Annotated in this window: 106 protein-coding genes, 3 tRNA genes, 1 pseudogene and 3 riboswitches (1 of these 113 running past the window's edge); of the genes and pseudogenes, 68 read left to right on the top strand and 42 right to left on the bottom strand. The window is 67.2% G+C overall.

Translation table 11 applies throughout. The features are described from left to right. Positions 1-205, bottom strand: partial view of an ATP-dependent DNA ligase gene (locus LDO22_RS15995; protein ID WP_224024519.1) — the 5' portion only. 2,300 nt of this gene lie to the left of the window's left edge; only the first 205 of its 2,505 coding nucleotides appear in the window; the start codon lies at positions 203-205; the stop codon falls past the left edge of the window. 40 nt (positions 206-245) lie between these two features. Between LDO22_RS15995 and LDO22_RS16000 the strand changes: the two genes are divergently transcribed. From LDO22_RS16000 to LDO22_RS16010, 3 genes are all read left to right on the top strand, one after another. Continuing rightward, positions 246-1,403 carry a Ku protein gene (locus LDO22_RS16000; RefSeq protein WP_224024521.1) on the top strand — a complete coding sequence of 386 codons (1,158 nt, stop codon included), beginning with the start codon at positions 246-248 and terminating at the stop codon, positions 1,401-1,403. Between the two features lie 174 nt (positions 1,404-1,577). Continuing rightward, the gene (locus LDO22_RS16005) at positions 1,578-2,426 is read left to right on the top strand and encodes a class I SAM-dependent methyltransferase (protein WP_224024523.1); all 849 of its coding nucleotides are present in this window, start codon (positions 1,578-1,580) and stop codon (positions 2,424-2,426) included. Continuing rightward, a complete protein-coding gene (locus LDO22_RS16010) occupies positions 2,423-2,854 on the top strand; it encodes an SRPBCC domain-containing protein (RefSeq protein ID WP_224024525.1) in 432 nt (143 codons plus the stop codon). The genes LDO22_RS16005 and LDO22_RS16010 overlap by 4 nt, the downstream gene beginning before the upstream one ends. Before the next feature lie 119 nt (positions 2,855-2,973). Here the strand turns inward: LDO22_RS16010 and LDO22_RS16015 are convergent, their stop codons facing one another. The 5 genes from LDO22_RS16015 to LDO22_RS16035 all read right to left on the bottom strand — a co-directional run bounded on the left by LDO22_RS16015 (position 2,974) and on the right by LDO22_RS16035 (position 7,727). Then, positions 2,974-3,252 (bottom strand): HPr family phosphocarrier protein, encoded by a 279-nt coding sequence (locus LDO22_RS16015; RefSeq protein WP_015935750.1) that lies wholly within the window; start codon positions 3,250-3,252, stop codon positions 2,974-2,976. 65 nt (positions 3,253-3,317) lie between these two features. Then, complete coding sequence (locus tag LDO22_RS16020; RefSeq protein WP_224024527.1) at positions 3,318-5,417, bottom strand: fructose-specific PTS transporter subunit EIIC; 2,100 nt, start codon at positions 5,415-5,417, stop codon at positions 3,318-3,320. Positions 5,418-5,419: 2 nt separating this feature from the next. Then, positions 5,420-6,400 carry a 1-phosphofructokinase family hexose kinase gene (locus LDO22_RS16025; protein WP_224024529.1) on the bottom strand — a complete coding sequence of 327 codons (981 nt, stop codon included), beginning with the start codon at positions 6,398-6,400 and terminating at the stop codon, positions 5,420-5,422. Beyond that, complete coding sequence (locus LDO22_RS16030; RefSeq protein ID WP_224024530.1) at positions 6,397-7,203, bottom strand: DeoR/GlpR family DNA-binding transcription regulator; 807 nt, start codon at positions 7,201-7,203, stop codon at positions 6,397-6,399. Before LDO22_RS16030 ends, LDO22_RS16025 begins: the two co-directional genes overlap by 4 nt. 266 nt (positions 7,204-7,469) lie before the next feature. Beyond that, positions 7,470-7,727: a DUF6458 family protein gene (locus LDO22_RS16035; protein WP_159633816.1), complete on the bottom strand. Its 258-nt coding sequence runs from the start codon at positions 7,725-7,727 to the stop codon at positions 7,470-7,472. Between the two features lie 173 nt (positions 7,728-7,900). On the opposite strand from LDO22_RS16035, the gene LDO22_RS16040 reads away from it, so the two are divergent. From LDO22_RS16040 to LDO22_RS16050, 3 genes are all read left to right on the top strand, one after another. Then, entirely contained in the window at positions 7,901-8,518 is a 618-nt protein-coding gene (locus LDO22_RS16040; protein WP_224024532.1) for a dienelactone hydrolase family protein, read from the top strand. A 202-nt stretch (positions 8,519-8,720) separates the two neighbouring features. Next, positions 8,721-9,458, top strand: coding sequence for an HAD-IA family hydrolase (locus tag LDO22_RS16045; protein WP_159633811.1), 738 nt, complete (start codon positions 8,721-8,723; stop codon positions 9,456-9,458). 137 nt (positions 9,459-9,595) lie between these two features. Beyond that, positions 9,596-11,941 carry a glycosyl hydrolase family 65 protein gene (locus LDO22_RS16050; protein WP_224024534.1) on the top strand — a complete coding sequence of 782 codons (2,346 nt, stop codon included), beginning with the start codon at positions 9,596-9,598 and terminating at the stop codon, positions 11,939-11,941. A 126-nt stretch (positions 11,942-12,067) separates the two neighbouring features. On the opposite strand, the gene lipA is transcribed toward LDO22_RS16050, so the two are convergent. The 6 genes from lipA to gcvP form a co-directional block, all read right to left on the bottom strand. Continuing rightward, on the bottom strand, positions 12,068-13,081 hold the full coding sequence (lipA, locus tag LDO22_RS16055; RefSeq protein ID WP_141158411.1) for a lipoyl synthase: 1,014 nt from the start codon (positions 13,079-13,081) through the stop codon (positions 12,068-12,070). Between the two features lie 56 nt (positions 13,082-13,137). Continuing rightward, positions 13,138-14,580 carry an L-serine ammonia-lyase gene (locus tag LDO22_RS16060; protein ID WP_224024536.1) on the bottom strand — a complete coding sequence of 481 codons (1,443 nt, stop codon included), beginning with the start codon at positions 14,578-14,580 and terminating at the stop codon, positions 13,138-13,140. A 308-nt stretch (positions 14,581-14,888) separates the two neighbouring features. Continuing rightward, complete coding sequence (glyA, locus tag LDO22_RS16065; protein WP_275182376.1) at positions 14,889-16,220, bottom strand: serine hydroxymethyltransferase; 1,332 nt, start codon at positions 16,218-16,220, stop codon at positions 14,889-14,891. Continuing rightward, entirely contained in the window at positions 16,217-16,600 is a 384-nt protein-coding gene (gene gcvH, locus LDO22_RS16070) for a glycine cleavage system protein GcvH (protein WP_224024538.1), read from the bottom strand. The genes glyA and gcvH overlap by 4 nt, the downstream gene beginning before the upstream one ends. Positions 16,601-16,646: 46 nt before the next feature. Beyond that, positions 16,647-17,759, bottom strand: coding sequence for a glycine cleavage system aminomethyltransferase GcvT (gcvT, locus tag LDO22_RS16075; protein ID WP_224024540.1), 1,113 nt, complete (start codon positions 17,757-17,759; stop codon positions 16,647-16,649). A gap of 9 nt (positions 17,760-17,768) precedes the next feature. Continuing rightward, entirely contained in the window at positions 17,769-20,621 is a 2,853-nt protein-coding gene (gene gcvP, locus LDO22_RS16080; protein WP_224024542.1) for an aminomethyl-transferring glycine dehydrogenase, read from the bottom strand. A 152-nt stretch (positions 20,622-20,773) separates the two neighbouring features. Next, a riboswitch (glycine riboswitch) is annotated at positions 20,774-20,873 on the bottom strand. Between the two features lie 313 nt (positions 20,874-21,186). Next, positions 21,187-21,284, top strand: a riboswitch (glycine riboswitch). Positions 21,285-21,438: 154 nt separating this feature from the next. On the opposite strand from gcvP, the gene cycA reads away from it, so the two are divergent. The 7 genes and pseudogenes from cycA to LDO22_RS16115 all read left to right on the top strand — a co-directional run bounded on the left by cycA (position 21,439) and on the right by LDO22_RS16115 (position 26,736). Beyond that, positions 21,439-22,950 (top strand): D-serine/D-alanine/glycine transporter, encoded by a 1,512-nt coding sequence (gene cycA, locus LDO22_RS16085; protein ID WP_224024544.1) that lies wholly within the window; start codon positions 21,439-21,441, stop codon positions 22,948-22,950. A gap of 65 nt (positions 22,951-23,015) precedes the next feature. After that, entirely contained in the window at positions 23,016-23,891 is an 876-nt protein-coding gene (gene purU, locus LDO22_RS16090) for a formyltetrahydrofolate deformylase (RefSeq protein ID WP_224027263.1), read from the top strand. 94 nt (positions 23,892-23,985) lie between these two features. Then, positions 23,986-24,085: riboswitch (glycine riboswitch) on the top strand. Positions 24,086-24,237: 152 nt separating this feature from the next. Continuing rightward, complete coding sequence (locus LDO22_RS16095) at positions 24,238-24,396, top strand: hypothetical protein (RefSeq protein WP_224024546.1); 159 nt, start codon at positions 24,238-24,240, stop codon at positions 24,394-24,396. Between the two features lie 26 nt (positions 24,397-24,422). Further along, positions 24,423-24,677 (top strand): annotated as a pseudogene (locus tag LDO22_RS16100) (methylenetetrahydrofolate reductase); the annotation flags it as partial. Positions 24,678-24,828: 151 nt separating this feature from the next. Next, on the top strand, positions 24,829-25,074 hold the full coding sequence (locus LDO22_RS16105) for a hypothetical protein (RefSeq protein WP_224027307.1): 246 nt from the start codon (positions 24,829-24,831) through the stop codon (positions 25,072-25,074). 125 nt (positions 25,075-25,199) lie between these two features. After that, entirely contained in the window at positions 25,200-26,003 is an 804-nt protein-coding gene (locus LDO22_RS16110; protein WP_224024548.1) for a hypothetical protein, read from the top strand. Further along, positions 25,987-26,736: a 5-oxoprolinase subunit PxpA gene (locus tag LDO22_RS16115; RefSeq protein ID WP_224024550.1), complete on the top strand. Its 750-nt coding sequence runs from the start codon at positions 25,987-25,989 to the stop codon at positions 26,734-26,736. Before LDO22_RS16110 ends, LDO22_RS16115 begins: the two co-directional genes overlap by 17 nt. Before the next feature lie 59 nt (positions 26,737-26,795). Here LDO22_RS16115 and LDO22_RS16120 read toward each other — a convergent pair whose 3' ends face one another. Further along, the gene (locus LDO22_RS16120; protein WP_224024552.1) at positions 26,796-28,421 is read right to left on the bottom strand and encodes an HNH endonuclease signature motif containing protein; all 1,626 of its coding nucleotides are present in this window, start codon (positions 28,419-28,421) and stop codon (positions 26,796-26,798) included. Between the two features lie 72 nt (positions 28,422-28,493). After that, the gene (locus LDO22_RS16125; RefSeq protein WP_224024554.1) at positions 28,494-29,855 is read right to left on the bottom strand and encodes a DUF445 family protein; all 1,362 of its coding nucleotides are present in this window, start codon (positions 29,853-29,855) and stop codon (positions 28,494-28,496) included. Between the two features lie 49 nt (positions 29,856-29,904). Here LDO22_RS16125 and LDO22_RS16130 point away from each other — a divergent pair, with 49 nt between their 5' ends. From LDO22_RS16130 to LDO22_RS16160, 7 genes are all read left to right on the top strand, one after another. Further along, the gene (locus LDO22_RS16130) at positions 29,905-30,804 is read left to right on the top strand and encodes a glycerophosphodiester phosphodiesterase family protein (protein ID WP_159630336.1); all 900 of its coding nucleotides are present in this window, start codon (positions 29,905-29,907) and stop codon (positions 30,802-30,804) included. A gap of 7 nt (positions 30,805-30,811) precedes the next feature. Continuing rightward, complete coding sequence (locus LDO22_RS16135; protein ID WP_224024557.1) at positions 30,812-32,227, top strand: CoA transferase; 1,416 nt, start codon at positions 30,812-30,814, stop codon at positions 32,225-32,227. A 93-nt stretch (positions 32,228-32,320) separates the two neighbouring features. Next, positions 32,321-32,956 (top strand): hypothetical protein, encoded by a 636-nt coding sequence (locus LDO22_RS16140; protein ID WP_224024559.1) that lies wholly within the window; start codon positions 32,321-32,323, stop codon positions 32,954-32,956. Beyond that, positions 32,953-33,798 carry an AzlC family ABC transporter permease gene (locus LDO22_RS16145; protein WP_224024561.1) on the top strand — a complete coding sequence of 282 codons (846 nt, stop codon included), beginning with the start codon at positions 32,953-32,955 and terminating at the stop codon, positions 33,796-33,798. The genes LDO22_RS16140 and LDO22_RS16145 overlap by 4 nt, the downstream gene beginning before the upstream one ends. After that, positions 33,795-34,106 (top strand): AzlD domain-containing protein, encoded by a 312-nt coding sequence (locus LDO22_RS16150; RefSeq protein WP_159630330.1) that lies wholly within the window; start codon positions 33,795-33,797, stop codon positions 34,104-34,106. Before LDO22_RS16145 ends, LDO22_RS16150 begins: the two co-directional genes overlap by 4 nt. Before the next feature lie 114 nt (positions 34,107-34,220). Beyond that, a complete protein-coding gene (locus tag LDO22_RS16155; protein WP_224024562.1) occupies positions 34,221-34,478 on the top strand; it encodes a hypothetical protein in 258 nt (85 codons plus the stop codon). A gap of 83 nt (positions 34,479-34,561) precedes the next feature. Further along, complete coding sequence (locus LDO22_RS16160) at positions 34,562-34,984, top strand: hypothetical protein (RefSeq protein ID WP_224024564.1); 423 nt, start codon at positions 34,562-34,564, stop codon at positions 34,982-34,984. 124 nt (positions 34,985-35,108) lie between these two features. On the opposite strand, the gene LDO22_RS16165 is transcribed toward LDO22_RS16160, so the two are convergent. Both LDO22_RS16165 and LDO22_RS16170 read right to left on the bottom strand, forming a co-directional pair. Next, positions 35,109-35,333: a hypothetical protein gene (locus LDO22_RS16165; protein ID WP_224024566.1), complete on the bottom strand. Its 225-nt coding sequence runs from the start codon at positions 35,331-35,333 to the stop codon at positions 35,109-35,111. A 210-nt stretch (positions 35,334-35,543) separates the two neighbouring features. Beyond that, positions 35,544-36,200: a TetR/AcrR family transcriptional regulator gene (locus LDO22_RS16170; RefSeq protein ID WP_224024568.1), complete on the bottom strand. Its 657-nt coding sequence runs from the start codon at positions 36,198-36,200 to the stop codon at positions 35,544-35,546. Between the two features lie 123 nt (positions 36,201-36,323). Here LDO22_RS16170 and LDO22_RS16175 point away from each other — a divergent pair, with 123 nt between their 5' ends. The 5 genes from LDO22_RS16175 (at position 36,324) to LDO22_RS16195 (ending at position 40,702) form a co-directional block, all read left to right on the top strand. Continuing rightward, on the top strand, positions 36,324-36,647 hold the full coding sequence (locus LDO22_RS16175) for a thiamine-binding protein (protein ID WP_224024570.1): 324 nt from the start codon (positions 36,324-36,326) through the stop codon (positions 36,645-36,647). A 61-nt stretch (positions 36,648-36,708) separates the two neighbouring features. Continuing rightward, the gene (locus LDO22_RS16180) at positions 36,709-37,401 is read left to right on the top strand and encodes an O-methyltransferase (protein ID WP_224024572.1); all 693 of its coding nucleotides are present in this window, start codon (positions 36,709-36,711) and stop codon (positions 37,399-37,401) included. Positions 37,402-37,410: 9 nt separating this feature from the next. Then, positions 37,411-38,541, top strand: coding sequence for an acyl-CoA dehydrogenase family protein (locus LDO22_RS16185; RefSeq protein WP_224024574.1), 1,131 nt, complete (start codon positions 37,411-37,413; stop codon positions 38,539-38,541). Then, a complete protein-coding gene (locus LDO22_RS16190) occupies positions 38,535-39,914 on the top strand; it encodes a bifunctional PIG-L family deacetylase/class I SAM-dependent methyltransferase (RefSeq protein WP_224024576.1) in 1,380 nt (459 codons plus the stop codon). The genes LDO22_RS16185 and LDO22_RS16190 overlap by 7 nt, the downstream gene beginning before the upstream one ends. Next, entirely contained in the window at positions 39,911-40,702 is a 792-nt protein-coding gene (locus tag LDO22_RS16195; RefSeq protein ID WP_224024578.1) for a glycosyltransferase, read from the top strand. The genes LDO22_RS16190 and LDO22_RS16195 overlap by 4 nt, the downstream gene beginning before the upstream one ends. A gap of 217 nt (positions 40,703-40,919) precedes the next feature. Here LDO22_RS16195 and LDO22_RS16200 read toward each other — a convergent pair whose 3' ends face one another. The 5 genes from LDO22_RS16200 to LDO22_RS16220 form a co-directional block, all read right to left on the bottom strand. Further along, positions 40,920-41,177 (bottom strand): hypothetical protein, encoded by a 258-nt coding sequence (locus LDO22_RS16200; protein WP_159630312.1) that lies wholly within the window; start codon positions 41,175-41,177, stop codon positions 40,920-40,922. Between the two features lie 384 nt (positions 41,178-41,561). Further along, positions 41,562-42,791 (bottom strand): YihY/virulence factor BrkB family protein, encoded by a 1,230-nt coding sequence (locus LDO22_RS16205; RefSeq protein WP_224024579.1) that lies wholly within the window; start codon positions 42,789-42,791, stop codon positions 41,562-41,564. Between the two features lie 103 nt (positions 42,792-42,894). Next, positions 42,895-43,557: a DUF3618 domain-containing protein gene (locus LDO22_RS16210; RefSeq protein WP_224023988.1), complete on the bottom strand. Its 663-nt coding sequence runs from the start codon at positions 43,555-43,557 to the stop codon at positions 42,895-42,897. After that, the gene (locus tag LDO22_RS16215; protein ID WP_224023990.1) at positions 43,554-43,985 is read right to left on the bottom strand and encodes a phage holin family protein; all 432 of its coding nucleotides are present in this window, start codon (positions 43,983-43,985) and stop codon (positions 43,554-43,556) included. Before LDO22_RS16215 ends, LDO22_RS16210 begins: the two co-directional genes overlap by 4 nt. Then, positions 43,985-44,953 (bottom strand): hypothetical protein, encoded by a 969-nt coding sequence (locus LDO22_RS16220; protein ID WP_224024581.1) that lies wholly within the window; start codon positions 44,951-44,953, stop codon positions 43,985-43,987. Before LDO22_RS16220 ends, LDO22_RS16215 begins: the two co-directional genes overlap by 1 nt. 185 nt (positions 44,954-45,138) lie before the next feature. On the opposite strand from LDO22_RS16220, the gene ccmD reads away from it, so the two are divergent. After that, entirely contained in the window at positions 45,139-46,008 is an 870-nt protein-coding gene (gene ccmD, locus LDO22_RS16225; RefSeq protein ID WP_224024582.1) for a heme exporter protein CcmD, read from the top strand. Positions 46,009-46,100: 92 nt separating this feature from the next. On the opposite strand, the gene LDO22_RS16230 is transcribed toward ccmD, so the two are convergent. After that, the gene (locus LDO22_RS16230; RefSeq protein WP_224024585.1) at positions 46,101-47,141 is read right to left on the bottom strand and encodes an NAD-dependent epimerase/dehydratase family protein; all 1,041 of its coding nucleotides are present in this window, start codon (positions 47,139-47,141) and stop codon (positions 46,101-46,103) included. A gap of 146 nt (positions 47,142-47,287) precedes the next feature. On the opposite strand from LDO22_RS16230, the gene LDO22_RS16235 reads away from it, so the two are divergent. The 11 genes from LDO22_RS16235 to LDO22_RS16285 all read left to right on the top strand — a co-directional run bounded on the left by LDO22_RS16235 (position 47,288) and on the right by LDO22_RS16285 (position 59,199). Continuing rightward, entirely contained in the window at positions 47,288-48,247 is a 960-nt protein-coding gene (locus tag LDO22_RS16235; RefSeq protein WP_224024586.1) for a sigma-70 family RNA polymerase sigma factor, read from the top strand. Positions 48,248-48,376: 129 nt separating this feature from the next. Further along, complete coding sequence (locus LDO22_RS16240) at positions 48,377-48,913, top strand: HAD family hydrolase (RefSeq protein WP_224024588.1); 537 nt, start codon at positions 48,377-48,379, stop codon at positions 48,911-48,913. Then, on the top strand, positions 48,913-50,001 hold the full coding sequence (locus LDO22_RS16245; protein WP_224024590.1) for a glycosyltransferase family 9 protein: 1,089 nt from the start codon (positions 48,913-48,915) through the stop codon (positions 49,999-50,001). Before LDO22_RS16240 ends, LDO22_RS16245 begins: the two co-directional genes overlap by 1 nt. Next, the gene (locus LDO22_RS16250; RefSeq protein ID WP_224024592.1) at positions 49,998-51,032 is read left to right on the top strand and encodes a glycosyltransferase; all 1,035 of its coding nucleotides are present in this window, start codon (positions 49,998-50,000) and stop codon (positions 51,030-51,032) included. The genes LDO22_RS16245 and LDO22_RS16250 overlap by 4 nt, the downstream gene beginning before the upstream one ends. Beyond that, a complete protein-coding gene (locus LDO22_RS16255) occupies positions 51,029-52,294 on the top strand; it encodes a glycosyltransferase (RefSeq protein ID WP_224024594.1) in 1,266 nt (421 codons plus the stop codon). The genes LDO22_RS16250 and LDO22_RS16255 overlap by 4 nt, the downstream gene beginning before the upstream one ends. Continuing rightward, positions 52,291-53,001 carry an SIS domain-containing protein gene (locus tag LDO22_RS16260; RefSeq protein WP_224024596.1) on the top strand — a complete coding sequence of 237 codons (711 nt, stop codon included), beginning with the start codon at positions 52,291-52,293 and terminating at the stop codon, positions 52,999-53,001. Before LDO22_RS16255 ends, LDO22_RS16260 begins: the two co-directional genes overlap by 4 nt. Then, entirely contained in the window at positions 52,998-54,392 is a 1,395-nt protein-coding gene (locus LDO22_RS16265) for a PfkB family carbohydrate kinase (protein ID WP_224024598.1), read from the top strand. The genes LDO22_RS16260 and LDO22_RS16265 overlap by 4 nt, the downstream gene beginning before the upstream one ends. Positions 54,393-54,436: 44 nt before the next feature. Further along, complete coding sequence (locus LDO22_RS16270; RefSeq protein ID WP_224024600.1) at positions 54,437-55,153, top strand: SDR family oxidoreductase; 717 nt, start codon at positions 54,437-54,439, stop codon at positions 55,151-55,153. A 93-nt stretch (positions 55,154-55,246) separates the two neighbouring features. Next, entirely contained in the window at positions 55,247-56,698 is a 1,452-nt protein-coding gene (locus tag LDO22_RS16275; protein WP_224024602.1) for an aldehyde dehydrogenase family protein, read from the top strand. After that, entirely contained in the window at positions 56,695-58,230 is a 1,536-nt protein-coding gene (gene rfaE2 / locus LDO22_RS16280) for a D-glycero-beta-D-manno-heptose 1-phosphate adenylyltransferase (RefSeq protein WP_224024604.1), read from the top strand. The genes LDO22_RS16275 and rfaE2 overlap by 4 nt, the downstream gene beginning before the upstream one ends. 60 nt (positions 58,231-58,290) lie before the next feature. Further along, positions 58,291-59,199: a fused MFS/spermidine synthase gene (locus LDO22_RS16285; protein ID WP_224024606.1), complete on the top strand. Its 909-nt coding sequence runs from the start codon at positions 58,291-58,293 to the stop codon at positions 59,197-59,199. A 48-nt stretch (positions 59,200-59,247) separates the two neighbouring features. On the opposite strand, the gene LDO22_RS16290 is transcribed toward LDO22_RS16285, so the two are convergent. Then, positions 59,248-60,144, bottom strand: a complete 897-nt coding sequence (locus LDO22_RS16290; RefSeq protein ID WP_224024609.1) for a LysR family transcriptional regulator — start codon at positions 60,142-60,144, stop codon at positions 59,248-59,250. 127 nt (positions 60,145-60,271) lie between these two features. On the opposite strand from LDO22_RS16290, the gene LDO22_RS16295 reads away from it, so the two are divergent. Further along, positions 60,272-61,651: an MFS transporter gene (locus LDO22_RS16295; RefSeq protein WP_224024610.1), complete on the top strand. Its 1,380-nt coding sequence runs from the start codon at positions 60,272-60,274 to the stop codon at positions 61,649-61,651. Between the two features lie 75 nt (positions 61,652-61,726). Beyond that, entirely contained in the window at positions 61,727-62,476 is a 750-nt protein-coding gene (locus LDO22_RS16300; protein WP_224024612.1) for a 3-hydroxybutyrate dehydrogenase, read from the top strand. A 4-nt stretch (positions 62,477-62,480) separates the two neighbouring features. On the opposite strand, the gene LDO22_RS16305 is transcribed toward LDO22_RS16300, so the two are convergent. Then, positions 62,481-62,744 (bottom strand): hypothetical protein, encoded by a 264-nt coding sequence (locus LDO22_RS16305; protein ID WP_159633755.1) that lies wholly within the window; start codon positions 62,742-62,744, stop codon positions 62,481-62,483. A gap of 167 nt (positions 62,745-62,911) precedes the next feature. Further along, positions 62,912-63,286, bottom strand: coding sequence for a helix-turn-helix domain-containing protein (locus LDO22_RS16310; protein WP_159633752.1), 375 nt, complete (start codon positions 63,284-63,286; stop codon positions 62,912-62,914). A 121-nt stretch (positions 63,287-63,407) separates the two neighbouring features. On the opposite strand from LDO22_RS16310, the gene LDO22_RS16315 reads away from it, so the two are divergent. Further along, positions 63,408-64,271 (top strand): SDR family oxidoreductase, encoded by an 864-nt coding sequence (locus LDO22_RS16315; RefSeq protein WP_224024614.1) that lies wholly within the window; start codon positions 63,408-63,410, stop codon positions 64,269-64,271. Between the two features lie 121 nt (positions 64,272-64,392). Here LDO22_RS16315 and LDO22_RS16320 read toward each other — a convergent pair whose 3' ends face one another. From LDO22_RS16320 to LDO22_RS16330, 3 genes are all read right to left on the bottom strand, one after another. Beyond that, positions 64,393-65,469 (bottom strand): ABC transporter substrate-binding protein, encoded by a 1,077-nt coding sequence (locus LDO22_RS16320; RefSeq protein ID WP_224024616.1) that lies wholly within the window; start codon positions 65,467-65,469, stop codon positions 64,393-64,395. A gap of 65 nt (positions 65,470-65,534) precedes the next feature. Next, on the bottom strand, positions 65,535-66,401 hold the full coding sequence (locus LDO22_RS16325) for an ABC transporter permease (RefSeq protein ID WP_224024618.1): 867 nt from the start codon (positions 66,399-66,401) through the stop codon (positions 65,535-65,537). Next, the gene (locus tag LDO22_RS16330) at positions 66,398-67,237 is read right to left on the bottom strand and encodes an ABC transporter ATP-binding protein (protein WP_224024620.1); all 840 of its coding nucleotides are present in this window, start codon (positions 67,235-67,237) and stop codon (positions 66,398-66,400) included. The genes LDO22_RS16325 and LDO22_RS16330 overlap by 4 nt, the downstream gene beginning before the upstream one ends. A gap of 231 nt (positions 67,238-67,468) precedes the next feature. Here LDO22_RS16330 and LDO22_RS16335 point away from each other — a divergent pair, with 231 nt between their 5' ends. The 3 genes from LDO22_RS16335 (at position 67,469) to LDO22_RS16345 (ending at position 70,636) form a co-directional block, all read left to right on the top strand. Beyond that, on the top strand, positions 67,469-68,242 hold the full coding sequence (locus LDO22_RS16335; protein WP_224024622.1) for an IclR family transcriptional regulator: 774 nt from the start codon (positions 67,469-67,471) through the stop codon (positions 68,240-68,242). 139 nt (positions 68,243-68,381) lie between these two features. Beyond that, positions 68,382-69,707, top strand: coding sequence for a CoA transferase (locus LDO22_RS16340; RefSeq protein WP_224024624.1), 1,326 nt, complete (start codon positions 68,382-68,384; stop codon positions 69,705-69,707). Next, entirely contained in the window at positions 69,707-70,636 is a 930-nt protein-coding gene (locus LDO22_RS16345; RefSeq protein WP_224024626.1) for a hydroxymethylglutaryl-CoA lyase, read from the top strand. The genes LDO22_RS16340 and LDO22_RS16345 overlap by 1 nt, the downstream gene beginning before the upstream one ends. 55 nt (positions 70,637-70,691) lie before the next feature. Here LDO22_RS16345 and LDO22_RS16350 read toward each other — a convergent pair whose 3' ends face one another. Then, complete coding sequence (locus LDO22_RS16350; RefSeq protein WP_224024628.1) at positions 70,692-72,200, bottom strand: amino acid permease; 1,509 nt, start codon at positions 72,198-72,200, stop codon at positions 70,692-70,694. 229 nt (positions 72,201-72,429) lie between these two features. Between LDO22_RS16350 and LDO22_RS16355 the strand changes: the two genes are divergently transcribed. From LDO22_RS16355 to LDO22_RS16375, 5 genes are all read left to right on the top strand, one after another. Next, positions 72,430-74,073 carry an HNH endonuclease signature motif containing protein gene (locus tag LDO22_RS16355; RefSeq protein WP_224024630.1) on the top strand — a complete coding sequence of 548 codons (1,644 nt, stop codon included), beginning with the start codon at positions 72,430-72,432 and terminating at the stop codon, positions 74,071-74,073. Positions 74,074-74,209: 136 nt separating this feature from the next. Further along, on the top strand, positions 74,210-75,067 hold the full coding sequence (locus LDO22_RS16360) for an IclR family transcriptional regulator (protein ID WP_224024631.1): 858 nt from the start codon (positions 74,210-74,212) through the stop codon (positions 75,065-75,067). Between the two features lie 156 nt (positions 75,068-75,223). Further along, a complete protein-coding gene (hutU, locus tag LDO22_RS16365) occupies positions 75,224-76,921 on the top strand; it encodes a urocanate hydratase (protein ID WP_224024633.1) in 1,698 nt (565 codons plus the stop codon). Positions 76,922-77,020: 99 nt separating this feature from the next. Continuing rightward, the gene (hutH, locus tag LDO22_RS16370) at positions 77,021-78,613 is read left to right on the top strand and encodes a histidine ammonia-lyase (RefSeq protein ID WP_224024635.1); all 1,593 of its coding nucleotides are present in this window, start codon (positions 77,021-77,023) and stop codon (positions 78,611-78,613) included. A 162-nt stretch (positions 78,614-78,775) separates the two neighbouring features. Further along, positions 78,776-79,021 carry a hypothetical protein gene (locus tag LDO22_RS16375; protein WP_159633722.1) on the top strand — a complete coding sequence of 82 codons (246 nt, stop codon included), beginning with the start codon at positions 78,776-78,778 and terminating at the stop codon, positions 79,019-79,021. A 77-nt stretch (positions 79,022-79,098) separates the two neighbouring features. On the opposite strand, the gene LDO22_RS16380 is transcribed toward LDO22_RS16375, so the two are convergent. Beyond that, complete coding sequence (locus LDO22_RS16380; protein ID WP_224024637.1) at positions 79,099-79,356, bottom strand: hypothetical protein; 258 nt, start codon at positions 79,354-79,356, stop codon at positions 79,099-79,101. 205 nt (positions 79,357-79,561) lie between these two features. On the opposite strand from LDO22_RS16380, the gene LDO22_RS16385 reads away from it, so the two are divergent. Beyond that, entirely contained in the window at positions 79,562-80,443 is an 882-nt protein-coding gene (locus tag LDO22_RS16385; RefSeq protein WP_224024639.1) for a fumarylacetoacetate hydrolase family protein, read from the top strand. Here the strand turns inward: LDO22_RS16385 and LDO22_RS16390 are convergent. The 4 genes from LDO22_RS16390 to LDO22_RS16405 all read right to left on the bottom strand — a co-directional run bounded on the left by LDO22_RS16390 (position 80,440) and on the right by LDO22_RS16405 (position 83,950). Further along, positions 80,440-80,832, bottom strand: coding sequence for a universal stress protein (locus tag LDO22_RS16390; RefSeq protein ID WP_159633713.1), 393 nt, complete (start codon positions 80,830-80,832; stop codon positions 80,440-80,442). The genes LDO22_RS16385 and LDO22_RS16390 overlap by 4 nt on opposite strands. A gap of 68 nt (positions 80,833-80,900) precedes the next feature. Further along, a complete protein-coding gene (locus LDO22_RS16395; protein WP_159633710.1) occupies positions 80,901-82,439 on the bottom strand; it encodes a tripartite tricarboxylate transporter permease in 1,539 nt (512 codons plus the stop codon). Next, positions 82,440-82,943 carry a tripartite tricarboxylate transporter TctB family protein gene (locus LDO22_RS16400; protein ID WP_224024641.1) on the bottom strand — a complete coding sequence of 168 codons (504 nt, stop codon included), beginning with the start codon at positions 82,941-82,943 and terminating at the stop codon, positions 82,440-82,442. It abuts the gene before it with no gap. Beyond that, a complete protein-coding gene (locus LDO22_RS16405) occupies positions 82,940-83,950 on the bottom strand; it encodes a tripartite tricarboxylate transporter substrate-binding protein (protein WP_159633704.1) in 1,011 nt (336 codons plus the stop codon). The genes LDO22_RS16400 and LDO22_RS16405 overlap by 4 nt, the downstream gene beginning before the upstream one ends. 311 nt (positions 83,951-84,261) lie before the next feature. Between LDO22_RS16405 and LDO22_RS16410 the strand changes: the two genes are divergently transcribed. After that, positions 84,262-85,842, top strand: a complete 1,581-nt coding sequence (locus LDO22_RS16410; protein ID WP_159635873.1) for a sensor histidine kinase — start codon at positions 84,262-84,264, stop codon at positions 85,840-85,842. After that, positions 85,839-86,504 carry a response regulator gene (locus tag LDO22_RS16415; RefSeq protein WP_224024643.1) on the top strand — a complete coding sequence of 222 codons (666 nt, stop codon included), beginning with the start codon at positions 85,839-85,841 and terminating at the stop codon, positions 86,502-86,504. Before LDO22_RS16410 ends, LDO22_RS16415 begins: the two co-directional genes overlap by 4 nt. Positions 86,505-86,556: 52 nt before the next feature. Here the strand turns inward: LDO22_RS16415 and hutG are convergent, their stop codons facing one another. After that, complete coding sequence (gene hutG, locus LDO22_RS16420; protein ID WP_224024645.1) at positions 86,557-87,510, bottom strand: formimidoylglutamase; 954 nt, start codon at positions 87,508-87,510, stop codon at positions 86,557-86,559. 196 nt (positions 87,511-87,706) lie between these two features. On the opposite strand from hutG, the gene LDO22_RS16425 reads away from it, so the two are divergent. Beyond that, positions 87,707-89,011 carry a cation:proton antiporter gene (locus LDO22_RS16425; protein ID WP_224024647.1) on the top strand — a complete coding sequence of 435 codons (1,305 nt, stop codon included), beginning with the start codon at positions 87,707-87,709 and terminating at the stop codon, positions 89,009-89,011. Between the two features lie 81 nt (positions 89,012-89,092). Here the strand turns inward: LDO22_RS16425 and LDO22_RS16430 are convergent, their stop codons facing one another. Next, positions 89,093-90,535, bottom strand: coding sequence for an NCS2 family permease (locus LDO22_RS16430; RefSeq protein WP_159633691.1), 1,443 nt, complete (start codon positions 90,533-90,535; stop codon positions 89,093-89,095). Positions 90,536-90,646: 111 nt separating this feature from the next. Here LDO22_RS16430 and LDO22_RS16435 point away from each other — a divergent pair, with 111 nt between their 5' ends. After that, positions 90,647-91,300, top strand: a complete 654-nt coding sequence (locus tag LDO22_RS16435) for a copper resistance CopC family protein (protein WP_224024649.1) — start codon at positions 90,647-90,649, stop codon at positions 91,298-91,300. A gap of 55 nt (positions 91,301-91,355) precedes the next feature. On the opposite strand, the gene LDO22_RS16440 is transcribed toward LDO22_RS16435, so the two are convergent. Then, on the bottom strand, positions 91,356-91,991 hold the full coding sequence (locus LDO22_RS16440) for an NAD(P)-binding protein (RefSeq protein WP_224027264.1): 636 nt from the start codon (positions 91,989-91,991) through the stop codon (positions 91,356-91,358). Positions 91,992-92,416: 425 nt separating this feature from the next. Here LDO22_RS16440 and LDO22_RS16445 point away from each other — a divergent pair, with 425 nt between their 5' ends. The 5 genes from LDO22_RS16445 to LDO22_RS16465 all read left to right on the top strand — a co-directional run bounded on the left by LDO22_RS16445 (position 92,417) and on the right by LDO22_RS16465 (position 99,505). Beyond that, positions 92,417-93,457 carry a universal stress protein gene (locus tag LDO22_RS16445; RefSeq protein WP_159633685.1) on the top strand — a complete coding sequence of 347 codons (1,041 nt, stop codon included), beginning with the start codon at positions 92,417-92,419 and terminating at the stop codon, positions 93,455-93,457. Positions 93,458-93,507: 50 nt separating this feature from the next. Further along, on the top strand, positions 93,508-96,360 hold the full coding sequence (locus LDO22_RS16450; RefSeq protein ID WP_224027265.1) for a PEP/pyruvate-binding domain-containing protein: 2,853 nt from the start codon (positions 93,508-93,510) through the stop codon (positions 96,358-96,360). An 84-nt stretch (positions 96,361-96,444) separates the two neighbouring features. Beyond that, positions 96,445-97,596, top strand: a complete 1,152-nt coding sequence (locus LDO22_RS16455) for a hypothetical protein (RefSeq protein ID WP_224027266.1) — start codon at positions 96,445-96,447, stop codon at positions 97,594-97,596. A gap of 45 nt (positions 97,597-97,641) precedes the next feature. Next, the gene (locus LDO22_RS16460) at positions 97,642-98,631 is read left to right on the top strand and encodes an ATP-binding cassette domain-containing protein (RefSeq protein WP_224024652.1); all 990 of its coding nucleotides are present in this window, start codon (positions 97,642-97,644) and stop codon (positions 98,629-98,631) included. After that, complete coding sequence (locus LDO22_RS16465) at positions 98,621-99,505, top strand: ABC transporter permease (protein WP_224024654.1); 885 nt, start codon at positions 98,621-98,623, stop codon at positions 99,503-99,505. The genes LDO22_RS16460 and LDO22_RS16465 overlap by 11 nt, the downstream gene beginning before the upstream one ends. Positions 99,506-99,553: 48 nt before the next feature. Here the strand turns inward: LDO22_RS16465 and LDO22_RS16470 are convergent, their stop codons facing one another. From LDO22_RS16470 to LDO22_RS16485, 4 genes are all read right to left on the bottom strand, one after another. Continuing rightward, positions 99,554-101,050, bottom strand: coding sequence for a C40 family peptidase (locus LDO22_RS16470; protein ID WP_224024656.1), 1,497 nt, complete (start codon positions 101,048-101,050; stop codon positions 99,554-99,556). 183 nt (positions 101,051-101,233) lie between these two features. Further along, entirely contained in the window at positions 101,234-102,154 is a 921-nt protein-coding gene (locus LDO22_RS16475; RefSeq protein ID WP_224024658.1) for a cation diffusion facilitator family transporter, read from the bottom strand. 10 nt (positions 102,155-102,164) lie between these two features. Then, complete coding sequence (locus LDO22_RS16480; RefSeq protein WP_224024660.1) at positions 102,165-102,593, bottom strand: metallopeptidase family protein; 429 nt, start codon at positions 102,591-102,593, stop codon at positions 102,165-102,167. Between the two features lie 9 nt (positions 102,594-102,602). Next, a complete protein-coding gene (locus LDO22_RS16485; RefSeq protein WP_224027267.1) occupies positions 102,603-103,490 on the bottom strand; it encodes a DMT family transporter in 888 nt (295 codons plus the stop codon). Between the two features lie 163 nt (positions 103,491-103,653). On the opposite strand from LDO22_RS16485, the gene LDO22_RS16490 reads away from it, so the two are divergent. Then, entirely contained in the window at positions 103,654-104,337 is a 684-nt protein-coding gene (locus tag LDO22_RS16490; RefSeq protein ID WP_224024662.1) for a thioredoxin domain-containing protein, read from the top strand. Between the two features lie 42 nt (positions 104,338-104,379). On the opposite strand, the gene LDO22_RS16495 is transcribed toward LDO22_RS16490, so the two are convergent. Then, on the bottom strand, positions 104,380-105,396 hold the full coding sequence (locus LDO22_RS16495) for a PHP domain-containing protein (protein ID WP_224024664.1): 1,017 nt from the start codon (positions 105,394-105,396) through the stop codon (positions 104,380-104,382). Between the two features lie 164 nt (positions 105,397-105,560). Between LDO22_RS16495 and LDO22_RS16500 the strand changes: the two genes are divergently transcribed. From LDO22_RS16500 to LDO22_RS16540, 9 genes are all read left to right on the top strand, one after another. After that, positions 105,561-105,633 (top strand) — tRNA-Glu (locus LDO22_RS16500). Between the two features lie 91 nt (positions 105,634-105,724). After that, positions 105,725-105,798 (top strand) — tRNA-Asp (locus tag LDO22_RS16505). 48 nt (positions 105,799-105,846) lie between these two features. Beyond that, positions 105,847-105,922 (top strand) — tRNA-Phe (locus LDO22_RS16510). Positions 105,923-106,417: 495 nt separating this feature from the next. Continuing rightward, entirely contained in the window at positions 106,418-108,010 is a 1,593-nt protein-coding gene (locus tag LDO22_RS16515) for a glycoside hydrolase family 68 protein (RefSeq protein WP_224024665.1), read from the top strand. Positions 108,011-108,209: 199 nt separating this feature from the next. Then, positions 108,210-108,659: an Asp23/Gls24 family envelope stress response protein gene (locus LDO22_RS16520; RefSeq protein ID WP_224024667.1), complete on the top strand. Its 450-nt coding sequence runs from the start codon at positions 108,210-108,212 to the stop codon at positions 108,657-108,659. After that, the gene (locus LDO22_RS16525; RefSeq protein ID WP_159633655.1) at positions 108,656-108,847 is read left to right on the top strand and encodes a hypothetical protein; all 192 of its coding nucleotides are present in this window, start codon (positions 108,656-108,658) and stop codon (positions 108,845-108,847) included. Before LDO22_RS16520 ends, LDO22_RS16525 begins: the two co-directional genes overlap by 4 nt. Continuing rightward, on the top strand, positions 108,844-109,224 hold the full coding sequence (locus LDO22_RS16530) for a hypothetical protein (RefSeq protein ID WP_224024669.1): 381 nt from the start codon (positions 108,844-108,846) through the stop codon (positions 109,222-109,224). The genes LDO22_RS16525 and LDO22_RS16530 overlap by 4 nt, the downstream gene beginning before the upstream one ends. Then, positions 109,221-109,859 (top strand): hypothetical protein, encoded by a 639-nt coding sequence (locus LDO22_RS16535; protein WP_159633649.1) that lies wholly within the window; start codon positions 109,221-109,223, stop codon positions 109,857-109,859. Before LDO22_RS16530 ends, LDO22_RS16535 begins: the two co-directional genes overlap by 4 nt. Continuing rightward, positions 109,856-110,467 carry a hypothetical protein gene (locus LDO22_RS16540; RefSeq protein ID WP_224024671.1) on the top strand — a complete coding sequence of 204 codons (612 nt, stop codon included), beginning with the start codon at positions 109,856-109,858 and terminating at the stop codon, positions 110,465-110,467. Before LDO22_RS16535 ends, LDO22_RS16540 begins: the two co-directional genes overlap by 4 nt. The last annotated feature ends 33 nt before the right edge of the window (positions 110,468-110,500 follow it).

Genomic DNA, 110,500 nt, shown 5'->3' on the forward strand with positions numbered 1-110,500 from the left:
TGTCCGCGGTGCCCACCCCGTTGACCCACCGCTTCCGCGTGGCCGGGCGGTTGGCGGCCGCCGGTATCAGGACGTGCGCCACTGCGGCGTAGTAAGCCAGCACATCCGCCTTGGTGGTGCCGGTCTCCGGGTAGATGATCTTGTCCAGGTTGGTCAGTGTCAGTTCGCGCCCCGCCACCCGGACACGTTCCCGGCTACCTGCCATGGGGCTTCACCTCCGGCCCGCTCTGATGTTGACTGTATGAATGAGAGCCATCTGGAAAGGTGCCATCGCGTTCGGCCTGGTCAACGTGCCCGTGAAGGTCTACAGCGCCACTGAGGATCATGACATCAGTCTGCACCAGGTTCACAATGCCGATGGCGGCAGGATCCGCTACCAGCGCCGGTGCGAGGTCTGCAGCGAGGTGGTGGACTACTCGGACATCGAGAAGGCCTTCGAGGAGGATGGCCGCACGGTGGTGCTGTCCAAGGATGAGCTCAAGTCCATTCCCGCCGAGAACAGCCACGAGATCGAAGTGGTGCAGTTCGTGCCGTCGGAGCAGCTCGAACCCATGATGTTCGAGAAGAGCTATTACCTTGAGCCGGATTCCAAGTCGCCCAAGGCCTACGTTCTGCTGCGCCGCGCGCTGGAGGACACGGACCGGGTGGCCATCGTCCAGTTCGCACTGCGCGAGAAGACCCGGCTGGGTGCCCTGCGGATCAAGGACGACGTCCTGGTGCTGCAGTCCCTGCTCTGGCCCGACGAGGTGCGCGAGGCGAGCTTCCCGTCCCTGGAGGCGGACATCAGGATCTCCGCCCAGGAACGTGACATGTCAGCGGCGCTGGTGGAATCCATGGCCGCCGACTTCGAACCAGACTCCTTCACCGACGAGTACCAGGTGCAGCTCCGCCAGCTGATCGACGCCAAGCTGGAACAGGGCGAATCGCTGGACACGGAGGAAACCTTTGGCGTGGAAGCCGGCGAGGGCGGCAAGGGCGAGGTCATCGACCTCATGGAGGCCCTCAAACGGAGCCTGGACCGGAAGCGCGGCGGCGGGGAAGCCGCCTCCGCTGGCGGGGAATCCGACGACGAAGCGGACGCAGGGGACGAGGACACCGAAACCGCCAAACCGGCACGCCGGACCTCCGGCACCAAGGCGGCCGCGTCCAGGACCGCGGCAGCGAAGACCGGCACGGACGATGCCAAACCGGCCGCCAGGTCATCAGCGAAGTCCACACCGGCTTCCGCCAAGTCCACGGCGTCCAAGTCGACGACAGCCAAATCCACTGCAGCCAAGTCCGCTGCAGCTAAAACAACCGCGTCCAAGTCCTCCGGCGCAGGCTCGGCGGACACCAAGGCGTCCGGCGCAAAGGCCGCGGCAAAGCCGGCTGCCAAGACCACCAGGGCGCGCAAGCCGGCCTGACCGGCATTTGGGACGGCACTCCGGAAGGGCCTGGCCGGCCGGTCCGGCGCGCTTTCGGGAAACCCTGTCTTTACAGCGGCCTCCAACGCGCCCACAATGAGTCGCATCGCAGCCTCCGCTGTGCCAACAGCGTGCTGTCACCCATGTGGACCTGACACGTAGAGGGGCACGGACATGAGCCAGCAGACCGATGCAGTGGAGGCGGACCGGGAGCTGAAGAGAAAGCACCGGGCCATGTGGGCGTCAGGGGATTACCCCGCCCTCGCGGACGAGATGCTCCTGGAACTGGGCGCCGTCCTGGTGGAGGCCTGCGGCATCAGGTCACGCCAACGGGTCCTGGACGTTGCGGCCGGAACCGGCAACGCGGCCATTCCCGCGGCCATGATGGGTGCCAAGGTGGTGGCCAGCGACCTTACTCCTGAACTTTTTGAGGCAGGGCGCAAAGAGGCAGCCAACCGTGGCGTCAGCCTGGAGTGGCAGGAGGGCGACGCGGAAGCCCTGCCGTTCGGCGATGCGGAGTTCGACGCAGTGATGTCCTGCATCGGGGTGATGTTCGCCCCGCACCACCAGGCGGCCGCGGACGAGCTGCTCCGGGTCTGCAAGCCGGGCGGCTCCGTCGGGCTGCTCAGCTGGACGCCGGAAGGATTCGTCGGGCAGATGCTGGCCGCCCTGAAGCCGTTTGCCCCGCCGCCCCCGCCCGGCGCGCAGCCGGCCCCGCTCTGGGGGAGCGAGGAGCATGTCCGCGAACTGCTGGGGGACCGGATCACCGACGTTCACACCCGCAAGCAGAACCTGGCCGTCAGGAGCTTCCACCAGCCCGCGGACTTCGTCAGGTATTTCAAGTCCCACTACGGCCCCATCATCGCCGTCTACAAATTCCTGGGCGAGGACCAGGAAAAGGTCAAGGCCTTGGACAAGGCCCTGACCGACCTTGCCGATTCCTTCGGTGATGCGCACGGCGATTCCCCGTTCCAGATGGAGTGGGAGTACCTGCTCTTCACGGCAAGAAAGGCTGCAGCATGACCGAAAACCATGTAGCAACGTCCGTCACCATGATCGACGCCGGGCCGGAACGCGTGTGGGAGGTGATTACCGACCCCGCCGCCGTGAAGGAGTTCATGTTCGGGGCAACCCTGCAGACCGACTGGAGGGTCGGCAGCCCCATTACGTGGCAGGGGGAGTGGGAGGGAAAGCCCTTCCAGGACAAGGGCCGGATCCTCGAGGTCGAACCAGGCCGGAAACTGGTGTACACCCACTTCAGCCCGTTGTCCGGCCAAGAGGACAAGCCGGAGAACTACCACACGCTCGAATGGACGCTGGAGGACCAGGACGGCGCCACGAAGCTTTCGCTGTCGCAGGACAACAACCCCAGCGAGGAAGCTGCAGCGCACTCCAAAGGCATGTGGGACAAGCTCGTGGCGGACGTCAAGGCGCTCGCCGAGCGCGGCTGACTGCTCCCCGCCCGGGTGGGCTGGGGGTTAAAACCAGGCGGCCGCCGTCGGACGTTTCCCTTTCGGAGGAAAGCCCGACGGCGGCCGCCGGCGTTGTGCTGCCTGGGGCAGCGCAGCTGCTACTCGGCGTCGTGATCCGTTTCGAGGATCTGCACCAGGCGCTCCAGCGCATCGTCTGCGCCGGCACCTTCGGCGCGGAGGACCACCACGTCGCCGTGTGAGGCGCCCAGGCTCATGAGGGACAGGATGCTGGCGGCATCCATGGCCTCGTCTGCCGGCTCGCCTTCACGGGCGATGGTGATGTCCAGGTCGAACTCTCCGGCTGCCTCGGCAAAGATAGCGGCGGGGCGGGCGTGCAGGCCCACGCGGCTGGCGACTGTTGCGGTGCGTTCTGGCATTTTTGCTCCTTTGTCTTTCGGCGTGCTGATGGTTCAGCGCCGGGAAGGTCTGTGGCTAAACCGGCTCAGACGGTTACGGGAACCGGTTCAACCGTATCAACGGTCTTCTTGACTGCCCAGCGCTTGAGGGCGATGACCGACAGGGCGGTAACCACCACGCCGACGATGATCGAAACAACGAACATCAGGAAGTTGTCGATGGCGAAGAAGACGAAGATTCCGCCGTGGGGTGCCTTGGATCCGACGCCCGCAGCCATCGAGATGGCACCGGTCACCGCACCGCCCAGCATGCTGGCGGGGATAACGCGCAGCGGATCGGCCGCGGCGAACGGGATGGCACCTTCGGAGATGAAGGACGCACCCAGCAGCCATGCTGCCTTGCCGTTTTCCTGCTCCGCCAGGCTGAAAAGCTTCTTGTTCAGGACGGTGGAGGCCAGGGCCATGGCCAGCGGCGGAACCATGCCGGACGCCATGACGGCGGCCATGATCTGCCACGGAGCCTGGTTGTCGATGGTGGCGGCACCAAGGCCGGCGACGGCGAAGGAGTAGGCAACCTTGTTGACCGGGCCGCCGAGGTCGAAGCACATCATCAGGCCCAGGATCACGCCCAAGGCGATGGCACCGGCACCGGTGAGGCCGGACAGCCAGGAGTTCAGGCCGTTGGTGATGGCGACGATGGGGCCGCCCAGGATCACGAACATCAGGCCCGAAGCCACCAGCGAGGCCAGCAGCGGGATGATCACCACGGGCATCAGGCCGCGCAGCCAGCGAGCCACCTGCAGGCGCCCCACCACGTGGGCGATGTAGCCGGCCAGCAGGCCGCCAACGATGCCGCCCAGGAAGCCGGCACCCATGAACCCGGCAACTGCACCGGCGACGAAGCCCGGCGCGATGCCCGGACGGTCGGCGATGGCGTAGGCGATGTAGCCCGCCAGTGCCGGAACCAGGAACCCGAGCGACAAAGCGCCGATCTTGAACAGGACCGCGCCGAGGTAGGCGCCCAGCGGACCCCAGGCGTTTTCGGGGAATTCGGTGGGCAGGTTGAACAGGCTGTTCTGGACCACGATCGTGTCCGCGTACTTGGTGATCAGGTAGCCGCCCATGAGGAAGCCGAGGGCGATCAGCAGGCCGCCGCCGGCCACGAACGGAATCATGTAGCTGACACCGGTGAGCAGGGCCTTCTTGAGCTTCTGGCCGATGTGCTCGCCCTTTTCCTCAGCCTCGTGCTCGGCCTGCTCCTCCGCGCCGAAGTGCGGGACGCGGCGGGCGTGGGGGTTGTCGGCGGCCGCGAGTGCTTCCTGGACCATCTTGTCCGGCTCGTCGATGCCGCGCTTGACCGGGGCGTTGATGACGGGCTTGCCGGCAAAGCGTTCCTTGCCGCGCACGTCAACGTCCACGGCGAAGATCACGGCGTCCGCGGCCGCGATGACCGCGGGGTCCAGTGCCTTGGCGCCGGAGGAACCCTGGGTTTCCACCTGCAGGTCTACGCCCACTTCCTTGGCAGCTGCCACGAGGGAGTCGGCCGCCATGTAGGTGTGGGCGATGCCGGTGGGGCACGCGGTGACGGCTACCAGGCGCTTGGGTCCGCGGGCGGCGGAACCGGTGGAAGCCCCTGCAGGGGCACCCACGGCACTGGCACCGGCTGCTCCGGCTGCGCCGACTCCGGCGCCGACCGGAACTGCGTCGGCCGGAGCTGCGGCGTGGGCTGCGGGCTTGTCCGCCAGGGCGCCGTCCACGAGTTCCACGATCTCCGCCTCGGAGGAGGCGTTGCGGAGTGCCGCGGTGAAGTCCTTTTTGATGAGCGACCGGGCCAGCTTGGAGAGCAGCTTCAGGTGCTCCTGGTCCGCTCCGTCCGGAGCGGCGATGAAGAACACCAGGTCAGCGGGGCCGTCCTTGGCGCCGAAGTCCACCTTGGGGTTCAGGCGGGCCATGGCCAGGGTGGGCACGGTGACGGCGGCGGAGCGGCAGTGCGGGATGGCGATGCCGCCGGGGATTCCCGTGGCGGTCTTCTGCTCGCGGGCGAAGGCGTCCGCGAAGAGTCCTTCAACTTCTGATGCGCGTCCGGTGGCAGCTACCTTGCTTGCCAGATGCCGGATCACCGTCTCGGGGGCGTTGCCCAGGTTCTGGTCGAGCTCGACCAGGTCCGTGGTGATGAGCTGGGTCACTGTCAATCCTTTCGAAGGGCCGTGATGGTTACGGCATCCGGGGTGGTTTGGTTTACTGCCGGAACGGTGGAACCCGGCAGCGAGGCAGCGGCGGCACCGTGGGCCACCGCCTGACGAAGGCAGTCGGCAGGGGCGGCGCCCCGGCCATGGGCAAGCAGGTAGCCGGCAAGTGCGGAGTCGCCCGCACCCACCGTGCTGACCGCGGCGACCGGCGGGTGCGTGGCCAGCCACGCGCCGTCGGCCGTAACGAGGACAGCTCCCTTGGAACCGAGAGTTGCCAGCACAGCACCCACGCCGGTGCGGACGACGGCGGCTGCGGCGGCAGCGGCAGCAGCCGGATCCGCTTCCAGTTCGTCACCGGATGCCGGGGGGAAACCGGCAGCTGCGGCCAGCTCCGCCAGTTCCTCGGCGTTGGGCTTCAGGAGGTCGGGCATGCCTTCCGGGCCGCCGGTGAGGGCAGCCGCGAGTGGCAGGCCGGACGAGTCGACGGCGATCCGCGGGGCGGTGCCGTCGGCGGAAGAACGCAGGCGGCGGGCTGCCGTTGCGTAGAAGTCAGAGGGGAATCCCGGCGGCAGAGAGCCGGCCAGGACCACCCAGGTGGCGCCGCGCGAGCTTTCGACCAGCAGCTTGATGAGGGCTTCCTGCTGGTTCTCATCCAGTGCGGGGCCCGGTTCGTTGATCTTGGTGGTCACGCCGCCGGGTTCGGTGAGCGCCACGTTGGTGCGCAGCGGCTCGTCGATGGGAAGCGAAACGAAGGGCACTGCGTGCTCGCGCAGCCCGGCCAGGACGGGATCGCTGTCCGCGCCGGGGAGGACGGCAAGGGACTCCAGTCCCGAGGCGACCAGGGCGCGGGAGACGTTGACGCCCTTGCCGCCGGATTCCTGGCGGACGGAGACGGCGCGCTGTACCTCGCCACGCTCCAACGGGCCGGGAAGGGCGACGGTCCGGTCAAGGCTGGGGTTGGCCGTGAAGGTGACGATCATGCGACCACCACATCAACGCCGGCCTCTTCCAGGGCGGCTGCGAGTTCAGGTCCGGGTTCACTGTCTGTGATCAAGGTGTCCAGATCTTTCAGGGAGGCGAACTGGACCAGGGTTTCCGTGTCCAGCTTGGAGGAGTCGGCCAGCACCACAATGCGGCGTGCCGACTGGACGAAGGCTGCCTTGACGGCGGCTTCTTCAGGATCGGGAGTACTGACGCCAAAGGTGGCGTGGATGCCGTTGGTTCCGATGAACGCGATGTCAGGGCGGATCCGGGCGGCAGCGTTCACCGTTGCCTGCCCCACGGCCACCTGGGTGAGGCCGCGAACCCGGCCGCCCAGGATCTGCAGGGCAACGCCGGGGACGTTGGAGAGTTTGCTGGCAATGGGTACTGCGTGGGTGATGACCACCAGTTCGTGCTGGGGGCCCGTTCCGTCGGAAGGTTCGACGGCGGCGCGGCGGGCCAGCATGTCGGCAAGCACCTCGGTGGTGGTGCCTCCGTCCATCAGGACGCTGGCGGGCGAGTTCCGGGGGATCAGGGCAAGGGCGGCTTCGGCGATCCGGATCTTTTGGTCCGGCCGCTGGATGGCCCGTTCAGTGACGCTTTCCTCGGTGGTGCTGAAGCGGTCTGCCGCAACGGCCCCACCGTGGACACGGCGGACCGTGCCGGCGTTTTCGAGGGCTGCAAGGTCCCTGCGCACCGTCTCGGTGGTGATGCGGAAGCGCTCAGCCAGCAGGGTCACGCTGACCCGGCCGCTGCCGGCTACAAGCTCGGCAATCTGCTGCTGGCGCTCTTCGGCGAACACATACCCTCCGTTGCGTAGGTCCTGCTGTGAGTCTGTACGCCTGGCCGTCTTCCCGGTCCTGCGTGACTGGCATCACATTGATGTTGAGTTACTTGACTTTATCTTTGGTTCTGTTGGTTTGTCAATGGAAACCAACATGAAACAAGATCGAGCTTTTTCAGGCCCGGGCGCAGGCGCGAAAAAGCCGGGCTGGACACGTGGTGGTCCAGCCCGGCTTTTCGGGTTCATCGGTGGTGGCCCGGATCCCGTCCCCGGTGGTGGCCCGGCTAGATGCCGCCGTCCCGGCTTTCGTGGCGGGTGATGCGCTCGCCGGTGGTGGGATCGATGACCGAGCGGGACTCGCTGACCCGGCGGCTGCGGCCCGGGGAAGCGAGGATGAGTGAGGCGATCAGCCCGATTACGCCTACCGCCATGAGGATGTAGCCCACCAGTTGCTGGTCCACGAACGGGATGAGTCCGGGCGCCACGGCCCAGGCAAGGATGGCGCCGAGGGCGATGAGGAAGATTGACGATCCGATTCGCATGACTTGCTCCTTATGGCCGCGGGCTGCGCGGCGCTGGTAGGGCGATACGGGAGGGTGGTGCGTACACTGCCAAAAGCCAAGCCTGCTGTCTATCAAGCGTCACGCTACCTCCCGGTGATTGCGGATTCAATGATCCGGGCGGGGCGTCGTGCTTCCGTAGTTAGGCTTGACCAGTGGAAACAGTTGTGTGGTCCAAGCCGGAGGACCAGCGCGCAGGCACCCCCCTGCTGGTGATGATGCACGGTTACGGTACGGACGAGTCCCGGATGGTGCGCCTCTTCGAGTACCTGCCTCCCGAGTTCACGTTTGCCGCCCTGCGGGCTCCGATGCCCATCGGGGACCACTGGGGCTGGTTCCTGCTCGACTACTTCCTGGCGAACGACTTCGCGGATGTCATCTCCGCCGCCAACTCGGTGCGGGCCTGGATCAGTTCCGTCAGGGACCAGCACAGCAGCGTCACCCTGATGGGTTACTCGCAGGGCATGGCCATGGCCAGTACGCTCCTGCGGCTGCACCCGGATGACTACAAGGCCGTTGTGGGACTGTCCGGCTTTGTGCTCAACAACGAGCTCCTCTCGGTGACGGACTCCTTTGACGTCAGGCCGCCCTTTTTTTGGGGCCGGGACAAGGCGGACCTGGTGATCAACGAGGACGCCGTTGCCTACACCGCGGAGTGGCTGGAAAAGAACACGCTGCTGACGGCCCGGACCTACCCGGGAATGGGGCATGCGATGTCCAAGACCGAGATGGTGGACGTCAGCGCCTTCCTGCGCCACTACGTGCTGCGCTGACTGTGTAGCTGCCCCATCGGTGGGTACGAAAAAACAGTTGCCAGCGAAATTTGCAAGCGCTTACACTCGTCTACGGCCATGATCGGTCCTGCAGTGGGCGGACAAGGAAGTGATGCTGCGTGCATGAGGCGCAGCAGTATCCTCCTTCAGGCTGTCCCGGCAGGGCCGGCTGTCCACGAACCGAAAGGACACCGCACTGCCGATGACACTCGAAACTGCAGCTGGGACCGCCGGCTGGACCGGCGCCGCAGCAATCCTCTTTGACCTGGACGGCGTTCTGACGCCCACCGCCACCGTGCACGAGCGCGCCTGGCAGGAACTGTTCGATGGCTACCTGGCCTCGCATCCGGAGGTCCCCGGGTACCGGGAAAGCGACTACTTCGACCACATCGACGGCAAGCCCCGCTTTGACGGTGTGCGCGACTTCCTGGCTTCGCGGGGGATCACGCTCCCGGAAGGCCCGCTGGATGACGACCCTGCCCACGAAACCGTCCAGGGCCTGGGCAACCGGAAGAACGCGATCTTCAATGACATCGTGAGCGCCGGCGTCGAACCGTTCCAAGGCTCGGTCCGCTTCCTCGAAGCCGCCCTGGAACGCGGACTCAAGGTCGCCGTCGTCTCTTCCTCCCGCAATGCCCCTGCCGTCCTCAAAGCCGCCGGACTCAGCCACTATTTCCCCGTGGTGGTGGACGGTGTGGTGGCCGCGGAACAGGGCCTGCCCGGAAAACCAAGCCCGGCCACCTACGAATACGCGGCCAAACTCCTGGACCTCTCCAGTCCGGAGTGCGTAGTGGTCGAGGACGCTGTGTCAGGGGTTCAGGCCGGACACGCGGGATCGTTCCACTCCGTGATCGGCGTGGACCGTGGCGCCGGGCGGCAGACGCTCCTGGACGCCGGAGCCACCCTGGTGGTCAACGACCTCCAGGAACTCGTCCCCTAAACCCAGGCCTCAAACCCCGTTGCCTGCCCCGGGCAACCCTGCTGCTCCCCGGCAGCACCCATCCGAGTATTGCCCTTCCCCCGAATATTCCGTGCCGGCCAGTCCGGCACCACAGCAAGGCCAAAAGGACCCCGACCATGGCATTGATCTCCGCGGACCGCGAACGGTTCCCCGATACCCCCTGGCAACTCGTCGAAACGCGCTACGGAACCGATGGCGCCGGAACCCTGGAGGCCCTGTTCGCCCTGGGCAACGGCCATCTGGGCATCAGGGGTGCCCATTGGGCGGCGGCCGACGCAGAGCTGCCAGGCAGCTTCATCAACGGCCTGCACGAAATCTGGGACATCAAGCACGCCGAAAACGCCTTTGGCTTCGCCCGGACGGGCCAGCGAATCCTCTACATCCCCGACGCCAACAACTTCACCGTGGTGGTGGACGGCGAAAACCTCAGCCTCGCCGAATCAGAGGTCCTGGACTACCGCCGGAGCGTCGACTTCTCCACCGGGATCTACGAGTGCCGCATCACCTGGCAGTGCCGTTCCGGCGCCACGGTGACCACCACGGAACGGCGGGCGGTGGGCTACGAATCCCGCGGCTGCCTGGGCATTTCCCTGGAGGTGGATGCGGACCGGCAAATCTCCCTGGACGTCACCTCCGCAGTGATCAACCGCCAGGACCAGCCGGTGGAAGACCACTCCGTCCACGATCCCCGCCGGGCGGGACGGCACGCCGGGCGGGTGCTGCTCCCCGTGCGGCTGGACGGCGGCGACGGCTCGCTGCGGTTGTCCTGGGAGGCAGCCGAGTCCAAGCAGCGGGTGGGGATCGCGGTGGACCACTGGACCTCCGCCGGCCACCAGCCGTTCGAAACGGTGGTGGACCAGGACGACAGCACCGTCCGGTACGTCCTTGCAGTGGACGCCGGTGACCCGTTCCGGCTGGAAAAGACCGTCAGCTACGCAGCCGGCCCCACCGTCCAGGACCCGGACGTGGATGCGGCCGCAGTGGCTGAGGAGGCCCTCCGCCCGGTGGACAGCATCTTTGCCGAAAGCATGGCCCACTACCGCGGCTACTGGGCCACCTCGGACATTGTGGTTGAGGGCGGCCGGCCCGGGCTGCAGCAGGCCATCCGCTGGAACCTGTTCCAGCTGGCCCAGGCCACGGCGCGTGCCGATGTTGCCGGCATTCCCGCCAAAGGCGTGACGGGCTCGGGCTACGAGGGGCACTACTTCTGGGACCAGGAGGTGTACCTGCTGCCGTACCTTACCTACACCAACCCCGACGGCGCCCGGCAGGTCCTCGAGTTCCGCCACGGCATGCTTCCCGAGGCCAGGATCCGGGCGAAGGAGCTGAGCGTGGACGGCGCCCTCTTCCCGTGGCGCACCATCAACGGGCTCGAGGCCAGCGCCTATTACGCGGCCGGTACCGCACAGTTCCATATCGCCGCCGCGATTGCCTTCGCCACCAACAGGTACCTCTGGGCAACCGGGGATGCCGGATTCCGGGATGGCATGGGCGCTGAACTGCTGATCGAGACGGCCCGGATGTGGATCTCCCTGGGCTTCTTTGGCAAGGACGGGCTCTTCCACATCCACGGCGTCACCGGCCCTGATGAGTACACGGCAGTGGTGAATGACAACCTGTACACGAACGTGATGGCCCGCTTCAACCTGCGTGCCGCCGCCGCGCTTGGGCACGCAGGCATCACCCACGAGGAGCGCCAGCTGTGGGAGGCGGCCGCCAACCGCATGCAGTTGCCCTTCGATGACCGGATGCAGGTCCACTCCCAGGACAACGACTTCATGACCCTGGAGGCCTGGGACTGGACCACGCCGCGGTCCAAGTATCCGCTGCTGCTGCACTTCCACCCGCTGGTCATCTACCGGCACCAGGTACTGAAGCAGGCCGATACGGTCCTGGCCATGTTCCTGCAGTGGCAGGACTTCACGGCTGAGGAGAAGCAGCGGGCCTTCGACTTCTACGATCCCATCACCACCGGCGATTCCACACTGTCCGCCTGCGTCCAGGGGATCATGGCGGCCGAGGTGGGCTATTCGAGGGAGGCCCTGGACCACTTCACCAATGCCGCCTTCATTGACCTTGACAACACGCACGGCAACACGATCGACGGCGTGCATATCGCCTCCACCGGCGGAGTTTGGAGTTCGCTGGTGTGCGGTTTCGCCGGCATGCGCGACCAAGGCCCGGTCCCGTACTTCGATCCCCGCCTTCCCGCGGAGTGGGAGGGGCTGACCTTCCACCTGAAGATCAGGGGCCGCCTGCTGCTGGTCCAGCTCGCCGCCGGCTTTATCACGCTGACGGTCCAGGACGGCGGTCCGCTGGAGATTGACGTCCGTGGCCAGCGGCTGATGGTGGGCAACGAGCCGGTGCGGGTTCCACTGGAACCGGTCGCGGAACCGGAACCCACGGTGTTCCCCAGCGGATTGCCGACGGCGAGCATCCCGGTGGTGCGCGGCAACAGCTGAGCGGGTTGCCGGGCTGGGCGGACGCGCCGGGGGGAGGCCGGCGGCTTCCCTTGCCGGCCTCCCCAGTCTCCTGTTGTCTTCCGGCCTGGTGCCCCCCAAAACAGCACCAGGCCGGAGCGCAGTGGCCTAACCGGCGAGGAGGGTGGCGGCTTCCTGGCGGGTGGTGCCGGAGTCCTGGATGCCTTCGGCGATGTGGGCGAGTTCGGCGGGGATGTCGCGGCCTTTTTTGCGCATGGCGGTGGCCCAGAGGCGGCCGGCGCGGTAGGAGGAGCGGACCAGGGGGCCGGACATGACGCCGAGGAAGCCGATTTCTTCGGCTTCGTGCTGGAGGTCCACGAATTCCTGGGGTTTGACCCAGCGGTCCACGGGCAGGTGCCGTTCGGAGGGGCGCAGGTACTGGGTGATGGTGATCAGGTCGCAGCCGGCCTGGTGGAGGTCGCGGAGGGCTTCGCTGATTTCTTCGCGGGTTTCGCCCATGCCCAGGATGAGGTTGGACTTGGTGACCATGCCCAGGTTCCGGCCCTGGGTGATGACGTCCAGGGAGCGTTCGTAGCGGAACGCGGGGCGGATCCTTTTGAAGATCCGGGGCACGGTTTCGACGTTGTGCGCGAAGACTTCGGGGGCGGAGTCGCAGATCGCCTTGATGTGGTCGGGGTTGCCGGAGAAGTCGGGGATGAGCAGTTCCACGCCGGTGCCGGGGTTCAGTTCGTGGATTTTGCGGACGGTTTCGGCGTAGAGCCAGACGCCTTCGTCTTCGAGGTCGTCGCGGGCCACGCCGGTGACGGTGGCGTAGCGCAGCTGCATGGACTGTACGGAGCGGGCCACCTTGGTGGGTTCGAACATGTCCACGGGGGAGGGTTTGCCGGTGTCGATCTGGCAGAAGTCGCAGCGGCGGGTGCATTCGGAGCCGCCGATCAGGAAGGTGGCTTCCTTGTCTTCCCAGCATTCGAAGATGTTGGGGCAGCCGGCCTCTTCGCAGACGGTGTGCAGGCCTTCTTTTTTGACCAGGTTCTTCAGCCCGACGAACTCCGGGCCCATCTGGACCTTGGCCTTGATCCACTCCGGCTTGCGCTCCACCGGGACCGCAGCGTTGCGCTGCTCGATCCGCAGCATCTTCCGGCCTTCAGGTGCCAGGGTCATGATCGTGTTTCCTTTGTCTTCTTGGGGAATCGGAGTGTGCCGGTGTCAGCGGGGTGTCAGCATTCGACGACGTTGACGGCGAGGCCGCCCATGGCGGTTTCCTTGTATTTGTCGCTCATGTCTTTGCCGGTTTCGCGCATGGTGATGATGACTTCGTCGAGGGAGACGCGGTGGGTGCCGTCGCCCCAGAGCGCCATTTTCGCGGCGTTGATGGCTTTCGCGGCGGCGATCGCGTTCCGTTCGATGCAGGGGACCTGGACCAGCCCGCCGATCGGGTCACAGGTCAGGCCGAGGTTGTGTTCCATCGCGATTTCCGCGGCGTTCTCCACCTGGGCCGGGGTGCCGCCCATGACCTCGGCCAGGCCCGCGGCGGCCATCGAGGACGCGGACCCGACCTCGCCCTGGCAGCCCACCTCGGCCCCGGAGATCGAGGCCTGTTCCTTGTAGAGCACCCCGACGGCACCGGCGGCGAGCAGGAACCGCACCACCACATCGTCGCGGTCGGCCTGGGTGGCCTGGTCCATGCCCGGGGCGAAGTGCAGGGCGTAGAACAGCACCGCGGGGATGATCCCGGCCGCCCCGTTCGTGGGGGCGGTGACCACCCTCCCGCCGGAGGCGTTCTCCTCGTTCACGGCCAGCGCCACCAAGTTAACCCACTCCTGCCAATACCTCGGGTCGTAGTGGTCCTGGCCGTCATTATCGGTGTCTTCGGGGCGGGCGGTTTCCTTCTTCAACCGCTCGTACCAGTCCGGGGCGCGGCGGCGGACCTTCAACCCGCCCGGCAGCACCCCTTCACGCTTGAGCGAGGTGGCCACGCAGTTCTCCATCACCGACCAGATATGCACCAGCCCGGCCCGGATCTCCTCCTCGGACCGGGAGTCCTTCTCGTTCACGAACATCACGTCCGCGATGCCCAGCCCGGTCACCGCGCAGTGCTCCAGCAGCTCCGCCGCGGTCCGGAACGGCAGCGGCAGCACCTCCTTGGACGCGTCCAGTTCCTGCTGCGCTGCGTCCTCTTCCCCCTCGCGGACGATGAACCCGCCACCGACCGAGAAGAACGTCGCCGCATGCACCACGGAACCCTCAGCGTCGGTGACGGTGAACGTCATCCCGTTCGTGTGCCGCGGCAGCACCGTCAACGGCCGCAACACCATGTCGCCCACCCCGTACGGCAACGCCATACCCTCACCACCAGCACCGGCCAGGTTCAGGATCCCGGTCTCCGCGATCGAAGCCAGCCGCTCCTCCACCTCTTCGGGCAGGATCAGTTCCGGATGGAACCCCTCCAACCCCAACAGGATCGCGGTCATCGTCCCATGCCCATGCCCCGTCGCGGCCAGCGACCCATACAAATCCACCCGCAACGACGCCACGTCCGCGAGCTTCCCCGAGGCCTTCAACTCCTCAGCAAACACGGCAGCAGCCCGCATCGGCCCCACCGTATGCGAAGACGACGGCCCAATACCGATCGAAAAGAGGTCAAAGACACCAACAGCCATGTGCGTGGTTCCTAACTAATACAAGTGGTCGGGATGGAGCGGGCAGGACATCCTCTGCGTGCTCGGTCGCGAAGACGCCCGCTGAGCGGACGTGACGCTCCCTTAGACGCACGCTGCCGGATGCCCCACCCACTCCGCGGGCACGTCACCAGGAGACATGCGCACGAGGGGCCGGCGGAGCCGGACTTTTCGAAAGCCTGCTCCCCACCGTCTCCCTAGCCTCGCAAGCTCGGCCAGGGAACCCTGACGGCGTGGGCCCAACGAGGCGTGAAAATGTCCGGTCCGCCGGTCCCGGTAGCAACCGGAGATCAGGACAGTGGTGCGACGCCCGGGTAGAGCGGGTGGGCGGCGGCGAGTGCCTCGACGCGGTGACGCAGCCCGGAAAGGTCCGCGCCGGCGTCGGCAATCAATGCCTCGGCAATGATGTCCGCAACCTCGCGGAAGGCGTCCTCGCCGAAGCCACGGGTGGCCAGGGCCGGGGTGCCGATGCGCAGGCCCGAGGTGACCATTGGCGGACGCGGGTCGAAGGGGACCGCGTTGCGGTTGACGGTGATGTCGATCGCAGCCAGTCGGTCTTCTGCCTGCTGGCCATCGAGTTCGCAGTTGCGCAGGTCCACCAGGACCAGGTGCACGTCGGTGCCGCCGGACACCACGCTGATGCCCCTGGCGGTGACGTCCGGCTGGACCAGGCGTTCGGCCAGGATGCGGGCGCCGGCCAGGACGCGCTCCTGCCGCTCCTTGAATTCCTCGGACGCCGCGATCTTGAACGCCACGGCCTTGCCGGCGATGACGTGCTCCAGCGGCCCGCCCTGCTGGCCCGGGAAGACGGCGGAGTTGATCTTCTTCGCGACGTCGGGGTCGTTGGAGAGGATGATGCCGCCGCGCGGACCGGCGAGGGTCTTGTGCGTGGTGGAGGTGACCACGTGGGCGTGCGGGACCGGCGAGGGGTGCAGGCCCGCGGCCACCAGTCCGGCGAAGTGTGCCATGTCCACCATGAGGTAGGCACCCACGGAATCGGCGATCCGGCGGAACTCGGCAAAGTCCAGCTGGCGCGCGTAGGCTGACCAGCCGGCCACGATGAGCTGCGGCTTGTGCTCCTGGGCCAGCCGCTCCACCTCTGCCATGTCGATGGTGTGGGTGTCTTCGCGGACCTGGTACGGGACCACGTTGTAGAGCTTGCCGGAGAAGTTGATCCGCATGCCGTGGGTCAGGTGGCCGCCGTGGGCCAGGTTCAGTCCCATGATGGTGTCGCCGGGCTTGATGAGCGCGTGCATCACCGAGGCGTTGGCCTGGGCGCCGGAGTGCGGCTGGACGTTGGCGAACCCGGCGCCGAACAGGGCCTTGACCCGGTCGATGGCCAGCTGCTCGATGACGTCCACGTGCTCGCAGCCACCGTAGTACCGCTTGCCCGGGTAGCCCTCGGCGTACTTATTGGTCAGCACCGAGCCCTGCGCCTGCATGACCGCTGCGGCTGTGTGGTTCTCGGAAGCGATCATTTCCAGGCCGTCGCGCTGGCGGCCCAGTTCGTCGTCGATCTTTGCCGCAATCTCGGGGTCCAGGGCAGCGAGGTCTGCGTTCAGGCTGGGGGAGACCACCTGTTCAAAGGCCACGGTGCCCGCAGCGGATGAAGCGCCGCTCACAGTTCGCCGCCGTTTGCTTCGGCGTATTCCTGTGCGGACAGCAGCGGGCCCTCTTCGGTGACGGTGACCTTGAAGAGCCAGCCGGCGCCGTAGGGGTCGTTGTTGATCACGGCGGGGTCGCTGACGACGTCGTCGTTGACTTCCGTGACCTCGCCCGTCACGGGGGAGTACAGGTCGGAGACGGACTTGGTGGACTCGATCTCGCCACAGGTCTCGCCTGCGGTCACCGTGGCGCCAACCTCGGGCAGGTCCACGTAGACGATGTCGCCCAGTGCCTCGGCGGCAACGGCGGACACGCCCACCACGGACGGGCCGGAGCCGTCGGCGGCGATCCATTCGTGTTCGGCGGAGTACTTCAGTTCAGCGGCAACTTTAGCCATGGTGTGTTTCCTTAAGTTTGGGGTTCAAAAATGCGGGAGCGCCGGGCTATTTCTGGCGCTTGTAAAAGGGCAGCGCGACGATTTCGAAGGGCTCGGCCTTGCCGCGCAGGTCCACGTCCAGTGCGGTGCCCAGCTCAGCGTGCTCGACGTCGACGTAGGCCAGTGCCACGGGGTAGCCAAGGGTGGGGCTCGGCTGGCCCGAGGTCACCTCGCCCACCACGTTTCCGTCTTTGAGGACGGGGTAGCCGCCACGGCCGGCACGGCGGCCGTGCCCTTTCAGGCCAACGAGTTTGCGCTTGGGGCCGGCTTCCTTGGCTGCCTCAAGTGCGGCCCGTCCCACGAAGTCGCCTTCCTTGGACTTGAGGGCAACTACGGGGCCAAGGCCGGCGTCGAACGGCGAACGCTCCAGCGAGAGCTCGTTGCCGTACAGCGGCATGCCCGCTTCAAGGCGAAGCGAATCGCGGGATGCGAGGCCGCAGGGGACAATGCCGAACTCTTCCCCGGCCTGGGCCACGGACTCCCACAGGGAAGCGGCGCCTTCGTTCGGGAGGAAGAGTTCAAAGCCGTCTTCACCGGTGTAGCCGGTGCGGGCCAGGATGACATCGTGGCCGGCCACGGTGACTTCGTTGAACGCGTAGTACTTCAGGTCGGTGACCAGGGCGTGCTGGGACTCGTCCGTGAGCTTGAGCAGGATGGCCTCGGCCTTGGGTCCCTGGACTGCGACCAGCGAGGTTGCCGCCGAAGCGTCCTCCACCGTCACGTCGAAGGCGGCAGCGCGTTCGGCGAGGGCGGCCGCCACGGTGGGGGCGTTGCCGGCGTTGGGAACCACCAGGTACTTCTCATCGCCGAAACGGTACGTGATGAGGTCGTCGATGATGCCGCCGTCTTCATTGCAGATCAGCGAGTACTTGGCCTTGCCGTCCGCGATGGCGGACAGTTTGCCCACCAGGACGTAGTCCAGGAAAGCCGCGGCCTGGGGCCCGGTGACCCACACTTCGCCCATGTGGGAGAGGTCGAACAGGCCGGCAGCGTTGCGGACGGCGTGGTGTTCAGCCAGTTCGGAGCTGTACTTGAGCGGCATCTGCCAGCCACCGAAGTCGGTGAAGGAGGCGCCAAGCTTCTTGTGCTCTTCGTAAAGAGCCGTGTAGTTCTCAGTCATGGGGGATCCTTAGTTTTCGAACTCGGACAGCGGCGGGCAGGAGCAGATCAGGTTCCGGTCTCCGGCGGCGCCGTCGATCCTGCCCACCGGCGGGAAGTACTTGTCCTGCTTGAGGTGGTGGACGGGGAAGACGGCCTGCTCGCGGCTGTACTGGCGGGTCCATTCGGAGTTCACAACGGCGGACGCTGTGTGGGGTGCATTGCGCAGCGGGGAGTCCTGGACAGAGAAGTCGCCGTTGGCCACCTGGTCGATTTCCTTGCGGATGGTGATCATGGCTTCGATGAAGCGGTCGATCTCGGCCAGGTCCTCGGACTCGGTGGGCTCCACCATCAGGGTGCCGGCCACCGGGAACGCAAGGGTGGGGGCGTGGAAGCCGAAGTCGATGAGGCGCTTGGCCACATCCTCCGCGGTAACGCCCGTCTTCGCGGTCAGGTCGCGGAGGTCCAGGATGCATTCGTGCGCCACGAGGCCGCCTTCGCCGGTGTACAGCACCGGGAAGTACTCGTTCAGGCGCACGGCAACATAGTTCGCTGCGAGCAGGGCTGCCTTGGTGGCCTCGGTCAGGCCCTCCCCGCCCATGAGCTTCACGTACGCCCAGGAGATCGGCAGGACACCGGCGGAACCGAAGTTCGAGGCACTGATGGCCACGCCGTGGCCTTCCTCATGCGCTGCCTTGTTGGCGTCGCCGGGCATGAACGGCGCCAGATGGGCCTTGGCCGCAACGGGCCCGACGCCGGGTCCGCCGCCGCCGTGCGGGATGCAGAAGGTCTTGTGCAGGTTCAGGTGGGAGACGTCGCCGCCGAACTTGCCGGGCTGGGCCAGTCCCACCAGGGCGTTCAGGTTGGCACCATCAACGTAGACCTGGCCACCGGCAGCGTGCACAGCCTCGCAGATCTCGGTCACGTCCGCGTCGTACACGCCGTGGGTGGACGGGTAGGTGATCATGATCGCCGAGAGGACGTCCTTGTTCGCCTCGATTTTCGCGTACAGGTCCTCGTGGTCGATCGTGCCGTCCGCGGCCGTGGCAACGACGACGACCTTCATGCCGGCCAGGACGGCAGAGGCGGCATTGGTGCCGTGGGCAGAAGCGGGGATCAGGCACACGTTGCGCTGGGTATCGCCGTTGGCGCGGTGGTAGCCGCGGATGGCCAGCAGGCCGGCGAGCTCGCCCTGGGAACCGGCGTTCGGCTGGAGGGACACCTGGTCGTAGCCGGTGATTTCCGCAAGGTCGGCTTCCAGGCCGCTGATCAGTTCACGCCAGCCCTTGGTCTGGGACTCGGGGGCGAACGGGTGGATGGAAGCGAATTCCGGCCAGGAGATGGCTTCCATTTCGGCGGTGGCGTTCAGCTTCATGGTGCACGAGCCCAGCGGGATCATGGTGCGGTCCAGCGCCAGGTCCCGGTCCGACAGCCTGCGGATGTAGCGCAGCAACTGGGTTTCGGACCGGTGGGTGTTGAACACCGGGTGCTGCATGTACTCGGAGGTGCGGAGCACCTCTGCGGGCAGGTCGAAGCCCTCAGCGTCCACTACCGGGCCGGCTCCAAAGGCGACGGCGATCGCGGAGAGGATTTCCGGCGTCGTGGTTTCATCCACGGACACGCCAATGGTGTCGGCGTCGATGTGGCGCAGGTTGATGCCGCGTGCTTCGGCAGCGGTGATGACCTTGGCGGCCTTGCCCGGGACGGAGACCGTGACCGTATCGAAGAACGCCTCGGCGGCCAGTTCCCGGCCTGCGATCTTGAGCGTGGTGGCGAGGGCGCGGGCGTTGTTGTGGACGCGCTCGGCGATGGCCTTCAGTCCGTCGGGGCCGTGGTAGACGGCGTAGAAGGAGGAGACGATGGCCAGCAGGGCCTGCGCGGTGCAGATGTTGGATGTCGCCTTTTCGCGGCGGATGTGCTGCTCGCGGGTTTGCAGCGCCAGGCGGTACGCCGGGAGGCCTGCGTCGTCCTTGGATACGCCCACCAGGCGGCCCGGCATGGAACGCTCCAGGCCCTTGGCCACGGCCATGTATGCGGCGTGCGGACCGCCGAAGAACAACGGCACCCCGAAGCGCTGGGTGGAGCCGACGGCGATGTCGGCGCCCTGCTCGCCCGGAGGAGTGATCAGGGTCAGTGCAAGCAGGTCAGCGGCCACGGTGACCAGTGCGCCGCGCTCCTTCGCCGCCGCAATAGTGGCGGACTGGTCCCAGACCCGCCCGGAGGCACCGGGCTGCTGGAGCACGATGCCGTTGATGTCGCCGTCGGGCAGGCCGTTGGACAGGTCGGTGACCTCAACTTCGAAGCCCAGCGCCTCGGCGCGGCCCTTGACGATGGCGATGGTCTGCGGCAGCACGTCGGCGTCCAGGACGGTCTTGCCGTCGCGGGCGTCCTTGTTCTTGTTGGCGCGGCGCATCATCAGCACGGCCTCGGCCACGGCGGTGGCTTCATCCAGCAGCGAGGCGTTGGCGATCGGCAGGCCCACCAGGTCCTGGACCATGGTCTGGAAGTTCAGCAGTGCCTCGAGCCGGCCCTGGGAAATCTCGGGCTGGTACGGGGTGTAGGCGGTGTACCAGGCCGGGGCCTCCAGGACATTCCGGCGGATGACGGCGGGCGTGATGGTGTCGTAGTAGCCCTGGCCGATCATCTGCACGGCCGTCTTGTTCTTGGCTGCGAGCCTGCGCAGCTCCGCAAGGACCTCAACCTCGCTCAGCGCGTCTTTGAGCGCAAGGGGCTTGGACTGGCGGATTGAGTTGGGAACGGCGATGTCCACCAGTCCATCAACGCTGTCGTAGCCAACGGCCTTGAGCATGGTGTCCACGTCAGCCCGGCGGCGTGCACCGATATGCCGGTCTGCAAAGGCAGACGGAAGGGATTGAATCGTCATGAGGAACTCCAGGTTTGGCCGGCCACGGGTGGCACGGCATGGATCGGGTCCCTCCCCGCTCTGTATTGGACCTGAGAGATTCCGCAAACCCATCAGGGCCTGCTTGCACCGTCGGTGAGTGCTGCCGGAGCAGCACTGCTTTCCAGAGTCGCCTCGCCGTGACGGTACATGGGCCTGAGAGATTCCTGGGGAGGATTTGCTCCTACGGCGCCTGCCCGGTGATGGCCGGGAGAACTCTCCCGCCACAGCTCGAAAGGCTTATTGAAATGTGGGTGATTCGGCTCACAGGTTACAGGCAAAGCGAAGCGGGGAGCAAATCGGTCCGTCATGACTTGGGGCTCAAGAGCGTTAGGTGGATGGCGTAACGCCGGGCTTGACTTTTGTTCGTGACGGACGCCACACTGAACCCCGTGATCCGGCCGGACAGCGGAACTGGCCCAAAGACGCTGGGCGCTCTGTTCGCCGGCCGGGATCACCGGAGGCCCCACTGCCCATTCTGCGCATTACCGCGCCTGGGATGGATGCCCTCTGACAACTGAACACTGATTTACCAAGCAAACGCTTTTGACCTGCGGCGGGAGAGCCCTGCCGGTACGTTCAGCAGGCGCCGTAGGAGCAAACCCTCCCCAGGAAACTCTCAGGCCCACGTACCGCCGCGGTGAGGCAACTCTGGAAAGCAGCCGGGCCCTGTCCTGGCTCACCGACGGTGCAAGCACGCCCATTTCGGCATGTGGAAACTCTCAGGTCCCAGACAGAGCGGGGAGGAAATCCAATCTTTGCGACACCCCGGGTGCCGCTCGAACGATGGAGTTCCTCAATGACGACCCATTCCCCGACGTCCCCCGGCGGCGGAGCCCCGCACCTGGAGCGGCAGCTCAGCAACCGCCACATCCAACTGATCGCCATCGGCGGTGCAATCGGCACCGGCCTGTTCATGGGCTCCGGCAAGACCATCTCGGCGGCCGGCCCATCAGTGATCTTCGTGTACATGATCATCGGCTTCATGCTGTTCTTCGTCATGCGTGCCATGGGTGAACTGCTGCTCAGCAACCTCAACTACAAGTCCTTCAGCGACTTTGCCGCCGACCTGCTGGGTCCGTGGGCCGGCTTCTTTACGGGCTGGACCTACTGGTTCTGCTGGGTCATCACCGGCATCGCGGATGTCATCGCCATCGCCGGCTACTCCCGTGAACTGTGGCCCGGGGTGCCCCTGTGGATTCCCGGCCTGGCCACCGTGGCCATCCTGCTCCTGCTGAACCTCACCACGGTGAAGGCGTTCGGCGAGACGGAGTTCTGGTTCGCACTCATCAAGATCGTTGCCATTGCCGCACTGATCATCGTTGGCCTGTTCATGATCTTCACCGGTTTCCAGTCCGACGCCGGCCCTGCCACCTTCACCAACCTGTGGAGCCATGGCGGATTCTTCCCGAACGAGTTCATGGGCTTCGTGGCCGGCTTCCAGATCGCCGTCTTCGCCTTCGTGGGCATCGAGCTGGTGGGCACCACGGCGGCCGAGGCCAAGAACCCGGAGCGCAACCTGCCCAAGGCCATCAACTCCATCCCCATCCGCGTGCTCCTCTTCTACGTAGGCGCCCTCATCATCCTGATGGCCGTCACCCCCTGGACCGAGTTCAGGGCCGGCCACAGCCCCTTCATCGCCATGTTCTCCCTGGCAGGCCTGGGCGCCGCGGCCACCGTGGTCAACCTCGTGGTGCTGAGCTCCGCGATGTCCTCCGCGAACTCCGGCATCTACTCGACCTCCCGCATGGTCTTCGGCCTTGCCCAGGAAGGCGACGCTCCCGACGTCTTTGGCAAACTGTCCCGGCGCAAGGTGCCCCAAAACGCACTGTTCCTCTCCTGCGTGCTGCTGCTGTCCGGCGTCGTCCTCATGTACGCGGGCCAGGACGTGGGCAAAGCCTTTGACATGGTGACCACCGTCTCCGCCGTCTGCTTCGTCTTTGTCTGGTCCATCATCCTGGCCAGCTACATCGCCTTCCGCCGCCGCCGGCCGCACCTGCATGAAGCATCGAAGTTCAAGATGCCCGGCGGTGTTGCCATGGTCTGGGTGGTCTTCGCCTTCTTCGCCTTCGTAATCTGGACCCTCACCACCCAGCCGGACACCCTGGTGGCCCTCCTGGTCACCCCGGTGTGGTTCATCCTGCTGGGCGCCGCATGGTTCGTCCTCCGCCGCCGCCCCGCACACCAGGCCCGTTTCGCTACGTTCCAGGCTGAACTGCAGGCGGACCAGGACTTCACCGACGCCGCAGCCGGCAAGGCTGTCCGTACGGGTGCCGCCGCAGAAGCGGGGGAAGAGCGGGTCAACCGGTGATCGCTGAGGAGCTCCGCGCTTCCGGGCTGCGCGCATCCGAACCTGGGACTTCTGAAGCCGGGCAGCTGCAGGCAGTGGCAGATCCGGAAACGGGCCGGGAATTCGTGCTGACGTTCCACTGCCCGGATGCCCTTGGCATTGTCCAGGCGGTGGCGGCATACCTGCTGGAACAGGAATGCTACATCGTGGACATCAAGCAGTTCGGCGACAGGGCGAGCGGGCGGTTCTTCATGCGCATCCACGTCACCTCGCAGGTTGAGCTGAACCTTGGCCGCCTCCGGGCCGGTTTCGGCCAGGTGGCCCAGGAGTGGCAGATGGACTGGCGGCTGGAACGCCACGGACGCAAGCAGCCCATCCTGGTGATGGTCTCCAAGTATGAGCATTGCCTCAACGACATCCTGTTCCGCGCCCGCAGTGGTGAGTTGCCCGTGGAGATCGCCGCCGTGGTGTCCAACCACCCGGACCTGGAACCCCTGGCCGCCTGGCACGGTGTTCCGTTCCACCACATCCCGGTCACGCCGGAAACCAAGGCCGATGCCGAGGAGCGGCTGCTGGCCCTGGTGGACGACTACGCCGTGGAGCTGGTGGTGCTGGCCCGCTACATGCAGGTGCTCAGCGACGAGGCCACCACCCGCCTGAGCGGGAAGGCCATCAACATCCACCACTCGTTCCTGCCCAGCTTCAAGGGTGCAAAGCCCTACCACCAGGCCTACGAGCGCGGCGTCAAAACGGTGGGTGCCACCGCCCACTACGTCAACTCGGAGCTGGACGAAGGGCCCATCATCTCGCAGCAGGTCATCGAGGTGGACCACACGTACTCCGCCTCGGACCTGGTCACGGTTGGCCGCGACGCCGAATGCAAGGCGCTCACGAATGCCGTTCGCTGGCACGCTGAAGGGCGGATTGTCCTCTCCGGCAACCGGACGGTCATCCTCCGCTAGTTTGCGGGCCCATCCACGCGGCCGGCGCCCGCACTCCCTCCAAACGGAGGGGCAGGCGCCGGCCGCCGTGGCACCACTACTGAATACAGCCTTTCGAGCCGTGGCGGGAGAGTTCTCCCGGCCATCACCGGGCAGGCGCCGTAGGAGCAAATCCTCCCCAGGAATCTCTCAGGCCCATGTACCGTCACGGCGAGGCGACTCTGGAAAGCAGTGCTGCTCCGGCGGCACTCACCGACGGTGCAAGCAGGCCCTGATGGGTTTGCGGAATCTCTCAGGTCCAATACAGAGCGGGGAGGGACCCGATCCATGCCGTGCCACCCGTGGCCGGCCGAACCTGGAGTTCCTCATGACGATTCGATCCCTCCTGGCACCAGCCGCAGCACCGACTCCCGCGGAAGGACAGGCCGGCAGGTCCGGTACGGTACTGCCTGTCCGGATGCAGATCATCCCCTCGGAGGGTATTGCCGCCCGCATCCAGGCGCCGGGCCCCCTGGGGCGCAGCTGACGGTGACGTGCCTGCCCCGCCAGGGCGTGGGACCCACCATCCGGACGGCCATTGAGCTTGCCTACCTTGGCTTCGAGGTTGTTCCGCACCTGGCCGCACGAAGCATCGAAAGCCGTGAGCAACTGGCCGGCGTGGTCCGGAACTGCCACGACGCCGGCATCACCGAAGTGTTCGCCGTCGGCGGTGACGCGGGGGAGCCGGCCGGTCCCTATGACAGCAGCCTTCCGTTGCTGGAGGACCTCGCGGAGGTCTCCGGCGGCACCATCCGGGCCGGCGTGGCGGGCTACCCCGAAGGGCACCCGGGCCACAGCGAACTGCACATGCTTGATGCCCTGCTGGAAAAGCAGCACCTGGCATCGTCATTGGTGACGCAACTGTGCCTTTCGGCCCCCCCGGATCCAGTGGTACGCCCAAACCCTGCGCCGGGAAGGGGTGCGCCTGCCTGTTTGGGCCGGAGTGCCCGGCGCCGTTCCGCGGGCGCAGCTCATCCGCGCCGCGCTGAAAATCGGTGTGGGCCCATCCCTCAAACTGCTGAACCGCAGGGGCCCCCTTGGCCGGCGCCTGCTCCAAGATGGCCGCTACTCGTCCGAGGCCATCGTCGCGGAACTGCAGGGCGGCGAAGCAGTGGAAGGTATCCACCTTTACACGTTCAACAACCTGGCCGGTTCCGCCAGCTAAAGAGGCCGGCCGCTGGGGTGGGCCGTGACGCAGAGCGAAAAGTTCAGCATGCTTAGTGTTTGTCCACATAGGATGGATAAGCACGGCAGCCTACCCGCTGCAGGTCGATTTGAATGAAGGTGACCATGGCCAGGCGCAGCAATCCCGCAGTACGAATCGCACAGGAAACCGCCCACAACGCAATGTTCGATGCCGACGGCAAACCCAAGCCCGGTGTCCACAACATGCTCCTGAAGGCAGTGCAGATCCAGCGGCCCCTGGTGCTGGCCTACATCCGCCGGCTCCAGAAGAAGCATCCACGGGCCACCGCCGCCCAGTTGGCGGCCATCGCAGAGCGTGACTACCTGCGCGCAGTGACCGGTGGGGGTGCCCTGGTGGGTGCCACCGCCGTCGTCCCTGGTGTTGGAACCGTGGCGTCGCTGGGACTTTCCGCAGCCGCAACCGTCGGCTTCCTGGAGGCGACGGCCCTCTACGCGACGTCGCTGGCAGAGCTCCACGGCATCCGCCTCACCAATCCCGAGAAGGCCGGCACCATGGTTATGGCCATCATGCTTGGTGAGGAAGGGACCGCCCTGCTGGGAACGCTCAGCGGCCAGGCGGCCGGCGGCGCCAAGCCCGCCGACGTCTGGGGGAACATGCTGTCCAAGTCCTCGATCCCTGGATTCGGGAGTGTCCGGAAGAAGATCCAGCACGCCTTCCTGAAGAACCTGCTCAAACGGCAGGGCACTGCGCTGTTCGGCCGGGCCCTCCCCTTCGGCATAGGGGCAGTTGTGGGTGGAGCCGGTAACCTCGTGATGGGCCGTGCCGTGGCGCAGAACGCCAGGGAGGCGTTCGGACCCATGCCGGACACCATTCCCGGGGAGCTGACCGCAGCTGCCGGGCCGGACAACCTGACCCTGGAAGGCAACACCCTTGGATCTAAACGCTGATGTAGGCCAATCATTCGGCTCCTGGACCGCGGGTGGCGATCCGGCGATGTTCCAGCTGGCCACCAGTGTCAACGTAGCGTGCGGCCTCCACGCAGGCGATCCCGTCACGATGCTGGACAGCTGCCGGGCGGCTTACGAACTTGACGTCACCGTGGGTGCGCACCTTGGGTACCGCGATATGGCCGGTTTTGGCCGGCGCTCGCTGGACATGAGCTTTGATGAGCTATTTGGCGACGTGCTGTACCAGCTGGGCGCGCTCGACGGCGTCGCCCATGCCGTGGGTGCCTCGGTGGACTTCGTGAAGCCACACGGTGCGCTGTATGACACCCTGATCCATGATGCTGAGCAAGCCTCCGCTCTCGTGGCGGCCGTGAACGCCTACGATCCTGGACTTCCCATCCTGGGCTTCCCGGGGTCGGAGCTGCTGAAGCAGGCAAAGGAGGCCGGCCACCCCGTATTCACCGAGGCCTTCGCCGACCGCGCCTACTACGCCGACGGCACCCTGGTGCCGCTGTCCAGGGAAGACGCCATGCTGAACGACGTCGACACCATCGTTGAGCGGGCCGTTCGCCTGGCCACAAAAGGCGAAGTGGTGGCCATCGACGGGTCCATCGTCACCGTCCAGCCGGACTCCCTGCGACTGCAGGGCGGCAGCCCCGGCGCCGTGGAGACGGCGGCAAAAGTTCGGGCAGGTCTTGAGGCCGCGGGCGTGGAGCTGGAGGCCTTCGCGTAGAAAGCGGCGGCGTGCTCCGGACTTAAGGACTACTGAACCTTGGACTGTCCAAGGCACCGTCATCCCGACGGTACTAATGGCGTGGCGAGGAGTTCGGCCCAGAGGGGATCGTCAGCCGGCAGGTCGTCGAGGTCCACATATCTGTCGTCGTCTGGTTCCCACTGCGGAAGGTTTTCGAGGCTGGCCTCCAGGCATTGGCAGACGGCGGGCGCGGCCCGCTGGAGCCACTGCGGCCATTGCGGCCAGCTTTCTGGTGGCCAGTGGGTTGGTTCGGGGTCGGGGTGTTCTGGGTTGTAGTGCCTGCCTGTTGGTGAGGTCCAGCCGGGTGGTTCATTCGTGTTGGCGGGGTCGGGTGTCCATTGGCTGTGGTGTTTGAGCCGGTGGTGTTTGGGGCAGAGTTGGGCCAAGTTACTGGTTCCAGTGGTGCCGCCGTGTTGCCACGCTTGTAGGTGGTCGGTTTCGTTGTCGGGGGTGCGGTTGGTGCAGCCGGGGAAGGTGCATTTGGTATCGCGCATCCTGATCCAGCGTTTGATGGTTTCGGTGAGCCGGTAGTTTTTGCGGCCGATTTCCAGTGGTGCGCCGTCGCGGGGGTCGATGAGGACCCGGTAGAACGATTCCGCCCCGTCGGCGACAAGTTTGCGGGCCATGGACGCCGGGATCGGGCCGAAGCCATCCAGTGCGGCGGGTTCATCGGTGGCTCCGAGGAGGGCGAGCACCGGCACGGTGACCAGGACGTCGGCCCGCGGCGCAGGGACCTTCCCGATCCCGGTGACACCCTGCGTGCCCTGAACGCCGGGGCCGGGACCGTCTTCCTCGGCGTGGACGGCGGTGTTCCGGGCTCCGTGGTTCACACCAGCCCCCAGCAGCAGCGATGCGGCGATGTCGGGGCGCAGCTGGGTGAGGGTGCGCTCTTCGGTGGGGCCTTGGAGTCCGCGGGCGGTGGCGGTGGTCCGGTTCCAGATGGCACAGGCGGTGTCGCCGGGCAGGTAGAGGGAGACCCAGGCCATACCGTCCCGGTCGGGGGTGTATTCCATCCGCCGGTCAGCGGCACTTTTGGCGTGGCGCTTCTCGATCGATTCCGGGTGGTGGCGTTCCCGCCACCCACGCACCTTCGCCCGGAACCGGGACGGGACGAGCTCGCCGGGGGCGGCGCCGCGGGCGCGCTGGGGTGCAGCCGGGTCGAAGAAATGCGCCACCAGAGAGGCCGCGCCGTCGGGGGAGAGGCCCTCGGTCTCATCGGCGACAATGCGGGCGTGCTGCCAGGACATGTCGCCGGCGGCCAGCGCCTGGAAAACCATCGGCAGGGAACAGATCCGCCGTGACTGCTCCACCAACGCCCCGGCAGCCGCGGAGCTGATGGTCAGCACCCCGGCGATTTCCTCCACCACCGACATGTCAGCGTAAGTGCGGTCCTGGACGGTGGCGTCCGGCGGGGTCATCGCCTGCTGCAGTTCAACGGCCCGGGCGGCCTGCCGGGACTTTAGCGCCGTAAGTTGTGCTTCCAGCCGGGCCGTCAGCTCCAACCCTTCCAGGCACAACTCATACCGGCGCTGGAACACATCCATACCGGCGCCAGCATGAGCTCCGGAAGCCAGGAAAGCGTCCTCTTTCTCCAGCGCATTCAGGGCAGCAATGGAGGCGTGGATACCCTCCAAAGCCACCCCGACACCACCGCCGATTCCCATACCGACATCATCCATCGAGGCACTGACATTTGAAGCCGCCCCGTGCCCAACCGCCAGGCCGCCGCGAGCGAATCACCCAAAAATCAGCTGCGCCACCGTGAAGATCGCCAGCCCGGCGAGGGACCCCACCACGGTGCCGTTGATGCGGATGAACTGCAGGTCCTTGCCTACCTGAAGCTCAATCTTCTGCGAAGTTTCCTCGGCATCCCAGCGCGCAACCGTGTCCGTGATGACTCCGGCGATGTCCGAACGGTAGGTCCGGACCAGATACCCGGCGGCGTCGCCGATCCAGGCGTTGACCTTGCCGGCCAGTTCCGGATCCTGCACCAGGCGCGAGCCAAAATCGCGCACCGCGGCCTTGAACTTGATGGTGAGCTCGCTGTCCGGATCGTCAACGGCACCCAGCAGCGCGTTCTTGACCGTGCCCCAGGTCCGGGATGCGAGCTCGCGCACCTCGGGATCGCCCAGCACCTGCGCCTTGATGTCCTCCGCGCGGGCAATCATCGCCGGATCATGCTGCAGGTCCTGCGCGAGGTCGTTGAGGTACTTGTCGATCGACTGGCGCACCTGGTGGCGGGGGTCGGCCTGGACCGCGCGCACGAACTTGAGGATTTCGAGGTAGACCTTGTCGCCCACCAGACCATCCACGAACTGCGGAACCCAGGTGGGGGAGCGGTCGGATACCAAGCGGGTGACGGTCTCGTGGTTGTCATCCACCCAGTCCGCAGCACGGTCCACCAGCAGGTCCACCAGCGTGTGGTGGTGCCCGTCGTGGAAAACCCGCTCTGCCAGCCTGCCCACCGGGGGTCCCCACGGCGGAGCGAGGAGGTGCTTGCGGACCATGCCCTCGATGACGGCCTGGACGTCGTCGTCATTCAAGACCTTGAAAGCGCCGCGGATCACCGCAGCACCTTCCTTTGCCACCCGGTCGGCGCCGCCCGGCGCGGAAAGCCATTCACCGGCCCGGCGGGCGATGTTGACGCTGGCCAGCTTGTCCTGCACCACCTGTTCGGAGAGGAAATTGGTCTCCACGAACTCACCCAGGGAGGCACCGATCTGGTCCTTGCGGCGCGGAATGATGGCTGTGTGCGGAATCTTGATGCCCATGGGGTACTTGAACAGCGCCGTCACGGCGAACCAGTCGGCCAGCGCGCCCACCATGCCACCCTCAGCGGCCGCGCGTACGTACTGCAGCCATGGATAGTCCTTCTGCAGCGCGAACGCGAAGACAAAGACCACGGCCATGGCGATCAGCAGGCTCAGCGCCAGCAGCTTCATTTTCCGCAGCGCTGCCGCCTTTTCGGCGTCGCCGGCACCAAGCTGGCGGCTTACGACGGCGGCAGCCGCCTTGGTGCCTGGCGGCACCTCCCGCGCGGCCTCCGCGGGCGCTTCCTGCGTGGTTGGCCCAGTAGTTGCCTCAGAGTTCACCTGCATGTGCCAAGCCTAGCCCCGAAGGCGGGGGCAGGTCGGCTACCGTGTGTCCATGACAATTGACGAGTCAGTGCCGCAGCGGCCGCTGGTCTTTGCCCACCGCGGGTCCAGTGGCGCGTATGCCGAACACACCCGCGCCGCCTACCTGCAGGCCCTGGCTGACGGGGCCGACGGAGTGGAGTGCGATGTCCACCTGACCCGGGACCAGCACGTGGTCCTGCTCCACGACGCCAACCTGGACCGCACGTCCGACGGAACGGGCCCGGTGGCTGAGCGGACGCTGGAGGAGTTGCGCCAGCTGGACTTCTCGTCCTGGAAAGGCGTCCGCATTCCCGAAACCTACGGGGCGCGCTCCGAGCAGCTCCTGACCCTTCCGGAGCTGCTGGACGTCCTGCGCGGGGCGGGCCGTCCCGTGAAACTCGCCATTGAGCTCAAGCATCCCAGCCCCTACCAGCTCAAGCTGGAGGACCGGGTCCTGGAAGTACTCCGCAGCGAGGGCTGGGACCCGCAAAGCTCCACAGTGGACAACATCGCCGTGACATTCATGAGTTTCAGCCCCGATTCCGTCCGGCACCTGCTCCTGTCCATCCCGCCGCAGTACATCTGCCAACTCGTGGACGACGTCACCATTCATGAGATCCGTGGCGGCCTCGGGGTGGGGCCGATTACGGGCGGCGCCATCGCAAACCTGATGAAGGCCACCCAGCTGGAGGGCGAACGGATCCTGGATGACCGGGAGGTGGGGATGGCCGGGCCGGGTATTGATTACGTCCGTGAGCGCCCCGGCACCGTCCGGCGCTGGCTGGACTCCGGCCGCCGCTTCAGGGTGTGGACTGTGGACTCACCGGAGGACGTGGCCCTCTGCCAGGAGTTGGGCATCCAGGAGATCACCACCAACGTGCCGGCCCGCGTCCTGGAACAGCTGCACATGGCCGCGCCGCAGGGAAAGTAGCGCTGATATGGCCGCCCCCGGCACACCGTCCGTGCCCCGCTGGTGGGCCGGGCCGCTCGACGTCGAAGGCCTGGCGCTGCAGTCCGTGGAAGCAGCCGCGGAAGCCCTGAACCTGTACACGGCGAGCCCTGGCCGGTACAGCACGACTCCTGTGCTCACGGCAGCTGCCTTCGATTCCTTCGGGCACCTGCGGATTGCGGGGCGCAAGCCGCAGGGTTTCGCGCCCCTGTCCGGCTTCCGGAAGACCGCCGACGGCTGGATCCGGCTGCATGCAAACTACCCGCACCACGAGCAACGGCTTTTGCAGGCGCTGGGTGCAACCTCCGCGGAAGGGGTGGAGAGGGAACTCCAGTCCATGGCCGCGCTGGAGGCTGAGGCCGCCATCCAGCGGCACGGCGGAATTGGCGCGGCTGTCCGGACTCGCGGTGAATGGCTTGCGACCGACATGGGCCGAGCGGCCGGTTCAGGACCCTGGATTGCTGTGGAGCATGCCGACGGCACAACCAGTGGCTTCGGACTGCAGGATATCGGGGCGGCCACAGAGGCCGGCACCAGCCCCGGCACCCTGTCCGGTACCAGCGCCCTGCACGGTGCGGACGGCCTGCCCCTGGCCGGGGTACGGGTCCTGGACCTGACGCGGGTCATCGCAGGGCCGGTCGCCACCCGGCTGCTGGCCGCGCTCGGAGCAGAGGTCCTGCGAATCGACCCGCCCGCCTTTCCCGAGATCGAAGACCAGTTCGTGGACACGGCCTTTGGCAAGCGCAGCGCAGTACTCGACCTGGGACCCGTGGCAAACCGGCAGGACTTCCAGCAGCTCCTGGTCGGCGCAGATGCCGTGGTCACCGGTTACCGGCACGGCGCGTTGGACCGGTTTGGGCTCAATCCGCGGGAACTGCTGGCAGCACACCCGGGACTGGTGGTGGTCACGTTGGACAGCTGGGGCGGCAGTGGGCCGTGGAGCGGACTGCGCGGCTTTGACAGCATTGTCCAGGCCGCCAGCGGAATCGCACACCTCTACGGCAGAGAGGACGACGACGGCAGGTGGCGCCCGGGTGCCCTTCCGGTGCAGGCACTGGACCATGCCACCGGCTACGGGGTGGCTGCGGCTGCGGTCCGTCTTCTGGCCGCGCGCCGCCGGACGGGTTTGGGCGGCGCTGCCCACCTGTCTCTGGCCCGCACCGCTGAGGAACTGTTTTCCCTGGCCGGCATGGAAAGCCAGGCTGGCATGGAAAACCGGGCTGGCACCGAAAACCAAGCCACCACAGCAAGCCCCGCGGAACTCCCATCGCCCGAATACCGGTCCGTGGACAGCAGCTTTGGCGAGTTGCGGTACGTCGGGCCGCCACTGCTCGACGCAGGCCGGCCGCTGGACTATCGGTCCCCGCCACCACCATATGGAAGCTCGCAGGCCGCCTGGCTGTGACGCTTGCAGCCCCGGACTGTGTAGCTGCGCAGCCCTGCTGTCCTGCCGGATGCCGGGTTTCTGGGGGTGCTTAGGCTGTGATTGAGTGGTTCCATGTCTTCTCCCAGGTCCGGCCCCGCTGCTAAGGGCCTGTCCGCGCTGTCCCCATCCATTCCCGGCGCGGCCGTGCAGCACCTGTCCGCGGCTGCCATGGGGGCGCTTCTGCTGGCCAGTGCCGGCAAGCATTTCAGGGATCCCGGCTTCTACCGTGACGTCGTTCCGGGATACCTCTGCCGGCAGGATCCCTCGCCTGACGCAACCCCAAGCGGTACCACCCCTGACAGTCCAACCCAAGGCAGTCAACCCCAAGGCATTTCAACCGAGGGCAGTCCAACCCAAAGCAGCCCGCCCCCGAGAAGCACGGGCACAGCCGCCGCAGCCCAGCATCCATGGGCCGTCCTGTCCCGGGACGAGTGGATCGCCGTGAGCGGCCTGCTGGAGCTCGCAGCCGCCGTCGGAATTGTCCTGCCACCCACCCGGAAGCTGACGGCCACTGCCATTACGGCGATGTTCACCGCATTCCTTGCCGGGCACGTCGATGCCCTCGTGAGGGCGTACGGGCCGGAGGGCACGCCCCGCCGCCGGAAGATCCACGCCGTGCGGCTTCCGCTCCAGGCGCCCCTGATCCTGTGGGCCTGGAGCCTGCGGACACGTGTACTGCCCGGCCGTAAACCCGGAGGCCGCGGGTGAAGCTGCTGGCATCGCCGGCTGTCAGGGTGGGTATCTCCATCAGTATTGCCACGGGGCTGTACGGCGTGTCCTTCGGGGCGCTCGCGGTGACGTCCGGGCTCAACTTCTGGCAGACCATGGTGTTGAGCCTGCTCCTCTTCAGCGGCGGCTCGCAGTTTGCGTTCATCGGGGTGGTGGCAGGCGGCGGCTCAGGCCTCGCGGCCATGAGCGCAGCCACCCTCCTGGGCATGCGCAACGGCATCTACGGCATGCAGCTGAACGCGCTGCTCCGCCCCACGGGCTGGCGCAAGTACGTCGGGGCGCAGCTCACCATCGACGAATCCACTGCCACGAGCACGGGCCAGACAGACCCGGCCGAACAGCAGCGCGGATTCTGGACCGCGGGAATCGGCGTCTACGTGCTCTGGAACCTCTTCACCGCTGTGGGGGCACTGGCCGGAAGCGGGCTGGGCGATCCCAAGCAATGGGGGCTGGACGGGGCTGCCGTCGCCGCCTTCCTGGCGCTGCTCTGGCCCCGGCTCAAGGGCCGGGAGCCAATCGCCATCGCGGTGGTGTGTGCCGTGGCGACCGTAGTTGCTGTTCCCTTCGTTCCGCCAGGCGTCCCCATCCTGGTGGCCGCGGTAGTTGCCGCGCTGGTGGGTTGGTTCAGCCATGGCCGCCGCGACGAAGGCCTCGAACCCGACGTCGAGCCCTACGGCACGCACGGCCACGGCCATCACCAGGACCGCCACGGCGATCACCAGGACCGCCACGGCGATCACCAGGACGGCCACGGCGATCACCAGGACCGTCTTGGCGGACCGGAGCGCAGAAGCGGCACCGACCCGGAGGCACGCGCATGACTTTGTGGATCTGGCTGCTTATTGCCTGCGTCCTTGCCTACGCATGGAAGCTGGTGGGCTACTTTGTTCCCGCCAAGTTCCTCGAGGACCCCCGCACCTCACGCGTCGCGGGAACCATGACCATCGGCCTGCTGGCCTCGCTCACAGTGGTGAATGCGGTGGTGTCGGGCCAGGCGCTCGCCGCAGACGCCAGGCTGGGAGCGCTGGCCGCCGCCGCGGTCGCCCTTGTACTCCGGGCGCCGTTCCTTGTGGTGGTAATCGCCGGAGCCGGCACGGCGGCACTGTTGCGGATCCTGGGCTGGAACTGATCCCCTGATTCGTGCCCAAAGTGGTGACCCGGGTCACTTTGCTGGGCCTGTGCCGGTTGTACTATGAGATCGGCTTATGCAGTTGGCCATGGAATTTCCTATTGAACGGCACCCATGGAAAATCAGCTGCACCCTGCGGGCGGCTTAGCGGGCAGGCTTCGCCATAAGAACGCCCGACGCCGGGCGGGCCTTCCTGCCAAACGCTTCTTCAAGCGCTTTTCCGGACTTTCGGACGTCCCGGAAGAGGACCTGGAACTTCTCTCCCAAAGACTTCGGGAGGCACTCGACCTGGATCCGTCGTCGTCCGTGCCCGCCCTTCAGGCCCTGGTGCGCCGGGAGATCCGCAAGCGCGCGGACACAGGCAGCGCGTAGCAGCCCACCATTCCGGGTGCCATCTGTGATGGACTGGGAGAGAGGCAGCCCACACCCAGGCGGCCACCAAAGGAGGAATCGAGATGGACGACGAGTCACGGCCTGTTGAGCCGCAGGACGGCCACGGCACCGATGAGACCGGCAAGGACGCCAGGGGAGAACACGGCACCGGGGTGCCCGCCGCGGAACAGTCCGCAAAGCCGCGGGCCGCCTATCTTGACCCGCGAGGTTCGGAGTCAACCCGCGAGCTGCGCGACACCGCCAGAAGGCGCCGGGACGCGGAAGAAAAACTCCAACAGCACCTGATGGAAGCGAAGGACCACGTTCCCAACGAATTCCATGAACATCCCGGACATGGCTACGTGGGACACGCCGGACATGAGCACCTGGCCCATGAGCCGTCCGGTCATGAGACGCCAGACCAGGAACAGTCCGGCCAGGACCAGGAACAGCCCGGCCGGGAGCAGGACGGTGGCACCGGCGAAAAGGGCGCAGACAAGGCCTGATCAGCATTGGAGTCCTTAGCGGCTGGGCCCCCCGCCTGCCGCGGCCAGCGCTGACTTTCGGCCGGCCGGACCCCTGGCTGCCGGTCGGCATTGACCGGCAGCCAGGAGCTGAACAAGCGGTGTTTTAGGCTACGCCGTGGGCCGCGCCGTCAGGTGAGACGGACCTGCGGTACGTTTCCTCCACGCCCATCTCGTACCACGCCTGCGCGCCAAACTCCGGTTCGGGGGTATCCAGGTTCTGGTACAGGGCGTCAAGCAGTTCCACGAGCTCGCCGGCGGTCAGTGCAGGCAGGACTTCCTCCGGCCCGCGGGGATCGGTCAGGTAGTGGAGAAGCTTTGAGTGGTTCATTGCAGTGCGGCCGTTGTGTGGGGGACAGGCGCGAAGTGCATGGGGTTGCTCCAACGTGGAAGTGCCGAGGCTGACTGCCTAACCCCAATTCAGAGTGTATTGCACGTACTTACTGGTAACAATGGAGTTGGCCCACAACGCATCTGCCACCAGGAAATTGCCGCCATAGAACTACCGTCAACGAATTCCGGCAGCAGGCCGCCTCACGGCTTACTCCGGCAGCGTTCCGGGCTGGACGTTTACCGTGGTGTTGCCGGGCGCGGGCGGCACGGGAACGAACACGGGGAGCGGGCGCGACGGGCGGACCGTGCGGATGGCATCCTCCACCAGCGCCAGCGGGCGGCGCCACGCATCAGAACCGGGTTCCATGGTGTCCACCACGCCGATCAGCATGGCCAGCAGCCGGAACATGTCCGTCATGGAAATGTCAGTGCGCAGGCTTCCCTGGCCTTGGCCGCGCGCCAGCAGGATGCTCATGGATTCCATCAGGGAACCGGTGATTCCGGTGAGGAGTTCGCGCCGGCCCGCCACCGCACACAGCAGGTTGGCGTCGTCGCTCGCGGCCCCCATCAGGGCTTCGAGAACGCGCAGCAGGCCTGCGGCGGCGTCGATATCGGCAAGGGCGCCGTCCATGACGGGGTCAACCGTGAGCCGGAGCTGCCGGTTGAGCGCGGCAAGCACCAGTTCTTCCTTGTCCGCGAAGTTGCGGAAGAGGGTTGCCGGGCCCACGCCGGCGGTGGTTGCGATGGTCTGGAGCGGTACTTCCGGGCCGAACTCCCGGAAGCATTGGCGTGCAGCCGTGATGATCTTGTCCACGTTCCGCGCTGCGTCGGCACGGAGGGGCTTTCGGGCGACTGCGAGGCTCATGCCCAAAAGGGTAGCAACGGAGCTTCCGGCCAACACGGTTACTGCGGGGTAGGCGCTTATGTGACGGCGGCCCGCTGCCGTCACCTGCGCTGCTGTCCGGAGCTGCGTGGGAGACTGGGGAGCATGTTGCTTGCATTTTCTGTTGCTCCGTCAGGCGTTCCCAGCGAAGGTTCACGGCCCAACGATGCGTCGGTGCACGACGCCGTTGCAGCCGCAGTCAAGATCGTCAGGGAGTCCGGGCTGCCCAACCAGACGGATTCCATGTTCACCACCATTGAAGGCGAGTGGGACGAGGTGTTCGACGTCGTCAAGCGCGCCACCGAGGCCGTGGGGCACTACGGCAGCCGTGTTTCGCTGGTGATCAAAGCAGACATCAGGCCCGGCTACAGCGGCGAGCTGACCGCGAAGGTCGACCGCCTGGAGAATGCCCTGGTGCAGGAGCCCTAAGCGTCTTACAAGGGGGCCGCATTGTCTGGACCCCCGGCACGCCGCGTGCCAAAATGTGGCAATGTTCGAGCACAGGCCGCGGCCGGAATGGATTGCCACCGAGGAGTTCCTGTCCGCTGCCGTAGTGCATCCGGACAGCGCCGTCCAGCAGGCCATCCACGCCGCGGCGGAGGCCGGCATGCCCGCCATCGAGGTGGCGCCTAACGCAGGGAAACTCCTGAAGCTCCTGGTCCAGCTGTCCGGTGCCCGGCGCATCCTGGAGATCGGGACGCTCGCGGGATACAGCACCATTTGGATGGGCCGGGGGCTGCCCCCTAACGGCACCCTGGTCACCTGCGAGTACCTGCCCCAGCACGCAGAAGTGGCGTGGGCCAATATTGATGCGGCCGGCCTGGGGGAAAGGGTGGAGATCCGGCTGGGCCCGGCGCTGGAGACCCTGGCGGCCCTCGAGGAAGAGGAACGGGAGCCGTTCGACTTCATCTTCATCGACGCCGACAAGCAGAACAACAGCCGCTACCTGGACTGGGCCGTCAGGCTTGGCCGGCCCGGCGCCGCGGTGGTCCTGGACAACACCATCTGGGAAGGCGCGGTGCTGGACCCGGACATCGACCCCGTCAACGCGCCGGGGATCATCGATGCACTCAAGCTGCTGGGCAACCACCCCCGGCTGGACGCCACCGTGATCCAGACCGTCGGCTCGAAAGGCTGGGACGGGTTCGCCCTGGCGCGCATTCTCCCGCAAAACAGTAAGTAAGCTGTGGAGATGCGTCCGGTGCCCGCCGGACATCTCTCCTGGAGGACGTATTTGCAAGCGCCACTTACTCCTGTGCTCCTCAGTTCCGCCCCCGCTGGGCTCTCCCCGTGGGGTTCCCTCTTGGAGTCGTTCGCCGGTGCCGTAGGTGATGTGCCGGCCCTGCTGGCCCTGGCCGTCGAGGCCGGACGGACGTGGCCGCGGCCCGGTGAAGGACGCACCGCCGTGTTGTGGGAGCTCCTGGCCTCCGTGGCTGCCACTGACGTTGCCGCGGCCCGAGTGCTTGAGCCGCACCTCGACGCCGTCGCCATCCTTGCCCAGGCCGGCCAGGCCTTTCCGGCCGTTCATCCCAGGCCGGATGGTGCCGCGGAAGCAGCGTGGGGCGTGTTCGCTGCAGAGGCACCCAACGCCAGGCTTGAGGCGCGCTCCGGAAGCACCGGCATTGTGCTCAACGGAACCAAGCCTTGGTGTTCACTTGCCGGCCGGCTGGACTGCGCCGTCATCACCGCGCACACGGACGACGGCGGCCGGGCGGCTTTTGCCGTCAGCCTTCGCCACCCGGGCGTGGCATGTGAGGAGCCGGAGTGGATTGCGCGCGGCCTGCGGGAGATCCCCAGCGGTAGCGTGCGCTTCGACCAGGTCCCGGCGACGCCGGTTGGCGACACCGGCTGGTACCACAGCCGGCCCGGTTTCGCCTGGGGCGGGATGGGCGTCGCCGCCTGCTGGCTGGGCGGAGCAGTGGGGGTGGCACGGGATTTCCGTGCCGGCCTGCTGGCAGGTGCGGATAATGGGCGGGAGCCGGACCAGCTGGCGCTCGCGGCATTGGGCGAGGTGGACCGGACCATCGCCGCCGCCCTGCAGTACCTGGCCGGGACGGCAGCCCGCATCGACGACGGCACCCTCGGCGCCGACGGGAGCCAAAGCACCTGGAGCGAGGCCCAGCGCGTGCGCGGAACCGCTGCGGCCGCCGTCGAACGTGTCCTTCACCTGGTGGGCTCCCACCGGGGGCCGGGGCCACTCGCCTTTGATGAACCGTATGCCAAAAGGATGGCGGACCTGGCGCTGTATGTCCGGCAGCATCATGGCGCACGTGATGATGCCCAACTGGGCCGGCTGGCACTCAAGGGGGACTGCCGGTGGTGACCTTTTCCCACGCAGACCAGGGGACCGCCGAGGAAGCCTGGGCCCGGAGCGGACTGGCTGCTGTACCCGAGCTGCCACTCGACGCGGCTGAGCTGGCGGGCATGCGCTTCGTGGTCGTGGCAGCCCATCCTGATGATGAAACGCTCGGCGCCGGGGGGCTCATGGCCTCGCTCGTAGCCCTGGGAGCCGAGGTGGAAGTCCTGCTGTGCACCGCGGGGGAGGGGTCGCACCCGGATTCGCCCACCACCACTCCCGGGCAGCTGGCCGCCGTCCGGCTTGCCGAGTTTTCCGCGGCCCTGGCCGCCCTGGGCCTGGCGGACCGCTGGACGTTCCTCGGCTTGCCGGACCGTGGACTGGGCGGCCATGCCGAAGCGATCGCCACTGCTGTCCGGGACGCTGCACAGCGGCTGGCCGGCGCCCCGGACCGACTGGTCCTGGTGGCACCGTACCGGGCCGACGGCCACGGCGACCACGATGCCCTTGGCGCGGCCGCGGCAGAAGTGGCCCGGCGCGACGGCCACGCGCTCCTGGAGTATCCCATCTGGTTTTGGCACTGGGCCACGCCCCGGGACCGGGACTGGCGGCAATGGGTCCGCTTCCATCTGGACGATCCCGCCCGCACGGCCAAGAAGCGTGCCATGGACGAGCACGCAACCCAGGTGCAGCCACTCTCACCTCTTCCCGGGGATGAAACGTTGCTCAGCGGGACCTTCCTGGAGCACTTCTCGCGTGGCTACGAGGTCTTCGCCTGGACGCCCGCGCCCACTTCGTCCGGACGGGCGCATTCCAGCAGCGACGCCGAACTGGTCTTCGACGGCGTCCATGACGGTACGGAGGATCCCTGGAACTACGGCACAAGCTGGTACGAGCGGCGCAAACGCGCGCTCACCCTTGCAGCCCTGCCGGCGGAATCCTATGAACGCGGCCTGGAAGTGGGCTGTTCCATCGGGACCTTGACGGCTGAACTGGCCACCCGGTGCCGGACCCTGCTGGCGGTGGACGCCAGCGGGACCGCAGTGCGCCGGGCCAGCCAACGGTTGGAAGGCACACCCGGGGTGCAGGTGGAACAGCGGGTCCTTCCCGGCTCCTGGCCCGGAGGAACATTTGACCTGGTGGTGGTTTCCGAAGTGGGTTACTACCTGGCCCCTGAAGAGCTGGCCCAGCTGTGGGACCGGGTGGAGGCCACCCTGGAACCCGGCGGAACGCTTCTCCTGTGCCACTGGCGGCATCCCATCACCGGTTGGGAGCTGGATGGGGACACCGTCCACACGCTGGCCCGGGAAAGGCTGGGATGGCGGACGGCCGGGCTTTACCAGGAACGCGACTTCGTGCTGGAAGTCCTGGTCGCTCCGGGCGGCGGGGCGGCGGGATGATGCCGGCCGGTCCGGGGGACGATGCATCAAGCCCGCCTGTCCAAGCCGCCAACGGCATCCAGCACGTTGCGGTGGTCATTCCGGCCCACAACGAGGAGCAGCACCTGGAACGGGCGCTCACTGCGGTCAGCTGCGCGGCAGACCGGGTCGAAGCGGAACTGCCGGATGTTGCCGTGCAAGTGGTGGTTGTCCTTGACGGCTGTACCGACCGGTCGCCAGCGGTTGCCGCGCGGGTGGCGGCCGGGGATCCGCGGTACCTGCTGCTTCCCGTCAGCTTCGGGAGCGTGGGAAGAAGCCGGCAGGCCGGCGTCAGGGCCGCACTGGAGAACTCAAGCAGGTGCACCCAGGATGGCCGGGCGGCGGGGCATTCCCCGCAGGAGACCTGGCTGGCCAACACGGATGCCGATTCCTGCGTGCCGCCACACTGGCTGGTGCGGCAACTGGAACTCGCTGAACTCGGTTTCGATGTTGTCCTTGGCACCGTGCAGCCGGACCCCCATGGAATGCACCACGATCTGTTGGCCCGCTGGCACGCGCGGCACGCCGGCACCGAGGACCACACCCATGTGTACGGTGCCAACCTTGGAGTCCGTGCCTCTTCCTACCTCGCTGCAGGGGGCTTCCCCGGCGTCGATTTCGATGAAGACCAGGCGCTGGTCCGAAGGCTTCGAAGCAGCGGCGCGGGCATCGTTGCCACCGACACCACACGGGTCCTCACGTCAGGACGGACGGCGGGACGGGCGCCGCACGGGTTCGCCGCGTACCTCCTGGCCCTGGCGCAGCCATAGGGCACTGCGCAGCCGTAGGGTGGGGCGGAGCCATGGGGCACTGCGCAGCCATAGGGTGGGGCGGAGTCTTAGCAGCGGCATCTGACCCAAGAGCTGCCCCGGCATGGAAAAGGGCTGCTGCCGTACGGCAACAGCCCTTCGTTCCGGGACTTAATCTCGCGTGACTGCGTCAGTGACCTTCCCGGGCGCAGGCTTCAGCCGGCGCTTCCGGTTCGTGTCAGACCAGGTCCGGAGCGCTGGCAACGATGTAGTCCGCCGCAGCTGGTCCGGTCATGGAGAGGTTATTGCTGTCCGGGTTGATTCCGGCGTCGTGCAGGGCCTCCCAAAGGGCTTCCGGCGGCTGGAGTTCTGCCTTGTGCAGGAGGCACCAACTTGTGTAAAGGCCGTAGAGCTCGTCGCGCCTGAGGCCCAGCCCGGGCTCCCTGTCCGCGACAACTGCTTCGGCAAGAAACTGTTCAAAATGGGTAGCAGGCATGTCCGCTCATTTAGGGTCGACACTGATTCCGCCGTCTGCTTCAGCGGCCTTGCCCGGTTTCCAGGGGATCCCGGCGAGGTAATCAAGAAATTATTGCAGTTCTGTGTGCTTGTCCAGTTGGACCGGCCGGGTTGCGCCCTGGCTGGTCACACCCTGTACAGTTGCGCGGCGAACAGCGGTGGAAGGGTGCAGGGCGGCTTTGAGGGGGGCCGACGGCGACTGGGGGGACTGGCCTCGGTCTCAGAAGAGGCCATCTCACCGCCGACCCCGTATTACCCCGGGTTTACATCATCCCGGGAAAACCAAACAGGACCTTCAAGATGAATTTTCCTCCATCTCGAAGGTCCTGCCTAGTCCCCCTGGGCAGTGGCTGGGCCTGCCTGCCTAAGCGCTGCCGCCTGGCCGGCCGCCGCCGTCGGCCTCCCCGTTGCCGGCCCGGTGCTGCACCTTCTCGCGGACCCTGTCGCGGTGCCGCTCGCCTGGCCTCACTTCGTTCTGTTCATTCCCGGCACCTTGCCCGTCGGGGTTTTCGCCGGAATCATCCTGCCCGTTCTCCGAGGCATACTGCTCCCGAAGTTCACGGCCGTGCTTGATGTCCTCTTCGATCTGCTTCTGCAGCTTCTCGCTTTTCTTGGTGTCCCGCGGCGGCAGCTGGATGGTTTCCTCTGCCTTGATACCGGCCTGGAGTTCACGGCCGCGCTCCACCTCAGCGTCGAACTCAGCGCCGAAAAGAAGGGACATGTTCAGGATCCACAGCCACAGCAGCATGATGATCACGCTGCCCAGTGCACCATAGGTCTTGTTGTAGTTGCCGAAGTTGCCGACGTAGAAGCCAAAGCCCAGCGAGGCGATCAGGAAGACAAACAGGGCAATCCCGGAACCCATGCTCATCCAGCGGAATTTGGGCTGCTTGACGTTGGGGGTGGCGTAGTACAGCACGGCAATGATGGCGATGATCAACGCGATCATGACCGGCCACTTGGCAATGTTCCAGACCATGAGGAAGGGCCCGCTGAGGCCGATAAGCCCGCCCACTGCCTCGGAAACCGGGCCGCTGAGGACCAGCATGCCGGCCAGCAGAGCCACGATAACCACGGCCAGGAGCGTAACGCCAAGCATGGTGCCGCGGAGCTTCACGAACGCGCGCCCCTCGTCCACCTCATAAACCCGGTTCATGGCCCGGCCGAAGGCTCCGACGTATCCGGACGCCGACCACAGGGCGGTTACAAGCCCGATCACCAGGGTGAACCCGGCCGCCGGGGCGCTGGTCAGTTCAGCTACCGGTCCGCTGATGGTGTTGACGGTCTCCGCCGGGGCGAAGCCGCGCACGATTTCCAGCAAGGCGTTGGTGGTCTTCTGCGGATCCCCAAAAAGGCCAAGGAGCGAAACCAGTGCCAGCAACGCTGGGAACAGCGAGAGGACGGCGTAATAGGTCAGGGCCGCCGCCAGGTCAGGGCATTGGTCCTTGGTGAACTCCCGGAGCGTCTTCTTGGTGATGTACTTCCAGGAAGGCTTATCCAGGTCCCTCGGGCTGGCAGGTTTCCTTGAATCGTTTGGATCCGGAGCCTGGCCCGCCTTGGCGGTGCTGGTCTCGGAATCGTCGTGAGTGGCCATGGGGAAGTCCTCTCAATCAGGGGCCAAGCGGACAGGCCGGCCCGCGGATGGCGGTGCCGGCCTGCCGATCAAACTGATGCCTTACGGTGCCGCTGTGGGCTGATCAGGTGTTTTGGATGGTGTCTTTGGCGTCGGTTGCGCGGTCTTTGACGTCGGTGGCTGCGTATTGGCCTTCGGTTTTGACGTTTTGGGCGGCGTCGGTGGCGGTGGCCTTGACGTTTTCCATGGCTTCCTGGGCGGGTTCCTTGAGGTCCTGGGCCATGGTTTTGGCGGCGTCGGTGACCTGGGTTGCCAGGGGCTGGGCTGCGGTTTTGAGTTGGTCCGCGGCTTCGCGTTCTTTGTCGCTGGCCGGGATCAGGGAGGAGATCAGCATGCCGGCGCCGAAGGCGATGAGCCCTGCGGCCAGGGGGTTGCCGGCGGTTTTGGCTTTGACCTGGTCCGGGGCGTGGGAGACGGCCTGGCCGGCGTCGGAAAGTTTCGCGGAGACGGTGTCTGTTGCCTGGTGCAGGTTGTCTCCTGCGGTGTGCATGGCGTTGGTGGTGTGCCCGGCTCCGGTGGCGGTGGTGTCGTGGACTTTGGTGCCGGCGGTGTCTGCTGCTCCCATGATTTTCTCCTTCACCCCGGTCACGGCGTCGCGGACCTTGTCGGTTTGGCGGTGGACGATGTTGGACGGGGTGACTTTGTCGGCCACGGCGTCCACGTTGGTGCCCAGGCGTGCCCGGGTGGCTTCTATGTCTGCGCGGATGACGTCAGGGTTGTCGCTCATCGGTTTACCTCACCTGGTTTTAGGGTTGGGGGAATTTCTGAGAGGGTTTCGCCGGTTTGGGGCAGGCCCTTGATCTGTTTGAGTTCCTTGCGGCCGGTGGAGGCCAGGACGGCGGCGATGATGGCCCAGATGACGGCGACGATCAGCGCGGCCCAGCCCAGGGCCATGATGGCGCCCAGGGCCCACATCAGGGCCAGGGAGAGGAAGAGCAGGACAAAGTGTCCGCCGATCCCGGCGCCGGCGAGCATGCCGGCGCCTTTGCCTGCGCGGGAGGTGGATTGTTTGAGTTCGGCCTTGGCCAGTTCCACTTCCTGGCGCATCAGGGTGGACAGGTCACGGGTCACGTCCCCGAGCAGGTCACCGAGTGAGGCGTTGTCCGCTTTCACATGCGCCGCGCTGGGCGGCGGCTCCGGAATCTGGCTACTCATCACAGACCACCCGTCTGGCCGCCCCGGGTGCGGTCCTGGGTGAGGGGATCGTTTGCCATGGGATCGTCGGCGAGGGCGCGGTCGCGCAGCGGGTCGTCGGAGAGCTGGTTTCCTGACCAGGGCTCCTCCACGAGCTGCGGGCTGTCCAGGCCGCTGGCCGGACCTGCTGCTTCCGGATAGCTGCTGCCCGGTGCGCCGCCGTCGTATCCGGCCGTTGTGGTGGCCGGTGCGGGCAGCTGGACCGGCGGGGGCGGAACCGTCCCGCCCGCAACGGGGTATGACTGGTTGTACTGGTCGCCGTAGGTGGCGCCGGAGTACTGGCCGGACAGGCCCGCTGCACCGGTGCCGGCAGTGGATGTTTCGGGAGGGCCTGCGGTGAGTCCGCGGGTGAGGCGTCCGGCGAGGACGCCGGCGCCGGCGGCGAGGAGCAGGAAGGTTCCGGGGCGGTTGCGGGCGAACCGCTGGACCTCGTTCAGGAGGTCACCCGGCTCCCGGTTTTCCAGCCAGGTGGCCATGGAGGAGGTGCGTTCTGCGGCCTGGCGGACCAGGTCGCCGGCCATGCCCTGCTGGTCCGGGGCGTTGGCCATGCTGTGCAGCTGGGTGGAGATGTTGCGGATGCCTTCCGCGGCCTTCTGCTGCTGGGTGCCCGCCTGGCTGGTGAGGCCGGACTTTGCCTGGTGCAGGAGGTCCTGTGCATTGGCCTTGGCCTCATGCGCCACGTTCGCGGCTTCGTCCTTTGCCGTCTGGGCTACATTCTGTGCCGATCCCGCTGCGGTCCGGGCAACATCGGCTGCTTCTTCCTTGGCTGCGTCCTTGCGGGACGTGCCGTAGGCGTCACCAGCCTGGCTGCCGCCGGCGAGGGGAGCAGCGGTTGAGGGGAAGGTGGCGGGCTCCCGCTCGCCAGGGATTCCTGTATTGGCCGGGGGAGCCGTGTATGCGGGATCCTCGGGCCATTGGTTCTCTGTCATCTTCGCTCTCTTTCCAAGAAGGCCGGTTGTTGATCAAGAACCAGCAATACTGGCCGTAAAATGATAAGCATGATTACTAATGAAAGGTAAGTACCCTTGCTAAGCGAGTTATAACCGTTCCAAAAATGTCAGCCGGAATGGCGAGGGCCTGCCCGGTCACAACGAAGTGGAAAGTGGTGGGAAACGTGGATACAGCTCCATGGGTATGGGTGGTAGTTGCCGTTGTTGTGGTGGTACTGATCGTGCTGCTGCTCCTGGCCGGTGGAAGGCGCCGGAAAGCCATGCAGGAGAAGCGGGACCAGGAGCACCGGGAAAAGGCCGCCGAGATCCGGCGCGAAGCCGAGAACATGGAAATTGATGCCCGCGAACGGGAGGCCAAAGCCATCCGGGCGCGCGCGGACGCCGAGCAGGCGCAGGTTGACGCTGCACGGCTGCGCCAGGAAGCAGAAAAGCGCAGCCAGGAAGCCCAGTCCCTGCGGGGTGACGTTGCCAGCCGTACACGGAAGGCGGACGAACTTGATCCCGACGTAGGGGCGGATGGCAGGCGGCAGGAGCGCCCCGTAGTGCACGACGCCCGGGACGAGCGCCGCGAAGGATACGACGCCGGGCAGGGGCGCCCTGTAGTGAATGCTGCCCGGGAGGATCGCCCTGTACTGAATGACGCCCGGGACGAGCGCCACGAGGGGTACGACGCCCGGGGCGAGCGCCACGAAGGGTACGACGCCCAGCATCTTCAGGACGGCGAGGTCAGCCGCGATGGGCGCGGTCCGGCCCACGCGGGTCCTGCCCGGGACGTGGGCTCAGACATGGGCAGGGATGCAGGGTATCCCGGTGCTGAAAGCGCGGACACCGGCCATGGCGGGCGGTACGGCACTCCTGACGCCGGTGGTGGCCTTGGCGGGCACCATGACGCTCAGGCGGCGGGTGCCGAAGCCGGGATCCCTGAGGCAGAGGCTGAGGCTGGGCGGAGGCGCCAAGCGGACGCCAGGGACGCTGCCGCCGGGCATGGAGTGCGGGACGAGCGCGGCGAGGGCGACCCTCGAACCGGCATCTGAATGCACCGGCATGTGAACGCGCTGCCATCTGACGCGCAGCCATGAAAGATGGAGGCCGCCGCCTTTTTGGTGGCGGCCTCCATCGGGTGCCTTTAGGGGCGGTGCGGCTTCAGGACGGGGGAAGGGCTGACTCCTTCCCCCTTTCCCATGCCCGCAAGCAGTTCCTTGACGGCATCGATCGACGAAACTTTCGGCTCCCAGGCCAAAATGCGTTCCGCGCGGCTGGTGTCCATGATGGGGGCGCCTGCTGCCATCTCCACCCACCCCGAATCGGTGGGTTGCACCCGGGCGCGCCACGTCAGATCAACGACTGCATGGAGCAGCGCCATGGGGATGGGGAGGATCCTCTTGGCGCCAAGGATGCGCCCCAGTTCCTGCGGCGTCAGGACCGGCTCTGCGGCGATATTGAAGGCTCCGCTGGCACGCTGGTCCACCACCCGCCAATAGGCCTCGGCGACATCGTCGGCATGGACTGCCTGGAATACCAGGTTGTCCGGGACAGGCAGTATCGGCAGCCATGGCTTGGGCGGCACCAGCCGGGACAGGACGCGGCCAAGGAAGTACCTGCCGATTTCAGCCCCCGCGTGTTCCTGGAAGATGAGAGCCGGCCGCAGCCGCGCGACGGCGATGCCCGGGTTCGCGGCCATGAAGCCGTCCAGGAGCTTCTCCTGTTCGGCCTTGTGCCGGCTGTAGTGCGAACCGGCCATTCCTCCCGCCGGCCACGACTCGTCCCTGCGCTGGTCCTTACCCGACTTGCTGTAGGCGCCCACCGAAGAGGCGCAGACAACCTGCTTGACTCCCGCCCGGCCTGCGGCATCCAGGACGTTTCTGGTTCCCATGACGTTGGTCCGGTGCAGCATGTCCAGGTCCCGGTTCGGCTGGATCTGCCACGCCAAGTGGACTACCGCATCAACCCCGTCCAGCGCCTGCTCCAGCCGGGGAATGTCCCGCTCCAGGCCCACATCCAAGGTGTGCCAGTGCACGCCGGCGTAGGGCTCCCGGGACGTGTCGGGAACCCTGCGGCTGATTCCCACCAGCTCCAGGCTTCCGGGCTTTCTCTTCAGCTGGCGCTGCAGGTTTCGCAGCAGTGCTGTTCCCGCATTTCCGCTGGCTCCGGTGATGGCAATGCGCATGACGAGACTCCTAGGCGGGTTGGTCCGGTTGCCGTTTACATTCCGAGCTTATAGCGGAGAAGGATTGTTTTATAAGCAAGCTTATGATTTCCTACTTCTAAGTCTTGCCGCAGGCTTTCGGAACCAGACCGAGGGAAACCACACTCATGCCCGAATCCTTTGCCGCACTAGCCGTGGACGCTGCGCCCGTCCACCATCCACAGCCGTTATCCGTATCCCAGCAAACCCCTCCCGCCACCTCAGGGCGGCTCCGGGAGACGTTCGAAAACGACCTGGTCCTAAGGTACCTGGACCTCGCAGAAGCTCTCGCAGCGCGCTTTGAAGCCCGTGGCAGGGAGCGGGCTGACCTGAACCAGGTGGCCTATCTGGGCCTGGTGAAGGCGGCGCGTGGTTTCGACCAGGCCAAAGGGGAGAGCTTCCCCGCCTACGCCGCGCCCACCATCACCGGCGAACTCAAGAGGTACCTCCGGGACCGGACCTGGGTTGTCCGTCCGCCACGCCATATCCAGGACCTAAGGACGCGCCTGTTCCGGGCAGAGCCGGAGCTGACCCAATCCCTGGGCCGCAACCCCAGCGTTGCGGAGCTGGCCGGGGAGCTGGACAGTGACCCGGCAGAGGTGCAGGAGGCCATTTCGGCGTCCAGCAGCATGCACCCGGACTCCCTCGACGCCGTGAACCCGAACTCGGATGCACCCTCCATCGGCGAGGTGCTGGCGTGCCCGGAAACTCCGCTGGAACGGCTTGAAGAGCTTGCCTGCCTCCGTGAGGCGATGCAGGACCTGGATGATTCCGACCGCGAACTTCTGTACCGGCGCTACTTCTGCGAGGAAACCCAGGTGCAGTTGGGAAAGCGGCTGGGAATGTCGCAGATGCAGGTCTCCCGCCGCCTGGCCAAGGTGCTGGTGGGACTGCAGCGCAGGCTGGAGGAAAGCACGCAATCCGGGAGCCCGGAGGCCACAGCCGGCAACGGAACGCCAGGCCGCGCCGTACGGCCAGGCCACCCGGCCGGCCCCGTTGCACCGTTCCACAGGACCGGGAGGGCCGGGCATGCCGGCGCTCCCGTCAAGCGCGTGGACCGGCGCCACGGCGGTACCGGGACCCGGTAGCAGCCCTGCTGCGCGGCACTGCACAAACCCTACATCTTGCCTGCTCAACTGCGTCTTCGTACGCCGCTGCCGCAGCCGGAAAGCCCGCGGCCTTGTTTAGGAGCAACAGCAGGAGGGAACTGGTTGGTTATGGGAAGCTCTGAAATGTCCAAGCTCCGGGCTGTCCTGTTTGACCGGGACGGGACCCTGGTGATCGATGTGCCTTACAACGGTGACCCCGGCAAGGTAAGGCCCGTAGCAGGCGCCAAATCAGTGCTTGACGGCCTGCGGGCGGACGGAATTGCCACCGGGGTGATCAGCAACCAGTCGGGTATTGCCCGCGGCCTGATTACGGCCGACGACGTGGCAAAGGTCAATGCCCGGGTGGAAGAACTCCTGGGACCGTTCGATGTGTGGGAGGTCTGCCCCCACGCGGAGCATGACGGCTGCTCCTGCCGCAAACCCGCTCCGGGCATGGTCCACAGCGCCTGCCGCAAGCTGGGAATCCACGAATCGGAGGCAGCCCTCATCGGGGACATCGGTGCCGACGTCGGGGCAGCAGAGGCTGCCGGCGCCATCGGGGTCCTGGTCCCCACGCCCGTAACCCGTGCCGAGGAGGTGGCCGCGGCGCGGCTGGTCGCTTCCGATCTGGCGTCCGCCGTAAGCCTGCTGCAGGAGACGCCCTGATGGGGCGCGTCCTGGTGGCCCGGCTGGACAGCATGGGCGATGTCCTTCTGGCCGGCCCCGCGGTCCGCGCGGTGGCCAACGGCCGCGCCCAGCATGGCGGCAGCACCAACCATGTGGTGATGCTGTGCGGCCGGCAGGGTGAAGCGGCCGCTGCCATGCTTCCCGGCGTCGCCGAGGTCTACAGCTGGGACAGCCCCTGGATCATGAATCCGGCACCCCGGATGACCGGCCCGCACGCGGACCGGCTGATCGAATACGTCCGTAATTCCCGCATCACCGAAGCCGTTATCCTCACCTCTTTCCACCAATCACCCCTGCCGTTGGCCCTGTTGCTGCGCCTGGCGGGCGTGGAGCGCATCACCGGTGCCTCCACCGATTACGCTGGCTCGCTGCTTGACGTGCGCCTGAAACCGGGGGAGGACTTTCCCGAAGACCAGCCCGAAGCGGAACGGGCGCTGGGCATCGCCGAGGCCGCAGGCTTCCGGCTCCCTCCGGGCGATGACGGAAAGCTGCGCGTCAACTCCGTGGCCGAAGTGGCAGCGCTCGTGGGTACGGAGCCCTATGTCGTGGTCCACCCCGGAGCGGCAGTTCCTGCCAGGGCGTGGCCTCCTCTGCACCATGCGGCCGCCGTCGAGCTCCTCCAGGGTGCCGGCTACCGCGTCGTGGTGACCGGCGGTCCCGGCGAGACGTCGCTGACGGCCACGGTGGCGGGCCCCTCCGCCCTGGACCTCGGCGGACGGACCGACCTTGCCACCATGGCAGGCGTCATGGCCGGCGCCGATGCCGTCATCAGTGGCAACACCGGCCCGGCCCACCTGGCAGCCGCGGTGGGCACACCCGTGGCGTGCCTGTTTTCACCCGTGGTCCCGGCCATCCGCTGGGCGCCCTACGGCGTGCCCCTGGAACTCCTTGGGGACCAGAACGCACCCTGCCGCATGTCCCGCGCCCGGGTATGCCCGGTTCCCGGCCATCCGTGCCTCGACTCTGTCTCGCCCGAGGAAGTCGTGGCGGCCGTGGAACGCCTGATCAGCGGAGTGAGCTCCTTCAGCACCCACGTCAGCACCCGTAGAAAGGCCCGCAACAGATGAGAATCCTGCTCTGGCATGTCCACGGTTCCTGGACGGACGCTTTTGTCCGCGGCCGTCACGAATACCTGCTTCCCGTCCTGCCCGAAGGCGGGGCCTGGGGACTGGGCCGCGCCGGCAGGGACTGGCCGGAATCAGTGCGGGAGGTGGACCTGGCGGCCCTCGACGGCGACGCCGTGGACGCCGTCGTCCTCCAACGGCCCGAAGAAATCGACGAAGTGGCCCGGGCCCTGGGCCGGATCCCCGGCGTCGACCTGCCGGCCGTGTTCGTGGAACACAACACGCCCAAAGGCAATTTCCCAAACATCAGCCATCCGCTCGCCGACCAGACCGTGATCCCGGTGGTCCACGTGACCCATTTCAACCGGTTGGCGTGGGACAACGGCGCCGCCCCCACCACGGTAATCGAGCACGGGATCCCGGACCCTGGACAGCTGTATACGGGCGAGCTGCCCGAGCTGGGCGTCGTGGTCAATGAGCCCGTCCGGCGTGGCCGGGTCACAGGGACGGACCTCCTGCCCGCCTTCGCCTCCGTGGCGCCCCTGCAGGTGTTCGGCATGAAGACCGACGGGCTCGCGGCAGCCACCGGAATCGGGGACGCGCGGCTGACGTCCCGTGGCGACCTCAAAACGCGGGACCTGCACCGGGAGCTTGCGCGCTGCCGGGTCTACGTCCACCCGATGCGCTGGACCTCGCTGGGGCTGTCCCTGTTGGAGGCCATGCACCTGGGAATGCCCGTGGTGGTGCTTGCCGCCACGGAAGCTCCCAGGGCAGTGCCGCAGGAAGCCGGCGTGGTCTCGGCAGACATGGATGAGCTGCTTCAGTGCGCCGGGCGCCTGGTCGCTAATCCGGATGAAGCCCGACGGCGGGGACTCGCCGCCCGGGAGGCGGCGCTGGAGCGTTATGGCCTGGGCAAGTTCCAGGACCGCTGGGATGAGCTCCTGGCGGACCTGCGCAGCCGGCCCCGGCACTCCGTCAACGAACGGCCGGACGAGCGGATCCTCGTCCCGGCGCGGGAGAGGAAGACCCCATGAAAATCGCGATGATTTCCGAACACGCCAGTCCCTTGGCGGCACTGGGCGGGGTGGACGCCGGCGGCCAGAACGTTCACGTGGCCGCGCTGTCCGAGGCCCTTGCCAAGCGGGGCCACCACGTCACCGTGTATACCCGCAGGGACGCAACGGAGCTCCCCGAACGGGTCCGGGTAGGACGCGGCCTCGAGGTGGTCCACGTGGACGCCGGGCCCGCCCGCCACGTGCCCAAGGACGACCTGCTGCCCTACATGGGGGAGCTCGCGGACGGGGTGTCCCGGGACTGGGGGCAGCGGCCGCCGGATGTGGTTCACGGCCACTTCTGGATGTCCGGCCTGGCCGCACTGGACGCGGCCAGGCGGCCCGAAACCGGGTACCGCGTCCCCATGCTCCAGACCTTCCACGCCCTGGGCACCGTCAAACGCAGGCACCAGGGCGCCGAAGACACCAGCCCCGAGGAACGCCGCTGGCTGGAACCGGGAGTGGGACGTTCCGCGGACCGGATCATCGCCACCTGTTCCGATGAAGTCTTCGAGCTAAAGGCCATGGGCATCGCAACCGGAAAAATCTCGATCGCGCCCTGCGGCGTGGACCTGAACTTCTTTTCGCCGGAGGGGCCGGTGGCCGCAAGGAAGCGCCGCTACCGCATCCTGTCGGTAGGGCGGCTGGTGCGGCGCAAGGGCGTCGACCTGGTGATCCGCTCGCTCCCGTACCTCAAAGCGGCGGGATTCGAGGACGTCGAACTCCTGATCGTGGGCGGCGGCGGGGACTCCACCGTGATGCACAAGGACCCGGAAATCCGCCGCCTGCTGGACCTTGCCGCCGAGCTCGGTGTGTCCGGACACGTGACGCTGCAGGGACAGGTGCCGCGGGCCGAAATGCCGGGCATCTTCCGCAGCGCCGACGCCGTGGTGTGCGCGCCCTGGTACGAGCCCTTCGGCATCGTGCCGCTGGAGGCCATGGCGTGCGGCGTTCCGGTGGTGGCTGCTGCAGTGGGCGGCCTGCGGGACACCGTGGTGGACCACGCCACCGGCCTGCACGTGCCACCCCGGGATCCCGAAGCCATTGCATCGGCCCTGTCGCTGCTCCTGGAAAACCCCACCCTCAGGGCAAAGCTGGGCCAGGCCGGAGAGCGGCGTGCCCGCACCCGCTACTCCTGGGACCGGGTGGCCGCGGAAACGGAAAAGGCCTACCAGCTTGCCGTGGCCGGGGCGCCGGCCAGCGCTTCAGCCGGAATCGTACCGATGGAAGGAGCCGCACTGTGACCGCTGAATCAACCCTGCGCGAAGCAGACCTGCGCACCCTGACCGCAGCCCCGGCACTGCCTGCGGTGCTCCCCGGTGCCACGTTCGTTGATCCCGCCAGCGCCGACGCGGTCCGCCTGCACCTGGACAACGTGCTTCCGGCCCTGGACTCGCTGCGCAGCCAGTCAGGCCGGCTCGCCGCCTGGGGCGTGGAGCTGGCACAGCGGCTGCTGCGCGGCCAAAGGCTCCTGGCCGCCGGCAACGGTGGATCTGCCGCCGAGGCGCAGCACCTGACCGCGGAACTGGTGGGCCGGTTCGACAGCGAACGCGTCCCCTTCTCCGCCATCTCCCTGCACGCCGAGTCGTCAGCCATGACCGCCATCGCCAATGACTACGGCTACGACGACGTCTTTGCCCGGCAGGTGCGCGCGCACGGCCGCTCCGGCGACGTGCTGATACTGCTGTCCACCAGTGGGAAGAGCCCCAACCTGCTGCGGGCCGTGGACGTTGCCGCCCGGCTCAACATGACCACCTGGGCGCTGACCGGCGCCGGTCCCAACCCCTTGGCGGACGCCTGCGATGAGGCAGTCATGATCGACGCCCTGAACGCCAACGCCCAGGAAGGGCACCTGATCGCCCTGCACGCCGTCTGCCGCGCCTTCGACCTCGAGGTTGCCCGGCACACGCCGGCCTCCTTCCCCGGGATGGCAAACGGGGGCCGGCCATGAGGATCGTCGTCGTGGGCGACGTCATGCTCGACGTCGACCTCTCCGGTGAAGCCACCAGGCTCAGCCCGGACGCCCCCGTCCCCGTCGTGGACATTTCCGGCGTCCGCCGCCGTGCCGGCGGCGCGGGCCTGGTGGCGCGCATGCTGGCCCAGGACGGCTGGCCCGTCACCCTGGTGACAGTGCTGGGGGATGACGACGCCGGCAGCCAGTTGCGCACGCAACTCGCCGGAGTGCAGCTCGTGGCAGGAACCAGCGGCCACCCGTCGCCGGTCAAGACCCGGGTGCGGGCAGGCTCCCACCCGGTGGTCCGCTTTGACCAGGGCTGCGAACGGACTCCCATCCCCGACGTCAGCCCGGCCATGCTGCGCGCAGTGGAAAAAGCCGGTGTGGTCATCGTGGCCGACTATGGCAGGGGACTGGCGGCCAACCCCCAGCTGCGCGGGCTGCTGGGCCGCCTGGCCGGTTCGGTGCCCATCGTGTGGGACCCGCACCCCTCAGGCCCGGAACCGGTACCGGGGGTTGCCGTAGTGACACCGAACATTTCCGAAGCGACCAAGGCGGTCCAGGCCGCAGGGAACGTCCCCACCTCGGTGGAGGGTGTTGCGCAGGTCCTGCTGGAGCGGTGGCGCAGCCAGGCCGTCCTGGTGACCAAAGGCGAGGAAGGGGCGGTCCTGCTGCAGCAGGGGGATGCCTCTTCCCGCGCCGTTCCCGCCCCAAGGGTGGAAGCCGGGGACCCCTGCGGGGCCGGCGACCGCCTGGCGGCCGGCCTGGCGGTGCACCTCCTGGCCGGCCGAGGGCTGCCCGAAGCGGCGGCCCTCGCCGTCCAGGACGCCGCCGATTTCCTGGCGGCCGGAGGCGTGTCGGCGCTGCCCGATGCCCAGGGGCAGGTTGCGGCCCCGGACCACCATGGTGGTGCACCGAACCGGGGCCGGCGCACCACCGAACCGCTGCTGCTGGCCCGCTCCGTGCGCGAAAACGGCGGGAAGGTAGTTGCCACGGGCGGCTGCTTCGACCTGATCCACGCCGGCCACATCAGGTCCCTCGCCGCGGCCAGGGAACTGGGGGACTGCCTCGTCGTGTGCCTCAACTCGGATGATTCGGTGCGGCGGCTCAAGGGCCCGCAGCGGCCCATCATCGGCCAGCACGACAGGGCCGAACTGCTCCTCGCGATGGAATGCGTGGACGCGGTGATGGTCTTCGACGAGGACACCCCCGAAGCCGCCCTGGACCGGCTCCGACCCGACATCTGGGTCAAGGGCGGCGACTACAAGGGAGCCCGCCTGCCCGAGGCTGACCTGGTGGAACGGTGGGGCGGCCGCTGCCTCACCGTTCCCTTCCACCCCGCCCGTTCCACCACAGGCCTGGCGGACGCACTCGCCAAGGTCAGCTGAACTTCTCTTCGCATTGTCTTGTTTTCCCCATTGAAAGGAACACCATGACCGCAGAATCAACCGCAACTGCCGCCACCACGCCCGGACGCATCCTTGTCACGGGAGGTGCCTCCGGACTGGGGGCCGCCGTCGTCGAGGCCGTCCTTCGCTCCGGCGGGACGCCGGTGGTCCTGGACCGCGACATCAGCGCCGTCTCCGGGGTGAAGGCGTTCGAAGTGGACGTCGCGGACCGCGCGGCCGTGGAGCACGCGGTCCGGGAAGCCGCCGAAACCCTGGGCGGCCTGGACGCGGTGGTCACTGCTGCCGGGATCGACCGCTGCGGCAAGCTCGCCGACGTCGAAGCCACCGAGTGGGAAAAGGTCATCGGGGTCAACCTGATGGGCACCGTTTCCGTGGTGCGTGCGGCCCTGCCCTACCTCAAGGAAACCCACGGCCGCGTGGTCACCGTGGCATCCACCCTGGGCAAGCGCGCCGTGGCCGATGCCACCGCGTACTGCGCCTCCAAGTTCGGCGTGGTGGGGTTCAGCCACGCATTGGCCGCGGAAACCGGCGGCGAAATCGGCGTCACCACTATGATCCCGGGCGGCATGAAGACCCGGTTCTTCGATGACCGGACCGAGCAGTACAAGCCGCAGGACGATTCCCGGCTCAACGACCCCGCCAACACGGCGCAGGCCATCCTCTTCGCCTTGAACCAGCCCACCGGCTGCGAGGTCAGGGAAATGCTGATCTGCCACGAGGAAGAAGGCTCCTGGCCCTAAGCCGGGTACCGGCCGCCGCCCGCGGCACAGCAGGACCACCAGCACCCACATGCCAGCAGCGACATACCCACACCGAAAGGCGGGAGGAACACCATGCCCACCACAGCCACTGAAACAACCGCAGGCAAGGAAACAGTCGGGGACGCCGGCATCACCATCCAGGACCCGCGGACCGGTGAAGTGCTCTGGACGGTGCCCCAGGCGGGCCCGGACGCAGTGAATGATGCCGTGGACGTGGCCCGCAGGACTGCGCCCGGATGGGCAGCGACAGCGCCGGCCGAGCGTGGTGCCGCACTCCGCGCCGCCGCCAGGGCGCTTGATGCTGCCGCCCAGGAGCTTGCGGGGCTGAATGCCAGCGAAACCGGGCGGCCGGAAGCGGAGGCACTGGCGGGCATCGCCGCCGCCGTGTCCACCCTGGAACAATATGCAGAACTGGGCCCGGTGCACCGCGGCCACAGCCTCCGCGGCAGCCGGCTCGCCTCCGACTACACCGTTGCGGAGCCGCGCGGCGTGGCCGTCCTGCTGACCCCCTGGAATGATCCGGTGGCAGTGGCCTGCGGCCTGATCGGGGCCGCCTTGGTGACGGGCAACGCGGTCATCCACAAGCCCAGCGAGCGCTGCCCCCGGCTGGGTGAGGCGCTGGGCGAGGTCCTGGCACCGGCCTTCCCTGCTGGCGTCTTCCTGACCCTCTCGGGCGGCGCGGACGTGGGGGCAGCCCTGTCACAGGCGGAGGTGGACGTGATCGCCCACGTGGGTTCCAGCGCCTCCGGCGCCCGGATCGCAGAAGCGGGGGCCCGCACCGGCGCACACGTCATCCGGGAAAACGGCGGCAATGATCCCCTGCTGGTGGACCGCGACGTGGACCCGGCGTGGGCTGCGGAGCAGGCTGCGATCGGTGCGTTCGCCAACAGTGGCCAGATCTGCACGTCCGTGGAACGCATCTACGTCCATAAAGACATCGCTGCCGCGTTCTGCAGCGCCCTGGAGGCCGAGGCCGCACTGCGGAACAGCAACGGATCCGTGGCGCCGCTGGTGGACCTCCGGATGCGGGACGCCGTCCACGGTCACGTCGCCGAGGCCCTGGGCCAGGGCGCCCGCGCCGTTGAAGGCGGTTCGCTGCCGGACGGGCCCGGCTCGTTCTACCCGGCCACCGTGCTCCTCGGCTGCACCGAAGGAATGCAGGTCATGACCGAGGAGACGTTCGGACCGGTGGCCCCGGTCCAGGTGGTGGACACGTTCGACGACGGCCTGCGCCTGGCCTGTAGCGGCAAGTACGGCCTGGCCGCCACCGTCCTGAGCAGCAACATCGCGCACATCCAGCAGGCAGTGGCCGCGCTGCCGGTGGGAACAGTCAAGGTCAACGCGGTCTTCGGCGGCGCTCCCGGCGGCGCGGCCCAGCCCCGCGGCGAGAGCGGCGCCGGGTTCGGCTACGGACCCGAGCTGCTGGACGAATTCAGCCAAGTCAAGGTGGTCCACATCGCAGCGCCACCGGCGCCGGCGGAGGCCGGCGCCGGATCCGTCATCGATGAACAGGACCTGCCATGAGCATGTCCCCGGACTCCACTGACCTCTCCACCCAGCGGGCATTGACCGACTGGCTGCCCGGCAGGCTGGCAGCGGAACAGCCATCGATCCTGGTGATCGGCGACGTCATGCTCGATGGCTGGTGGAGCGGCAGCATCGAACGGCTGTGCCGCGAAGCCCCCGCACCCGTGGTGGACATCCAAACCCGCGAATCGGTCCCCGGCGGGGCGGCCAATACCGCCATGAACCTGGCGGCCCTGGGGGCTAAGGTGGCGGTGGCCGGCATTATCGGCACGGACGACGCCGGTGAGGACCTGCGCGGGCAGCTTGCCGCGGCGGGCATCGACGTCCAGCACCTGCAGTCCCATCCGGACATGGTCACCACCACCAAGATACGCATCAGCAGCGGCGGCCAGGTGATGCTGCGCCTCGACGACTCGGCCAGGGCTGTCCCGGCCGACGCCCTGGACGCGCTCGCCGCCTCGGTGCGTGCCGCCGTCGGACACCGGGACGCTGTCCTGGTGTGCGACTACGGGACCGGGGTGGTGGCGGACCCCGTCCGCACGGTCCTGGCCGATGTCCTGGGGACCGGCACGGCCGGAAAAGACCGGCCGCTGGTGGTGGTCGATGCCCACGACCCGCGGGCCTGGGCCGCGCTGCAACCTGACCTGGTGACCCCGAATGCGCAGGAAACCGCGCGGCTGCTGGACCGGAAGCTGCCAGAAGGCCAGGAGCGGGTGGAGGCCGTGGCCGCGGAGGCCGGGGCGCTGCTCCGTGGCACCGGCTCGCGCGCCGTGGTGGTCACTTTGGACCGGGACGGAACCGTCCTGCTGACTCCCGACGGCGTCCGGCACCGGACGTGGGCGCGGCCGGCTGCGGAGAAACAGGCATCCGGAGCGGGCGACACGTTTGTCGCTGCCCTGACGCTGGCCCGCGCGGCCGGCCTGCCGCTGACCGCCAGCCTGGACCTGGCCCAGTCGGCGGCCGACGTGGTGGTCCACCAGCCGGGCACCTCAGTGTGCAGCACCGCCCAGCTCAGCCGGTACCTGGAAGCCTTCGCCGATACTGCCCTGAGCGCGGACGAACTGGAGCGGCAGATGGAGCTTCACCGCGCCCAGGGCCAGCGGATCGTGCTGACCAACGGATGCTTCGACGTCCTGCACAGCGGCCATACCCGGTACCTCAACCAGGCCAAACAGCTGGGCGACATCCTGGTGGTGGCGCTGAACAGCGACGATTCCGTCCGCCGGCTCAAAGGGGCCGGCCGGCCCATCAACAACATGGCAGACCGGGCAGCGGTGGTGGCCGCGCTGAGCTGCGTGGACTACGTGACGGTGTTCGATACCCCCACGGCCGCGCCGCTGATCCGCAGGCTCCGGCCCGAGGTGTACGCCAAGGGCGGGGACTACACCCCCGAGATGTTGGCGGAAACCCCCGCAGTGGAGGAGTACGGCGGCCGCGTGGCCATCCTGGACTATGTGGCGGAACGGTCCACCACCGCCGTGGTGAACCGGATCCGGGACGGCCAGGGGGCTGCCAGCCCTGCCACCTAGGCCCCGCCAGCCAGGGCCTGTCACATAGGGTTGAAGCATGACTGAAGCGGATCACGGGTAATGGGCAAACGCGGAAAGTCAGGAGGCAGGGCCGGCCGCCCGGCAGCCGGTGTGGTCGAGGTGCCCAAAGGATCAGTGGTGAACGGTCCGGTGGAGGGCGTCTACTACATCGACACCGGCGATTGCGAGCTGATCGCCGACCAGGACAACTCCACCGGCTGGCTCCTGAAGATCAACGGCGTCATGAGCTCGCACATCGACCTCGCCGACCCCCTGTTCCTGGACTTCGAGTACATGCGGTGGATGGCGGCGCTCATCGAGTCCCGCTGGCCGCCGTCGGCCGCGCACAAACTGCGCGGGCTGCACCTGGGCGGCGGCGCCTGCTCCATGGCCCGCTACTTTTCCGCCGCCTACCCGGACGCACGCCAGGTGGTGGTGGAGCTGGACGGGAAGCTCGCCGAGTACGTGCGCGGCTGGTTCGACCTCCCCAAGGCGCCCCTGCTGCGGATCCGCGTGGGGGAGGCCCGCGCCGTCACGGAAACCCTCACTGCCCAGACCAGGGACTTCATCATCCGCGACGTCTTTGCCGGCGCATTCACCCCCCGTCCGCTGACCACCGCCGAATTCACCGCGCATGCCAAGCGGGTCCTGGCCCCCGGTGGGCTCTATGTCGCCAATTCCGGCGACGCACCGGACCTGAAAAACGCCCGGGAGGACGCCGCCACCATCGCGGCGGCGTTCAAACACACCGTGATCATCGCCGATCCCGCCATGCTGAAGGGCCGGCGGTACGGAAACATGGTGATGGCCGGCAGCGACGTGCCCTTCGGCGACGATCCGCAACTGCGCCGCCGGCTCCTCGGCGGGGCAGTCCCGGCACACCTGTGGGATGACGCCCAGGTGCGGGCATTCGCGGCCGGAGCGCCGGTCCGCCACGACCCACCCCCACCGCCATCGATTGCTGAGTAACTGCCGTTTTCAGCGGTCAAAACGGCAGTTACTCAGCAGTCGACGGGCTTAACCCTTGCCCAACAGCGCGCCGCGGTGCTCGGCCATCCGTTCACGGAGTGCCTGCACGACGGCGGCCACCGCGGGGCGGCGCAGCGAATCAGGGCGCAGGACCATCCAGTAGGGGAGCAGTTCCCCGATCTTGTCAGGCAGCAGGCGGACCAGGTCATCGTGGAGGTCGGCCATGAAGCACGGCAGGAACCCGACGCCCGCGCCGGCCCGGGTCGCCTCCACATGGACGAACACGTTGGTGGAGGTCAGCCCGTCCTTCATGGCGGGAACCAGCCGCCTTGGCGCGTCCAGGTCGTCCACCTGCAGCATCGAGTCCACGAAGTAGACCAGCGGGTGCCCGTTCAGTTCTGCCACGGTGGCCGGCGTCCCATGCTCCGCAAGGTAGGCGCGGGAGGCGTACATGCCCAGGCGGTATTCGCCCAGCCGGATGGCCTCCGCGCGGTGCACCTGCGGCTCGCCCACCACCACCTCGATGTCCAGCCCGGACCGCTGCTGCAGTGCCCGGCGGGTCATGGTGACTACCTCCACGCTCAGGCCCGGGTGGTCCCGGCGCAGCCGCGCCACGGCCGGGGCGGCAATGTAGGCGCTGAAGCCATCGGTCGCGGTCATGCGCACGACGCCGGCAACCGGGTCGGGTGCCTGGCCGGCCGGTCCCAGCGTGCCCAGCACCGCCTCCACCTGTTCGGCCGCCCGCACGGCCCGTTCGCCGAGTTCCGTCAGCTCCCAGCCACCCGCGGCGCGGGACAGCACCCGGCCGCCCAGCGACTTCTCCAGCGCGGCGATCCTGCGCGAGACCGTGGTGTGGTTCAAGCCCAGGGCCTGGGCCGCCGTCGTGAATCTGGCGGAGCGGGACACCGCCAGAAGGACCAGCAGGTCATCAGGGTTCGCATTCATATCTGCAATTGTGCACACGTTGACTGCCTCTTTGGCCATTGAAGTGCATCCTTTGTGCAGCAATACTCATCTGAGTCACTTGTGCTGGAGATCACAGCGCGTGTCAATGTGGACACTAGGAGAAACAATGAGCGTAGAGCAGCGCCCGGCCAACAACGCCGGGCATGCACCCGAAGGATCAGGACTGAAGAGGATTGTTGCCGCCTCCATGGTGGGCACCGTTGTGGAATGGTACGAGTTCTTCCTCTACGCCACCGCTGCCACCCTGGTCTTCGGCAAGTACTTCTTTCCGTCAACGGGCAACGACCTGGACGGAATCATCCAGGCCTTCCTCACCTACGCCGTCGGCTTCATCGCCCGTCCCCTGGGCGGCATCGTGTTCGGCCAGATCGGTGACAAGCTGGGCCGCAAACCCACCCTGCAGCTCACCATCGTGATCATCGGCATCTCCACGTTCCTGATGGGCTGCCTGCCCGGCTTCGCCGACATCGGTTACCTGGCCCCCGCGCTGCTGGTGGCCCTGCGCTTCATCCAGGGCTTCGCCCTGGGCGGCGAGTGGGGCGGCGCCGTGCTCCTGGTGGCCGAACACAGCCCCAACAAGACGCGCGCCTTCTGGTCCAGCTGGCCCCAGGCCGCCGTCCCGGTGGGCAACCTCCTGGCCACCCTGGTGCTGTACATCATGTCCACCGCCCTCAGCAGCGAGGCGTTCCTCGGCTGGGGCTGGCGCGTGGCGTTCTGGCTCTCCGCCGTTATCGTCTTCGTGGGCTACTACATCCGCACCAACGTCAGCGAGTCGCCCATCTTCCTCGAAGCCAAGGAACTGGTGGAGAAGGAACAGGCCGTCAGCTACGGCGTCTTCGAGGTCCTGCGCAAGTACCCCAAGGGCATCTTCCAGGCCATGGGCCTGCGGTTCGCGGAAAACATCATGTACTACCTGGTGGTCAGCTTCGCGATTGTCTACCTCAAGAGCGTGCACAAGTACGACACTTCATCGCTCCTGCTGGCGCTGCTGATCGCCCACGTCATCCACTTCGCCATCATTCCGCAGTACGGCCGGCTGGCAGACCGGATCGGCCGCAAGCCCGTCTACCTGGCGGGTGCCATCCTGGGTGCCACCTGGCCGTTCTTCGCCTTCCCGATGTTCGATACCCGGAACGCAGTGGTCATCGTCCTGGCCGTCACCATCGGCCTGTGCCTGCACGGCCTGATGTACGCGGGACAGCCGGCCATCATGGCCGAGATGTTCCCCACCCGCATGCGGTACTCGGGCGCATCCCTCGGCTCGCAGGTCACGTCCATCTTCGCCGGATCCCTGGCGCCGCTGCTGGCCACCCAGTGGCTGAAGGACACCGGTTCGTGGGTGCCCACCGCCATTTACCTGGTGGTGGCCTGTGCCATCACCACCGTGGCCGTGCTAAGCCTGAAGGAAACCAAGGGCATTGCCCTGGAGGATGTGGACAAGGAAGACGCGGCCCGCGAAGGTCTGCTGACCGCTGCACGGCGTTGACCTGGCTGGTGGGCTGACCGGGGCGTTTGACCGGTTGGGCGCACAAGTCGTTGGCTGTACACAAGGAGAACTGCAATGGACAACACATTGAATGGACGCAAGGCGCTGGTCACCGGCGGAGCCAGCGGAATCGGGGCCGCGTGCGTGCGCGCACTTGCGGCGCGGGGAGCCAAAGTGGTGGTGGCCGACGTCGACGCCGCCGCTGCTGCGGCCCTCGCCGATGAGGTGGGCGGGAGTGCCTGGGAAGTGGACCTGCTGGATGTCGACGCCCTGGCCGCACTGAGCCTGGACTGCGACATCCTGGTCAACAACGCCGGCATCCAGCGCATCAACCCCATCGAGGAGTTCGATCCCGCGGACTTCCGCCGGATCATCAGCCTGATGCTGGAGGCCCCGTTCCTGCTCATCCGGGCCGCCCTGCCGCACATGTACGCCAACAACTTCGGCCGCGTCATCAACCTGTCCTCGGTGCACGGCCTCCGCGCATCTCCGTTCAAAAGCGCGTATGTCTCCGCCAAGCACGGTCTCGAAGGACTCAGCAAGGTGACCGCACTTGAAGGGGGCCCGCACGGTGTTACATCGAACTGCGTCAACCCCGGATACGTGCGCACGCCCTTGGTGGAGAAGCAGCTCGCGGACCAGGCCAAGATGCACGGCATCCCGGAGTCCGAGGTCCTCGCGAAGGTGATGCTCACCGAAGCCGCCATCAAGCGCCTGGTGGAACCGGACGAGGTAGCCTCCCTGGTGGCCTGGCTGGCGTCCCCGGATGCCGGCATGGTCACCGGTGCCAGCTACACCATGGACGGCGGCTGGTCAGCCCGTTAGTACATCAGTCCAGGGGCTTGACCAGCCGGTGGTCAAAGAAGAAGACGCCGTACGGGGTCTTCACTCCCACTGACCGGCGGTCCTGCCACACGACGACCCCTTCGCGCCTGCCGCTGAAGGGGTCGTCGCCTATGACCGTGTCCCCAACCCGGTAAGGGCAGCGGGGGCTGAAAACCGTCAACGTCCGGCCCCATGCCCCCGAAAGGGCAGCCCCGAGGCTGACGGGCCGGCCCATGCCGGCAAGATCCTGTACGTAGTCCTTGGCCATGCGACCAACTCCTCCGAGCGGCAGCCCGCCGCCTGCTAACGGTGCTGGTTGGCGGAACGCTCCCAGCAGAGGATGGTCCTCCCATTCCGGCCGCCACCGTACGCCCACGCTATGCGCTATTCACACCAGCCACACCAGTAACAGGTACTCGAGTTTGGGTGCCGGTACTACTTGGCCTTCCCGGTCCCGTTAATGATCTCGTCGGCGTTGTCGAACGCCCAGGCCACCAGCGGCACCAGCAGCGCGCTCAACTCGTAGCCCCGCTCGGTGAGGCTGTAGTCAACCCGTGGAGGGATGACCGGCTGCGCGTCCCTGCTGACCAGGCCGTCGCGTTCCAGCGTCTTCAGCGTCTGTGCCAGCATTTTCTCGCTGATGCCCTCGGCCCGCCGTCGTAAGTCACTCCACCGCTGCTCACCCTCGGACAGGGCCACCAGGATCAGGACACCCCATTTGCTGGTGACGTGGTCCAGCACGGTCCGGCTGGGGCACCCGGCCGCGAACACGCCGTCGGCAAATGCGGGAGGCAGGGGAGCTGCTTTCATGGGCCCAGCTTACCTGGAGGTCAGTACCTTACTTCAAAGTGCGTACTCTCTTTCGGGAAGTTATCTGCCGCCGGCCCGGTTGTGCCCACTGACAGAGCAAAAAATCCCGAAAGGAATCATTGTGAGCATCGTTGTTACAGGCGCCACCGGCCAGCTTGGCCGCCACGTTCTTGAAGCCCTCCTGGAACGCGGCGTGCCGGCCGGAGAAATCGTCGCAGCAGGCCGGTCCGTTGAAAAGCTCGCTGACTTCGCTGCACGCGGGGTTCAAGTGAAGGCGATGGATTATGCCGACGCCGGTTCAGTCGCTGCTGCCCTGAAGGGTGCCAAGCGCGTGCTGCTGATCTCCGGCAGCGAAGTGGGACAGCGGGTTGACCAGCACCGCACCGTCATCGAAGCCGCCAGGGCCGAGGGCGTGGAGCTTCTTGCCTATACCAGCATCGCCAACGCTGACGCCACCGCCATGTTGCTGGCCGACGAGCACAAGGCCACTGAAGCCCTGCTGCGTGAATCGGGTGTTCCTTTCGTGCTGCTGCGCAACGGCTGGTACCTGGAAAACTACACCGAACAGCTTCCCGGGACCCTCGCGCAGGGCGCCGTTGCAGGAAGCGCCGGTGACGGCAAGGTCAGTGGTGCCTCTCGGGCCGACTACGCCTACGCAGCCGCCGCAGTCCTGGTGGCCGACGACCAGGCCGGCAAAGTCTACGAACTGGGCGGCGACGACGCGTTCAGCATGGCCGACCTCGCATCGGAGATCAGCGCTGCCACCGGAAAGTCCATCAGCTACAACAACCTGCCCGCGGGGGAGTACGCAGGCCTGCTCGCATCCGTGGGCGTGCCGGAGGCTTTCGCTGAAATCCTTGCGGACTCCGACCTTGGCATTGCGCGCGGCGATCTCCTGGTCAGCACCGGCGACCTCCGCCGGCTGATCGGGCGCCCGACGACGTCCCTTGGCCAGGCGGTCAGGGCCGCCGCTGCTGCCGCTTAGGACGGCGGAACGCAAAAGGTGCCCGGCCCCATGAGGGGCCGGGCACCTTTTTTGTTGTGCTTGCCGGAGCGCGGCGTTATTCGCTGGTTGGGCGCCGCCCGCGGTCAGGCATAGCGTGGCATCACTTCACGAGGTCGTTGGTGTACGTATCGGCCAGCTTGATCTCCTTGTTTCCCACGTCCGGGTTGGCTACCTGCTGGGTCTTCAGGACTGCCTTGACGCCGTCGTCGGTGAATGTGCCGTCCTTGCTCAGGGTCTTCTTGAGGTCCTCGATCACCTTGGCATAGAGGTCCTTGTCTCCGCCGGCGAAGCTTTCCGGCATCTTGGCCGCGATTTCGGCGCCCGAATGCCCGTTGATGTACTCCAGGGTCCGCTTGATGGCCTTGGCCAGCTTGGCGGCGGTGTCCTTGTTCTGGTTCAGCCACTCGGTCTTGGCGTAAAGGCAGGCGGAAGGCCAGGAATCGGTGGCGAACACTTCCTTCAGGCCCTCCGACGTGCGGACATCCTCCAGTACTACGGGATTGTGGCCGATGCGCTTGGTGAGGACTGACACGTCCGGTTCGAGCATGACGGCTGCATCCACCTGGCCCTGCTCGACAGCGGCAACGGCGGAAGACCCGGCGCCGATGGCGGACACGGCTGCATCAGTCTGTTGCATGTTGTTCTTCGCCAGCAGGAACTTCACGAACATGTCCGTGGAGGAGCCCGGAGCCGTGACGCCGACGTTCTTGCCCTTCAGGTCGGCAATGGATTTGATCTGGCCTTCGTTCTTCGGGGCCACCAGCAGCGCAAGGCCCGAGGACTGGCCCATGTCCACGAACGCCTTGATCTGCTGGTTCTTGGCCTGCATCTGGATCGTGTGCTCGTAGTAGCCGCTGGTCACGTTGGTGCTGCCGCCGATCATGGCGGTCAGGGCCTTGGAGCCGCCTTGGAGGTCCTGAAGCTCAACGTCCACGCCCTCATCCTTGTAGTACCCAAGTTGCTGGGCCAGGGTGGTCGGCAGGTAGGTCAGGAGGGTCTGTCCGCCGACGCCGATGACCACCTTGCCGCCCCCGCCGCCGGCAGCGGCGGATCCGCTTTGGCCGGGAGGGGCGGCCGCGGGGGCGCCACAGGCGGAGAGCGCCAGGGCAACCGACGCAATCAGGGTCAGTGGCCGGAGGAGGACCCGGCCACGGCGCCGGGTTGCTTTCTGTGTCATGAGTGTCCCTTTCAGGCGGGTTGTTGAGTTTCTGCGCCGGTAATGCAGCTGTTGGCCGGTCGGGCTCAGGAAGACCGGACCGGGCGCCACCTGAGCAGGTGCCGTTCCAGGCGGTTGACGAGGAGGTCGATGATCAGCACGACGATCATGAGGATGAACATCCCCGCGAACACGCCCTTGGTATCGAATACGCCCTGCGCCTGCGCGATGGCGTATCCCACGCCGCCCGAAGCGCCCAGGTACTCACCCACCACTGCGCCGGTAATGGCGAAGCCGACGCTGATATGCAGGCTGGAGAAGATCCAGGTCAGTGCACTCGGAATGAAGACGTGGCGCAGGAGCTGCTTTTCGCTGGCCCCCAGCATCCTGGCGTTGTCCACCAGGACCCGGTCCACGCTCTTGACGCCTTCCAGGGTGTTGAAGAAGACGATGAAAAACACCAGGGTGAAGCCGAATGCGACCTTGGACCAGATGCCAAGGCCGAACCACAGCAGGAAGATCGGAGCCAGGACCACGCGGGGGAGCGCGTTGAACATCTGGAGGAAGGGGTCCAGCAACCGTTCAAGGAAGCGGACGCGGGCGAGGATGAAGCCCAGGAGGAGTCCGACGGCGGCCCCGACCAGGAAGGCGAGGATGGCTTCCTGCATGGTCACCCAGAGATGGGGGAACACGAACCCTGAGGACACCCAGAGCCATACGGTCTGGAAGATGTCCGAGGGCAGGGGGAAGAAGAATTCGTCAATCACCCCGGCCCGGCCAAGGACCTCCCACGCTCCCAGGACGAGGACCGTGAGGAGGAGCTGGATGCTCCGCATGGCCAGGGGTGACATTTCTCCCCGGCGGGCTGACCTGCTGACGGGGCTGCGGTCCTGGGTGCTGCCGGGAGAGCCGTTCCCGCGGGAACCCGGCCTCCGTGAACCGAGGATGGTCATGCTGCCTCGCCTTCCTCTGCCATGGCGCTTTCGTAGGTCTTTGAGACTTCGATTTTCAGGCGGCCCCAGATCTCCCGGTGCAGGGCAACGAAGCGCGGGTCATCCCGGATGTCCAGCAGGTCGCGGGGGCGGGGAATGTCGATCTGGTAGCTTCCCACCACGGTGCTCCCGGGGCCTGCGCCCAGGATGAGCACTTCGTCGGACAAGGCAATCGCTTCGTCGAGGTCGTGGGTAATGAAGACCACCGCCTTGCCGGATTCCTGCCAAAGCTGCAGGAGCTCGTTTTCCATGATCTGGCGGGTCTGGACGTCGAGGGCGGAAAACGGCTCGTCCATGAGGAGGATGTCCGGGTTTACGATCCAGGCCTGGGCGATGGCGGTGCGCTTGCGCATCCCGCCGCTGAGCTGGTGCGGATAGAGGTCCGCAAAGTTCTTGAGGCCCACTTTTTCGAGCCAGCGCCGCGATTCCGAGTGGGCCTCGGCCTTGGAAACGCCGGCCATGGTCAGGCCCAGGCTGACGTTGTCGATGACGGTCTTCCACGGCAGCAGGGCGTCCTGCTGGAACATGTAGGACGCCCGGCGGTTCACTCCCGACACCGGTTCGCCGAAGCTCTTGACCTCGCCGAAGCTGGGTGTCAGGAGGCCTGCTGCCATGTTCAGGATGGTGGACTTTCCTGATCCGGTCGGGCCAACGATCGAGACGAAGCGGCCGGGTTCAACCTTTAGGTCGATGTCGCGGACTGCGAAGTAGGTCTCGCCTCCGGAGGTTGGAAATTGTTTGGTGCACCCGGTGAGCTCCACGGCATATCCGGACGTGGCTGGCTGTGCAGCTGGCATCTTTGCCTCTTCCCGGCCAACTCCGGCCGCTTGTTTCCCCCTGCTGGTTCACGCTCTCGGAACGATGGTGGTGCATCGGTCCGCGTCCGGAGTCCCGTGTACGGACTCCGTTTGTACTACTCATCAGCAGGACTGGCCCGCCACATCGTGGGTTCTCCATCATGATGTGGACCTGATGCTAACAGTTACTTCGGTCACACTCAACGCCCCCACGGCTCATACACTTTCCCCATGAGCTCCAGCGAAACGTCGGCCACGCCCCTGTTGGTCCTGCGAAAGATCACTGCCATCCTCGATGCCTTTTCCCTCGTCCGGCCCGAGTTGTCGCTGGCTGAGATCCGTTCCAGTACGGGGGTGCCGCACTCCACGGTGCAGCGCCTGGTGGCGAACATGGTGCAGGAAGGGATCCTGGACCGGCACGGGGACCGCTACCGGGTAGGGGTGCGGATGGCCCACTGGGCTGCGCCGGCAACCCAGGGCCTGGATTTCCTGGAACTGCTGACCCCCGTGCTGCGGAGGCTTCGTGACGAACTGGGTGAGACGGCCTGCATCTTCCGCGAATCCCAGGGAAAGCGCGTCTGCATTGCCTTGGCTGAGACCCGCCGCATGCTCCGGCGGGCGGTGAGCGTGGGTGAAATCATGCCGCTGCACGTGGGTGCGGCGGGCCGGGTCCTGCTGGCCTGGAACCCGGAAGTTGCGGATGAGGTGTACCGGTCGGGCCTGGCGTCCCTGACCGACCAGACCATTACCGATGCCGCGAGCCTGGAGGAATCGGTTGCGAAAGTCCGGGCAGATGGTTTCGCCATCACTACCGGTGAGCGCGTGTCCGGCGCCAGCGGAATCTCAGCTCCGATCTTCGGGCCGCAGGGTGAACTCTTCGGGGCCCTGACGGTGATGGGTCCCGCGCTGAGGATGCCCTTTGACGTCTGTGCGTCCTGGGTGGAACAGGTACTGGCGGCCGCTGAGGAGGGCACCCGGATGATCGGCGGCACCATCCCCCAGTAGGACAGGTTCTCAGATCCCTCTATCCACATTGTGAATTTGGGTCCACAATATGAGTTGTCGCCAACAATGCGTCGCGATCCACGGCAGGCCGGGCAACGCGGCCCGGGCACCGGCTGCCGGCAGAACAGGAGTCCCAATGATGGTGGAAACTTCACAGAGCGCGCCCACTGGCGGCGTGCGCCGTGGTCAGCACACAGGCTTCGGACCTGGCGCCCGGGAGTGGGCCGGCCCCGGCGCTGCACCTGCCCTCGGTGCCGTGGGAACGGCCGGCGGGCCGCTCGCCGGCGTGCGGGTCCTGGAGCTCGGCTCACTGATCGCGGGCCCGTTTGCAGGACGCCAGCTCGCAGACTTCGGTGCGGAGGTCATCAAGATCGAATCTCCCGACCGTCCCGATCCCATGCGTGAATGGGGCCGGGCCCGGATCGACGGCCACACCCTGTGGTGGTCGGTCCAGTCCAGGGGGAAGAAATGCGTGACGCTGGACCTCAAGTCGCCCCGCGGACGTGAACTGTTCCTGGAACTCTGCCGGGAAGCCGACGTCATCCTGGAGAACTTCCGCCCTGGAACACTCGAGAAACTCGGGCTCGCCCCCGAGGTGCTGTGGCAAAGCAACCCGGGCCTGGTCATCGCCAGGGTTTCCGGCTACGGGCAGACCGGACCGGACGCGAACAAGCCGGGCTACGCTTCCGTGGCCGAGGCCCGCGGCGGCCTGCGCCACCTCAATGGATATCCCGACCAGGCACCGCCACGGACAGGCATTTCGCTGGGTGACAGCCTGGCGTCGCTCTACGCGCTGCAGGGAATCCTGCTGGCCTTGTACTGGCGGGATGCCAAGGGAGGGACGGGGCAGGTCGTTGACGTGTCCCTCGTGGAAGCATGCTTCTCCCTTTTGGAAAGTGCCGTGCCCGATTACGCGGCTGCGGGCGTTGTGCCGGGCCCCAGCGGTTCCGGGCTAAAGGGGATAGCGCCGTCGAATATCTTCCGCTCCAGCGACGGAAAATGGGTGGTGATCGCTGCCAACCAGGACTCGGTGTTCGTGCGGCTGGCTGCCGCAATGGGCAGCCCGGAGCTGGCCTCCGACCCCCTCTACAGCAACCACGCATCCCGGGGAGTCAACCAGGAGGCGTTGGAACAGCTGATCGCCGAATGGGCCGCCGGCTTCGACCACTCGGAACTGGTGGCGTGCCTTGATCGGCACGCTGTTCCCAACAGCACTGTGAGTACCATCGAGGACATCTTCGAAGACCCCCAGCTTCGGGCGCGCGGGATGCTGGTGGAAGTTGCCGACGAACAGTTGGGAACGGTGGTCCAGCCGGGCGTCATCCCCAAGCTGTCCCGGACCAGCGGCGGTATTGCATGGAACGGGCCGCTGGCACCCGGCTCCCACAACAGCGACGTCTACGGGGGTCTGCTCAACATGAATGTCGAAGAACTGCAGCATGCCAAGGACGAGGGTGCCATCTGATGAACGGAATGACGGGAACCGGTACTCCCGGGGGAACAGTCTCAATCGTGGACGTCAGTCCCCGGGACGGGCTGCAGAATGAAAAAGTTCCGGTCAGCACCCGCGACAAGCTGCGCCTTATCAACGATCTGATTGCCCTGGGCGCCAGGCGGATTGAGGCGGTGAGCTTCGTAAACCCCAAAAAGGTTCCGCAAATGGCCGATGCCGATGCCGTCATGGCGGGGGTGCCGCGGGACGCCGGTGCCAGCTACATCGGCCTGGTGCTGAACACCCGGGGCGCGCACAGGGCCGTGGACGCGGGCGTGGACGAGATCAACTATGTCCTGCCGGTGACCGATGCCTTTGCAGCGGCCAACCAGAACACGACGGTCGCCGCCGCCCTTGATGCCCTGGAGGAAGTATCCGGAATCGCTGCCTCTGCCGGCATCCCTGTCACGGTCACGGCCGCCGTCGCCTTTGGCTGCCCGTACCAGGGCGACGTGCCCGGGGAACAAGCTCTTTCGGTCGTCCGCAGCGCACTGCAACGAGGCCAGCTGGCCGAGGTTGCCTTGGCGGACACCATCGGCTGCGCCGTCCCCTGGCAGGTCAACGGGGTCTTTGCCGCCCTGGCGTCTGAAACGGATGTGGCGCTGCGGGCCCACCTGCACGAGACGCGCCACACTGCGTTGGCGAATACCTATGCCGCCATGGCGGCCGGGGTCAAAGTCTTCGACAGTGCCGTGGGAGGCCTGGGCGGTTGCCCCTTTGCCCCCGGCGCGGCCGGCAATGTTTCCACGGAGGACCTGGCATGGATGCTGGAGCGGGCAGGGTTTTCCACCTCGATTGATCCGCTGGCTGCCACCGAGCTGGGCCGCTGGATCTGCGCCAAAGTGGAGACCGCGCCGCGCTCGGGGCTCGCCGGCGCAGGAGTGTTCCCCAAGGCTGCGTAGGCCCAGGGGAACACTCCGCACCGAACTCCCGAACGGCGGCTATCGGCGTCTTTTCCTAGCCCCGGCTGCTCCAGGCGGCAGCCTCCATCCCGCCGTCCCTGCCGACCACCGGCAGTGGCGAGGTCTCGTCCTCAAGGTGGGCCCGCCGTCGTCCGTCACCCTTGATCCACAGGCGGTACGCCAGGACCAGCAGGCCCAGCCACACGGCGCCCACGTACAGTGCGATCCGGGTGTCCTCGAACGCGCCCAGCACGGCGATCACCAGCGCCATGAAAGCGATGGTGAGGACAGAGGCGGCAGGCCACCACGGGGAGGGGAATTCCGAAGCCGGCGGGCCCTTTTGCGCGATTTCCCGCTTCATGGCCACGTGGGACGCCAGGATCATCACCCACACCCAGACGGTGGCGAAGGTGGCGATGGAGGCAATAACGAGGAACACGTCTTCCGGGATGACGGCGTTGAGGACCACGCCCACCAGCAGGATCCCGGCCATCATGACCACGGTCATCCAGGGGACGCCGTGCCGCGAGACCTTCCCGAAGGCTGCGGGCGCGTGGCCCTGGTTGGAGAGTCCGAAGAGGATGCGGCCGGCCCCGAAGATGTCGCTGTTGATGGCCGACAGCGCCGCCGTGATGACCACCGCGTTGAGGATGTGCGGTGCGGCCGGGATGCCCAGGCTGCTGAAGATCTGGACGAACGGGCTGCCGCTGGTGCCCACCTGGTCCCACGGGAAGAGACTCATCAGGACTCCCAGGGTCAGGACGTAGAACAGCAGCACCCGCACCGGCACCGTGTTGACGGCCTTGGGGATGACCTTCTTGGGATCTGCTGCCTCGCCGGCTGTGATGCCCAGCGTCTCGATCCCGCCGAAGGCGAACATCACCACGGCGAAGGATGCCAGCAGGCCCTCGAAGCCGTTCGGGAACAGGCCGCCATGCTCAACGAGGTTGCCCAGGCCGGGCGCCACGGTGGAGTCCGCGGCCTGGAAGCCGAACACGATGATGGCGGCGCCGCCGGCGATCATGGCAATAATGGCCGCCACCTTGATCAGCGAGAACCAGAACTCCAGTTCGCCGAAGACCTTGACGCTGAGCAGGTTCAAGGCCGCCAGGAAGCAGATGACGGCCAGGATCCAGATCCAGCGGTCCACCTGCGGGAACCAGAACCCTATATAGATGCTGAACGCTGTGACGTCGGCGATGGCGACGATCGCCATCTCGAACACGTACGTCCAGCCGGCCACGAAGCCGGCCAGGGGGCCAAGATAACGGCTCGCATACTGGCTGAAGGAGCCCGACACCGGGTGCCGCACCGCCATCTCGCCCAGGGCCCGCATCACCATGAACACCGCGGCGCCGCCGATGATGTAGGCCAGCAGGACGGCCGGCCCTGCCTTTTGAATCGCCGAGGCGGAGCCGTAGAAGAGGCCCGTGCCGATGGCCGAGCCCAGGGCCATGAAGCGGATGTGCCGGACATTGAGGCCCCTGTTGAGGACTTGTCCGACGACGGCTGCCGGCTTTTGCGTTTCCACCGGACTTTGGGTCCGGGTTGGGGTGGGTTGCATAGAGTTACCTTCTCGTCTTTGGGAGGGGAGCCGCTAACCAGCAGACCATTTCCGGCCCGTTCGTGATGAGGCTCACGGAGGCTTGGTGTCTTCGGTTCCAGACTGTGGGCAGTGAGATGCGTTCGACGGCGGCACGCGGATTGACGCGCTGAGGCACCATCCGCTGCAGAGGGCCTGGCGGCCGGCAGCCCCCGGCGTGAATGTCAGTGGGTCGATGGATGATGTGGTTATGGGAATCAGCGGTGGTCTTGGGGCGGTGTTGGAGGGTGTCCGCGCCTCTGTTGCTGCCCTTGATGCGCTGGAGAAAGAGGACGCTTTCCTGGCTTCCGGGGCTCATGGTGGTGCCGGTGTGGATATTGGTGCGGGTACGGATGTTTTGCAGCGGCGGTATGGGATCCGGCTGGAACGGCTGGAGCTTATGGCTCGGCTGGAGGCGCAACTGGCTGCGGTGAAAGCGGAGACCGCTGCTGAGGCAGTGGAGTTCCAGCAGACGATGACGCCGCCGGACGCCTCGATCCAGGACCGCACTTATGCTGACATGTCGGTGGTGGAGGAGATCGCCGGGGTGCTGACCATCAGCTCCGCGGCCGCGGGCGCTTTGGTGGAGCAGTCACGGCGGATCTGTTCCCTGCCGCCCGTCATGAACGCCTTGGCCGCGGGCGCGATGTCGTGGCAGCACGCCCGCATCGTTGCGGACGAGACCGAAGGCCTCACCCCGGAGGGCGCGCTAAAGCTGGTGGCGCATTTCTTCGACCCTGACGCGCCCAACCCCGCCCGCGGCGCCGCCCCCGGTGAGCTCCTCCCGTCCCGGTTCCGGGCCAAGGTCCGCGGCTGGCGGGAACGCCATCATCCGGACTCCATCGAGAAGCGGCACGCCAAGGGTGCGGCGGACCGGCGGATGGAATATGTCCCCGACCGGGACGGCATGGCCTGGATCTCGCTGTACCTGCCCGGGGACACCGCGTGCGCCATCTGGAACCGGACCACCGCCACCGCCCGCGGCCTCCAAGGCCCCGACGAAGAGCGCACCCTCACCCAACTCCGCCCCGACATCGCAGCCTCGCTGCTCCTCGGCACCGGGCAGGTTGCGGGTGAACGTTCCTCTGGCACCACCGCGGCCACCGCAAGCACGACCGCGATGGGAAAGGTGCCCACCCCGCGGGCCGACGTCCTGGTCACTGTGCCGGTGTTCTCCCTCCTCGGAGCGACCGACGAACCAGCAGTGCTGGACGGTTTCGGCCCGATCCCGGCCTCCATGGCGCGCAAACTTGTCGCCGACGGGGCGGAATCGTTCTACCGGGTCCTGGTCGACCCCCGCGACGGGGCACCGCTGGAGATCGGCCGGAAAAACTACCGGCTCACCGAAACCATCAAACGCTGGATCAGGATGCGCGATACCAAGTGCACCTTCCCCGGCTGCACCAACCGCACCCCCGACAACGAAACCGACCACCTACAAGCGTGGCAACACGGCGGCACCACCAACGTCAGCAACCTGGCCCAGCTCTGCCCCAAACACCACCGGCTCAAACACCACACCAGATGGACACCGGACCCGGCCAACAAGAATGAACCACCCGGCTGGACCTCACCCACCGGACGCCACTACAACCCAGAACACCAGGATGCCGAACCAACCCACTGGCCACAACAGCTCCTGGCGTTGTTCGGCGACGCCTCGGAACGGGAGACTTCAGCCGGGGCACTGGAGTGGCCGGACGGGTACGTGCCCGAACAGCTCGGCTTGCTTGAGGAGCTAAGCGTCCCCGACGATCCCGGTCCCTCCGAAACTGAACTGCCGGCTGACCCTTTCCCTGAATGGTCTCTGTTCCTGGACTTTGAGGACCTGGAAGCGCAGGTTCTCTCGGGCTGAGCGTGCCGAGTCCCGGGAGCGTTTGTCTGGTATTTCAGACGTTAAGGTTCAAAATGAGTCGCCCAGGGCTCCCGGAAGGACGCAAGCTTAAGTACGGGATACCGGACAGAGCTAGCCAGAAAGACACTTCCACTTCATGAGCACTGCACTAAGCGCCACAACACTGGGCTCCGCAGCACCAAACGCCGAAGCCCGGGCCCCCCGTCCCGCGGCGAAGGCGTCGTCCAAGGTTCCCGCCGCAGAAAACACCCTGCGCATCCTCAAGTTGCTGGCTTCCAGGCGGGGGCCGATGGCGGCCTCGCAGATTGCCTCCAGCCTGGACCTGCCCCGGTCCAGCGTCTACCACCTGCTGGGGGTGATGGAGGCGAATGGCTTCGTCCTTCATCTCCACGAGGAGCAGCGGTACGGCCTTGGCATCAGCGCCTTCGAACTCAGCTCCGCCTACTCCCGGCAGGAACCGCTGTCCAGGCTGGGCCGTCCCCTGCTCGCCAGCCTGGTGGATGCGATCGGCGAGAGCGCCCACCTTGCCGTGCTCCATGGCCGGGACGTGCTGTACATCGTCGAGGAACGGGCCAAGAACCGCCCGTCCCTGGTGACCGACGTCGGCGTCCGCCTTCCCAGCCACCTCACGGCCAGCGGCCGCGCCATCCTTGCCGCCCTGCCCAAGTCCCAGGTCCGGGCGCTCTACCCCAACGCCGCTGCCTTCAGCGCGCGGCACGAGGTGGCGGGCGCCATCATGAAGTACTCGTCGCTTTCCTCGCACCTGGACCAGGTCAGGCAACGCGGGTATGCCACCGAGCACGGCGAGGTGACTCCGGGCTTCGGTTCCATCGCCGCCGCCGTCACCGACCACCTGGGCTGGCCCACTGCCGCTGTCGCGGTCACATTCCTGGAAGAGAAGCTGGCCCCGGAGGAATGGCCAGCGCTGGCCGCCCGGGTCCAGAAGGTGGCTGATGAGCTCTCGGTCCGGATCCACGGACGCCCCACCAAGTAAAAGCTGTCAACCATGACCCCTGGCAGCAGGCCTCGGGCGCGTCTGGCATCCCGGACAGCACCCATGCAAAAGCCCTGTGAAGCCCTTCCTGGAGGGGCTTTAGTGGATGCAGAACTTCTTTCCTCCGTCAGACACACCACCCAGAAGGAGCCCATCATGGCACCCGCCGATTTCACCACCGGTGCCCGCCCGGTCAAAGCAGCCCGGGGCACCGAGCTCACCGCCAAGTCCTGGCAGACCGAAGCGCCCCTGCGCATGCTGATGAACAACCTGGACCCCGAAGTGGCAGAACGCCCCGACGACCTGGTGGTCTACGGCGGCACCGGCCGCGCCGTCCGCTCCTGGGCCGCCTTCGATGCCATCACCCGCACCCTGCAGACCATGGAAAAGGACGAAACCCTCCTGGTCCAGTCCGGCAAGCCCGTGGGCGTGTTCCGCACCAACGAATGGGCGCCCCGCGTGCTGCTGGCCAACTCCAACCTCGTCGGCGACTGGGCCACCTGGCCCGAATTCCGCCGGCTCGAGGCCGAAGGCCTCATGATGTACGGCCAGATGACCGCCGGCTCCTGGATCTACATCGGCACCCAGGGCATCCTGCAGGGCACGTTTGAGACCTTCGCCGCGATCGCCCGCAAGCTCACCGGGGACGAGAACGGCACCCTCGCCGGCACCCTGACCCTGACCGGCGGCTGCGGCGGCATGGGCGGCGCCCAGCCGCTCGCGGTCACCCTGAACGAGGGCGCCTGCCTGATCGTCGACGTCGACGAATCCCGCCTGCGCCGCCGCGCCGGCAAGCGCTACCTGGACGAGGTGGAAACCGACCTCGACGCCGCCATCGCCAAGGTGCTCAAGGCCAAGGAAGAGCGCCGCCGCTGGTCCGTGGGCTACGTGGGCAACGCCGCCGAAGTCTTCCCCGAAATCCTGCGCCGCCACATGGCCGGCGAGCTCACCGTGGACATCGTCACCGACCAGACCTCGGCACACGATCCGCTGTCATACCTGCCCGAGGGCATCACCGTGGACGAGTGGCACCGCGAGGCTGCAGCGGATCCGGAAGGCTTCACCAAGAAAGCCCAGGCCTCCATGGCCCGCCACGTGCAGGCCATGGTGGAATTCCAGGATGCCGGCGCCGAGGTCTTCGACTACGGCAACTCCATCCGCGACGAGGCCCGCAAGGGCGGCTACGAGCGAGCCTTCGAGTTCCCCGGCTTCGTTCCCGCCTACATCCGGCCGCTCTTCTGCGAAGGCCTGGGCCCGTTCCGCTGGGTGGCCCTCTCCGGCGACCCCGAGGACATCCGTGTCACGGACGAGGCCATCAAGGAGCTGTTCCCCGAGAACAAGCACCTGCACCGTTGGATCGACGCAGCCCAGGAACGGGTGGAGTTCGAAGGCCTGCCGGCCCGCATCTGCTGGCTGGGCTACGGCGAACGCGCCAAGGCCGGCCTGCTGTTCAACCAGCTGGTCAAGGAGGGCAAGGTCAAGGCCCCCATCGTCATCGGCCGCGACCACCTGGACTCCGGTTCTGTCGCTTCGCCCTACCGCGAAACCGAGGCCATGGCCGACGGCTCCGACGCCATCGCCGACTGGCCCATGCTGAACGCCCTCCTGAACACTGCCTCCGGTGCCACCTGGGTCTCCCTGCACCACGGCGGCGGCGTGGGCATCGGCCGCTCCATTCACGCAGGCCAGGTCTCCGTCGCCGACGGCACCGACCTCGCCGCCGAAAAGCTCGAACGCCTCCTCACCAACGACCCCGGTATGGGCGTCATCCGCCACGCCGACGCCGGCTACGAGCGGGCCCTCGACGTCGCCAAGGAACGCGGTGTCCGCATCCCCATGCAGGAATTCCGCTAACCGAGCCCCAATTCCACATCGATTGCTCCGTAGGTGCCGTTATGACCCCTCAAAAGGGCCCTTACGGAGCAGTCGATGAAACAACACAAGGAACTTAAATTGACCACGATTACCCACGAACCGCTCACTGTCACCCTCGGGTCCGTCGGCGTCACGCCCCAGGATGTTCTCGCCGTCGCGCGCCACGACGCAAAGGTCACCATCGCCCCGGAAGCCCTCGAAACGGTGGCGAAAGTCCGCGCCCACATCGACAGCCTGGCCTCCAGTGATACACCTGCCTACGGCATCTCCACCGGCTTCGGCGCCCTGGCCAACCGCCACATCCCCAACGAGCTGCGCACCCAGCTGCAGAAATCGCTGATCCGCAGCCACGCGGCAGGCATGGGTCCGGCAGTTGAGCGGGAAGTGGTCCGCGGCATCATGTTCCTGCGCGCCAAGACCCTCGCCTCGGGCCGCACGGGCGTCCGTCCGGTGGTCCTGCAGACCATGGTGGATGTCCTCAACGCGGGCATCACCCCGGTGGTCCGCGAGTTCGGCTCGCTGGGCTGCTCCGGCGACCTCGCGCCGCTGTCGCACTGCGCCCTGGTCCTGATGGGCGAGGGGGAAGCGGAAGGGCCCGACGGCGTCACGTACGGCGGGCGGGGCGAGCGGCCCGTCGCCGAGCTGCTCGCAGAGCACGGCATCGAGCCCGTCACCCTCGCTGAAAAGGAGGGGCTTGCGCTGGTGAACGGCACCGAGGGCATGCTGGGCATGCTCCTCATGGCCATCGCCGACCTTCGCCAGCTGCTGGCGACGGCGGACATCACCGCCGCGCTGAGCGTCGAGGCGCTGCTGGGCACCGACCAGGTGTTCCTGCCCGAGCTGCACGCCGCACTGCGGCCGCACCCGGGCCAGGCGGCCAGCGCGGACAACATGCTGCGCGTGCTCTCGGATTCGCCCATTGTGGCCTCCCACAAGGTGGGTGACTCGCGGGTCCAGGACGCCTACTCCCTGCGGTGCGCCCCGCAGGTGGCCGGTGCCGTCCGTGACACGGTGGACCATGCCGAACTGGTGGCCACCCGGGAACTGGCGGCAGCCATCGACAACCCCGTGGTGCTTCCCGACGGCCGCGTCAGCTCCAACGGCAACTTCCATGGAGCACCCGTGGCGTACGTCCTGGACTACCTGGCCATCGCCGTCGCCGACCTCAGCTCCATCGCCGAACGCCGCACCGACCGCATGCTTGACCCTGCCCGTTCGCATGGCCTCCCGGCCTTCCTCGCTGCCGACCCTGGGGTGGACTCCGGCCTGATGATTGCCCAGTACACCCAGGCCGGGCTGGTCTCGGACAACAAGCGGTTGGCCGTTCCGGCATCAGTGGACTCCATTCCGAGCTCCGCCATGCAGGAGGACCACGTGTCCATGGGCTGGCACGCGGCGCGGAAGCTGCGCAAAGCCGTGGAGAACCTCCGCCGCGTCCTGGCCATCGAACTGGTGACCTCCGCCCGGGCACTGGACATCCGCATGCAGCTCTCGGGCGGCGTCCTCACTCCCGGACCTGCGGGCACCGCAGTGGTGGCAGCGCTCCGCGGCGTGGTGGAAGGTCCCGGAACGGACCGTTTCCTGTCCCCGGAACTGGAAGCGGCTGACCGGCTGGTCGCCTCAGGTGACGTGCTCCGGGCAGCCGAATCCGCCGTCGGGCCGCTCGCCTGACACCGAAGGATCTTCAGGGCCTGCTGCGCTTCCGTCCGAAGTGCGGAATATCCGGCGCCACGGCCCTCCCTGGCGCCGGGAGTGTAGTAGAACTGAAGGTGTAGTGAAAGTCACATCAAAGAGGCTGTGGCGGCAGAACGATACAAAGGGGTAGAAGTTCACATGAAAGCACGTGGGGCAGTCCTGTCGAGGCGCAATGCCCATTCCGCCGCGGTGTCCAACTGGAAGTCACTCCAGGCCGGGGACCGCGTCGAGATCATCAAGCATGCACATGTAGTGGCAGCCGGGGAGGTGGAAGAGGTGTCGCAGAGCGGCAACGTCCTCTGGCTGGTGCCGGCGGGCCCGTCAGGTCCGGCGGAGAAGGAGCTTTTCCTGAAGTCCGACGGCGTGCAGGTCCGCCGCGGCTAGCAGCCCGGCCGGCAGCGCCGGCACTAAAAAGTCCCCGCACGCCTTAACGGTGTGCGGGGACTTTTTAGTGGTTTTGGTCAGGCGGCGATGGATTCGTACGTTTCGCCAAACGGTACCGATTCGTCCAGGGCTACGGTGTAGCGTCCCGGGTGCAGCCTGGTAACCAGGATGCCGCAGGCGGCTTCCTGTGCTGCAACCTCAATCAGTTCGGCCACCGCCTCTTCCAGTCCGGCGTGGACCTCGCTGGCGCTGGAGAACTCCAGGCTGATGGACCGCGGGGCGGGCCCTTCGGGGGTCTGGGCGGCGGGGACGCGCTCCAAGGTGGCTGTAGTCATGTACTGAACTTTCTGTGTTTCGTGCCAGGATGGCTCCATCATTCTACCGGCTGCTTCCGTTATATGTCAGATGACTGTCCTTTGGAAGCCCCCGGGATGCGGTCACAAAGCGTTCCGTTCCCGGCCGCTCAGCAAAATCCGGGAGCATGGAAGCGGGTGCCCAGAGGGCCTGAAACCTGTCGGAACAGCTTGAGGAGAATTCGGTATGAAAATCATGCGCCTGGGCGAAAGTGGCAGCGAGCAGCCTGCCGTCGTGGTCCCCTCCACGGACGGCGTTGACCGGTATTTCAGCCTGCTGCCCATCACCGATGACGTGAACGGCGCGTTCCTTGCCGCCGGCGGCCTGGACAAAATCCGGAAAGTCCTGGAGGCGGGGGAACTGCCGGTCCTGGAAGGTGCCGCCGCGCTCCGCGTTGGTTCCCCCGTGGCCCGGCCTGGCTGCGTGGTGGGCATCGGGATGAACTACGCCGCCCACGCCGCGGAATCGGGGGCGGAGCCGCCCACCATTCCCGTGGTCTTCCTCAAGCCCAGCAACACGGTCACCGGCCCGTTCGACCCCGCCCCGCTTCCACCCCGCTCCACGCAATACGACTGGGAGGTGGAGCTGGGCATCGTGATCGGCAAGGAAGCCAGCTACCTCGGTTCCACCGAGGAGGCCGCCGCCTGCATTGCCGGCTACGTCACCGCCAATGACTTTTCCGAACGGGAGTACCAGCTGCCCGGAGCCGCCGGCCAGTGGACCAAGGGAAAGTCCCTCCCGGGGTCAACGCCCCTGGGTCCGTGGCTGGTCCCTGCAGGGGAGACCGACGGCGGCAACCTGCGGCTGCGCAGCTGGGTGAACGGTGAGCCCCGGCAGGATTCGACGTCAGCAGAGCTGATTTTCGATGCGCCCACCCTGGTCCACCACTGCAGCCAGTACATGCGGCTGGAGCCGGGCGATGTGATCCTCACCGGAACGCCGCAGGGGGTGGCCTTAAGCGGCCGTTTCCCCTACCTCCAGCCCGGGGACGTGGTGGAGGTAGAGGTGGAGGGCCTGGGCCGCCAGCGCCAGGAGCTTTACCGGACGCCGGCGGCCACTGCGGTCTAGCCCGCTTTTACCGCCAGGACCGGGCAGTCCGCTTCAAGCAGGATGCGCTGTGACGTGCTGCCCATGATCAGCTTGCCCACCGGGGTGCGGCGGCGCAGGCCGATCACGATCAGGTCGGCTTTGTGCTCCTCGGCGGCGTCCAGCACCTCGGCGGCGGCGTCATGGCCGCGGACGGGCCGCTTGACCAGGTACTGGATGCCCTGGCTGGCCAGCCGCTGCTCAATGTCGTGGATGTCGCCTTCCTGGGCGAAACGGTTGTCCACGGTTGCCTCGCCCTTGGAGGAGTTGATCAGCACCAGGGTGGTGTTGCTCTTCCGCGCTTCGGCGATGGCCTGGGTGAGGGCAGCTTCGCCCTCGGGGGTCGGGACGTATCCCACAACAACGGTCATGGTTGCTCCTGTTCTGCGGAGTGGATGGGGCGCTGTTCAGTTACTGGTCGGGCCAGATCCTGGCCGGTTCAGTCACTGTAGTCCGCAGCGCCGGAATTGGCGGGAACCAGCGGTTTGCGCTCCGGACGGTTGCGGCGGATCAGCTTGTAGGCAAAGGGCCAGGCCAGGATGAGGGCAATGATGACATAGATGCCGACGGCGATCGGCTCACCCAGGAGCCCTGCCGGGTCCCCCGCGCTCAGCTGCAGGGTCTTGCGGAGCTGCCCTTCGATCCGCGGACCCAGGATCACGCCGAGGATCAGCGGCAGCACGGGAAGGCCGAAGCGCCGCATCATGAACCCGAGTGCGCCCAGGATCAGCAGGATCACCAGGTCGAACGCCTGCAGGTTCACCGAGTAGGCGCCCAGGGTGGCGAAGAACAGGATGCCGGCGTACAGGTACGGCCGGGGCAACTGCAGCAGCTTGGCCCACAGCGGTGCCAGGGGCAGGTTGATGATCAGGAGCAGCAGGTTGCCGATGAACAGGCTGGCGATCAGGGCCCACACCAGGGGCCCCTGGCTTTCGAAGAGCTGCGGACCCGGCTGGATCCCGTAGCTGGTGAAAGCGGCGAGCATCACGGCTGCGGTGGCATTCGTGGGCAGGCCCAGCGCCAGCATGGGGGTCAGGGTACCGGCGGCCGCAGCGTTGTTAGCTGCTTCCGGACCGGCCACGCCTTCGATGGCACCCTTGCCGAACTCTTCCGGGTGCTTGCTGAGGCGCTTTTCGGTCACGTAGGACAGGAACGTGGGGATCTCTGCGCCACCGGCCGGCAGGGCACCGAACGGGAAGCCGAAGGCGGTACCGCGCAGCCACGGCTTCCAGGACCGCTTCCAGTCGGACTTGCCCATCCAGGGCTGGCCCACCGGGATGGCGTGCAGGGGAGTGCGGCGCAGGTGTGCCGCCACCCAGAGTGCCTCGCCCACGGCGAAGATGGCAACGGCCACCACCACGATGTCCAGGCCGTCCGCCAGGAGCGGCTGGCCGAACGTCAGGCGGCGCTGGCCGGTGACGGAATCCATTCCCACCAGGCCGATGGCCAGGCCGAGGCCCAGGGAGGCGAAACCGCGCAGCCGCGACGAGCCGAGCACGGCCGTGACGGCCAGCAGTGCCAGCACCATGATGGCGAAGTAGCTGGGTGCGCCCAGGCTGACGGCGAACTTCACCACGATCGGTGCGCAGACGGCCAGCAGCGCCGTGCCAATGGTGCCGGCAACGAAGGAGCCGATTGCCGCCGTCGCAAGCGCCTGCGCCGCCCGGCCCGCCTTGGCCATCTTGTTGCCTTCGATGGCGGTGACCACCGAGGACGATTCACCAGGGGTGTTGAGCAGGATCGAGGTGGTGGATCCGCCGTACATGCCGCCGTAGTAGATGCCGGCGAACATGATGAAGGCGCTGGTGGGTTCCAGCGCGTAGGTGACGGGAAGCAGCAGGGCGACGGTCATGGCCGGGCCCAGGCCGGGGAGGACGCCGACGGCGGTGCCCAGGATGACGCCGATCACGGCGTACAGGAAATTCATGGGGGTGAGGGCGGTGGCGAAACCGTCCATCAGGGAGGACCAGACGTCCATTTAGAGGATTCCTTCCAGGAGGCCGGCCGGCAGTGCGATGCCAAGGCCGAGGTAGAAGCCGTAGAAGGTCAACAGGGACAGGGCCACGGAGATCAACCCGTCCCGGACAAAGTGGCGGCTGCCCAGGGCCAGGACGCTGCCCCAGAACAGGACCGTTCCGGAGATCACCCAGCCCGCCCAGTCGATGAGCAGGATGTTCAGGATGAAGGCACCCGCCAGCGGCAGGACGGTCTTCCAGTCGGCGGGGTGCGCCAGGTCGACGTCCTCGCCGCCCTCGGCTTCACCCTTGCCGCCGCGCAGGACGTTGACGGCCAGCAGGATTGCGCAGACCACCAGCATCCCGGCCACGATGAAGGGGACGGTTTTGGGCCCAACCGGATCAGACTTCGAATACGGGGTTACCAGGCCGTTGGCGTCAAGGAAGACCAGGACGCCGGCCGCCCCGAGCAGGAGTGCAACTCCCAGCTCGGAGCGGCCTTTGAGACCTGTGGTCAGGGATGTCACGCCAACCCAAGCTTGGTGAGGACGTCCGCCACCCGCTTGTCCTGCTCGGTGAGGAAGGTCTTGAACTGGTCGCCGGTGATGAAGGCATCGGTCCAGCTGTGGGTCTTCAGGGCTTCCTTCCAGCCCTCAGTGCCGTGCATCTTCTCCAGGGCTGCGATCAGTGCCGCCTTGTCCTTGTCGCTGATTCCCGGAGGGGCCACCACGCCACGCCAGTTGGTGAACACCAGGTCGATGTTGGATTCCTTGAGCGTGGGTGCGTCCACGCCGTCCAGGCGCTTCTCGCCACTGGTGGCCAGAACGCGGACCTCGCCGGATTCGATCTGCTTCAGGTATTCGCCGGCGCCGGAGGCGGCGAAGCCGAGCTTGTTGCCCAGGATCGCGGGAAGAAGGTCGCCGCCGCCGTCGTAGGAGACGAAGTTGACCTTGGTGGCGTCGATGCCCACGGCACCCGCAAGCTGCATGGGCAGCAGGTGGTCCGGACCGCCGGGGGAGGAGCCGCCGCCTACGGCGATGGAGCCGGGATCGGCCTTCCAGGCCTTTACCAGGTCATCGATGGTCTTGTAAGGCGAATCCTTGCTGACCATGATGGCGCCGGGCTCTTCGATGAGGCGGGCCAGCGGGGTGGTGTCCGTCAGCTTGGACTCGGACTTGTTGGTGTAGCTGGCACCCACAACGCCCAGGCCCATCAGCATGGCAAGGTCGCCGTTGCCCTTTTCGTTGACTATCCGGGCCAGGCCCACGGTGCCGCCGGCACCGGCCAGGTTGAAGACCTCGGTGTTGGTGGAGATCTTCTCGTCATCGAGAACCTTGGCAGCGGCGCGGGCGGTGGTGTCGTAGCCGCCGCCGGGCGTGTTCGGGACCATGATCTGCAGGCCCGTGATGGGTCCGGCGGCAGCGCCGGAGCTTTCCGAGCCCGTGGAGCTCTTGCTGGTGGCACCGCAGCCGGTGGCCATCAGGGCGATGCCGGCAGCAACGGCGGCAACGCGCAATGCGCGGATCTGGCGCATGTGTTCCTCTTCTCTCAAAAACAAATCTGGCCAGCACCGGCTGCCTGGTGGCTCCGGTGCCTTGTGGTTCCGATGCTAGGGGCGGCAGTGACGGCGATCACTCTTGTGTACGCAGAGAAAGTTGTGTTCATTGCGTTCACGTTTCCGAATCGCCACAACGGCCCTGCTGCGGGCTTTGGGATATAGTTCCCGGTACCACCTCAGGCCCCCGCGCCCGTATTCCTGCGCGCACCACGGCCTCCCACACGCGCCGGACAACTTCTTGCCCTGCCCGCAACCCCAGGAAGACCATTGTGACTCGACGACGAGGAATGTCCCTCGCGGGCCAGTACCTTCTGCTGCAGTTGCTCATTGTCCTGGCCGTCCTGGTGGGCGTCGTCGCCATCTCCCTGGCGCAGTCCGCTGCGGCGTTCGAACGGATCGAGGGCCGGCGCGCCCTCTCGGCAGCGGAAGCCCTGGGTGGCAACCCCGTGGTGCGTGAGCTCCTCCCGGAAACGGAACCGCGCGGCGGGGCAGTATTGCCCGCGGTGGCCGAGTCCGTGCGGATCGTCTCCGGCTCATCCCGGGTGGCGCTGGCGCGCATCGACCGTACGGTGGTGGCGTCCTCGGATCCCAGCCTCCTGGGCCTCCCGCTGGAGCTGGGTGCAAGCAGGGTGATGGAGGGCCGTGCCTGGACGGGCGTGGTGGGCGGAACCCCTGCGCCGCTCCTGTCGGCTCACGTTCCGGTCCTGGATGACACCGGGCGCATGATCGGGATCGCCTCCATCAGCCGGAACTATCCAACGGTGCTCGAACGCCTGGGCGACGCCGTCCCCAACCTCCTCACTTACCTGGGGGTGGCGAGTGTCCTGGGCATCGCCGGGTCGCTGCTGCTCTCGCGCCGCGTCAAGCGGCAGACCCTTGGCATGGAGCCCAGCGAAATCACCAGCCTGGTGGAAAACCGCGAGGCCATGCTGCACGGCCTCAAGGAAGGCGTCGTGGCACTGGACCTGCACGAACGGATCACGGTGGCCAACCACAGCGCGCGTGCCCTGCTGGGCCTCCCGCCCGACTGTGTGGGCAAGCGCGTGGCGGCCCTCGCCGTCGAACCCGCCCTCAAGGAAGTCCTCACCCGGGAGCAGCCGGGGCCCGACCAGCTGGTGCTGGTGGGAGACCGGCTGGTGGTGATGAACCGGGTGCCGTTCCAGTCCCGGGGCAGGGTCATCGGCTCGGTGACCACCCTGCGCGACCGGACAGAGCTCTCGGAACTGGAACACGAACTCGGCACCACCCGCACCGCCACGGACACCCTTCGCGCCCAGGCGCACGAGTTCGCCAACCAGCTCCACGTCATCTCCGGCCTGATCCAGATCGGCGAGTACGATTCCGTGGTCCAGTTCGTCAACGGCGCCACCGTGGACCGGACCCGGCTCAACGACGAGGTCACCGCCCGCATCAAGGACCCCGCGCTCGCCGCCCTGCTGATCGCCAAATCGAGCCTCGCCACCGAACGGGGCGCGGCACTGCAACTGGACCCGGAATCCGTGCTGGACACCGTCGATGACGCGCTGTCCCGGGACCTCACCACCGTGGTGGGGAACCTGGTGGACAACGCGTTCGACGCCGTCACCGGGCTTCCGCAGGCGGCCGTCCGGGTGCGGGTTGACGGCAAAGCCGGGGAAGACGTGGTGGTCACCGTTCGGGATAACGGTCCCGGCGTCCCCAGCGGCTCCACCGACCACATCTTCCGCCAGGGCTTCACCACCAAGGAACCCGGCCCGGCCGGCAGCCGCGGTTTCGGCCTGGCGCTGTCCCGGGTGGTGTGCCGCCGGACTGGCGGAAACCTGGCGGTGGCCAACGATAATGGGGCTGTCTTTACCGCTGTGCTGAAACGAGGGAGTACCCAGCCATGATCAAGGTCCTGATCGTCGATGACGACTTCATGGTGGCCAAGGTGCATGCCGGCTTCATCCAGCGCACGCCGGGCTTCACCGTGGTGGGCGCGGCGCACACAGGCGCCCAGGCGGTCGCCGAAACCGAACGCCTGCAGCCGGACCTGGTGCTGCTGGACATCCACCTGCCGGACATCAACGGCCTGGACCTGATGCAACGCCTGCGCGCTGTTGCTCCCGAACTGGACGTGCTGGTCATCAGTGCAGCACGGGAGGTTGAAACGGTCCGGAAGGCGCTGCGCGGCGGCATTGTCCATTACCTGATCAAGCCCTTTTCCCAGACAGACCTCCAGGAGCGGCTGGAGCACTACCGCAGCGCCTACCAAAGCCTGGATGCGTCCAAGGATGTGGCCGAACAGTCGGACGTCAACCGGGTGTTCGGCCTGGACCGCGCCGAACGGCCCCTGCCCAAAGGCTGCAGCATCGAGACGCTGAAGCTGGTGGAGGCGGCACTGAACGCTTCAGCCGGTGACGTCTCGGCGGCCGAGATGGCCGAGGAGCTGGGCACGTCCAGGGTCAGCGCCCGCCGCTACCTCGAGTACCTGCACGACGAAGGAACGCTGGACGTGCGGCTCAAGTACGGGGTGGGACGGCCCGAACGGCGGTACGTGCTCAAGGCCTGACGGGGCCTGCGCCCGGGCGCCGTCCCGCAGGCCCGCCGCCGCTGCCCAGCTCTCAGCGCAGCAGCGTGTCAATCAGCCGGGCGGCTGTCCTGGCGGTCCGGCTGTCAATGTCGAATGCCGGATTCAGTTCCGCCACGTCCAGGTGCAGCAGCTTCCCGCTTCGGGCCACCTGGCGGCACACCGCCGAAATGACCGGAAGCGGCACGCCATAGGCTGCCGGCGCGCTGACGCCGGGGGCCACCGCGGCGGGCAGTACGTCCAGGTCGATGGTCAGGTACAGGACGTCGATCTCCGCCAGGAACCCTGCAACGAAGTCCTGGACCCGGTTGGGTTCGCAGTCCTCATCCAGCAGGTAGCGGACCCCCAGCTTGTCCGCGGTGTCGAACAGGACCCGGGTGTTGTTCGGCTCCGAGATCCCGGCGACGGCGTACCGGAATTCCCGTCCGGCGTCCGCTTCCGCGCGGGCCATCTGCAGGAACGGCGTGCCGGAGCTGGCCACCGGCTCGTCGCGGAGGTCGAAGTGGGCATCAAGGTTCAAGACGCCCAGGCGCTGCCCGGTTTGAACCGCGGCTGATGCGCTGACGCCAAGGTAGCTGGCGTAGGCGGTTTCGTGCCCGCCGCCCAGCACCACAGTCTGGTGGCCGGCGTCGAGCAGGGCTGCCAGCACCCGGCCAAGCCGTTCCTGGCCGGCCTCCAGGTCTTCCCCGGAGACCACCACGTCACCAGCGTCGGCCACCGGTCGGTCCAGGTGGAAGGCCAGCGGGCCAAGCGCTTTCCGCAGCGCCGCCGGGGCTGCGGCTGCCCCGGTCCGGCCCTGGTTGCGGCGGACCCCCTCGTCGCTGGAAAATCCCAGCACGGCGGCGGGCTTGCGTCCGGGCGCAGCGGCCCGCAATTCATCGGAGGCGGTGACCGCCTGCCACCAGCGGCGGTGGCCGGGACCATCGCCGTCGAACCTGCCGGTCCAGGGCCGGGGCGGGACGTCGACGGCGGGAAGCTTGAGGAACATGCCTCAAGCTCACCGCATGCCGGGCACGAAAACCAGCGCCGGCGCCGTCGTCCTGTCCGGAATCCAAGAACCCGCGCAACGGGCAGGCCGGACATCGGGTGCCTGGTGCAGGGGTTAAGGTGAGAGCAGCCCACCGGTCCAGGGATGACCTGGCCGCTCCGGATCCACGCACCATTCCAGGCTGGAGAGCCGCTCCATGTTCGAAGCCCCAGATATACTCTTTGCCGCGGCCGGACTGGCCGTGTTCGTCGCTGCGGTGCTGCCCAAGCTGCTGCGTGACATGCCGCTGTCCATGCCCATGGTCTTCCTGGGTGCAGGGATGGCAGCCTTCGCGTTGATTCCATCGCTGCCCAACCCCAACCCGGTGGAACACGGCGACTTTGTCATGCACCTTGCGGAGGTCTGCGTGATCATTTCCCTGATGGGCGCGGGGCTGGCCCTGGACCGGCCCGTGGGACGCCGGCGCTGGTCCACCACGTGGCGGCTCCTGGGCATCGCCATGCCGCTCTGCATCGTGGGGCTGACCCTGCTGGGCATGTGGTTCCTGGGCCTGGGGCTCGGTGCGGCCCTGCTGGTGGCGGCCAGCCTGGCGCCCACGGACCCCGTCCTGGCCTCGGAAGTGCAGGTGGGCGAGCCTGCCGACCAGGATGAATCCACGGACAAGGAGGACGAGGTCCGTTTCGGCCTGACATCGGAAGCCGGGCTCAACGACGGGCTGGCGTTCCCGTTCGTCTACCTTGCCATTGCCATCAGCGTTGCCGGAGCGGACCCCTCCGCCTGGTTCGGCGAGTGGTTCGGGCTGGACGTGGTGTGGCGGCTGGCCGTCGGGCTCGTGGTGGGGTTCCTCACCGGAAAGCTGCTCGCCAGGCTGTTCTTCTCGGCCCGTGCCGACAGCCTGCGGCTCTCCAACCACTCGGAGGGCTTTGTGGCCCTGGCGGCGACGTTCCTGGCGTACGGGCTGACGCAGATGGTGGAGGGCTACGGGTTCATAGCGGTGTTCGTCTGTGCCGTGACCATCCGGGCCGCCGAACGGACGCACGGCTACCACCGGGTGCTGCACTCCTACGTGGAGCAGTTGGAACGGCTGCTGACCGTGGTGATCCTGGTCCTCCTTGGCGGTGCCATCGCCCGCGGGCTGCTGGCCGGGATCGGGCTTCCGGAACTGCTGGTGGCGCTTGCTTTCCTGCTGGTGGTGCGGCCGCTGGCGGGCTGGCTGGGCCTGCTGGGTGGCAAGACCGGTCCGCGGGAACGCGTGGCACTGTCCTTCTTTGGCATCCGCGGCATCGGTTCCCTGTACTACCTGGCCTTTGCCCTGGGGGAAGGCCACTTCACGGAGCAGGCGCACTGGCTCTGGTCCTTCATCGGGCTGGTGGTGGCGCTGTCCATCGTGATCCACGGCGCCACCACCTCGCCCCTGATGAACCGGCTGGACCGGCTGCGCCAGAAGAAGGCACTGGCAGTCTCCGGCGACGAGGGACTCGCCCCCAACACCCCCGTCTAGGCCCCCGGCCAGGGAAACCCCGGTGTCAACAAAAAGGGCTGGTACGGCAGACGCCGCACCAGCCCTTTCCATGCGCAGGTGTTACTTCATCCCCAGGGCCGCCTCGATGGGGCCGATGGCGAAGAACAGCGCGAACGCCGCGGCCACAGCCCACATCAGCGGGTGGATGTCCTTGACCCTGCCCTGGACCGTGCGGATCAGGACGTAGGCGATGAAGCCCGCACCCAGGCCGTTGGCGATGGAGTAGGTGAAGGGCATCAGGGTGAAGGTGAGGAACGCGGGGATGGCGATGCCCCAGTCCTGCCAGTCGATCTTGCCCACCTGGGAGACCATCATGAAGCCCACCACCACCAGTGCCGGGGCCACGGCCTCGAACGGCACCAGGTTGATCAGCGGCGTGAAGAACATGGCCACCAGGAACAGCACGCCGGTGACGATGGAGGCCACGCCCGTGCGGGCGCCTTCGCCGATGCCGGCACCGGCTTCGACGTAGATCTGGTTGGAGGAGACGGAGGCGCCGCCGCCGATGATGGCACCGAGTGCGTCCACCTGGAGCACACGGTCGACGTCGGGAATGTTGCCGTGTTCATCCACCGTGCCGGCCTCGTTGGCCAGGCCCACCATGGTGCCCATGGCGTCAAAGAAGATGCTGAGCAGGATGACGAAGGCCAGCAGCGTGGCGGCCACGAAGCCGAGGTGCTCGAAGGCACCGAACGGGTTGGCCTTGCCGATCAGGGAGAGGTCGGGCGCGGCCCAGCCGGAGAACGCCGGGGCCACCAGGGACCAGCCCTGCGGGTTGAAGTTCTTGCCGTCGAAGCTGGGGCCGATGTGCAGGGTCGTCTCAAGGATGACGGACAGCACCGTGGAGGTGATGATGCCGATCAGGATGGCGCCCTTGACCTTGCGCACCACCAGGGCGATGGTCAGGATCAGGCCGAACACGAACACGGCGGTGGGCCAGCCCAGGAGCTTGCCTTCGAAGCCCAGGCCAACGGGCACGGTGGTGCCTGCGACATCCGGGATGCGGCGCACGAACCCGGCGTTGACCAGGCCGATCAGGGCAATGAACAGGCCGATGCCCACCACGATGGCCGTCTTGAGTCCGTCCGGCACCGCCTTGAACACGGCGGTACGGAAACCGGTGAGGACCAGGATCAGCATGGTGACGCCGGAGAGGACCACCAGGCCCATCATGTCCGGCCAGGTGAGCCCGGGATTGGTGGCCACGGTGACAGCCACGAAGGCGTTGACGCCCAGGCCGGTGGCCAGGGCGAAGGGGTGCCGGCCCCACGCGCCCATGAGGATGGTGAGGATGCCTGCCACCAGCGCGGTCACGGCGGCCACGGCGGGGAAGCCCAGCGTGGTGCCGTTGGAGTCGGGCCCGGACAGGATCAGGGGGTTCAGCACCACGATGTAGCTCATGGCGAAGAACGTGGCGAACCCGCCGCGGATCTCGCGGGAAAGGTTGGAACCGCGCTCGGTGACCCTGAAATACCGGTCCAGGGCAGAGCCTTGCTTAAGCATTAGTCCTCCGGGGAAGTGTGTGGGGATACCTGCATCCTAAGGGAGCGGCGGGGAGTGGGCCGGCAAATTCGCCTAGTCTGTAAGGAAGCCAACACGAGGAGCAGCCCACCCATGCGCCAGGTCCGCCGCCAGTTGCTGAGCCTTGTGCTCGGCTTGTTTGTCCTTGCAGCCGCCGCGCTGGGCCTCGCTGGCCCCGCCTCCGCCCATGACGCTGCCGAGTCCACCAGCCCGGCGCAGGGGGCTGCGCTGGCTGTCCCGCCCGCCGAGGTCTCGGTGACCTTCAGCAACAAGCCGCTGGGCATCGGTTCGTCCTTCTCCATCAAGGATGCCGGCGGCACCGAATGGGCTGATGGCTCCGTGCAGATCGTGGACAACGTGGCCACCCAGAAGCTCCGCCCGGGCGGTCCGGCGGGCGCGTACACAGTGGCGTGGCGCGTGGTCAGCTCGGACTCACATCCCATCGAGGGGACGTTCACCTTCACCGCGGCCTCCGGTGCCCCGGGTGCCGCCTCGTCGGGGACACCCACGGCGGGAAGTTCGACGGCGGCGGGTGCGGTCCCTGGCATGGGCACCGCCCAGCCCGGGGTCACGGAAGAGGCCTCGGAGCCGGCCGGCGCGGGCGAGCCGTTCCAGTGGAGCATTGTTATTTTTGCGGTGGTGGCCGTGGGGCTGCTGGTGGCGCTGGGCGTCCTTGCCCGCCGCCGGCTCACCGGCGACGGGGACACCGAAGATGACGGGGAGGCCGGGGACAGGGCCGCGGAGTAGCACCCGCCGGCTGGGCCGGTTCCGTCCAGCCCTGCAGCGCGTACCGGCGCCGCAGTCAGCAGCCCTGGGCAGCAAAGCTTCCCGTTGCCGGGAAGACGCCGGTGGACGGAAGGGCGCCGTCCGGGTTGACCTTGGCGGAGATTGCCTGGCCCACCGTCTTGGCCTGGCGCAGCACTTCTTTGGGCGATGGCGTGATCAGTTCGCCCACTCCCACCAGGTAGATGCCAATGGCCCGCATGGCTGCCGCCACGTTCCGGCCCACGGCAATGCCGAAGTCGTTGAGCATGCGCCGCAACTGGCTGTGGGCGCAACGGGTGAGCACGATGTGGTCCGCCACCAGGATGCCCGTGGGGGTGTGCACCTGCCACTGCGGCGCGGCCTGGTCCGGTGCTTCGAGCATGGTCAGCTGCACCGCCCGGGTGGTGTTCCGCACGTCCACGCTGTGGCTTGCGGCGTAATTGCGCAGGTGGCGCAGGATCTCGTTCCGCTCGCGGAGGGTGCCGCTGTCCGCCGCATCGCAGCGCTGCAATGACGTGGTGTTCGCGGGCTGGGCCTGGCCCAGGATGTCGAGGCCGTCCACCACGATGGAGTCCACCCCATGGCGGCGCAGCTCAGCGGCCACGGCCAGTCCGGACAGGCCCGTGCCAATGACGACAGTGGTGGTCTGTTCGGTCCCGGCAATCCCAGGCATGCTTGACACTACAGTTTCCCTCCTATGGAGCTTCGGCAGGTGCCGGCATCCTCGCCGGCTCGCGTCCCGTTACCCCCAAGCACGGCCGCAGCGCATGGCCGGGACCGTCCTGACAGGAAGAATCAGTTGGCGTCCCGGACCAACAATGTCCTGAAGACTACAGAACAAATGCGGCCGTGGATAGCCCGTGAACGAAATCGTTTCCGTGGCGAGAGGGCGCTTTCCGGAACCCGGCAAAAAGCCTGTGGATAACAGGGCCCATCAGCCCCTGAACAGGCTTGCTAAGCCCTGGGGGACAGAGAATAGTGGGAATCGGGAGCGGTCCTTTTCCTGCCGGTGCCACCGCTGGGCCGGGTGCGCGGAGAGCGGTCCGTTTTCTGGCAGAATAGCCGCAACATCAGGCGTATCGCGAGGAGGCGGCCCCCATGGGCTCACGAGAGTTGCATCCGGACCCGGCCCGGGACGGTGGGGGTGGCGCAACCGCCCCCCACGGCATCGTGGTGGGCGTCGACGGTTCGGACCATGGCCAGTGCGCCCTGGTGTGGGCCGCGCGGGAAGCCCAGCGCCGTCGTCGTCCGCTTCATATCGTCACCGCCTACTCCGTGCCGATCTTCGCCGCGTCCGGCCTGGACGGGGGCTACGCCACCGTGGATGATTCCGTCATCCGCGAAGGCGCCGAAGCCATTGCCCGGCAGGCCCTGGAAAAGGTGGCCGCCTACGACGTGGACGTCAGCTCCTCCGTGGAGAACGGCGACGCCGCCGGCGTCCTGCTGGACATCTCCGAAACCGCGGAACTCCTGGTGGTCGGCACCCGCGGCCGCGGCGGCTTTGTGGGCCGGCTCCTCGGATCAGTCAGCAGTGCCCTGCCCGCCCACGCGAAATGCCCCACGGTGACGGTTCCGTTGTTCTGCTCGGACCGGCTCGGTGAGTCCACGGAGGACCGCCGCGTCAAGGCCGAGCAGGCCAGGTCCGGGCACCGGCCGGTGGAGAACGTGGTGGTGGTTGGCGTGGATGGCTCCGAGCAGGCCCGCGTTGCCGTCCTTGAAGCAGCCGACCAGGCCGAACGCCTTGGCGCGTCCCTCCGCGTGGTCTGCGCCGTTCCCCAGTACAGCGGCTCGCTGGCCTGGGTTCCGGCGCCCATGGACCGGAAGGCACTGTTCGATGACATCCGGGTCACCCTGGAGGCCGGCATGGCCTGGCTCCGCAGCCACTACCCCAACCTGCAGGCCGGCTACGAGCTGAAGGACGGCTCGCCGGTGGACGTGCTCGTCGAGGAAAGCCGGCACGTTGAACTGGTGGTGGTGGGCACCCGCGGACGCGGCGGGTTCACCGGAATGCTCCTGGGCTCAACATCAGACGGGGTGCTCCACCACGCCAAGGGCCCGGTCATGGTGGTCCCGGACCGGGAGGACCCCCGCCTGGCCGACCGCGGGCGGTTCGGACCCATCCTGGGCGACGCCGCCTAGACCGCGCTTTTCCGGGCAGCCGGCGGGGGACCGCGGACATGACGCAGCAGATGACAGCCGGTGAGGAGCCCGACGGGCTGGTGCGCGGCCTGGGCAGCCTGCACTCAGGGATGCTGGCACTGGTGGGCGGCAAGGCAGCCAACCTAGGGGAGTTGTTGTCCGCCGGGTTGCCGGTTCCGGACGGCTTTTGCCTCACCACCGCCGCGTACCGGCAGGCCATCGGCGCCCCCGATGCCCTGCTTCCCGCGTTGGCAGCGGTTTACGCCACCCTGGAGGAGACGGCAGGGGCCTCCCCTGGGGACCTTCCCGATGTAGCCGGACTGGCCGCAACGGCACGGGCAGCAATACTTGCAGCTCCGGTACCGGCAGCCGTAGCCCGCGCCGTGGAGCAGGCCTATACGGCACTGGGTCCCGGCGTCGCGGTGGCAGTGAGGTCCTCGGCCACCGCTGAAGACCTCCCCTTCGCCAGCTTCGCCGGCCAGCAGGACACCTTCCTGAACGTCGTGGGAGTGCCCGCGGTGCTGGACGCCGTCCGGAGATGCTGGGCGTCGCTGTGGACGGAGCGGGCAACCGCGTACCGGGCAAGCCTCGGAATCGACCCGGCAGCCGTGTCGCTCGCGGTGGTGGTCCAGCGGATGGTGGACGCCCAGACCGCGGGCGTGATGTTCACGGCGAATCCCCTCACCGGCAGCCGCCGGCAGGTAGTCATCGACGCCAGCCCCGGCCTTGGCGAGGCCGTGGTCTCCGGCGCCGTCAATCCGGACCACTTCGTGGTGGACGCCCTGACCGGCAGGGTGCTGGAACGGAAACCCGGCGATAAGGGTGTGGAGATACGGCCGGTTGCCGGCGGCGGGACCGAAATCCGCCACGTGCAGGCCGCCCAGGGCATCGCATGCCTTCCGGACAGCCAGGTGGCTGGCCTGATGCGGTTGGGGCTGCAGGCCCAAGGGCATTTCGGTGCCCCGCAGGACATCGAGTGGGCCGTCGACGGCGCGGATGGGCTGTGGCTCACGCAGTCCAGGCCCATCACCACGCTCTACCCGGTCCCGGAAAGCAACGGTGCTGCCGGCAGGGTTCCGCAGGCAGCGTCCGCCGTTGGGGGGACCAGGGCCTACCTCTGTTTCAGCCTCGCGCAGGGACTGACGCGGCCGCTGACGCCCATGGGCCTGGCTGCAGTGCGCCTCATCGCTTCCTCCGTCGCCACCGCAGCCGGCTTCCCTGTTCCCGATCCACGGGAAGGGCCGTCCCCCTACGCCGAGGCGGGTCAGCGGATTTACGTCGACTTCACCACTCCCATCCGCAGCACCGTTGGCCGGCGGCTCGTTCCCCGGGTCTTCGACATCATGGAGGCACGGACGGCAACCGTCATGCGGCAGTTGTTCGAGGACCCAGCTTTTTCGGTGACCACCAGGTCACCCCTCGGGCTGCTGCGCCACGTCGGACCCGCGGCAATCCGCACAGAGGTTCCCGCCACCTTCCTCCGTGCGCTGGTCCGCCCCGGTGCGGCCCTCCGCCGGCTGGACCGCTTCACCCGGACGTTCGAGGTGTCCCTGGCTCCCGGCGGCGCAGCCGGCGCCCTGGCCCGCCTGGACCACGCCGAGTCCCTCGTGGGATCGCGCCTGTTCCTCATTGTTCCGGCCATCCTCCCCCTTCCGGCCCTGGGCTTCGCGATGCTCGGCGTTGCCGGAAAGCTCGTGGGCGGCGATGCGTGGGACGGGCTGCAGCCGGTGATCCGCGGCCTGCCCAACAACGTCACCACGGAAATGGACCTGGAATTGTGGCACCTGGCGCAGGCGATCCAGGAGGACGCCGAATCACGCACCGCACTGATGGCCCGCGATCCCGCCGCCCTCGCAGCCGCTTTCCAGGCCGGCGAGCTGCCGGCGCGCCTGGACGCGGGCCTCGCCAGGTTCCTGGACAGATACGGCCACCGGGCTGTCGGCGAGATAGACGTCGGACTGCCCCGGTGGTCGGAGGAACCGGACCACATCCTGGGCATCCTCGCCAACTACCTCCGGCTGGACGACCCCGCCCTGGCACCGGACGCCCAGTTCAGCAAAGCCGCCGAGGACGCAGAAGCGCAGGTTGACCGGCTCGTGGCCCGGGCCGCTGCCCGCAGCAGGATCCGGGGACGGCTGGTGCGTGCCGCACTCCGGCGGGCGCGCATGTTCGCCGGCCTGCGGGAGCTGCCGAAGTACCAGCTGGTGCTTGGCCTTGGGGAAGTCCGCCGGCAGCTGCTCCTGGTGGGTACCGAACTGGAACAGGCAGGCACGGTGGAACGGCGGGACGACGTGTTCTTCCTCGATTTCGCGGAGGTCCGCCAGGCATTGACCCGAACAACCGCGGGCAACCCGGCGCCTGCCCCTGACCTGAAAGCACTCGTGGCGGCCCGGCGCCAGGACTACGCCCTGGAGCTCAGGCGCCGGCACATCCCCCGGGTGCTGCTTTCGGACGGCACCGAACCCGAGGCGGTGCGGGCCGCCGGAACCGCCGCGAACGGAATCGGGCCCAACGGAAACCTGGCCAACGGGACCCTGGCCGGCAGCCCGGCCTCGGCCGGGACGGTGACCGCTGCGGCGCGGGTCATCCTGGATCCCGTCGGAGCGCGCCTGGAGCCGGGCGAGATTCTGGTTGCACCGTCCACGGACCCTGGCTGGACTCCGCTGTTCCTGACGGCAGGAGGACTGGTGATGGAGATGGGCGGACCCAACTCCCATGGCGCCGTCGTGGCCAGGGAATACGGCATCCCCGCAGTTGTTGGCGTGGCGGACGCCACCGCCCTGATCAGCACGGGCCAAAAGATAACGGTCGACGGCGGCGCGGGAACGGTCGTGCCGGAACGCACCGGTACGCCGCAAAACGGGAAAGTTCCCAAGGGCACGGACCCACCTGCACGGGCGTAGTCTTGATCCATGGGCTCCAACAGGCTGGATTCCAGCGGACCGTTCCAACACGTACAGGTGCAACGAAACAGCACAAGGCGCAGGATGTGGCTGCGGTGGCTGCCCGCCGTCGCGGCTCCGGTGGCCATTGCCTCCGGCGCCCTGATCGGGTCTCTTCCGGCCGGCGCCAGCAACCCACTGCCAACCAAGACACCTGCCGAGGTCCTGGAACTGGCGGCCAGCCACCAGGTGCGCACGTTCTCCGGGACAGTTGAGCAGTCCGCTGAACTGGGACTGCCGGAACTCCCGGCTGCCGGCAAGCCGTCCGGGTCTGCGTCCGGACCTGCCTCGGCCGGCAGCGTGGCGTCGGTGATCGAGCTGTTGTCAGGCAAGCACACCGCGCGCATCTACGTGGACGGCAAGGACAACGCCCGTGTGCAGGTGATGGACCAACTGGCCGAACGGGACGTGGTCCGCCACGGCAGCGACGTCTGGCTCTACTCCTCAAAGGACAACTCGGCAGCCCACCTGTCCCTGCCCGCGCACACCCAGGACCCTGCCCACACAGAGGATCCTGCGCTTCCGAACGACGCGCACGGCGCACCCGGGATGCACACTCCCGCTGAACTGGCCCAACAGTTCCTGTCGAAGGTGGACCCCAGCACCGCCGTTTCCGTGGGCCCGGACGTTTCCGTTGCAGGGCGCGCCGCCTACAACCTGCTGATCGAGCCCCGCACGGACGCAACATTGGTAGGCAAGGTGGCCATCGCCGTCGACGGTGCCAGCGGGATGCCGTTGTCAGTCCAGGTGACCGCGCGCGGCGCGGATAAGCCTGCCTTCGCGTCCGGGTTCACCAGCTTCTCGCTGGACGCGCCGGACCCGTCAGTCTTCGCCTTCACCCCTCCGCCGGGCAGCACCGTCAAGGAACTCCCGGTACCGGACAAATCCCACGATCCCGCCAAATCCCATGACCCCGCCGATGCCCATGGCCCGGGCGCCATGCACGGTGGTGCCAAGGGGAATGTCTCCATAACCGGCACCGGCTGGGAGACGGTGGTGGGCACGGCGGCTGGATCCGCTGCGGCGGCCGCACCACTGCTCCAGGACCCGCTGTTGTCCCAGGCCGCCGTCGCCGTACCCGGTGGCCGGCTGCTGTCCACGGCCCTGCTCAACATCCTGATCACCGACGACGGCCGGATCTTCGCGGGAATGGTGCCGCCGGAGAGGCTGCAGGCCGCAGCAGCAGCGGCCCGGTAGGCCTTGGACGGGCGGGGGAGTGGCAACCGGGCCGGCCCTGGCGCGGTGACTGACAACCTGGTGATTGAGACGCGGGGCCTCACCAAGCACTTTGGCCAGCAGGCCGCCGTCGACAACGTGGACCTTGCCGTCCCACACGGGACGGTCTTCGGGTTCCTGGGCCCCAACGGCTCCGGCAAGACCACCACCATCCGCATGCTGCTGGGGTTGGCAGCGGCGTCCGCAGGAACGGTGAACCTGCTGGGCCAGGAGATGCCGCAAAGGCTCCACGAGGTGTTGCCGCGCGTGGGCGCCTTGGTGGAAGGCCCGGCCTTTTACCCTTTTCTGTCCGGCGCCGCCAACCTCCACCGGCTGGACTCCGCCAGCCCGCATTCAGTGCCCGCCACGCGCAAAGCCCGCGTGCAACAGGCCCTGGAGCGCGTAGGCCTGGAGCACGCGGCGGGGAAACGCGTGCACGCATACTCCCTGGGAATGAAGCAGCGGCTGGGTATAGCCAATGCCCTGCTCTCACCCCGGGACCTGCTGGTGCTGGACGAGCCCACCAATGGGCTGGATCCGCAGGGCACCCGCGAAGTGCGCAACCTGGTGCGCTCCCTGGCACACCAGGGCACCACTGTTTTCGTGTCCAGCCACCTGCTGGCCGAGGTGGACCAGATGTGCACCCACGCTGCCGTCATGAGCGCGGGAAAGCTCGTGGCACAGGGTCCCTTGGCCGAGCTGCGGCAGGCCGGAAGCACCCGCCTGCGGTTGGTAACGCCCGACGGCGGCGCGGCGCGGCAGGTCTTGGCAGGGCTGGGGCTGGCACCCGGCCCGGGGGACCAGGAGGCACAGGCTTCCCAGCGCGCACAGCTGGATGGGGAGACCATTGTTGCGGCGATGGGTGCCGCCGCCGGGCAGCCTGCCGTGCTCCCGGAGGATGTTGTGGCGCACCTGGTGCAGGCCGGCGTCCGCGTCCGGGGCTTCGCCGTCGAGCGTGAAAGCCTTGAAGACCGCTTCGTTGCCCTGACCGGGGAAGGATTCGACGTTGCCCAGTAGCGTTCCCGCGGACATACCGGAAACCGCCAAAGCCACCCGGACGGCCGCCGCGCCGCGCGGCCCGGGACTGTCCCTTCTGGGGTCCGAGCTTAAGGTGCTGTTCGGGCGCCGGCGGACCTGGGCGCTGCTCCTGGCGCTCGCCGCCATCCCGGTCCTCATTGCCGTGGCCGTGAAGGTTTCCTCTGCGGTCCCACCGGGGCGGGGTCCTGCGTTCCTCGACCGGATCACCCAGAACGGGCTGTTTGTGGCCTTCACCGCCATGCTGGTCTCCGTCCCGTTGTTCATGCCGCTCGCAGTGGGGGTGGTGGCGGGGGACACGATCGCCGGGGAGGCCAACCTGGGGACCCTCCGGTACCTCCTGGTGGCGCCGGCAGGGCGGGTGCGGCTCCTGTTGGTCAAGTATGCGGGGGCGCTGGCCTTCTGCATCGTGGCTCCGCTCACCGTTGGATTGGCGGGCGCGGCGATTGGTGCGGCGCTGTTCCCGGTCGGCCCGGTGACACTGCTCTCCGGCGGGGTGGTCCAGCCCGCCGAGGCTGCCCTGCGGATAGTGCTCATCGCCGCCTACCTGGCGGTGTCGCTGGCCGGGCTGTCGGCGATCGGACTGTTCCTGTCCACCATGACGGTGGTTCCCGTTGGGGCGATGGCCGCAACGGTGGTGGTCTCGGTGGTTTCGCAGGTCGCGGACCAGCTTCCGCAGTTGGACTGGCTGCACCCGTGGCTCTTCAGCCACTACTGGCTTGGTTTCGCCGACATGCTCCGCCAGCCCGTGGTGTGGGATTCCTTCCTGGACAATGCCCTGCTCCAGGCCGGCTACGTGGCAGTGTTCGGCGCGCTCGCCTATGGCCGCTTCGTCACCAAGGACATCCTGAGCTGACGACGGCGGCGGGAGCCTTCAGGTTCCGCCGCGCGCCCAGTGCGCTGGTCAGTAGCGGGCGGCGTACGGATACAGGTCCATGCCCACCATTGAGCTGATGCTGGAAACCATGATGCCTTCCTGCGGGTTCAGCGCCTGCACCACCTGGCCGTTCCCCAGATAGATGGCCACATGGTAGAAGTTCGGCGCGGAACCCCAGACCAGCAGGTCGCCGCGGCGGGCCTGGGAGATGGGAACGTGGACCGGGGCGGCGGCATACTGCTGGGATGCGGTGCGGGGAAGGTAGGTTCCGGCCGCAGCGAAGGCATTCTGCACCAGGCCCGAGCAGTCAAAGCCGTACACGCCCGTGCCGCCCCACTGATAGAAGTACGGCGCGCCCACCTTCCCCAGGGCAACCGAAATGGCTGCCTCATACGTGCCCGAGCCAGTGGGAGGCGCGGGGGCCGGAGCCGGAGCTGGAGCCGGGGCCGGGGCGGGCGCCGGTGCCGGAGCAGGGGCTGGCGCAGGGGCAGGCGCGGCGGGTGCAGGTGCCGGGGCTGCCGGAGCAGGAGCCGGCGCCACTGGGGCCGGAGCCGGAGCAGCAGGCGCTGGACCGGCCGGTGCGGGGGCCGGCGCTGCAGGGGCCATGTCCTGGCCGCCGCCGTTCCGTGCGGTGGGCCGGTTTTGGGCGGCGTTGTCCTGGGCTGACTTCTCCTGCGCTGCCTTGTCCTGCTCTGCCTTCTCCCGGGCTGCCTGGTCCGCGGCAGCGGACAAGGCAGCAAGGCGTGCCTCTTCGCGTTGCCGGTCAAGGGCATCCACCCTGGCCGATTCGAGCGCCACAGTCGTGTTGCGGAGCTGGGCCAACTGGTCCACCAGGATGGTCCGCTGTGCCTTGGCATCGGCAACGGCTTTGACCTGCGCGGCGTTGGCCTGTTCCGCCTGGGACTTCCGTTGCTCGGCCGTCTTTGCAGCGTCATCGGCGGCTTTGGTGGCGTCCTCTGCGGCGGCGGTCAGGGAACGGTAGGCCGTGGCGGCAGCGTCCGCAGCCTCAAAGGCCCGGCTGCGGCTGGCAGAAAGCGCCTCAAGCGTGGCGGCCTGCTGCAGGCTTTCGCTGCCGCTGGCCAGCGTTCCCAGGGTGGGGTTCAGGCCGCCATTGCGGTACAGGTCACCGGCGAGCTGTCCCACCTGCTTCCGGGTTTTGTCCTGCTGGTCGCGCGCGGAAGAGGCCTTGGCAGCCGCAACTGACGCCGCTTCGGTCCGCTGCTGCAGCTCCACGAGCGCCTCGCTGTAGGAGTTGTTGGCCTGCATGGCCACCGCGAAGGCTGCCTGTTGGGCTGTGGAGGCATCCGCCAGAATGCGCTCAATCGCGGTGACCTGGTCCGCCGTCGCGGCTTCACTGGCTTTGGCTGCTGCGATATCGTCCGGCGAGGGAATCGCTGGCGACGCCGGAAAGGCCACGCGGGCCGATGGCGCCGGTACCGCGAGTGCGGGTGTTGCCGCGGATGCAAAGAGTACGACGGCGGCGCACAGCGCAGCCGTCCTGCGGCCGGATCCGGGTAAAGCCATCTGCAGAGACCTCGCAACGGTAAGACTGGGAGTGAGGTTCTGGATGCGGCACGACCGTGCCCCTCAGCTGCTCGCCAGCAGTCCGAGGCTACGTGACCTTTTGCACATTGGCAACAACAGTCACATCAATAACATAAACCACAAGCGTGTCATTTTCCTGTGAATTCCACGGGTGTGTCGGGGTCAGGCGTGTTGATGTTCCTCGTGCTCGGAGTGGCTCGCAGGCTCCAGCTGGAAGGTGCAGTGGTCGGTATCGAAATGGGAACCCAGGCACGTGATCAGCTTGTCCAGCAACTGGTCGGCGCCCCGTGCGTTGAGCACGCCGTCCTCCACCACCACATGGGCCGAGAAGACGGGGACACCGGATGTGATGGTCCAGATGTGGATGTCGTGGACATCGGTCACGCCGGCAACCGAGAGGATGTGCTCGCGGATCATTTGCACCTCCACGCCCTTCGGACTGGCCTCCAGCAGGACATCCACCACGTCGCGCAGCAGGCTCCAGGCCCGCGGCAGGATCATCAGCGCGATAAGGACGGAAGCGATGGTGTCCGCTGCCTGGAAGCCGGTGGCCATGATGACGACGGCGGCAATGATGACAGCCACCGAGCCCAGGAGGTCGCCCAGCACCTCCAGGTAGGCGCCACGGATGTTCAGGCTTTCATCCTGCGCCCCACGCAGGATCAGCAGCGATATCAGGTTCGCCACGGCGCCGAGGATGGCCGCAAACAGCATGATGTCCGTCTGCACTTCCGGCGGTGCCCCGAACCGGCGGATGGCCTCCGTGAAGATCACCACGGAGATCACGATCAGGATCAGTGCATTCGCCAACGCCGCGAGCACCTCTGCCCGCTGGTAGCCGTAGGTCCGCTGGTCGCTCGCCGGACGGCCGGCGATCCAGGCGGCAAGCAGGGCGATGGTGACGCCGGCCGCGTCGGAGAGCATATGGCCGGCGTCCGCGAGCAGGGACAGCGAACCGGACAGCACCGCTCCCACGATCTGGATGAGGACGACGCCGAGCGTGATCCCCAGGACGGCCACCAGCCGTTTCCGGTGCCGCCCGGTGGCGGTGATTCCGTGGCTGTGGCTGTGGTCGTGTCCCATGCTTACAAGGCTAGCCCCAGCCCAGCTCGTGCAGCCGGTCATCGGAAATGCCGAAGTGGTGCGCGATTTCATGGACCACCGTGACGGCCACTTCGTGGATCACGTCCTCCCGGGAGGCGCAGATTTCCAGGATGGGTTCGCGGAAAATGGTGATCCGGTCGGGAAGGGAACCGGCGTCCCACCATGAATCGCGTTCGGTCAGCGGGACGCCTTCATACAGCCCCAGCAGGACGGTGTCCGGATCTTCCCCCGGGCCGGGCACGTAGTCGTCGTCGATGAAAACTGCCACGTTGTCCATGGCACGGGCCAGCCGGTCCGGGATACTGGCCAGGGCATCCTCGACGGCCACCTCGAATTCGTCAGGGGTCATGGTGAACCCGGAAGGTTCGTGCGGGCCGTCGGGAACGATGGGCAGTCCGGGCGGGAGGCTGGCTGGCATACCCCGACTCTAGCGCCCGGGCCGCTGCCCGGGTGCCCGCGTCCTGCGCCGGGTCAGCCCCACGCCCACCAGGCACACCAGCCCGCCCACCAGTCCCCAGGCGGTGGGGATTTCACCGAGCAGCAGCCAGGAGATGAGCACCGTGGTCCCGGGCACCAGGTAGGTGGTGGCGGCCAGCTTCCCGGCGTCCACCAGGGACAGTGCGTAAGCCCAGGTGGTGAAGGCAATGGCCGTGGGAAAGACGCCCAGGTACGCCAGTGCCCAGGTGGCCTCCGGGGGAGCGGCCTGCACTTCGGCCGCCAACTGCCCGGCGAACGGCAGGCAGCAGGCCGCGCCCACGATGATGCCGAACCAGGTGGCCTGCGCCGCCGGAAACTTCCGCACCACCGGCTTCTGGATGACGACGCTGACTGCGGCGAGCACCGCCGCGAGGAGGCAAAGCGCCACGCCTGCCAGGTCCGCCGTCGAACTTTCCCCGGGGCTGCGCGGCTGTCCGGAACCCAGGGCGATCAGTGCAACACCCGCGAAGGCCACCGTGCTGCCGATGAGCAGCCAGCGGGGAAAGCCCTCCTTGAGGAAGATGCCGGCCATGATGGCCACCAGGATCGGGTTGACGTTGATCAGCAGGGCGCTGGTGCCGGCATCAAGGATGTGTTCGGCGGCGTTCAGGGCAACGTTGTAGCCGCCGAACCACATCACGCCATAGGCCAGGATGGGCAGCCATTCGCGCCCCCTGGGCAGCACCCGGCTCCTGAGCAGCTGCGGCACCACCAGGAACGCGAGGACGACGGCGGCGACCGCCAGCCTGCCGAGCGTCAGGGATCCGGGGGAGAAGTGCGGCCCGATGGCGCGGATGCCGACGAACGCGGAGGCCCACAGCACCACGGTAACCACCATGGCCGCCACGCCAAGGGCCTTCACGGGCGTGGGTGCTGCGGCGGGGGAAGCCAGGGGCTGGCGGGCGGGGCTGGTGGAAGGCATGAGTCAAATGTACGGCTGCTGCAGGCACCGAACTGGCGGAAATCGGCCATGTGGGTGCCCGCGGGCTAGGATGCGGACCATGTTCTCTCCTTCGGCTCCCGGCCGTGACACCCCGCGCCTTGTCAGGAAGATCATCTGGATCGCCTTGGCTCTCATCGTCCTGGGCGGCGTTGCCTGGTACGCCATCTTTGCCGCAACGAAGCCCCAGCAGGCGGCGCCTCCGGCCGCGGGTGCTGAGCAACTGGTTCGTGCCGACAGCCACCGCCTCACTGCGCCTGCCGAGGAGAAGGCCCAGCTGGTGGAGTTCCTGGACTTCGAGTGCCCGTCCTGCGGTGCAGTCCATCCTTTCGTGGAGGAGCTCAAGGCGGAGTTCGGGGACAGGATTACTTTCGTCAACAGGTACTTCCCGCTTTCTGCGCACCCCAATTCCGGCCAGGCTGCCCTGGCGGCGGAAGCGGCCGCGCAGCAGGGCCAGTACCAGCAGATGGCCGCCAAGCTTTTCGAAAACCAGTCTCAGTGGGCCGGCAGCCAGCAGTCCCAGGCGCCGCTGTTCCGCACCTACGCCGGGCAGCTGGGGCTGGACCTGGCGCAGTTCGATGCCGTCGTGGCCGACCAGAAGACCGAGGACCGCATCCTGGCCGACATCGCGGACGGCAACGCCCTCGGCGTCACCGGCACACCCACGTTCTTCCTCAACGGTGAGAAGCTCACGCTGTCCACCAAGGCGGACTTCCGCCAGAAGCTGGCAGACGCCGTCAAGTAGCGGCGGTCAGCCCCGCCGACGCTGCCCCGAAGCGAGGCCGCCCTACTTCGTGGCGGCCCAGGCAAGAAGCTTGTCCACCGGCCAGGTGGTGATGATCCGGTCTGCCGGAACGTTGTTGCGGGCTGCCCGTTCGGCACCGTACTGCAGGAAATCCAGCTGTCCCGGTGCGTGGGCATCGCTGTCAATCGAGAACAGGCACCCGGCGTCCAGTGCCAGCTGGATCAGGGCATCGGGCGGGTCCTGCCGCTCCGGGCGGGAATTGATCTCAACGGCAACGTTGTGTTCCGCGCACGCTGCGAAGACTTCCTTGGCGTCGAATTCCGACGGCGGCCGCGTCCCGCGCGAGCCCTCAACGAGCCGTCCCGTGCAATGGCCAAGGACGTTGGTCTGCGGAGACCGGATGCCCCCGAGCATGCGGGTGGTCATGGTTTTCCGGTCCGCACGGAGCTTCGAGTGGACGCTGGCCACCACGATGTCCAGGCGGTCCAGCAGCTCCGGGTCCTGGTCCAGGCTGCCGGATTCCAGGATGTCCACCTCGATGCCCGTCAGCAGCCGGGTGGCCCCGCCGTTGCTGTTGATGCCTGCCACCACGTCCAGCTGCTCCCGCAGGCGCCCGGCGGACAGCCCGTTGGCGATGGTGAGGTTGGGGGAGTGGTCAGTCAGGGCCAGGTATTCGCGGCCCAGCACCTCAGCGGCCGCCACCATCAGCTCAATGGGGGAGCCGCCGTCGGACCATTCGCTGTGGCTGTGCAGGTCGCCACGCAGCGCCGCCCGGAGCTCCGTTCCGCCCGATGCCAGCGGCTGGGCACCCTTCTCCCTGAGGTCCGCCAGGTAGTCAGGGACCTGTCCGTCCACGGCCTGCCGGATCACCGCGTAGGTCCGGTCGCCGATTCCCTTCATGGATTTGAGCCGGCCGCTCCGGGCGCGTTCGGCTACTTCCGCGGGGCCGAGGGGGCTGATGGCGGCGGCCGCCTTCCGGAAAGCCTGGACCTTGAACGTGGCCGCGCGTCCGCGCTCCAGCCAGAAAGCGATCTCATTGAGCGCGTCGACGGCATCCATCCGTCTATCTTGACCCGTCCCGGGGCCAAACGGCGGGGTTTTTCACCGATTTTGGAATATTCCCGGTTAGCCCCTATAGTTTTAGAGTCCAGTTCGGAGAAACGCAGAGGACAAAGACGGAAAGCCCCGCTTGACGCCTTTTATTTTGTTCCGAACGGGTTCTGGCCCCCATCGTCTAGCGGCCTAGGACACCGCCCTTTCACGGCGGCGGCACGGGTTCGAATCCCGTTGGGGGTACGCAAGGAACTGGTCAAACAGGCTAAAAAAGTCTGGTAGGCTGGAAGCCTTGAAAAAAGCGGTAGAGATACTGCAAAAGCAAGAAACGCAAGGCCCTGTAGCGCAGTTGGTTAGCGCGCCGCCCTGTCACGGCGGAGGTCGCGGGTTCAAGTCCCGTCAGGGTCGCTCTGATTGTTGGAAGAAATTCCGGCTGTCATGGTGACTAGTCACCTAGGCTCTGTAGCTCAGTTGGTAGAGCGTTCGACTGAAAATCGAAAGGTCACCGGATCGACGCCGGTCGGAGCCACCACTGGGAAGCATCAGTTCTTCGGAACTGGTGCTTTTCTGCTTTAACACCGGTTCGGGCAACCTTGACCAGGCTTCGCCTCTGCCCCTGACGCGGCCTTCCGCCACGTATGAGTGTCCGCCCTGTGGCTAACGCAACATCGCAGCCACCGTCGAAAGAAATCTTTGGGCACCCAACGAAACATTTGACCCCTGCCGACGGGGTGTGGCACGCGCGCGCAATGGCTTGCGTAAGCGCTTGCACTCTACTGGGCGGTAACCGGTTCCGGCTCCCGAAACAGGGTTTGAAGTGCTCCCTCCACCCCGTCTACGGTTGAGCGCGGCCGGAGGACAGCATGCTTTCCATCGGCCGGACAGGCCCTACCCAGGCCTGAACCCCCACAACACAACGGCGTCCCGGATGACGCCAGAGGTGTTGCCGGGGCCGCGGTTGGTTTCGGGGTTATGGGCACACGCCCGCCTTCCACGAAAAGTTACAACTCCGCGAGAAGAGCAAGACATGCACAAGCACCCCCAACACCGGCTGCTGCGGTGGCGCACCGGCGCCGCAGCGCTGGCGGCAACCCTGGCCGCCTCGGCCTTCCTGGCCGTCCCCGCGGCACAGGCCAACGAGCCTTCCGACCCGCCTGCCGTCCAGCAGATGCCGGCCCCCGCCCCAGGCTTCCCCCTGCCCACGCAGCACACGCAGCAGGCCTTCGACCCGGCGTCGGACTTCACCTCCAAGTGGACCCGCGCAGACGCCCGGCAGATCATGGCACAGAGCGACTCCACCGTCGCCCCGGGCGCGAACTCCATGAGCCCGGACGTCACCATGCCGGAAATCCCGCAGGACTTCCCCGCCATGAACGACGACGTCTGGGTCTGGGACACCTGGTCCCTGACGGACGAAAACGCCAACCAGATCAGCTACAAGGGCTGGGACGTCATCTTCTCCCTGGTCGCTGACCGGCACGCCGGTTACGGCTTCGACCAGCGCCACTGGAACGCCCGGATTGGCTACTTCTTCCGGAAGACCAACGCGGACCCGGCCAAGGACAAGTGGAACTACGGCGGACACCTGTTCCTGGACAACACCTCCATCGGCAACACCGAATGGTCCGGTTCCACGCGCCTGATGCAGGGCAACCACGTGAACGTCTTCTACACGGCCACCACGTTCTACGATGTGGCCGAGCGGAACGCCGGCGGCGGCGGAATCGCCCCGGACGCTGTGATCGCCAAGGCGCTGGGAAACATCCACGCCGACCAGACCGGCGTCACGTTCGACGGGTTCCAGCACACCAAGCTGCTGGAACCGGACGGAAAAATGTACCAGACCAAGGCGCAGAACGCCGGGTTCGCATTCCGGGACCCCTACACGTTCGTGGACCCGGCCCACCCCGGGAAGACGTACATGGTCTTCGAAGGCAACACCGCAGCAAAGCGCGGCGACTACCAGTGCAAGGCCGAGGACCTGGGCTACCGCCCCGGTGAGCCCCATGCGGAAAGCGTAACGGACGTCCAGAACAGCGGCGCCTACTTCCAGACAGCGAACGTGGGGCTGGCAGTGGCGGACAACAAGGACCTGACCAAGTGGTCCTTCCTTCCGCCCATCCTTTCCGGCAACTGCGTGAACGACCAGACGGAGCGTCCGCAGATCTTCATCCAGAATGAAAACGGCAAGAACAAGTACTACCTGTTCACCATCAGCCACCAGTTCACCTACGCGGCAGGCATGCGCGGTCCCGACGGCGTGTACGGCTTCGTGGGCGACGGCATCCGCTCGGACTACCAGCCGATGAACAACAGCGGCCTGGCCCTGGGTTCGCCCACGGACCTGAACCTTCCGTCCGAGTCCCCTGAGGCACCCACCCCGAACCAGAACGGCCGGCAGTTCCAGGCATATTCGCACTACGTGCAGCCCGGCGGCCTGGTGCAGTCCTTCATCGACAACGTCAACGGCGTCCGCGGCGGCTCCCTGTCACCGACCGTGAAGATCAACTTCCGCAACGGTGTGTCCCAGGTGGACAGGAACTTTGGCCGGAACGGCCTGGGCCCGTTCGGCTACCTGCCCACCAATGTAAGGGTTGGCGGCGAAGGCCTCTACAAGTAGGTCCTCACGCACCAGCGGCTGGTCGCCGCACGTGATCCAGGCGGGGAGCCCCCAGGGGCTTCCCGCCTGGTTCCTTTTAACCGGCGCGGAATTACCCCGGCGCGGAACGCCATATGCGATGCGGCCCGCCCGCGGGGTTTTCCAGCCCATGTGCCGCAGCCTGGTTATAGGGTGGAACCAACAGAAGGGGGAGTGCCTGATGGAATACCAGAACCCGCAACCCGTGGTGCCAAGCCGTCCTGCCGCCAGTCCGGCTCCCGGTCCGGGACGGACCGTAATTTCCGAGACCGCCGTGGCAAAAGTGGCGGGGATCGCCGCGCGCTCGGTCCCCGGCGTCTACTCCCTCGGTTCGGGTCCGTCCCGTGCCCTGGGCGCCATCCGTGATGCGGTCGGAAGTTCCGATCATGCCGCCGGCGTCCACGCGGAAGTGGGCGAAACGCAGGTAGCCGTGGATATCACCCTGGTGGCCAGCTACGGAACGCCCCTGCACGCCCTGGCCAATGATGTCCGGGCCGCCGTTTACCGGGCAGTTGAAGAACTCGTGGGGCTGCAGGTTATCGAGGTGAACGTCGAAATCACGGACGTCTACGTGCCGCCGCCCGTCAAGACCACCGCGCCGGTTGCTCCCGAACGGGAGGCGCTGCTGTGAACCTCACCGTTGCAGGCACGGCCATGGGCGCGTTCGTGGCATTCATGTCCCTGCAGTTCGGGCTGTGGGGCTTTCTCGTTTCCCTACTTTTCATGGCCATCGGGGCGCTCCTGGGCCGTGCCGCCGAAGGCAAGCTGGACCTGCGCGGCATATTCGATGCCATCACCGGCCGGCGCTCCTCCTCATGAGCTCGCCCGCGCCCGTTGTGCGTGGGCAGGCGCTCAGCGGCCATAACCGGATCAGCACCCAGGCGTTGACCAGCCTTGCCAAGGCGGCTGCGGCGCAGGCGCTGGGAGTCGACGCCCAGGACGTGCGCGCGGACTGGACGGACGACGACGGCCTGCTGGCCTTGTCCCTCGTCACTCCCATCAGCATCCCGCCTTTGCAGTCCGTGGTGCTGGACGCTGCCAGGGTCGGGATCGCCGGCGGATCCATCTGGGACCGCACGGTGAAGGCCAAGGAAAGCATCCTGGCGAGGGTCTCGGAACTGAGCGGCTCGCAGTTGAGCCGGGTGGACATCCGCGTCAGCGGGGCAAAGATCAGTACAGGAGGGCGGGTACGGTGAGCAGCAGCGTGGAAAGCCGCCGGGCCAACAGCGGATCCCGGAGAAGCAACGGCCCGGACATGCGCAGGGTGGTCTACCGCGAAACCCATTCCTCCAGGGCCGTGGTGTCGGTCGTGGCCGCCGTCCTGGTCCTGGTGCTGGCCGGCTACGGCGTCCTCGAGTCCGGCGTTCACGCCGTGGGGCAGCCCGCCTGGTTGATCGAGCCGCAGGTGGCTGCCCAGCGCATCGTCGACCTGCCCGCCGGAATCCCCCCGCTGCTGCTGGCGGCCATCGGCGGTGTGCTGGCCATGCTGGGCCTGGTTTTCCTGCTCAACGGAATCCTTCCCGGGAAACGTGCCCGCCATCTCCTGGCCGGCGCCCCGGGCGAGGGACTCCCGGCCGTGGTGGTGGATGACGAGGTCGTCGCCTCCTCGATCGCCCGGCGCGCGCGGCTGGCCGCCAACGTCACCCCCGACCAGGTCATGGTGGTTGTCTCCCAGCGCCAGGTGCTGGTGAACGTCCGGCCAACCTCCGGTGTACCCGTGGACGCGGACCGTGTCCTTGGCGCGGTGCGGGATGAGCTGGACCAGATGCTGCTGGAGCCGGCCCCTGTTCCGCGCGTCAATGTGACCCCGACCGGGGTGATCGGAGCATGAACAGCACCCCGGCACTGCTCAACCGCATCCTGCTCACCGTGCTGGGCCTGATCCTGCTGGGCACCGGACTCCTCCTGGTGCTGCTGGCAACTGTGCCCCCGGTGGGCTCCTGGTGGCATTCCTGGTCCGGCGGAGCCTGGGAGGGTGTCAGCCGGCTGTTCGACTCCACCCGGTTCCCGGGCCGGCCGGAGAGCTGGCTGTGGATCGTCGTGGCGCTGGCGCTCCTGGCACTGATGGGGCTCATGGTTGCCTGGATCGCCCAGCAAGGCAAGGGCCGGTCAAACCTGCTGGCCGCGGAATACGATCCCGGAGAGATCCCCGGGGACGTCCGGATCGGCGGCGGGGTGGCCGAGCAGGCCCTCCGGCAGGCCCTTGAAGGACGGCCGGACCTGGCAGGCGCCACCGTCACCACCTACGACGTGAAAGGTTCCCCGGCGTTGAAGGTCCGGCTCCTGCCACGCCAAGGGGTGGCCCCGCACCTGCTCGCAGCCGAGGTCTCCGGGCTCCTGGACGCCCTGGAGTCCGTTGTGGGCAAGGAGATTCCTGTCCTCATCCACATCGGGGCCGGGGCGCGGACACGCTTCAGCCGGGCAGAGCGCGTCCGCTGAACTGCCTCTGCACGGGCAGCCCGGGCACCCTGC

Origin of the sequence: Arthrobacter sp. NicSoilC5 (genome assembly GCF_019977395.1) — a bacterium.
In the GTDB taxonomy this organism is placed as follows: domain Bacteria; phylum Actinomycetota; class Actinomycetes; order Actinomycetales; family Micrococcaceae; genus Arthrobacter.

What these genes read in the sequence shown, in the direction of transcription:
- LDO22_RS16000 (WP_224024521.1), top strand. Translation starts at nt 246, where the DNA reads ATGAGAGCCATCTGGAAAGGTGCCATCGCGTTCGGCCTGGTCAACGTG.
- LDO22_RS16005 (WP_224024523.1), top strand. Translation starts at nt 1,578, where the DNA reads ATGAGCCAGCAGACCGATGCAGTGGAGGCGGACCGGGAGCTGAAGAGA.
- LDO22_RS16010 (WP_224024525.1), top strand. Translation starts at nt 2,423, where the DNA reads ATGACCGAAAACCATGTAGCAACGTCCGTCACCATGATCGACGCCGGG.
- LDO22_RS16015 (WP_015935750.1), bottom strand. Translation starts at nt 3,252, where the DNA reads ATGCCAGAACGCACCGCAACAGTCGCCAGCCGCGTGGGCCTGCACGCC.
- LDO22_RS16025 (WP_224024529.1), bottom strand. Translation starts at nt 6,400, where the DNA reads ATGATCGTCACCTTCACGGCCAACCCCAGCCTTGACCGGACCGTCGCC.
- LDO22_RS16035 (WP_159633816.1), bottom strand. Translation starts at nt 7,727, where the DNA reads ATGCGAATCGGATCGTCAATCTTCCTCATCGCCCTCGGCGCCATCCTT.
- LDO22_RS16045 (WP_159633811.1), top strand. Translation starts at nt 8,721, where the DNA reads ATGACACTCGAAACTGCAGCTGGGACCGCCGGCTGGACCGGCGCCGCA.
- LDO22_RS16050 (WP_224024534.1), top strand. Translation starts at nt 9,596, where the DNA reads ATGGCATTGATCTCCGCGGACCGCGAACGGTTCCCCGATACCCCCTGG.
- lipA (WP_141158411.1), bottom strand. Translation starts at nt 13,081, where the DNA reads ATGACCCTGGCACCTGAAGGCCGGAAGATGCTGCGGATCGAGCAGCGC.
- LDO22_RS16060 (WP_224024536.1), bottom strand. Translation starts at nt 14,580, where the DNA reads ATGGCTGTTGGTGTCTTTGACCTCTTTTCGATCGGTATTGGGCCGTCG.
- gcvH (WP_224024538.1), bottom strand. Translation starts at nt 16,600, where the DNA reads ATGGCTAAAGTTGCCGCTGAACTGAAGTACTCCGCCGAACACGAATGG.
- gcvT (WP_224024540.1), bottom strand. Translation starts at nt 17,759, where the DNA reads ATGACTGAGAACTACACGGCTCTTTACGAAGAGCACAAGAAGCTTGGC.
- gcvP (WP_224024542.1), bottom strand. Translation starts at nt 20,621, where the DNA reads ATGACGATTCAATCCCTTCCGTCTGCCTTTGCAGACCGGCATATCGGT.
- cycA (WP_224024544.1), top strand. Translation starts at nt 21,439, where the DNA reads ATGACGACCCATTCCCCGACGTCCCCCGGCGGCGGAGCCCCGCACCTG.
- LDO22_RS16095 (WP_224024546.1), top strand. Translation starts at nt 24,238, where the DNA reads ATGACGATTCGATCCCTCCTGGCACCAGCCGCAGCACCGACTCCCGCG.
- LDO22_RS16110 (WP_224024548.1), top strand. Translation starts at nt 25,200, where the DNA reads ATGGCCAGGCGCAGCAATCCCGCAGTACGAATCGCACAGGAAACCGCC.
- LDO22_RS16120 (WP_224024552.1), bottom strand. Translation starts at nt 28,421, where the DNA reads ATGGGAATCGGCGGTGGTGTCGGGGTGGCTTTGGAGGGTATCCACGCC.
- LDO22_RS16125 (WP_224024554.1), bottom strand. Translation starts at nt 29,855, where the DNA reads ATGCAGGTGAACTCTGAGGCAACTACTGGGCCAACCACGCAGGAAGCG.
- LDO22_RS16130 (WP_159630336.1), top strand. Translation starts at nt 29,905, where the DNA reads ATGACAATTGACGAGTCAGTGCCGCAGCGGCCGCTGGTCTTTGCCCAC.
- LDO22_RS16135 (WP_224024557.1), top strand. Translation starts at nt 30,812, where the DNA reads ATGGCCGCCCCCGGCACACCGTCCGTGCCCCGCTGGTGGGCCGGGCCG.
- LDO22_RS16140 (WP_224024559.1), top strand. Translation starts at nt 32,321, where the DNA reads ATGTCTTCTCCCAGGTCCGGCCCCGCTGCTAAGGGCCTGTCCGCGCTG.
- LDO22_RS16150 (WP_159630330.1), top strand. Translation starts at nt 33,795, where the DNA reads ATGACTTTGTGGATCTGGCTGCTTATTGCCTGCGTCCTTGCCTACGCA.
- LDO22_RS16155 (WP_224024562.1), top strand. Translation starts at nt 34,221, where the DNA reads ATGGAAAATCAGCTGCACCCTGCGGGCGGCTTAGCGGGCAGGCTTCGC.
- LDO22_RS16160 (WP_224024564.1), top strand. Translation starts at nt 34,562, where the DNA reads ATGGACGACGAGTCACGGCCTGTTGAGCCGCAGGACGGCCACGGCACC.
- LDO22_RS16165 (WP_224024566.1), bottom strand. Translation starts at nt 35,333, where the DNA reads ATGAACCACTCAAAGCTTCTCCACTACCTGACCGATCCCCGCGGGCCG.
- LDO22_RS16170 (WP_224024568.1), bottom strand. Translation starts at nt 36,200, where the DNA reads ATGAGCCTCGCAGTCGCCCGAAAGCCCCTCCGTGCCGACGCAGCGCGG.
- LDO22_RS16175 (WP_224024570.1), top strand. Translation starts at nt 36,324, where the DNA reads ATGTTGCTTGCATTTTCTGTTGCTCCGTCAGGCGTTCCCAGCGAAGGT.
- LDO22_RS16180 (WP_224024572.1), top strand. Translation starts at nt 36,709, where the DNA reads ATGTTCGAGCACAGGCCGCGGCCGGAATGGATTGCCACCGAGGAGTTC.
- LDO22_RS16185 (WP_224024574.1), top strand. Translation starts at nt 37,411, where the DNA reads ATGCGTCCGGTGCCCGCCGGACATCTCTCCTGGAGGACGTATTTGCAA.
- LDO22_RS16195 (WP_224024578.1), top strand. Translation starts at nt 39,911, where the DNA reads ATGATGCCGGCCGGTCCGGGGGACGATGCATCAAGCCCGCCTGTCCAA.
- LDO22_RS16200 (WP_159630312.1), bottom strand. Translation starts at nt 41,177, where the DNA reads ATGCCTGCTACCCATTTTGAACAGTTTCTTGCCGAAGCAGTTGTCGCG.
- LDO22_RS16205 (WP_224024579.1), bottom strand. Translation starts at nt 42,791, where the DNA reads ATGGCCACTCACGACGATTCCGAGACCAGCACCGCCAAGGCGGGCCAG.
- LDO22_RS16210 (WP_224023988.1), bottom strand. Translation starts at nt 43,557, where the DNA reads ATGAGCGACAACCCTGACGTCATCCGCGCAGACATAGAAGCCACCCGG.
- LDO22_RS16215 (WP_224023990.1), bottom strand. Translation starts at nt 43,985, where the DNA reads ATGAGTAGCCAGATTCCGGAGCCGCCGCCCAGCGCGGCGCATGTGAAA.
- LDO22_RS16220 (WP_224024581.1), bottom strand. Translation starts at nt 44,953, where the DNA reads ATGACAGAGAACCAATGGCCCGAGGATCCCGCATACACGGCTCCCCCG.
- LDO22_RS16230 (WP_224024585.1), bottom strand. Translation starts at nt 47,141, where the DNA reads ATGCGCATTGCCATCACCGGAGCCAGCGGAAATGCGGGAACAGCACTG.
- LDO22_RS16235 (WP_224024586.1), top strand. Translation starts at nt 47,288, where the DNA reads ATGCCCGAATCCTTTGCCGCACTAGCCGTGGACGCTGCGCCCGTCCAC.
- LDO22_RS16240 (WP_224024588.1), top strand. Translation starts at nt 48,377, where the DNA reads ATGGGAAGCTCTGAAATGTCCAAGCTCCGGGCTGTCCTGTTTGACCGG.
- LDO22_RS16245 (WP_224024590.1), top strand. Translation starts at nt 48,913, where the DNA reads ATGGGGCGCGTCCTGGTGGCCCGGCTGGACAGCATGGGCGATGTCCTT.
- LDO22_RS16250 (WP_224024592.1), top strand. Translation starts at nt 49,998, where the DNA reads ATGAGAATCCTGCTCTGGCATGTCCACGGTTCCTGGACGGACGCTTTT.
- LDO22_RS16255 (WP_224024594.1), top strand. Translation starts at nt 51,029, where the DNA reads ATGAAAATCGCGATGATTTCCGAACACGCCAGTCCCTTGGCGGCACTG.
- LDO22_RS16265 (WP_224024598.1), top strand. Translation starts at nt 52,998, where the DNA reads ATGAGGATCGTCGTCGTGGGCGACGTCATGCTCGACGTCGACCTCTCC.
- LDO22_RS16270 (WP_224024600.1), top strand. Translation starts at nt 54,437, where the DNA reads ATGACCGCAGAATCAACCGCAACTGCCGCCACCACGCCCGGACGCATC.
- LDO22_RS16275 (WP_224024602.1), top strand. Translation starts at nt 55,247, where the DNA reads ATGCCCACCACAGCCACTGAAACAACCGCAGGCAAGGAAACAGTCGGG.
- rfaE2 (WP_224024604.1), top strand. Translation starts at nt 56,695, where the DNA reads ATGAGCATGTCCCCGGACTCCACTGACCTCTCCACCCAGCGGGCATTG.
- LDO22_RS16285 (WP_224024606.1), top strand. Translation starts at nt 58,291, where the DNA reads ATGGGCAAACGCGGAAAGTCAGGAGGCAGGGCCGGCCGCCCGGCAGCC.
- LDO22_RS16290 (WP_224024609.1), bottom strand. Translation starts at nt 60,144, where the DNA reads ATGAATGCGAACCCTGATGACCTGCTGGTCCTTCTGGCGGTGTCCCGC.
- LDO22_RS16295 (WP_224024610.1), top strand. Translation starts at nt 60,272, where the DNA reads ATGAGCGTAGAGCAGCGCCCGGCCAACAACGCCGGGCATGCACCCGAA.
- LDO22_RS16300 (WP_224024612.1), top strand. Translation starts at nt 61,727, where the DNA reads ATGGACAACACATTGAATGGACGCAAGGCGCTGGTCACCGGCGGAGCC.
- LDO22_RS16305 (WP_159633755.1), bottom strand. Translation starts at nt 62,744, where the DNA reads ATGGCCAAGGACTACGTACAGGATCTTGCCGGCATGGGCCGGCCCGTC.
- LDO22_RS16310 (WP_159633752.1), bottom strand. Translation starts at nt 63,286, where the DNA reads ATGAAAGCAGCTCCCCTGCCTCCCGCATTTGCCGACGGCGTGTTCGCG.
- LDO22_RS16320 (WP_224024616.1), bottom strand. Translation starts at nt 65,469, where the DNA reads ATGACACAGAAAGCAACCCGGCGCCGTGGCCGGGTCCTCCTCCGGCCA.
- LDO22_RS16325 (WP_224024618.1), bottom strand. Translation starts at nt 66,401, where the DNA reads ATGACCATCCTCGGTTCACGGAGGCCGGGTTCCCGCGGGAACGGCTCT.
- LDO22_RS16330 (WP_224024620.1), bottom strand. Translation starts at nt 67,237, where the DNA reads ATGCCAGCTGCACAGCCAGCCACGTCCGGATATGCCGTGGAGCTCACC.
- LDO22_RS16335 (WP_224024622.1), top strand. Translation starts at nt 67,469, where the DNA reads ATGAGCTCCAGCGAAACGTCGGCCACGCCCCTGTTGGTCCTGCGAAAG.
- LDO22_RS16340 (WP_224024624.1), top strand. Translation starts at nt 68,382, where the DNA reads ATGGTGGAAACTTCACAGAGCGCGCCCACTGGCGGCGTGCGCCGTGGT.
- LDO22_RS16345 (WP_224024626.1), top strand. Translation starts at nt 69,707, where the DNA reads ATGAACGGAATGACGGGAACCGGTACTCCCGGGGGAACAGTCTCAATC.
- LDO22_RS16350 (WP_224024628.1), bottom strand. Translation starts at nt 72,200, where the DNA reads ATGCAACCCACCCCAACCCGGACCCAAAGTCCGGTGGAAACGCAAAAG.
- LDO22_RS16355 (WP_224024630.1), top strand. Translation starts at nt 72,430, where the DNA reads ATGGGAATCAGCGGTGGTCTTGGGGCGGTGTTGGAGGGTGTCCGCGCC.
- LDO22_RS16360 (WP_224024631.1), top strand. Translation starts at nt 74,210, where the DNA reads ATGAGCACTGCACTAAGCGCCACAACACTGGGCTCCGCAGCACCAAAC.
- hutU (WP_224024633.1), top strand. Translation starts at nt 75,224, where the DNA reads ATGGCACCCGCCGATTTCACCACCGGTGCCCGCCCGGTCAAAGCAGCC.
- LDO22_RS16375 (WP_159633722.1), top strand. Translation starts at nt 78,776, where the DNA reads ATGAAAGCACGTGGGGCAGTCCTGTCGAGGCGCAATGCCCATTCCGCC.
- LDO22_RS16380 (WP_224024637.1), bottom strand. Translation starts at nt 79,356, where the DNA reads ATGACTACAGCCACCTTGGAGCGCGTCCCCGCCGCCCAGACCCCCGAA.
- LDO22_RS16385 (WP_224024639.1), top strand. Translation starts at nt 79,562, where the DNA reads ATGAAAATCATGCGCCTGGGCGAAAGTGGCAGCGAGCAGCCTGCCGTC.
- LDO22_RS16390 (WP_159633713.1), bottom strand. Translation starts at nt 80,832, where the DNA reads ATGACCGTTGTTGTGGGATACGTCCCGACCCCCGAGGGCGAAGCTGCC.
- LDO22_RS16395 (WP_159633710.1), bottom strand. Translation starts at nt 82,439, where the DNA reads ATGGACGTCTGGTCCTCCCTGATGGACGGTTTCGCCACCGCCCTCACC.
- LDO22_RS16405 (WP_159633704.1), bottom strand. Translation starts at nt 83,950, where the DNA reads ATGCGCCAGATCCGCGCATTGCGCGTTGCCGCCGTTGCTGCCGGCATC.
- LDO22_RS16410 (WP_159635873.1), top strand. Translation starts at nt 84,262, where the DNA reads ATGTCCCTCGCGGGCCAGTACCTTCTGCTGCAGTTGCTCATTGTCCTG.
- LDO22_RS16415 (WP_224024643.1), top strand. Translation starts at nt 85,839, where the DNA reads ATGATCAAGGTCCTGATCGTCGATGACGACTTCATGGTGGCCAAGGTG.
- hutG (WP_224024645.1), bottom strand. Translation starts at nt 87,510, where the DNA reads ATGTTCCTCAAGCTTCCCGCCGTCGACGTCCCGCCCCGGCCCTGGACC.
- LDO22_RS16425 (WP_224024647.1), top strand. Translation starts at nt 87,707, where the DNA reads ATGTTCGAAGCCCCAGATATACTCTTTGCCGCGGCCGGACTGGCCGTG.
- LDO22_RS16430 (WP_159633691.1), bottom strand. Translation starts at nt 90,535, where the DNA reads ATGCTTAAGCAAGGCTCTGCCCTGGACCGGTATTTCAGGGTCACCGAG.
- LDO22_RS16435 (WP_224024649.1), top strand. Translation starts at nt 90,647, where the DNA reads ATGCGCCAGGTCCGCCGCCAGTTGCTGAGCCTTGTGCTCGGCTTGTTT.
- LDO22_RS16440 (WP_224027264.1), bottom strand. Translation starts at nt 91,991, where the DNA reads ATGCCTGGGATTGCCGGGACCGAACAGACCACCACTGTCGTCATTGGC.
- LDO22_RS16445 (WP_159633685.1), top strand. Translation starts at nt 92,417, where the DNA reads ATGGGCTCACGAGAGTTGCATCCGGACCCGGCCCGGGACGGTGGGGGT.
- LDO22_RS16450 (WP_224027265.1), top strand. Translation starts at nt 93,508, where the DNA reads ATGACAGCCGGTGAGGAGCCCGACGGGCTGGTGCGCGGCCTGGGCAGC.
- LDO22_RS16455 (WP_224027266.1), top strand. Translation starts at nt 96,445, where the DNA reads ATGTGGCTGCGGTGGCTGCCCGCCGTCGCGGCTCCGGTGGCCATTGCC.
- LDO22_RS16470 (WP_224024656.1), bottom strand. Translation starts at nt 101,050, where the DNA reads ATGGCTTTACCCGGATCCGGCCGCAGGACGGCTGCGCTGTGCGCCGCC.
- LDO22_RS16475 (WP_224024658.1), bottom strand. Translation starts at nt 102,154, where the DNA reads ATGGGACACGACCACAGCCACAGCCACGGAATCACCGCCACCGGGCGG.
- LDO22_RS16480 (WP_224024660.1), bottom strand. Translation starts at nt 102,593, where the DNA reads ATGCCAGCCAGCCTCCCGCCCGGACTGCCCATCGTTCCCGACGGCCCG.
- LDO22_RS16485 (WP_224027267.1), bottom strand. Translation starts at nt 103,490, where the DNA reads ATGGTGGTTACCGTGGTGCTGTGGGCCTCCGCGTTCGTCGGCATCCGC.
- LDO22_RS16490 (WP_224024662.1), top strand. Translation starts at nt 103,654, where the DNA reads ATGTTCTCTCCTTCGGCTCCCGGCCGTGACACCCCGCGCCTTGTCAGG.
- LDO22_RS16495 (WP_224024664.1), bottom strand. Translation starts at nt 105,396, where the DNA reads ATGGATGCCGTCGACGCGCTCAATGAGATCGCTTTCTGGCTGGAGCGC.
- LDO22_RS16515 (WP_224024665.1), top strand. Translation starts at nt 106,418, where the DNA reads ATGCACAAGCACCCCCAACACCGGCTGCTGCGGTGGCGCACCGGCGCC.
- LDO22_RS16520 (WP_224024667.1), top strand. Translation starts at nt 108,210, where the DNA reads ATGGAATACCAGAACCCGCAACCCGTGGTGCCAAGCCGTCCTGCCGCC.
- LDO22_RS16530 (WP_224024669.1), top strand. Translation starts at nt 108,844, where the DNA reads ATGAGCTCGCCCGCGCCCGTTGTGCGTGGGCAGGCGCTCAGCGGCCAT.
- LDO22_RS16540 (WP_224024671.1), top strand. Translation starts at nt 109,856, where the DNA reads ATGAACAGCACCCCGGCACTGCTCAACCGCATCCTGCTCACCGTGCTG.